The 95,475-nt window shown below is 63.5% G+C and carries 91 protein-coding genes, 1 tRNA gene and 4 pseudogenes (1 of these 96 cut by a window edge); 56 read left to right on the top strand and 40 right to left on the bottom strand.

Annotated elements, in window-relative coordinates; translation table 11 throughout:
- Window positions 1-123: 123 nt before the first annotated feature.
- Window positions 124-1,362: pseudogene (locus AC066Y_RS21640) on the top strand (putative bifunctional diguanylate cyclase/phosphodiesterase); the annotation flags it as partial.
- A 322-nt stretch (window positions 1,363-1,684) separates the two neighbouring features.
- Here AC066Y_RS21640 and AC066Y_RS21635 read toward each other — a convergent pair.
- Window positions 1,685-2,117 (bottom strand): annotated as a pseudogene (locus tag AC066Y_RS21635) (transposase); the annotation flags it as partial.
- Window positions 2,118-2,319: 202 nt separating this feature from the next.
- Between AC066Y_RS21635 and AC066Y_RS21630 the strand changes: the two are divergent.
- From AC066Y_RS21630 to AC066Y_RS21620, 3 genes are read left to right on the top strand one after another with little or no spacing between them, the layout of a single operon-like run.
- Complete coding sequence (locus AC066Y_RS21630) at window positions 2,320-2,886, top strand: hypothetical protein (protein ID WP_456727911.1); 567 nt, start codon at window positions 2,320-2,322, stop codon at window positions 2,884-2,886.
- Window positions 2,883-3,620 carry a hypothetical protein gene (locus AC066Y_RS21625; RefSeq protein WP_478275626.1) on the top strand — a complete coding sequence of 246 codons (738 nt, stop codon included), beginning with the start codon at window positions 2,883-2,885 and terminating at the stop codon, window positions 3,618-3,620. Before AC066Y_RS21630 ends, AC066Y_RS21625 begins: the two co-directional genes overlap by 4 nt.
- Before the next feature lie 39 nt (window positions 3,621-3,659).
- A complete protein-coding gene (locus tag AC066Y_RS21620) occupies window positions 3,660-4,460 on the top strand; it encodes a hypothetical protein (RefSeq protein WP_478275625.1) in 801 nt (266 codons plus the stop codon).
- 43 nt (window positions 4,461-4,503) lie between these two features.
- On the opposite strand, the gene AC066Y_RS21615 is transcribed toward AC066Y_RS21620, so the two are convergent.
- Window positions 4,504-5,751, bottom strand: coding sequence for a type II toxin-antitoxin system HipA family toxin (locus AC066Y_RS21615; protein ID WP_478275624.1), 1,248 nt, complete (start codon window positions 5,749-5,751; stop codon window positions 4,504-4,506).
- The gene (locus AC066Y_RS21610) at window positions 5,744-6,079 is read right to left on the bottom strand and encodes a helix-turn-helix domain-containing protein (RefSeq protein WP_050421557.1); all 336 of its coding nucleotides are present in this window, start codon (window positions 6,077-6,079) and stop codon (window positions 5,744-5,746) included. Before AC066Y_RS21610 ends, AC066Y_RS21615 begins: the two co-directional genes overlap by 8 nt.
- Window positions 6,080-6,973: 894 nt before the next feature.
- Between AC066Y_RS21610 and AC066Y_RS21605 the strand changes: the two genes are divergently transcribed.
- Window positions 6,974-7,252 carry a helix-turn-helix transcriptional regulator gene (locus tag AC066Y_RS21605; RefSeq protein WP_083992262.1) on the top strand — a complete coding sequence of 93 codons (279 nt, stop codon included), beginning with the start codon at window positions 6,974-6,976 and terminating at the stop codon, window positions 7,250-7,252.
- A 75-nt stretch (window positions 7,253-7,327) separates the two neighbouring features.
- Here AC066Y_RS21605 and AC066Y_RS21600 read toward each other — a convergent pair whose 3' ends face one another.
- Entirely contained in the window at window positions 7,328-7,564 is a 237-nt protein-coding gene (locus AC066Y_RS21600; RefSeq protein WP_478275623.1) for a transposase, read from the bottom strand.
- 278 nt (window positions 7,565-7,842) lie between these two features.
- Here AC066Y_RS21600 and AC066Y_RS21595 point away from each other — a divergent pair, with 278 nt between their 5' ends.
- From AC066Y_RS21595 to AC066Y_RS21585, 3 genes are all read left to right on the top strand, one after another.
- Window positions 7,843-8,307, top strand: a complete 465-nt coding sequence (locus AC066Y_RS21595) for a DUF2840 domain-containing protein (RefSeq protein ID WP_456724647.1) — start codon at window positions 7,843-7,845, stop codon at window positions 8,305-8,307.
- The gene (locus AC066Y_RS21590) at window positions 8,304-8,816 is read left to right on the top strand and encodes a S26 family signal peptidase (RefSeq protein WP_478275622.1); all 513 of its coding nucleotides are present in this window, start codon (window positions 8,304-8,306) and stop codon (window positions 8,814-8,816) included. The genes AC066Y_RS21595 and AC066Y_RS21590 overlap by 4 nt, the downstream gene beginning before the upstream one ends.
- 359 nt (window positions 8,817-9,175) lie before the next feature.
- Window positions 9,176-9,703: a lytic transglycosylase domain-containing protein gene (locus tag AC066Y_RS21585; protein ID WP_478275621.1), complete on the top strand. Its 528-nt coding sequence runs from the start codon at window positions 9,176-9,178 to the stop codon at window positions 9,701-9,703.
- Window positions 9,704-9,847: 144 nt separating this feature from the next.
- Here the strand turns inward: AC066Y_RS21585 and AC066Y_RS21580 are convergent, their stop codons facing one another.
- Window positions 9,848-10,120: a hypothetical protein gene (locus tag AC066Y_RS21580; protein WP_478275620.1), complete on the bottom strand. Its 273-nt coding sequence runs from the start codon at window positions 10,118-10,120 to the stop codon at window positions 9,848-9,850.
- A 160-nt stretch (window positions 10,121-10,280) separates the two neighbouring features.
- Between AC066Y_RS21580 and AC066Y_RS21575 the strand changes: the two genes are divergently transcribed.
- The 16 genes and pseudogenes from AC066Y_RS21575 to AC066Y_RS21500 all read left to right on the top strand — a co-directional run bounded on the left by AC066Y_RS21575 (window position 10,281) and on the right by AC066Y_RS21500 (window position 27,316).
- Window positions 10,281-11,336 carry an IS110 family transposase gene (locus AC066Y_RS21575; protein WP_478275619.1) on the top strand — a complete coding sequence of 352 codons (1,056 nt, stop codon included), beginning with the start codon at window positions 10,281-10,283 and terminating at the stop codon, window positions 11,334-11,336.
- A 547-nt stretch (window positions 11,337-11,883) separates the two neighbouring features.
- A complete protein-coding gene (locus AC066Y_RS21570; protein ID WP_478275618.1) occupies window positions 11,884-13,647 on the top strand; it encodes a relaxase/mobilization nuclease domain-containing protein in 1,764 nt (587 codons plus the stop codon).
- Between the two features lie 35 nt (window positions 13,648-13,682).
- A complete protein-coding gene (locus AC066Y_RS21565; RefSeq protein WP_478275636.1) occupies window positions 13,683-15,668 on the top strand; it encodes a conjugal transfer protein TraG in 1,986 nt (661 codons plus the stop codon).
- A gap of 6 nt (window positions 15,669-15,674) precedes the next feature.
- Complete coding sequence (locus AC066Y_RS21560) at window positions 15,675-16,100, top strand: ribbon-helix-helix domain-containing protein (protein ID WP_050421563.1); 426 nt, start codon at window positions 15,675-15,677, stop codon at window positions 16,098-16,100.
- Window positions 16,101-16,232: 132 nt separating this feature from the next.
- Window positions 16,233-17,561: an MFS transporter gene (locus tag AC066Y_RS21555; RefSeq protein ID WP_478275617.1), complete on the top strand. Its 1,329-nt coding sequence runs from the start codon at window positions 16,233-16,235 to the stop codon at window positions 17,559-17,561.
- 232 nt (window positions 17,562-17,793) lie between these two features.
- Entirely contained in the window at window positions 17,794-18,708 is a 915-nt protein-coding gene (gene trbB, locus AC066Y_RS21550; RefSeq protein ID WP_478275635.1) for a P-type conjugative transfer ATPase TrbB, read from the top strand.
- Window position 18,709: 1 nt separating this feature from the next.
- The gene (locus AC066Y_RS21545) at window positions 18,710-19,033 is read left to right on the top strand and encodes a TrbC/VirB2 family type IV secretion system protein (protein WP_478275616.1); all 324 of its coding nucleotides are present in this window, start codon (window positions 18,710-18,712) and stop codon (window positions 19,031-19,033) included.
- Window positions 19,033-19,296, top strand: coding sequence for a VirB3 family type IV secretion system protein (locus AC066Y_RS21540; RefSeq protein WP_478275615.1), 264 nt, complete (start codon window positions 19,033-19,035; stop codon window positions 19,294-19,296). Before AC066Y_RS21545 ends, AC066Y_RS21540 begins: the two co-directional genes overlap by 1 nt.
- Window positions 19,297-19,306: 10 nt before the next feature.
- A complete protein-coding gene (gene trbE, locus AC066Y_RS21535; protein WP_478275614.1) occupies window positions 19,307-21,748 on the top strand; it encodes a conjugal transfer protein TrbE in 2,442 nt (813 codons plus the stop codon).
- Window positions 21,745-22,473, top strand: coding sequence for a P-type conjugative transfer protein TrbJ (gene trbJ / locus AC066Y_RS21530; protein ID WP_050421568.1), 729 nt, complete (start codon window positions 21,745-21,747; stop codon window positions 22,471-22,473). The genes trbE and trbJ overlap by 4 nt, the downstream gene beginning before the upstream one ends.
- Complete coding sequence (trbK-alt, locus tag AC066Y_RS21525; RefSeq protein ID WP_456727895.1) at window positions 22,473-22,841, top strand: putative entry exclusion protein TrbK-alt; 369 nt, start codon at window positions 22,473-22,475, stop codon at window positions 22,839-22,841. Before trbJ ends, trbK-alt begins: the two co-directional genes overlap by 1 nt.
- On the top strand, window positions 22,838-24,067 hold the full coding sequence (gene trbL / locus AC066Y_RS21520) for a P-type conjugative transfer protein TrbL (protein WP_478275613.1): 1,230 nt from the start codon (window positions 22,838-22,840) through the stop codon (window positions 24,065-24,067). Before trbK-alt ends, trbL begins: the two co-directional genes overlap by 4 nt.
- A gap of 92 nt (window positions 24,068-24,159) precedes the next feature.
- The gene (gene trbF / locus AC066Y_RS21515; RefSeq protein ID WP_050421571.1) at window positions 24,160-24,843 is read left to right on the top strand and encodes a conjugal transfer protein TrbF; all 684 of its coding nucleotides are present in this window, start codon (window positions 24,160-24,162) and stop codon (window positions 24,841-24,843) included.
- A pseudogene (gene trbG, locus AC066Y_RS21510) lies at window positions 24,840-25,873 on the top strand (P-type conjugative transfer protein TrbG). The gene trbF and the pseudogene trbG overlap by 4 nt, the downstream one beginning before the upstream one ends.
- Window positions 25,870-27,075, top strand: a complete 1,206-nt coding sequence (locus AC066Y_RS21505; RefSeq protein WP_478275612.1) for a TraB/TrbI/VirB10 family type IV secretion system protein — start codon at window positions 25,870-25,872, stop codon at window positions 27,073-27,075. The pseudogene trbG and the gene AC066Y_RS21505 overlap by 4 nt, the downstream one beginning before the upstream one ends.
- Window positions 27,076-27,079: 4 nt before the next feature.
- A complete protein-coding gene (locus tag AC066Y_RS21500) occupies window positions 27,080-27,316 on the top strand; it encodes a DUF2274 domain-containing protein (protein ID WP_050421574.1) in 237 nt (78 codons plus the stop codon).
- 195 nt (window positions 27,317-27,511) lie between these two features.
- On the opposite strand, the gene AC066Y_RS21495 is transcribed toward AC066Y_RS21500, so the two are convergent.
- The 3 genes from AC066Y_RS21495 to AC066Y_RS21485 all read right to left on the bottom strand — a co-directional run bounded on the left by AC066Y_RS21495 (window position 27,512) and on the right by AC066Y_RS21485 (window position 30,645).
- Entirely contained in the window at window positions 27,512-28,420 is a 909-nt protein-coding gene (locus AC066Y_RS21495; RefSeq protein ID WP_478275611.1) for a TauD/TfdA dioxygenase family protein, read from the bottom strand.
- Between the two features lie 246 nt (window positions 28,421-28,666).
- Window positions 28,667-29,290 (bottom strand): HAD family hydrolase, encoded by a 624-nt coding sequence (locus AC066Y_RS21490; protein ID WP_478275610.1) that lies wholly within the window; start codon window positions 29,288-29,290, stop codon window positions 28,667-28,669.
- Window positions 29,291-30,015: 725 nt separating this feature from the next.
- Window positions 30,016-30,645 (bottom strand): FMN-binding negative transcriptional regulator, encoded by a 630-nt coding sequence (locus AC066Y_RS21485; RefSeq protein ID WP_478275609.1) that lies wholly within the window; start codon window positions 30,643-30,645, stop codon window positions 30,016-30,018.
- 270 nt (window positions 30,646-30,915) lie between these two features.
- Between AC066Y_RS21485 and AC066Y_RS21480 the strand changes: the two genes are divergently transcribed.
- Together AC066Y_RS21480 and AC066Y_RS21475 are read left to right on the top strand one after the other, a co-directional pair.
- On the top strand, window positions 30,916-31,290 hold the full coding sequence (locus AC066Y_RS21480; RefSeq protein ID WP_478275608.1) for a hypothetical protein: 375 nt from the start codon (window positions 30,916-30,918) through the stop codon (window positions 31,288-31,290).
- Window positions 31,291-31,758: 468 nt separating this feature from the next.
- The gene (locus AC066Y_RS21475) at window positions 31,759-32,031 is read left to right on the top strand and encodes a hypothetical protein (RefSeq protein ID WP_478275607.1); all 273 of its coding nucleotides are present in this window, start codon (window positions 31,759-31,761) and stop codon (window positions 32,029-32,031) included.
- A gap of 781 nt (window positions 32,032-32,812) precedes the next feature.
- Here the strand turns inward: AC066Y_RS21475 and AC066Y_RS21470 are convergent.
- The 3 genes from AC066Y_RS21470 to AC066Y_RS21460 all read right to left on the bottom strand — a co-directional run bounded on the left by AC066Y_RS21470 (window position 32,813) and on the right by AC066Y_RS21460 (window position 35,041).
- Window positions 32,813-32,887, bottom strand: a tRNA-Val gene (locus AC066Y_RS21470).
- Window positions 32,888-32,997: 110 nt separating this feature from the next.
- Window positions 32,998-34,293: a hypothetical protein gene (locus AC066Y_RS21465; RefSeq protein WP_478275606.1), complete on the bottom strand. Its 1,296-nt coding sequence runs from the start codon at window positions 34,291-34,293 to the stop codon at window positions 32,998-33,000.
- Window positions 34,294-34,435: 142 nt separating this feature from the next.
- A complete protein-coding gene (locus AC066Y_RS21460; protein ID WP_298366658.1) occupies window positions 34,436-35,041 on the bottom strand; it encodes a DUF1134 domain-containing protein in 606 nt (201 codons plus the stop codon).
- A 153-nt stretch (window positions 35,042-35,194) separates the two neighbouring features.
- On the opposite strand from AC066Y_RS21460, the gene AC066Y_RS21455 reads away from it, so the two are divergent.
- Window positions 35,195-35,659 (top strand): YHS domain-containing (seleno)protein, encoded by a 465-nt coding sequence (locus AC066Y_RS21455; RefSeq protein ID WP_478275605.1) that lies wholly within the window; start codon window positions 35,195-35,197, stop codon window positions 35,657-35,659.
- Here AC066Y_RS21455 and cysQ read toward each other — a convergent pair whose 3' ends face one another.
- Window positions 35,660-36,487: a 3'(2'),5'-bisphosphate nucleotidase CysQ gene (cysQ, locus tag AC066Y_RS21450; RefSeq protein ID WP_478275604.1), complete on the bottom strand. Its 828-nt coding sequence runs from the start codon at window positions 36,485-36,487 to the stop codon at window positions 35,660-35,662.
- 241 nt (window positions 36,488-36,728) lie between these two features.
- Here cysQ and chpT point away from each other — a divergent pair, with 241 nt between their 5' ends.
- From chpT to AC066Y_RS21420, 6 genes are all read left to right on the top strand, one after another.
- Window positions 36,729-37,376 (top strand): histidine phosphotransferase ChpT, encoded by a 648-nt coding sequence (gene chpT, locus AC066Y_RS21445; protein WP_478275603.1) that lies wholly within the window; start codon window positions 36,729-36,731, stop codon window positions 37,374-37,376.
- A gap of 202 nt (window positions 37,377-37,578) precedes the next feature.
- A complete protein-coding gene (locus AC066Y_RS21440; RefSeq protein ID WP_478275602.1) occupies window positions 37,579-40,311 on the top strand; it encodes a hybrid sensor histidine kinase/response regulator in 2,733 nt (910 codons plus the stop codon).
- A 73-nt stretch (window positions 40,312-40,384) separates the two neighbouring features.
- Entirely contained in the window at window positions 40,385-40,855 is a 471-nt protein-coding gene (locus tag AC066Y_RS21435) for a chemotaxis protein CheW (protein WP_478275601.1), read from the top strand.
- A 63-nt stretch (window positions 40,856-40,918) separates the two neighbouring features.
- On the top strand, window positions 40,919-41,284 hold the full coding sequence (locus AC066Y_RS21430; protein WP_018273268.1) for a response regulator: 366 nt from the start codon (window positions 40,919-40,921) through the stop codon (window positions 41,282-41,284).
- Window positions 41,285-41,359: 75 nt separating this feature from the next.
- Window positions 41,360-42,520, top strand: coding sequence for a protein-glutamate methylesterase/protein-glutamine glutaminase (locus AC066Y_RS21425; protein WP_478275600.1), 1,161 nt, complete (start codon window positions 41,360-41,362; stop codon window positions 42,518-42,520).
- Complete coding sequence (locus tag AC066Y_RS21420; RefSeq protein WP_478275599.1) at window positions 42,517-43,386, top strand: CheR family methyltransferase; 870 nt, start codon at window positions 42,517-42,519, stop codon at window positions 43,384-43,386. Before AC066Y_RS21425 ends, AC066Y_RS21420 begins: the two co-directional genes overlap by 4 nt.
- A 167-nt stretch (window positions 43,387-43,553) precedes the next feature.
- Here the strand turns inward: AC066Y_RS21420 and AC066Y_RS21415 are convergent, their stop codons facing one another.
- From AC066Y_RS21415 to AC066Y_RS21400, 4 genes are all read right to left on the bottom strand, one after another.
- Complete coding sequence (locus tag AC066Y_RS21415; RefSeq protein WP_478275598.1) at window positions 43,554-44,711, bottom strand: glutathionylspermidine synthase family protein; 1,158 nt, start codon at window positions 44,709-44,711, stop codon at window positions 43,554-43,556.
- A 42-nt stretch (window positions 44,712-44,753) separates the two neighbouring features.
- Window positions 44,754-44,969, bottom strand: a complete 216-nt coding sequence (locus AC066Y_RS21410) for a hypothetical protein (protein ID WP_478275597.1) — start codon at window positions 44,967-44,969, stop codon at window positions 44,754-44,756.
- Between the two features lie 96 nt (window positions 44,970-45,065).
- Window positions 45,066-45,488, bottom strand: coding sequence for a hypothetical protein (locus AC066Y_RS21405; RefSeq protein WP_092116418.1), 423 nt, complete (start codon window positions 45,486-45,488; stop codon window positions 45,066-45,068).
- Between the two features lie 16 nt (window positions 45,489-45,504).
- Window positions 45,505-45,909, bottom strand: coding sequence for a DUF350 domain-containing protein (locus AC066Y_RS21400; RefSeq protein WP_478275596.1), 405 nt, complete (start codon window positions 45,907-45,909; stop codon window positions 45,505-45,507).
- Between the two features lie 217 nt (window positions 45,910-46,126).
- Between AC066Y_RS21400 and AC066Y_RS21395 the strand changes: the two genes are divergently transcribed.
- From AC066Y_RS21395 to AC066Y_RS21385, 3 genes are read left to right on the top strand one after another with little or no spacing between them, the layout of a single operon-like run.
- Window positions 46,127-46,384 (top strand): hypothetical protein, encoded by a 258-nt coding sequence (locus tag AC066Y_RS21395; protein ID WP_478275595.1) that lies wholly within the window; start codon window positions 46,127-46,129, stop codon window positions 46,382-46,384.
- 36 nt (window positions 46,385-46,420) lie between these two features.
- On the top strand, window positions 46,421-47,608 hold the full coding sequence (locus AC066Y_RS21390) for a hypothetical protein (RefSeq protein ID WP_478275594.1): 1,188 nt from the start codon (window positions 46,421-46,423) through the stop codon (window positions 47,606-47,608).
- A 10-nt stretch (window positions 47,609-47,618) separates the two neighbouring features.
- Entirely contained in the window at window positions 47,619-49,202 is a 1,584-nt protein-coding gene (locus AC066Y_RS21385; protein WP_478275593.1) for a S53 family peptidase, read from the top strand.
- Window positions 49,203-49,279: 77 nt separating this feature from the next.
- On the opposite strand, the gene ctrA is transcribed toward AC066Y_RS21385, so the two are convergent.
- A complete protein-coding gene (gene ctrA, locus AC066Y_RS21380) occupies window positions 49,280-49,981 on the bottom strand; it encodes a response regulator transcription factor CtrA (RefSeq protein WP_016848562.1) in 702 nt (233 codons plus the stop codon).
- A gap of 367 nt (window positions 49,982-50,348) precedes the next feature.
- On the opposite strand from ctrA, the gene fliI reads away from it, so the two are divergent.
- The 4 genes from fliI to AC066Y_RS21360 all read left to right on the top strand — a co-directional run bounded on the left by fliI (window position 50,349) and on the right by AC066Y_RS21360 (window position 53,933).
- A complete protein-coding gene (fliI, locus tag AC066Y_RS21375; protein WP_478275592.1) occupies window positions 50,349-51,674 on the top strand; it encodes a flagellar protein export ATPase FliI in 1,326 nt (441 codons plus the stop codon).
- Between the two features lie 108 nt (window positions 51,675-51,782).
- Window positions 51,783-52,202 carry a flagellar export protein FliJ gene (gene fliJ / locus AC066Y_RS21370; RefSeq protein ID WP_478275591.1) on the top strand — a complete coding sequence of 140 codons (420 nt, stop codon included), beginning with the start codon at window positions 51,783-51,785 and terminating at the stop codon, window positions 52,200-52,202.
- Window positions 52,203-52,406: 204 nt separating this feature from the next.
- Complete coding sequence (locus AC066Y_RS21365; RefSeq protein WP_478275590.1) at window positions 52,407-52,952, top strand: sigma-70 family RNA polymerase sigma factor; 546 nt, start codon at window positions 52,407-52,409, stop codon at window positions 52,950-52,952.
- Window positions 52,953-52,955: 3 nt separating this feature from the next.
- Window positions 52,956-53,933: an anti-sigma factor gene (locus AC066Y_RS21360; protein WP_478275589.1), complete on the top strand. Its 978-nt coding sequence runs from the start codon at window positions 52,956-52,958 to the stop codon at window positions 53,931-53,933.
- Window positions 53,934-54,248: 315 nt separating this feature from the next.
- Here AC066Y_RS21360 and AC066Y_RS21355 read toward each other — a convergent pair whose 3' ends face one another.
- The 4 genes from AC066Y_RS21355 to AC066Y_RS21340 all read right to left on the bottom strand — a co-directional run bounded on the left by AC066Y_RS21355 (window position 54,249) and on the right by AC066Y_RS21340 (window position 57,808).
- Window positions 54,249-54,449, bottom strand: coding sequence for a hypothetical protein (locus tag AC066Y_RS21355; RefSeq protein WP_478275588.1), 201 nt, complete (start codon window positions 54,447-54,449; stop codon window positions 54,249-54,251).
- 319 nt (window positions 54,450-54,768) lie between these two features.
- On the bottom strand, window positions 54,769-56,901 hold the full coding sequence (gene flhA / locus AC066Y_RS21350) for a flagellar biosynthesis protein FlhA (protein ID WP_478275587.1): 2,133 nt from the start codon (window positions 56,899-56,901) through the stop codon (window positions 54,769-54,771).
- A 296-nt stretch (window positions 56,902-57,197) separates the two neighbouring features.
- Window positions 57,198-57,494, bottom strand: coding sequence for a hypothetical protein (locus AC066Y_RS21345; protein WP_176529589.1), 297 nt, complete (start codon window positions 57,492-57,494; stop codon window positions 57,198-57,200).
- A 104-nt stretch (window positions 57,495-57,598) separates the two neighbouring features.
- A complete protein-coding gene (locus AC066Y_RS21340; protein WP_478275586.1) occupies window positions 57,599-57,808 on the bottom strand; it encodes a hypothetical protein in 210 nt (69 codons plus the stop codon).
- A 290-nt stretch (window positions 57,809-58,098) separates the two neighbouring features.
- Between AC066Y_RS21340 and AC066Y_RS21335 the strand changes: the two genes are divergently transcribed.
- Together AC066Y_RS21335 and AC066Y_RS21330 are read left to right on the top strand one after the other, a co-directional pair.
- A complete protein-coding gene (locus tag AC066Y_RS21335) occupies window positions 58,099-58,518 on the top strand; it encodes a hypothetical protein (protein WP_478275585.1) in 420 nt (139 codons plus the stop codon).
- Between the two features lie 144 nt (window positions 58,519-58,662).
- Window positions 58,663-59,862, top strand: a complete 1,200-nt coding sequence (locus tag AC066Y_RS21330; RefSeq protein ID WP_478275584.1) for an MFS transporter — start codon at window positions 58,663-58,665, stop codon at window positions 59,860-59,862.
- A gap of 7 nt (window positions 59,863-59,869) precedes the next feature.
- Here AC066Y_RS21330 and AC066Y_RS21325 read toward each other — a convergent pair whose 3' ends face one another.
- The 3 genes from AC066Y_RS21325 to AC066Y_RS21315 form a co-directional block, all read right to left on the bottom strand.
- Window positions 59,870-60,274, bottom strand: coding sequence for a DUF4864 domain-containing protein (locus AC066Y_RS21325; RefSeq protein ID WP_478275583.1), 405 nt, complete (start codon window positions 60,272-60,274; stop codon window positions 59,870-59,872).
- Between the two features lie 273 nt (window positions 60,275-60,547).
- Window positions 60,548-62,083 (bottom strand): lysozyme inhibitor LprI family protein, encoded by a 1,536-nt coding sequence (locus AC066Y_RS21320; RefSeq protein WP_478275582.1) that lies wholly within the window; start codon window positions 62,081-62,083, stop codon window positions 60,548-60,550.
- 67 nt (window positions 62,084-62,150) lie between these two features.
- Window positions 62,151-62,699, bottom strand: a complete 549-nt coding sequence (locus AC066Y_RS21315) for a cupin domain-containing protein (RefSeq protein ID WP_018273259.1) — start codon at window positions 62,697-62,699, stop codon at window positions 62,151-62,153.
- A gap of 148 nt (window positions 62,700-62,847) precedes the next feature.
- On the opposite strand from AC066Y_RS21315, the gene aptA reads away from it, so the two are divergent.
- Window positions 62,848-64,176 (top strand): omega-aminotransferase AptA, encoded by a 1,329-nt coding sequence (aptA, locus tag AC066Y_RS21310; protein ID WP_229187663.1) that lies wholly within the window; start codon window positions 62,848-62,850, stop codon window positions 64,174-64,176.
- A gap of 106 nt (window positions 64,177-64,282) precedes the next feature.
- Entirely contained in the window at window positions 64,283-65,548 is a 1,266-nt protein-coding gene (locus AC066Y_RS21305) for a D-amino acid dehydrogenase (protein ID WP_478275581.1), read from the top strand.
- A gap of 23 nt (window positions 65,549-65,571) precedes the next feature.
- Here AC066Y_RS21305 and AC066Y_RS21300 read toward each other — a convergent pair whose 3' ends face one another.
- Together AC066Y_RS21300 and AC066Y_RS21295 are read right to left on the bottom strand one after the other, a co-directional pair.
- The gene (locus tag AC066Y_RS21300; protein ID WP_478275580.1) at window positions 65,572-68,706 is read right to left on the bottom strand and encodes a multidrug efflux RND transporter permease subunit; all 3,135 of its coding nucleotides are present in this window, start codon (window positions 68,704-68,706) and stop codon (window positions 65,572-65,574) included.
- A 283-nt stretch (window positions 68,707-68,989) separates the two neighbouring features.
- Window positions 68,990-69,634: a TetR/AcrR family transcriptional regulator gene (locus tag AC066Y_RS21295; protein WP_478275579.1), complete on the bottom strand. Its 645-nt coding sequence runs from the start codon at window positions 69,632-69,634 to the stop codon at window positions 68,990-68,992.
- A gap of 152 nt (window positions 69,635-69,786) precedes the next feature.
- Between AC066Y_RS21295 and AC066Y_RS21290 the strand changes: the two genes are divergently transcribed.
- From AC066Y_RS21290 to AC066Y_RS21280, 3 genes and pseudogenes are all read left to right on the top strand, one after another.
- Window positions 69,787-70,284, top strand: a complete 498-nt coding sequence (locus AC066Y_RS21290; RefSeq protein WP_478275578.1) for a (2Fe-2S)-binding protein — start codon at window positions 69,787-69,789, stop codon at window positions 70,282-70,284.
- Window positions 70,281-71,327, top strand: coding sequence for an FAD binding domain-containing protein (locus AC066Y_RS21285; RefSeq protein WP_478275577.1), 1,047 nt, complete (start codon window positions 70,281-70,283; stop codon window positions 71,325-71,327). Before AC066Y_RS21290 ends, AC066Y_RS21285 begins: the two co-directional genes overlap by 4 nt.
- Window positions 71,328-71,330: 3 nt before the next feature.
- Window positions 71,331-73,600, top strand: a pseudogene (locus AC066Y_RS21280) (xanthine dehydrogenase family protein molybdopterin-binding subunit).
- Window positions 73,601-73,670: 70 nt separating this feature from the next.
- Here the strand turns inward: AC066Y_RS21280 and AC066Y_RS21275 are convergent.
- Window positions 73,671-74,318 carry a cupin domain-containing protein gene (locus AC066Y_RS21275; RefSeq protein WP_478275576.1) on the bottom strand — a complete coding sequence of 216 codons (648 nt, stop codon included), beginning with the start codon at window positions 74,316-74,318 and terminating at the stop codon, window positions 73,671-73,673.
- 19 nt (window positions 74,319-74,337) lie between these two features.
- Window positions 74,338-74,523: a hypothetical protein gene (locus AC066Y_RS21270; RefSeq protein ID WP_478275575.1), complete on the bottom strand. Its 186-nt coding sequence runs from the start codon at window positions 74,521-74,523 to the stop codon at window positions 74,338-74,340.
- Between AC066Y_RS21270 and AC066Y_RS21265 the strand changes: the two genes are divergently transcribed.
- From AC066Y_RS21265 to AC066Y_RS21250, 4 genes are all read left to right on the top strand, one after another.
- On the top strand, window positions 74,500-75,267 hold the full coding sequence (locus AC066Y_RS21265; protein ID WP_478275574.1) for an ABC transporter substrate-binding protein: 768 nt from the start codon (window positions 74,500-74,502) through the stop codon (window positions 75,265-75,267). The genes AC066Y_RS21270 and AC066Y_RS21265 overlap by 24 nt on opposite strands.
- Window positions 75,268-75,449: 182 nt before the next feature.
- Window positions 75,450-76,103 (top strand): amino acid ABC transporter permease, encoded by a 654-nt coding sequence (locus AC066Y_RS21260; RefSeq protein WP_478275573.1) that lies wholly within the window; start codon window positions 75,450-75,452, stop codon window positions 76,101-76,103.
- Window positions 76,100-76,831 (top strand): amino acid ABC transporter ATP-binding protein, encoded by a 732-nt coding sequence (locus AC066Y_RS21255; RefSeq protein WP_456761451.1) that lies wholly within the window; start codon window positions 76,100-76,102, stop codon window positions 76,829-76,831. The genes AC066Y_RS21260 and AC066Y_RS21255 overlap by 4 nt, the downstream gene beginning before the upstream one ends.
- A 194-nt stretch (window positions 76,832-77,025) precedes the next feature.
- Window positions 77,026-78,318 carry an NAD(P)/FAD-dependent oxidoreductase gene (locus tag AC066Y_RS21250; protein WP_478275572.1) on the top strand — a complete coding sequence of 431 codons (1,293 nt, stop codon included), beginning with the start codon at window positions 77,026-77,028 and terminating at the stop codon, window positions 78,316-78,318.
- A gap of 7 nt (window positions 78,319-78,325) precedes the next feature.
- Here AC066Y_RS21250 and AC066Y_RS21245 read toward each other — a convergent pair whose 3' ends face one another.
- From AC066Y_RS21245 to AC066Y_RS21235, 3 genes are all read right to left on the bottom strand, one after another.
- Complete coding sequence (locus AC066Y_RS21245; protein WP_478275571.1) at window positions 78,326-79,315, bottom strand: alpha/beta hydrolase family protein; 990 nt, start codon at window positions 79,313-79,315, stop codon at window positions 78,326-78,328.
- A 2-nt stretch (window positions 79,316-79,317) separates the two neighbouring features.
- Window positions 79,318-79,719 carry a PaaI family thioesterase gene (locus tag AC066Y_RS21240; protein WP_478275570.1) on the bottom strand — a complete coding sequence of 134 codons (402 nt, stop codon included), beginning with the start codon at window positions 79,717-79,719 and terminating at the stop codon, window positions 79,318-79,320.
- A 567-nt stretch (window positions 79,720-80,286) separates the two neighbouring features.
- Entirely contained in the window at window positions 80,287-81,876 is a 1,590-nt protein-coding gene (locus tag AC066Y_RS21235) for a gamma-glutamyltransferase (protein ID WP_478275569.1), read from the bottom strand.
- Window positions 81,877-81,977: 101 nt separating this feature from the next.
- On the opposite strand from AC066Y_RS21235, the gene AC066Y_RS21230 reads away from it, so the two are divergent.
- Complete coding sequence (locus tag AC066Y_RS21230) at window positions 81,978-82,751, top strand: enoyl-CoA hydratase-related protein (protein ID WP_478275568.1); 774 nt, start codon at window positions 81,978-81,980, stop codon at window positions 82,749-82,751.
- 18 nt (window positions 82,752-82,769) lie between these two features.
- Here AC066Y_RS21230 and AC066Y_RS21225 read toward each other — a convergent pair whose 3' ends face one another.
- On the bottom strand, window positions 82,770-83,783 hold the full coding sequence (locus AC066Y_RS21225) for a zinc-dependent alcohol dehydrogenase family protein (RefSeq protein ID WP_478275567.1): 1,014 nt from the start codon (window positions 83,781-83,783) through the stop codon (window positions 82,770-82,772).
- Window positions 83,784-83,995: 212 nt separating this feature from the next.
- Between AC066Y_RS21225 and AC066Y_RS21220 the strand changes: the two genes are divergently transcribed.
- Window positions 83,996-84,862, top strand: a complete 867-nt coding sequence (locus AC066Y_RS21220) for a DUF2066 domain-containing protein (protein WP_478275566.1) — start codon at window positions 83,996-83,998, stop codon at window positions 84,860-84,862.
- 38 nt (window positions 84,863-84,900) lie between these two features.
- Here AC066Y_RS21220 and AC066Y_RS21215 read toward each other — a convergent pair whose 3' ends face one another.
- From AC066Y_RS21215 to AC066Y_RS21180, 8 genes are all read right to left on the bottom strand, one after another.
- Complete coding sequence (locus tag AC066Y_RS21215; protein WP_478275634.1) at window positions 84,901-85,854, bottom strand: helix-turn-helix domain-containing protein; 954 nt, start codon at window positions 85,852-85,854, stop codon at window positions 84,901-84,903.
- A 222-nt stretch (window positions 85,855-86,076) separates the two neighbouring features.
- The gene (locus tag AC066Y_RS21210) at window positions 86,077-86,358 is read right to left on the bottom strand and encodes a hypothetical protein (RefSeq protein WP_050401090.1); all 282 of its coding nucleotides are present in this window, start codon (window positions 86,356-86,358) and stop codon (window positions 86,077-86,079) included.
- A 147-nt stretch (window positions 86,359-86,505) separates the two neighbouring features.
- A complete protein-coding gene (locus tag AC066Y_RS21205; protein WP_478275565.1) occupies window positions 86,506-87,018 on the bottom strand; it encodes a MarR family winged helix-turn-helix transcriptional regulator in 513 nt (170 codons plus the stop codon).
- A gap of 77 nt (window positions 87,019-87,095) precedes the next feature.
- A complete protein-coding gene (locus AC066Y_RS21200; protein WP_478275564.1) occupies window positions 87,096-88,409 on the bottom strand; it encodes an MFS transporter in 1,314 nt (437 codons plus the stop codon).
- A gap of 37 nt (window positions 88,410-88,446) precedes the next feature.
- Window positions 88,447-88,770 carry a non-heme iron oxygenase ferredoxin subunit gene (locus tag AC066Y_RS21195; RefSeq protein WP_478275563.1) on the bottom strand — a complete coding sequence of 108 codons (324 nt, stop codon included), beginning with the start codon at window positions 88,768-88,770 and terminating at the stop codon, window positions 88,447-88,449.
- A gap of 8 nt (window positions 88,771-88,778) precedes the next feature.
- On the bottom strand, window positions 88,779-89,294 hold the full coding sequence (locus AC066Y_RS21190) for an aromatic-ring-hydroxylating dioxygenase subunit beta (protein ID WP_478275562.1): 516 nt from the start codon (window positions 89,292-89,294) through the stop codon (window positions 88,779-88,781).
- Window positions 89,294-90,649 (bottom strand): aromatic ring-hydroxylating oxygenase subunit alpha, encoded by a 1,356-nt coding sequence (locus AC066Y_RS21185; protein ID WP_478275561.1) that lies wholly within the window; start codon window positions 90,647-90,649, stop codon window positions 89,294-89,296. The genes AC066Y_RS21190 and AC066Y_RS21185 overlap by 1 nt, the downstream gene beginning before the upstream one ends.
- 249 nt (window positions 90,650-90,898) lie before the next feature.
- Window positions 90,899-91,795 carry a LysR family transcriptional regulator gene (locus AC066Y_RS21180; RefSeq protein WP_478275560.1) on the bottom strand — a complete coding sequence of 299 codons (897 nt, stop codon included), beginning with the start codon at window positions 91,793-91,795 and terminating at the stop codon, window positions 90,899-90,901.
- 110 nt (window positions 91,796-91,905) lie between these two features.
- Here AC066Y_RS21180 and AC066Y_RS21175 point away from each other — a divergent pair, with 110 nt between their 5' ends.
- The 3 genes in view from AC066Y_RS21175 to AC066Y_RS21165 are tightly spaced (at most 18 nt apart) and all read left to right on the top strand, a layout consistent with a single transcriptional unit that may run on beyond the window.
- The gene (locus AC066Y_RS21175; protein ID WP_478275559.1) at window positions 91,906-93,525 is read left to right on the top strand and encodes an FAD-dependent monooxygenase; all 1,620 of its coding nucleotides are present in this window, start codon (window positions 91,906-91,908) and stop codon (window positions 93,523-93,525) included.
- An 11-nt stretch (window positions 93,526-93,536) separates the two neighbouring features.
- On the top strand, window positions 93,537-94,328 hold the full coding sequence (locus AC066Y_RS21170; RefSeq protein ID WP_478275558.1) for an alpha/beta fold hydrolase: 792 nt from the start codon (window positions 93,537-93,539) through the stop codon (window positions 94,326-94,328).
- Between the two features lie 18 nt (window positions 94,329-94,346).
- A protein-coding gene (locus AC066Y_RS21165) for an MFS transporter (RefSeq protein ID WP_478275557.1) crosses the window boundary here: on the top strand, window positions 94,347-95,475 show its 5' portion. The gene runs 284 nt beyond the window's last position; only the first 1,129 of its 1,413 coding nucleotides appear in the window; it begins with the start codon at window positions 94,347-94,349; the stop codon falls past the right edge of the window.

The raw sequence follows: 95,475 nt of genomic DNA, 5'->3' as shown, positions 1-95,475 counted from the left end.
GGTCCTTCGAGTATCCCTTCGCCATCGCGCGACCTCGCTGTTGCTGTCAAAGCAACCCGAATCTGATTTGCGCGCTTTTGGGAACCCCCTTACTGTTCCGATTCACATCAACCGAAAACCGCTCTAGAAGGTGCCCTCAACGGGCTCGCCCGCACGGGCGAGGAATTCGCGGTTCTTCTTCTCGACCTCGATCGCTTCAAGGACGTGAACGACAAATTCGGCCACCTCGCTGGCGATGAATTTCTCGTGCAGGCGGCGGTGAGACTACAGCGATGCGTACGGCAGAACGATACCGTTGCGCGCATCGGCGGTGATGAATTTGCGCTTGTTATGACCAATCTGACCAAGGTGGAGGACGCCTTGGAAGTCGCCGAGCGGTTTGTCGGCGCCTTCGCCGAACCATTCGCGATCGAAAAATGCGAGATCGCGGGGGCGACCAGCGTCGGAATCGCAGTGGCCCCGCGCGACGGCGACGTACCTCATGTGCTCCTGAGGAATGCCGACATTGCGCTCTATCGTGCCAAGCAAGCGGGGCCGGGAACGATCTGCTTCTTTGAGATCAACGACGACAAATCAGCGCACGAGCGCAGGGCGCTGCAGCGGGATCTGGAGCTCGCGATCGACAGAGACGAACTGTTCCTCCTCTACCAACCGTTCTTTGATATTCACGCGAACCGGGTCACCGGCTTTGAGGCGTTGCTCCGCTGGCGGTATCCCGTCCGTGGAATAATTTCCCCGACCGAGTTCATCCCAATCGCCGAAGAAACCGGACTGATCCACGGAATCGGTGAGTGGGTGGTCCGACGCGCCTGCGCGACGCTATCGAACTGGCCGTCGGACCTCAGGGTCGCCGTGAATTTCTCGGCGGCTCAATTCCATAACACCAGCATCCTGCAGACAATCGTGCAGGCTCTCTCCCAAGCCAAAGTTGCTCCTCATCGTCTCGAAATCGAAATAACCGAGTCGATGCTGATCTCGAAGTACGCGCCGGCGTCATCGATCCTGACGTCACTCCTGCAATTGGGAGTGACGGTGGCACTTGACGATTTCGGAACGGGATATTCGTCGCTGACTTATTTGCTGAAACTGCCTTACACTCGCATCAAGATCGATCAGTCTTTCATACGGGACATGCTGAGGCGACCGGATAATGCGGCGATCGTAAGATCGATCATCGCACTGACGCGGGACCTGCGGATCGGCGTGGTCGCCGAAGGCGTCGAAACAATCGAGCAACTGGACTATTTGCGTCAAACCGATTGTGATGAAGTGCAAGGATATCTCATCGGTCGACCGGTCGCGGAGGATCACATTTTCGCTCTGCTCCATCAAGACAAGCAATGGTCGACGCCCGCCGCTTGAATGACGTGGTCGCTGCGTTATGCTGATAGTGGTGAACATCCGCATCCCGAGGTGGAGTAGACGCTTGGCCTGCTGTAATATTCTCGAAGATTTGCGAAGCACTGCAGCGCCGGCCGCATCACCCCACGAATTGCTGTGCAAGCAGCGCTGATCAAGGCTCCCCCATTTTGACTGTGGATTAGTATTGTCTGATTAGAGCGATGCCACGAACATCACGCGGTCGACCCTTCCGGTGCAGAGGTCGTTGCAGACAACCTGATCATTCGCAAGCCATTCGGACTTGATGAACTCGCCAGCCGTTTCAAGTCAACTTCGTTGAAGGTCAACGAGGGATTCCGTGCAGATAGGCGATCATGGTCATCAGCGCGTGGCGATGAAGACCTTGCCAGGATCGTCCCTCGAAGTGATCAAGTTTGAGTTCTTCTTTCAGCTGCTGATGGGCCTGTTCGCAAATCCATCGTGCCTTGATGGTGGCGGCTAGTGTCCGCAGATCTGTCGCGGCGGGCAGGTTGGCGCGATGGTATTTTTGTCACCGGACGCGCGTTGCTGGTCGATGAGCCAAGCTTCGTCGCCTGGCAGATGCTGTTGACCCTTGTCCCATATTCGCTGAGGAGGTTCGTCGGCGGTGCGCACACGGACAGCAGCAAATCGGGCTTTCAACCGACCTTTGGTCCCGCTGCTCAACTCGCAGTTTTCCACTTGGTGGCCAGCATGTCTTCGGCCGCGATCGATAGAATATCTGGCACGTGGCGCTTATACGAACTCGGCTGGTCAGCAAGGGCAAGCTTGCAGTATCAACAATTTGAAGTGGCTAATGATAAAATGTGCCACTATTAGTTGAAATAGACCTCCCGTCGTTCGTAGCGCCACAGGGCGGTACATTCTATTCTTGATCGAAACGACCGCTCTGTGGTTGACTGTCCGCAGTCCTAGGACAGCGGACGACGGCGAATTTACATGAAAAGTCAAGACCTTGTTATATTGTTGAAGCTCGTGAGCCTCGAGCAGGCCAAAAATGAGGACGATGCGCATCCCGGAGAGGTTGCCCATCACGATGACCCGTACTCAGTACGCGGGTTGGAATCGGCCCTGGGTATCAGCAAGACAGAGGTTAATGCCTCGATCAAGCGGAGCGTTTCGTCGGGACTTGCAGTCAAAGATCGGGAATCCGGTCAGGCCAAGCCCAACCGCCGCAATCTCTATAATTTCGTCGTGCACGGACTAAAGTTCGTTTTCCCGGCAAAACCGGGTGCGATGACCCGGGGCATCCCCACCGCCTTTGCGGCCGCCCCACTCAAGAACCTTCTGATCAGCGCTGGCGAGTACATCTACGTTTGGCCGTACGCCAAAGGCAAAGACATGGGGCAGGCGGTAGACCCGCTGTTCAAAAGCGTGCCACAAGCCATCCAAAAAGACGATCGCCTGTATGAGTATCTCGCCCTTATTGATGGTGTCAGGCTTGGAAATCAAAGGGAGGCTGGGCTCGCGGCCGAGCGTCTATCGGAAAGGCTTCTCAAGAAATGACCACCATCAAAGGCCAATTGCTTCACATGTTGGAAACGGTCGCGCAGTCTCTGGGAGACGAACTGCGCGAGCGGCTCGTGTTTGTCGGCGGTTGCACAACAGCCCTTTTCATTACTGATGAGATCGTGCTCGAAGGGGTTCGGGCAACCGATGACGTGGATCTCATCGTTGATCTCGTTGGACATGCGCAATGGGCTCAACTGCAAGACCAGTTGCGTCAGAAGGGGTTCGTGGAATCTCCCGAAGACGAGGTCATTTGCCGCATGAGGCTCGGCGACCTCCAAGTCGATTTCATGCCGGATGATCAAAGCATTCTCGGCTTTAGCAATCGCTGGTACGCCAAAGGCATCGAAACGGCGGTCACGTGTCCCCTGAATGTGGTACTGAACATCAAGCGCCTCACGCCCGAACTGTTCGCGGCGACAAAGTTGGAAGCCTATCTCGGCCGCGGCAACGATGATCTCTTAGGCAGCCGTGACATCGAGGACATCCTTCTCGTCGTTGACGGTCGAGAGGAACTCGTGGCTGAAATCCAAAACGCAGACGATGATATTCGTTGCTACATTGCAGAGAAGTTCAAAGCGCTCTTAGGTCATGAGGATTTTGATTATTTTCTCGATGGCAATATCAAGGGACCTGAAGGCCGGGTCGATATTGTGCGAGAGCGGTTTGTCGCCATAAGCCAGAGCGATGCTGGCGAGCGAGAGGGGAATGGAGATCAACTGGCGCAGTGAGCAAGGAAAGAGGACGCGCGATAACCGGGAGGAGTCGGAGTGCGCGCCGATGCCGTGTTATGTCTCCTTCTCGACAGTTCAACCTCTGGCCCGACAAGCGGTGACCTTGCTCGCCAGATTATCCGCGATGTCGTAGACTGGTACGTCGCGACAAACCAAGCCGCAACGGCAGAATGCCTCAGCGCGCAATTGCGCCGCAATCATCTCAGTTTATCTCGGCGATTTCCGCGGGACAGCGCGTGCTACGTGCTCGCCCATATACCGAACACAGGGACGGCGCTCGTTCTGCACGCTGACGATTGCTTGTTAGGAAGCCGCGAGCAAAACGGCGCGGTCCATTGGTTCACCAAGCCCCATACCCTGGCCAATCCGATAGGTGACGTTCCGTTTGACGAAATCGTCAGGAGTCCTGCCCGGAACCGACTGCCACGAAGCTTCCGAGCGAGGGAATTCATTCCGGCTAAGGTAAACAAAATCACAGCAGAGTCAGGCAAATCATTTGTTGCCGCAATCGACGGGCTTTGGGCGGAGTTGTCGGCGGGAGAGCAAGCCATGTTCTTGCAAGGGACGATGTGGCGATCGCAGCTGAAGGCGATGATCGAAGCACCCTTCAGATCGGATGTACGAGCAGCCAGCGACTGCATTTGTCGAGAGGCGCTCACCCGGCGCCAGCACGTTGACATGAGACAGGCTGCGAAGGGCGCCGAGGCGAGGGATGGCGTGGCCGGCTTCCGGGTCCCTGACATGGCTCGCCTCGAACGAGGCGGTCGCCGCATCGCCCTTGCAGGTCGCGACGAGCGCTTGATGTCGGCTGCCTCGAGCTTTGTCTGCCGCCGGTGATGGGGCTCGCTGTCGCTGGCTCAGCTGCGAAGGAACGTTCTCGTCATTGCGCCAGCGCCCGTTTTAGATCCTCGTGCTCGAAGGCGCTGGCCATGCGGTTGATTTCGGCCGTGCGGGCGCCGACCGTCTTAGCGGTTTCGCGCCAGGTTGCCGTCACGACGGCGACGTCTTTGATAATCGCGCGGGCCTGCGGCAGCGTGAGCGCGAAGAACTCCGATGCGGCCTCCAGCAGATCGAGCGAGCAGGTGCCCTCGTCGAGATCGATGTTCGTCGATAACACCCGGGCCTTGAGATCAGTTGGAACGGGATTGAGGTCGTATGCCGGCGAGAGAGACCATCCTGCCTTTCCCAGCCACAGGAAACCGTGGTTGCGGAGGTGATCGTCGACATTGGAGATCAGCACGTTGAAGACGACACGCCGATAAAGGCCATGGGCATCCGTTTTCCCTTGTGCGCCGTGTTGAGCAAGGGCATCGACGATCTCCGGATAGCTGCCGCGCTCACCGTCCTTGGCGCCCATCATGGCCATCGCCGACAGGAACGGGATGCGGATCGCACCGTCGCGATCGAAGCGCCGCGACAGCATGACCGGCTTGCCGGCGACGTCGATCAGTTCGTGTTGCGGAGTGGCGATACCTGCCTGGCCAGCCAGCCGCAGTGCGATCTCTTCCCAGGTCTCCATGCTATAGTCGTCGGTCTCCTTCGGGAATTTGGCGATGGAGAGGCGACCATGTTGGTCAATGACTGAGGCCTTCGGGCGTCCGCCGCCGAGGGAAGCGCCGGGGGCAAAGATGAGTTGGAGATCCTCATCTGTTTCTTCATCCCGGAGAATCCGCTCGGTGATTTGGAGTAACCGGCCGAGTTCGATCAGGGCAGGGACGCTGGCCCGGGTCGGTGCCCGGAAAACGTCGTCGCCGATCCAGCGGAAACGGAGCGCGCCTAGCCGGCTCTCGTCGGCGACGCCCAGCAGATAGTCGCTTTCCGCGAGGGTGCGAACAGCACGGCCCTCGTGTTCGGCGAGGCGGAGCTCGGCGCGGTGCATGAGACGGCGGCCCCAGGTGTCCGGCGCCGAGTCGCCGATGGAGCCAAAGATGGCCAATCGGGCAGAAGGAGCGAATGCGCCGCGTGTCAGTGCAAGTGCCGGCTCCAGCGAGAAGCGATCCGGATCCTCAAGCCATGCAGCGTCGTACTCGAAGAGGATGGTCTCCGCGCCTCTGACGCGATTGCTCCTGGCCAACCCTATCGGGCGCGTGCGACCGTCCAGATCGATGTGCACCTCGAAGTCAGCCATCGTGGGATGGTCCGGTTGGCCGCTTGAGGTGGACGTGCTTGGGAAGGTGCGCGCTGGCAAGGGCTTGGCCGACGCTGTCGTTGCTGATGTCGGCGACCTGACCCAGGCCCTCGAGCAGGCCGAGCGCCTGCAGCACCCCGGCGTAGATGCCGATGCTGACGCTGGTGTCACCGGCTTCGACCCTTTGCAGGGTCGATCGGGACGTGAAGGCGCGCTCGGCCACGACCGCCATCGGCAGCCGTCGGCGTCGACGGGCATCATGGATGTCCGCCCCAAGCTTGCGTAGCGCGCGTCGTACCGCAGCGGGAGGATTGTGGGGAGTAGGCATTGTTGACGTCATCGCGCTTCATATTTGGACAATATGTAGCAGGAAGATTACAACTTGCCCAGGCGGCAAACCAGGAAGCCGAACGACACAAGGTGCTATTTTACCTCATTCGCGGCTGCCGGCCTTGAGTTTCCGACTTCGGCGGCCGCTCGCTCTGGCTTTCACTCGGCGGACTGGCTGGAATTTCTGTCGGTCTGACTGAGCCATCTGCTTCCGTCAGGATTCGATCGATTGGCAAGCCGGTGCCAGGGCACAGCCTCGATCCGAGCGGATCATTTCAATTTTGAGCAAGAGATACCAGCCGAGCGTGGCCGCACGTCGAGCCTCGCTCTTGCTTGAGCATGACCGTGCCACGGACCCGCGGAAGATATTGCTCGATCATCTCAGGCACCGCCGGAGCGCTCCTCATTCTGGACCGTGAGCATTTCGCTCCAAGTTCATCGCATCAAAGGTGCTGCGGAACGCGAGCTTTCGGATATCCATCGATTTTGAAAGCGCACGTCGAGGCCCACTTCGCCGAATAACGGTCAGACGGTAGACGCTCCCATAGCGGCAGCTCGCCCTCCGCAACGGGTCGCGGATGTCCGAGCGCCCGCCGCGCATTGCTGCCCGATGGCGTCCATCGAATCATCGCCGGAGCACTGCTCGACAAAAACGCATTCCGACCGCGCTCAGAAGACACGGTTCCTCGCAATCGCACGATCCGATGGGGCGGAGCCTCGCTCTGACAGATCGGCGGCCATTGAAAGGCTTCTGCGGCGAGTGCCTTCGATGGGGGTATCGAAAATCACCGCATCATCTTCGGCATCCCCCTAAGCACCTCTACTCCGCGATCGTGGCAGTCGACGCGCGGCGAACCTCGTACGCGCTCCAAAGGAGCACGGAGCTTTTCAAATGTCCGATCCGAACACGGATAAGCCGCCGCGTTACTTACGCACGTCCGAAGCCGCGCGCTTCTTGAGTTTGTCCGGCCGCACCTTGGAGAAACACCGAACCTACGGAACCGGTCCCGAGTATCACAAGATTGGCGGACGCGTGGTCTATTCAGTAGCTGACCTGACAGCATGGGCCAAACTCGGCAAGAAGAAGTCAACCTCGGATCCTGGTGTCGGCACCGTACTGCCCGCAAAACGGCGTGCGCCAATTCCCTATGCGGGCAAAGAGCGGCGCTAGGCCATGTCCGTTAGCAAATCCTCAGCGCACCGCCGCCGGTGTCGCGGCGCACTTCAGATCCTTGTTCCCGGCGAGCTACGGGCTCCCGAGACCCGGCTTGAAATTGTCGGGAATGCTCGTCAGGATCGTGATGGCCGCCTTGTGCTGCATAGCCCGCGTCAGTTCGTCGCCGCAATTGGGGATGCTCCCGATGCGACCGGTTTGTCCGGATTGATGGCGCCGTGGCGCCAATCCGAAATCGGCCCGGACGTTGGTCGATTTCCTAGATCGTCTCGGATCCAGCGACCCGTCGAACCCTGCGTGCAAGTCCATCCTTCGACTTCGTCGCCGACGGCTGGAATGCGCGGCGCGCTCCAGCCGCGAATCGTTGCGCGGCAACGTCGCCGTAGCGTGGCATGCAAGGGGGCACAACCCAGTACTGCTGCTAGCCATAAATACTTGGGCTTCTTCCTGGCGGACCAGGCCTCAATATTCATGGGAACTGACTGGCAACGTCAGGCCGCCAGGCCTGCTCACCTTCAGAGGAGGCCCACGCGCCTCGCTCAGCCCAAATCAAACCGTTCCCGATTCGAGCGTCAGGGAGCGGCGGCATGAACGATCTCACGGAAGTGGAAGTCTTGTGGCTCGAGAAGCGTATCGAAAACCGCATTCGGTTCGGTCGTGTTGTCAAGGAACGAAAGCTTGATCGTCACCGGCGTGTCCTATCATTTGCACCGGGCAGCATCTTTGCCTTCGTCCGTTGGACATCCAACGACTTTGGCACGATCATCTCGCGGATCGACATCTTGCGCGCGGTCGCACCGGGACAGCGCTGCTCGACCGTCCCCTATGTGAGGCCCGGCGGAGAGATCGTGCTGCGGCTCTCTGGCTGGCCGAAGGTCGAGCGCGTGTTGCAGATGATCGATGCCGTCGAGGCGCTTGGAATCGATCCGGCTGACGTCGCACCCGATCATTGGCATCACGTTCATAACCGTCTGTCCGTCAACGAAAACCCGCGTCCATACACCAAAACACGCCACCAGGCCTGGCTCCATCGTCGCAGAGTGATGCGATGACGAGCCGCCTGATGATGCTGACAACGACGTTTGCGGTGGCTGCCGCGCTCATCGCGACGATCGTCCTGGAGCCACTTCCACTCTACATTTGGAATGCATCGGCAAGCGTGCCAATCGGTCTCTACAGCATACGACCGACGAAGCGCTTCCATGTCACCGAGCTGGTCGTCGTTCAGCCGCCGGAGCCGCTTGCGACCTTCCTCGATTTGAACGGCTATCTGCCGGTCGGCGTCCCCATGCTTAAGCGGATCTTGGCACTGCCCGGGCAGACGGTCTGCAGAAGCGGGCGGACGATTTTGGTGGATGATGTTGCGGTGGGCGAGACGAAAGATCGCGACGGACGCCGCCGGCCGCTGCCCAAATGGCAGGGCTGCCGCGTCGTCGGCGACGGCGAGCTTTTTCTCATGAATTGGCAGTCGGACGACTCCATGGACGGCCGATATTTTGGATTTCTTCCGGCGTCGGCGGTGATTGGCTGTGCGCTCCCGGTCTGGACCTGGGAGGAGTGACCGTGCGTGTTCTACGTGTTTATCCCGCCATTCCTCGGTTGGATCGGTTGCGGGACCATTCCTCCGTCCCAGCCGACGTTCGCAAGCCTGGCGGGCGCCGCGGTGGTCCAAATGATCAGCGCGAAGCGGCTCTACGCCGCACGGGTGCGAGCACGACAGCAGACTTGGCTCGGTCACGTGTGTCTGTTTGGGTGGTCGTGTCGCTGCTGCTTGCTCTGACCGCATCGGACACTACCGCTCTGGCCCAAAACGGGTCCGCTGGGCTCCCAGCGATCTGTCGAACCACCCACACGCTTTCGGCCTCCATCGAAGAAGCCTCACAACGCTTTGCGATCCCGGCGCGGTGGATATGCTCGGTTTTGAGCATCGAAACTGCTGGAGATATGCACGCCAAGTCGCCCAAGGGCGCGATGGGACTGATGCAGATCATGCCGGCGACCTGGGCGGAACTGCGCCAACGCTATGATCTAGGGAATGATCCGTACGATCCGCATGACAACATTCTGGCCGGCACGGCGTATCTCCGTGAATTGCTCGACCGCTACGGTTCGCGTGGCGCTTTTGCTGCGTACAACGCGGGACCAACTCGCTACGAAGAACATCTCGCGGGAGCACCTTTACCTGACGAGACGCGAGCATACGTGGCAAAGCTTGCAAATTTGCTTGGCATTCAACTGCCGCCGACGTGTACCGCGAGCTGGAGGTCATCAGCAGCCGCGACGCTGTTCGTTGAACGAGCTGAGCTGATGGAAATCCGCGGTAGGCCGACATCGTTCGCGCTCTCGCGCTGCGCAACGATTGCAATCTCGTCGCCCGATGTCTCGCAGTTGGCCCCCAGGCGTACTGGCGTTTTTGTAGCTCGATCGGGCTCGAGGGCGCTGCGATGATCTGCAATGGCGTGCTTCAGCAAGCAATCAGCGGAGGAGCGAGAGCAGTGGGCAGGCACGACGCATGCGTCCGGGGCTGCAGATGACGTCATGTCTTGACGAGACTAGCGGCCTCGGCCGGCATTGCATCGACTCGGCGAGCTCCTACTCTGTGCGGGGCCCTGCCATGGCAGATGTCGCTTTCGCGATCACTGCTTCGGCGCGCTCGATCGCGGCGCGGAAGTCCTCGCTCTTCCAAGTATCAACCGAATGGCCGTCATCGTACGACTCGTCTGCGGCGTCTCGCGCGCGTGAGACCATCTCGCGAAGTACCGCAATGGCTTCGGAGAGCAGGTTGGCATTCAACTCATCGCGGGAAGACCGCGTCACCTCTTTAGACTCACCGCATCGCAATTGTGAACCTTCAGGCAACGTCATCGCAATAAATGACTATTGCGATTGCCTACGGAACTTGATGGCAGAGCGGCCCTTCAAATCGGGCTTCGATAAACCGGTGCACAGGGATAGCCGCCGCGTGGGCGAATCCGATAGCCCGGTGCAACGACTTAGCTGGTCGTTGCCACATAGGAGAGCTCCGATGCGGCTTTTCGTTGGGTCGGGCATCGGTCTTGAGGAGACCAGTCTTTGCATCGTCGATGGCGAGGGTCTCGCCGTTCGCGAGGTCAACATTATGATCGAGGCAGCTGCGATCTCTTCCGCAGTAGAGGGTTGCGCGGATCGCCTAGAGAGAGCGGGGGGCGAGGCGTCATCGCTTGGCACCTGGCTGCATCGCGAACTGCAGACAGCGGGGCTCCCGATCATTGTCGTCGAAGCGCGTCACACGTGCGTTTCGCTGTCGACAATGCGTAACAAGACCGACCAGAATGACGCGCGTGGCATCGGGCGGATGATGCGGTTGGGCTGGTATCGCGCCGTTCATGTCAAGGACATCGACATGCAGAAGATGTGTACGCTGCTCACCAGCCGAAGGCTGCTCAAGCGCAAACTAATCGACCTCGAGAACCACATTCGTGGTGCGCTGCGGGCCTATGCTGTGCTCGTTCGAACGATCGCCCGTGGCGCCTTTGAGGCCCGCGTCAGCGAGCTTTTCGAGCGCAGCGATCCGATCTTCGTAATGACCATCGGGACCATGTTTGATGTGCGTCGCGCCATCCTGGAGGGGGACGACTGGCTGCACCGTGTGCTGCTCCAGGTCGTCCAGTGTGATGATGTGTGGCGGCGCCTGATGACGGTTTCTGGCGTCGGTCCCGTCGCGGCCGCCCTGTCGTTCAAGGTCGGCGTCGATGATCCCTGGCGCTTTGCCAGATCGCGAACGGTAGGCGAGCATTTTGGTTCGGCGCCGCGGCGGCAACGGTCCGGCATGTCGATCGATAACGAAGGGCGCATCAGCAAACTGGGTGACGTCGCCGTGTGCGAGGCGGCCGCAAGCCTGCTGCTGCCGGTCAGGAAATGGTCGGTACCGCGAGCGTGGCGCCTGCGGATCGCCAAACGGTCGAGCATGCTGTGCGCGATCATTGCCGTCGCGTGCAAGCTCGCAAGCATTCTGTACCGAATGTGGGTCAGCGAGCCCGGTTTCCACGTTGGTTTTGGCGCCAAAGTCACCCAGCGGCTGCGGTGGAAACCTGCACGTTAACCGCGGTGCAGGCGACAATGGATTAGCGCTGAGTTTGCGCCCGGCATATTGAGGAGAAACGAAATTGGAGATCCGCGCGCGCGGTGAGCGTCGCCTGGCGGGGCCGCGAAACGGGGAATGTCCGCTATCTCTTGCCTGCTCGCGCCCTTAGGGGACGAGAGCGCAAAACTGCCTGGGCAGCCCTCTTTACGAACCTGGTGAAGAGCATGCGACGGCCGAAGTGCTGAACGCGAAGGAACGCATGGACCCGCCTGGTGAATGCCACTGCAACGCGGTGTGTGGTGACGTTTGCGTGTTGTCGATGCAGGGAGTCTGTCATGGCCGAAGTGCGAAGAGTCGAAGAAAAGCGTAGGAATGAGTTGACTTTGCCCGCCCGATTAGGAAGGCGAGATAAAAGGGGCTCGCCGGTCGAACCACAAGCCATTGACATGGCTTGGGTTCCGGCGTGCCGGTCGGTCGGGGCGCGTGCCGCGCCAAAGACTTTTCCCAGGACATTCAAACAAGTTTTCGGCACCGTAGGTGTCGCTGCGTTCTTCGAGGCCTGGTCATGACGGCAGGCGATAGCGACCTGCGAATTCGGCCTGGGCGCATCCGCAGTACACGCGCGCCGAAGCCCAAGAGCTTCATCAACCAGGTGCTGCGGGCGGCGAAGAAAGCCGGACACACCTCGGGTCATACCGTAGCCGGCAGGCGTTCGCCGGCCCATGGACGCTCGACGTTTGGCCGTGGTCGGTTCGCCTTTAGCCGCGCCAGATTGTTCAGCTCGACGAGGCGCGTTGTGCTGAAAGCGCGCGTGGTCCGGCACAAAGGGCGAGCCTTCCGTTCAGCACCACTGACCGCCCACCTCTCGTATCTGAAGCGCGACGGCGTGACCCGGAGTGGTGAGTGGGCCGAGATGTTTGATGCTGGCAGCGACCGTGCTGATGGCCTGGCTTTCGCAGAACGGTGCACGGACGACCGGCATCATTTCCGCTTCATCGTCTCGCCAGAGGATGCCGGCGACATGACCGACCTGAAGGCCTTTGTTCGCGATCTCGTTAGGCAGATGGAGACCGATCTCGGCACGCGGCTCGATTGGGTTGCTATCGATCATTGGAACACCGACAACCCTCACGTCCACCTTCTCGTTCGGGGAGTAGATGTGGAGGGGGCGGATCTCGTGATCTCCCGCGACTACATCAGCCAAGGCCTGCGCTCCCGCGCCGAGGAACTGGTCGCCTGCGAATTGGGTCCAAAATCGGAGCACGAGATCCGCAATTCGCTAGAGAGGGAAGTCACAGCGGAACGATGGACGCGGCCCGATCGGGAGATCCGGCTGGCGGCCGATGAGACCGGCACTATCGATCTTCGCCCGGAGAATTCCGGCAAGTCCGATCCCGAGATCCGGCGCCTGATGGTCGGTCGCCTTCAACACCTGGAGAAGATGGGTCTTGCTGCACCCGCCTCGCCGGGGGAGTGGATGGTCGGGCTCGAGGCCGAGCGCAATCTTCGCGACCTCGGCATGCGTGGTGATATCATCAAGACCATGCACCGCGCCTTTACCAACCGCGGGGAAGCGCGCGGCGTTGCCGACTACGTCATCGAAGGCGAACAGCCGACGTCCCAGCTTGTCGGACGCCTGGTCGACCGGGGACTGCATGACGAACTGACCGGCGAGGCCTATGCCCTGATCGATGGAATAGACGGACGCGCGCATCACGTGCGCTTCCGAGGACTCGAAGCTTTCGACCACGCACCCCCGATCGGCGGAATCGTCGAAGTCCGACGCTTCGGTCAAGCCGACGACCCGCGTCCCACCCTGGTGCTCGCGACCCGTTCAGATCTCGATCTTGGTGAGCAGGTCACCGCGAAGGGGGCAACCTGGCTCGACTACCGGCTGGTCGAGCGCGCCCCCATGCCGCTCGCCATGGGAGGATTTGGGCGTGAGACCCGCGACGCCATGGAAGCCCGTACCGAGCATCTGATCCAGGAGGGCCTAGCGCGGCGGCAGGGTCAACGCATTATCTTGCAGCGCGACCTCCTGAACACGTTGCGCCGGCGCGAACTGGACGAGGCTGCCGCAAAAGTCTCGGCCGACATCCGCCTACCACAAGTAAAGGCTGACTCCGGGGAGCATGTGGCGGGCACGTATCGCCAGCGGCTGACGCTAGCCTCGGGACGCTTCGCCATGATCGATAATGGGCTCGGCTTCCAACTCGTGCCCTGGTCGCGCGAGCTCGAAAAGAGGCTCGGCCAACATGTCAACGGCGTGGTGAAAGACGGCGGTGGCATCGAATGGGGCTTTGGTCGGAAGCGCGACCTCGGCCTCTAGTAATCTCTCCCACTCAATTGCGGAAGGCGTTTGAGATGTCCGGAACCAAGATCCTCTGGGGACAGGTGATCGTTGTCGGCCTGATCGTCTTGCTGGCCATCTGGGGAGCAACCGAGTGGACGGCGTGGCGGCTCGCCTGGCAGCCGGAGCTCGGTCGACCCTGGTTCGAACTGTTGGGCTTCAAAATCTATTACCCGCCCGTCTTCTTCTGGTGGTGGTTCGTCTACGACGCCTATGCACCTCAGGTCTTTGTCGAGGGGGCATTCATCGCAACTTTGGGGACTGTGGTTTCGATCGTGGCAGCGATCAGCATGTCGGTCTGGCGGGCGCGCGAAGCCAAGAACGTCGAGACCTACGGTTCGGCGCGCTGGGCCGGCGCGGAAGAGGTTCGAGCAGCTGGACTTCTCGGTCCGGATGGCGTGGTGCTCGGCAAGCTCGACCACGACTACCTTCGCCATGACGGACCGGAGCACGTGCTGTGTTTTGCACCCACCCGGTCGGGCAAAGGTGTTGGCCTCGTCGTTCCGTCATTGCTGGCCTGGCCAGGTTCGGCCATCGTTCACGACATCAAGGGTGAGAACTGGCAACTAACCGCTGGCTTTCGCTCGCGGCATGGCCGCGTCCTGTTGTTCGACCCGACCAATCCGAAATCATCCGCCTACAATCCATTGCTGGAGGTCCGGCGCGGGGAATGGGAGGTTCGCGATGTCCAGAACGTCGCTGACGTCCTGGTCGATCCCGAAGGCTCCCTCGACAAGCGGAACCATTGGGAGAAGACCAGCCATTCCCTCCTGGTCGGCGCCATTCTCCATGTCCTCTACGCCGAGGCGGACAAGACCCTGGCTGGCGTGGCCGCCTTCCTCTCCGACCCGAAGCGGCCGATCGAGGCGACGTTGAAGGCGATGATGACGACACCACACCTCGGCGAGCAAGGCGCCCATCCCGTGGTCGCGTCGACCGCGCGCGAACTCCTCAACAAGTCCGAGAATGAGCGTTCGGGCGTTCTGTCCACGGCGATGTCGTTCCTCGGTCTTTACCGCGATCCTGTCGTGGCCCAAGTGACCTGCCGCTGCGACTGGCGCATCGCGGATCTGATCGCAGATAGCCGTCCGACGACGCTCTACCTGGTAGTGCCGCCTTCCGATATCTCGCGAACCAAGCCCCTGATCCGCCTGGTGCTCAACCAGATTGGCCGGCGCCTGACCGAGGATCTGCACGCCCGCGATCGCCGGCATCGAGTCCTGATGATGCTCGACGAGTTCCCAGCACTTGGTCGGCTTGATTTCTTCGAATCCGCGCTCGCCTTCATGGCGGGGTACGGCATCAAGAGTTTCCTGATCGCGCAGTCGCTGAATCAGATCGAGAAGGCCTACGGGCCTAACAACGCGATCCTCGACAACTGTCACGTCCGAGTCAGCTTCGCGACCAACGACGAGCGGACCGCAAAGCGGGTGTCCGACGCGCTGGGCACGGCGACGGAGATGCGGGCCATGAAGAACTATGCCGGTCACAGGTTGAACCCGTGGCTGGGGCATCTCATGGTCTCGCGGCAGGAGACGGCGAGGCCGCTGCTGACGCCCGGCGAAGTCATGCAGCTTCCGTCGATGGACGAGATCGTCATGGTGGCGGGCACGCCGCCGATCCGGGCCAAGAAGGTCCGCTACTACGAGGATCGGCGGCTTACCGAGCGGGTCTTGCCGCCGCCCGATCCGGCGGCATCCGGTCGATCATCGCGAACGGACGGATGGTCAACGCTTGGAACGCTGAAGCCGGCGCCGCTTTCAACCGCGACGGGGCAAGCACAGGAAGATACCGCGAACAGCGGCCTCCGTCGTGAGCCCGAACTGCCCGATCATGTCGCGATCGTCAAGGAAACAACCGAGCCGACACCGGCAGAGGAATTCGCCGCCGTTCTTGACGATGACGAGGATGCCGTCCGTCAGTCCCGGCTCATACGGCAACAGATGCGCGGTGTCGCCCGTCAAGTCGCCATGGACCCGAATGACGGTATGGAGCTCTGAGGTAATATGCGCGACCGGATGAACGTCTACTTCCCACCGGAGATTCTGAAACAGATCTCGGAGCTCGCCGATCGCAAGAAGCTTTCCCGGTCTGCGATCGTAGAGGCGGCGGTTGCTTCGTTTCTATCGCCGGACGGCGCGGACAGGCGGGAGGCAGCGTTTACCCGGCGCCTAGATCGGCTTTCCCGTCAGATGCAGAGACTGGAACGCGACGTCGGTTTGACCGCCGAGAGCTTGGCCCTGTTCATCCGTTTCTGGCTGACGATCACGCCACCGCTACCCAACGACGCGCAGGCGGCCGCACAGGCAAAGGGCCGGGAGCGCTTTGAAGGATTTGTCGAGGCGCTCGGTCGGCGTTTGCAAAAGGGGCAAAGCTTTCTGCGCGAAATTCCAGAAGATATACGCCGTCAGGAACCGGCCGAAGAAATCTGATTGAACCATGTAGAAAGAGCATTTCGCCGGTCTTTCTTTTTCTACCCCAGCCTACGACCGCAGCGATTTAGCCGAACTGACAAAAGCTGGACGCGCTATCGGCTCGAGCGAGCTGAGAGCAAAGGGGCCAGCATGCAAATTTTAACAGCATGGCGTCGAATCGCGCGCGTCTTTCTGCCTTTTGCAGCTGGGTCCTATTTCTCTTATCTGTTTCGAACGATCAACGCTCTGATCGCCAGCCATCTCAGCTCGGATACCGGCGTTGGTGCTGCTGATCTCGGGTTGCTTACGTCAGTCTATTTTATTGTTTTCGCAGCGGTTCAGATCCCCATCGGTATTCTATTGGACCGCTTTGGTCCGCGTCGCGTCCAGAGCGTTTTGCTCTTGCTCGCAGCAGTCGGCGCCGGACTGTTCGCGGTATCAACCGGCTTCCTATCCCTTTTGATCGCGCGCGCAATGATCGGGCTTGGTGTCGCGGCGTCGCTCACGGCAGGACTGAAGTCCATCATCCTTTGGTTCCCCAGGGAGCGAGTTGCGTTGCTCAATGGCTACATGATCATGTTGGGATCGCTTGGAGCGGTGACCGCCACGGCTCCCGTCGAATACCTGCTCGCCTGGATAGGCTGGCGGCAGCTCTTTGACATCATGGCCCTCGCGACCGGTGCGACAGCTATTCTCATCTACGTCGTAGTGCCTGAACGAGGAGTGGCCCCATCAACAGCGGCCACTACCCTGAGCTCCGTCATCAGCGATCGGCGCTTTTGGCGAATGGCCCCGTTGTCGGCGACTTGCGTTGGATCGTCCTGGTCCCTGCAGGGATTGTGGGCATCGCCGTGGCTGACAGACGTCGAGGGGCTTGATCGTGCAAGTCTCGTCAGGCAGCTGTTCATAATGTCGATCATGCTTAGCGGCGGTGCCTGGTTGCTCGGCATGACGGTCCATCACATCAAACGAAGGGGAATCGGCGCGGAGACGGTACTAACGATCATTGCAGTCTTGTTTATCGCAGCCGAGCTGGCCTTGCTCCTGCGAGCGCCTCTGCCGTCCATTTTTCCTTGGTCCGTTGTCGCAATTGCCGGAACGGCGACCGTGGTCAGTTTTGCGGTAATAGCGGATTACTTTCCGCCGGAGCTCGCTGGTCGTGCCAATGGCGCCCTGAACGTCCTGCACTTTGGCTGGGCCTTTCTGGCGCAATCCGCAACAGGCCTGATCCTGGAGCAATGGCCGACGAACGATGGCCACAGGTCCGTCACAGCCTATCAGGTCGCGTTCGGCCTCAACATAGCGCTGCAGATCGCGGCGTTGGTGTGGTTTGCGTTGCCTTGGCGCCAATCCGTCGCTCCATGGATAAGTTCAATTCTCTTCTTCATGTCGGCAAGTGATTCCGACGCTGTCGGACCCGTCGGCGTGTATGAGAACTCGATCATGCTGGTACCCGCGGATGACGATGCGGAGTGGTGAGCGGTACATCGCCGAGAAGCACGATGCGATTGAGCAGGCCTCAAACAACAGTTCTCGGTCTTTCTTTTTCTACGCCAGTCTACGATCACTGAAGCCGCTTGTTGCGCCAAGTCCATCGGTGCCTTTTCTAATCATCCCCATATAAGGACGCTCGTTGGACGTCCTCATTCGGTGGGGGCGAACGGTGGCAATCCATTCCATTCAATCGGAAGCGAGTTCGCGCGGCGCGCGAATGCTGCGCAGCGCGCTTGGCTCTGCGATTGCCGGCTACCTCGAAGACGATGCGATCATCGAGGTGATGCTCAATCCAGATGGGCGGTTGTGGATCGACCGGTTGTCGACTGGCCTGATCGACACAGGCGAAACTCTGTCGGCGGCAGACGGCGAGCGCATTGTTCGTCTGGTAGCGCACCACGTAGGTGCGGAGGTGCATGCCGGCTCGCCGCGGGTCTCGGCCGAATTGCCTGGGACCGGCGAGCGCTTCGAAGGTCTCTTGCCTCCGGTCGTTGCGGCACCGGCCTTTGCTATCCGCAAACCCGCCGTGGCCGTGTTTACGCTCGACGACTACGTCGCCAGAGGGATCATGACCTCGGCGCAGGCCGGGATCCTGAAGAATGCGGTCATTGCACGGAAGAATATCCTCGTCGCCGGTGGGACATCCACTGGTAAGACAACATTGACGAATGCGCTCCTGGCCGAGGTGGCAAAGACCTCCGATCGGATAGTGCTGATCGAAGATACACGCGAACTTCAGTGCAAAGCGTCCAATCTCGTAGCGCTCCGGACCAAAGACGGCGTGGCGACGCTATCGGACCTCGTTCGGTCATCGCTGCGACTGCGTCCTGATCGTATCCCGGTTGGCGAGGTTCGCGGTGCCGAAGCACTCGATTTGCTCAAGGCCTGGGGCACCGGCCATCCCGGCGGCATCGGCACCATTCATGCGGGCACCGCGCTCGGTGCGCTGCGGCGGCTCGAGCAACTCATCCAGGAAGCCGTCATCACGCTCCCGCGAGCTCTGATCGCCGAGACTATCAACCTCGTCGCCGTCCTCGCGGGGCGCGGCCCCGACCGTCGCCTCGCTGAGCTCGCCCTCGTGACAGGGCTTGGTGCCGCCGGTGACTACGACCTTTCATCAGCAGGAGACTGACATGCGTCAGCAGATTCGCTTTCTTCGAGGTGCGTCGTTGGCCGCCTTCGGCACGGTGCTTTTGGCAGCGGCGCCGGCATGGGCGGCTGGCTCGAACATGCCGTGGGAGCAACCACTCAATCAAATCCTACAGTCGGTCGAGGGGCCGGTCGCCAAGATCATCGCCGTCATCATCATCGTGGTGACCGGGCTCACGCTCGCGTTCGGGGACTCATCAGGTGGTTTCCGCAGGCTAATCCAGATCGTGTTCGGTCTGTCGATCGCATTTGCCGCGTCGAGCTTCTTCCTGTCGTTCTTCTCCTTCGGTGGCGGCGTGGTGATCTGATGGATGAGCCGGTCGCAGGTTTTTTCGTGCCCGTTCACCGGGCACTCACCGAGCCGATCCTGATGGGCGGCGCGCCGCGCTCGGTCGCGATCGTCAACGGCACGCTTGCGGCAGCCCTCGGACTTGGATTGCGGCTCTGGATCGCGGGTCTCGTCCTCTGGTTCATCGGCCACATGGCCGCCGTCTGGGCCGTCAAGCGCGATCCCGCCTTCGTCGACGTGGTGCGTCGACATCTGCGCATTCCCAGTCATCTCAACCTCTGAGTTATCGGTCATGTTGAACCTTGCCGAATATCGCCGTTCCAGCGCACGCCTCGCCGACTTCCTGCCTTGGGCAGCCCTTGTCGACGAAGGAATCATCCTGAACAAGGACGGCTCGTTCCAGCGGACAGCAAAGTTCCGAGGACCCGACCTAGATAGCGCTGTGCCGGCTGAACTCGTCGCCGTCGCTGGTCGCTTGAATAACGCCTTGCGTCGCCTGGGATCAGGCTGGGCCGTATTCGTCGAGGCGCAGCGTCATTTTGCGGGGACCTACCCGCCGAACACCTTTCCGGATGTCGCGTCTGCGCTGGTTGACGCGGAACGCAAGGCTCAGTTCGAGGAGGCGGGTGCCCATTATGAGTCCGGCTACTTCCTGACCTTCCTTTATCTGCCTCCAGAGGAGGGGGCCGCTAGGACAGAGCAACTGCTTTACGAGGGGCGCGACCGCACCGTCGGAGCCGACGCGCGCGAGATCGTCCGGGGATTTATCGACCAAACAAACCGCGTGCTTCAACTCGTCGAAGGGTTCATGCCGGAATGCATCTGGCTCGATGATCAGGACACGCTGACCTACCTGCATTCGACGATCTCGACCAAGCGTCATCGGGTTCGGGTGCCCGAAATTCCGATGTATATCGACGCCCTGTTGGCCGACCAGCCACTGACCGGCGGCCTCGAACCGATGTTGGGCTCAGCCAACCTCCGGGTTCTGACGATTGTCGGCTTTCCGGGCGCGACGACCCCAGGAATTCTGGATGACCTGAATCGCCTGGCGTTTTCGTATCGGTGGTCGACCCGCGCGATCATGCTCGACAAGACCGATGCCACCAAGCTGCTGACGAAGATTCGCCGACAGTGGTTTGCCAAGCGAAAGTCGATCGGCGCCATCCTCAAGGAGGTCATGACCAACGAGGCGTCGACGCTGCTCGATACCGACGCCCACAACAAGGCGATCGATGCCGACGCCGCCCTGCAGGAACTTGGTTCGGATCAGATCGGGCAAGCCTTTGTCACAGTGACCATCACCGTCTGGGACAGCGATCCCGGTGCTGCCGACGAAAAGCTGCGGTTGGTCGAGAAGGTTATTCAGGGGCGCGATTTCACCTGCATGATCGAGACGGTAAACGCCGTTGAAGCCTGGCTCGGCAGTCTGCCCGGGCACGTCTACGCCAATGTGCGGCAGCCACCGGTTTCGACTCTCAACCTCGCCCATATGATTCCGATGTCGGCCGTGTGGGCCGGCGAGGCGAGGGATCTGCACTTTAAGGGTCCGCCTCTGTTGTTCGGCAAGACGGAGGGATCAACGCCGTTCCGCTTCTCCCTCCACGTCGGCGACGTCGGTCATACCCTCGTGGTGGGCCCGACCGGTGCCGGCAAATCCGTGTTGCTAGCTCTGATGGCGTTGCAATTCCGCCGTTATCCGAACTCTCAGGTCTTTGCGTTCGATTTCGGCGGCTCAATTCGGGCGGCCGCGCTCGCCATGGGTGGTGACTGGCATGATTTGGGCGGCGCCTTGTCTGACGGAGGCGATCAACCCGTTGCGCTGCAGCCGCTGGCCTGGATTGATGATCCTTCCGAGCGCGGATGGGCGACGGAATGGATCGGCACGATCCTGGCACGGGAAAAGGTCGAGATCACCCCGGAGGTCAAGGATCATCTGTGGTCGGCGCTGACATCTCTCGCTTCGGCGCCGAGGCAGGAACGGACCTTGACGGGCCTGTCAGTCCTTCTTCAATTGAACTCCCTGAAGCGCGCCCTGCAACCATATTGCCTGGGCGGACCTTCCGGGCGCTTGCTTGATGCCGAATTCGAGCGTCTCGGCGAGGCGTCGGTCCAGGCGTTTGAGACCGAAGGCTTGATCGGAACGAGTGCGGCGCCGGCCGTGCTGGCGTACCTCTTCCATCGTATTGGTGATCGTCTCGATGGCCGGCCGACACTCCTGATTGTCGACGAGGGGTGGCTTGCCCTCGATGACGAGGATTTTGCGGGGCAACTCCGGGAATGGCTGAAGACGCTTCGGAAGAAGAACGCGTCCGTCATCTTCGCCACCCAGTCGCTTTCGGACATTGATGGCTCTGCGATCGCGCCGGCCATCATCGAAAGCTGCCCAACGCGCCTGTTGCTGCCGAACGAACGGGCGATCGAACCGCAGATCACTGCCATCTATCGCCGTTTCGGCCTCAATGACCGCCAGATCGAACTTCTGAGCCGGGCAACGTCAAAGCGCGACTACTATTGCCAGTCTCGTCGCGGCAACCGGATGTTCGAACTTGGCCTTGGTGAGATTGCGCTCGCATTCACCGCAGCCTCTTCCAGGACAGACCAGGTCGCGATTACGCAGCTCATCGCCGAGCGTGGACCCGACGGCTTCGTGCCAGCCTGGCTCGAGCAACGTGGCGTCGCCTGGGCGAACGATGTGATCCCCAATCTCGTCAATCTGGAGAAATCGCTATGAGAGCTCTTGGCCTATTGGCGACCACGGCCGCCTTCGCTCTGGTATTTGGTGTTGCGGTGCCCGCGAAGGCGCTGATCGTCTTTGATCCCAACAACTACGTCCAGAATGTCCTGACGGCCGCGCGAGAACTCCAGCAGATCAATAATCAGATCACCTCGTTGCAGAACGAGGCGCAGATGCTGATCAATCAGGCAAAGAACCTTGCAAATTTGCCGTATTCGTCGCTGCAGCAACTGCAAGCCTCGATCCAGCGGACTCAGCAATTGCTGGCACAGGCCCAGCGCATCACCTACGACGTCCAGCAGATCGACCGCGCCTTCTCGACGAGCTACGCGCCAGCGACCGGCAGCCAGTCGAACCAGCTACTGATCTCCAACGCTCAATCGCGCTGGCAAAATACTTACTCGGCAACTCAGGACGCCCTTCGCGTCCAGGCCGGCATCGTAGGCAACCTCGACACCAATCGTATCCAGACATCCACACTCGTAACATCAAGCCAGGGTGCCAGCGGCGCGCTGCAGGCAACGCAGGCTGGCAATCAGATCCTTGCGCTGAATGTACAGCAGCTCGCCGATCTTACAGCTGTCGTGACGGCGCAGGGCAGGGCGCAGAGCCTAGAAGCTGCTCAGCGCGCCTCGGCTCAAGATCAAGGACGAGAACAGCTTCGGCGGTTCCTGACACCGGGGCAGGGCTATCAATCCTCCAACGTGCAGATGTTTCACTGATGACCGACGTAAAGGCATTCAAGGCGCTATCGCTGCTTACGACAATCGGCCTGGTGGCCGTCGCTGCCTGCACGATTCAACTGCGTGGCGGAGACGATTCTCCGCCGGCATCGAAGGCGGAGCAGACGACCGATGCAACCGCCTCCGATCTCGCACGCTGCCGCGGCGTCACTCGGGAGGAAGCAGCGGGCTATCGGCATTGTAGGCGCGTTTGGGACGAAAATCGGCGCCGTTTCTTTGGCAAAAAGGACAGCGCCGCAGCTTCCGGCCACGATGAGCCAACCAGTTCGATAGCTGTCTTAAAGGATCAAAGCCGGATCCCTCAGGGATATCCCAACCTTGCGACACCTGAGGTGAGCAAGCCATGACTGGTACCGGGATCATTGACCAGTTTCTCGAAACATTCACGCGTTATATCGATACCGGATTCGGGTTGCTGGGAAGTGACGTCGGTTATCTCGCGACGACTCTTGCCGCGATCGACATCACACTCGCCGCCTTGTTCTGGAGTTGGGGAACGGACGAGGACATCATCGCACGTCTCGTCAAGAAGACGCTTTTCGTCGGCGTCTTTGCTTACCTCATCGGCAACTGGAATGGCTTGGCGCGCATTGTTTTCGAGAGTTTTGCGGGTCTTGGGCTGAAAGCATCGGGCGCAAGCCTGTCCGCATCCGACTTTCTGAGACCGGGAAAGATCGCTCAAGTCGGACTCGATGCCGGCCGACCGTTGCTCGATTCGATCTCCAACCTGATGGGCTACATCAGTTTTTTCGAGAATTTCGTCCAGATCATCATCCTCCTGTTCGCCTGGATCGTAGTGTTGCTCGCCTTCTTCATTTTGGCGATTCAGCTCTTTGTCACCCTGATTGAGTTCAAGCTCACGACACTGGCCGGCTTCGTGCTCATTCCATTTGGTCTGTTTGGCAAGACCGCCTTTGCGGCGGAGCGGGTTTTGGGCAATGTCATATCTTCAGGGATCAAGGTTCTGGTCCTGGCCGTCATCGTAGGCATCGGCTCGACCCTGTTCTCTCAGTTCACCTCTGGTTTCGGCGGCGCACAGCCGACCATTGAAGACGCGATGACACTGGTGCTCGCGGCGCTGTCCTTGCTGGGGCTCGGTATCTTCGGTCCGGGTATCGCAAACGGCCTGGTGTCGGGCGGACCTCAGCTCGGCGCGGGTGCCGCGATTGGAACAGGCCTTGCTGCCGGCGGCATTGTTGCGGCAGGCGCAGGTGTTGTTGCCGGTGGCGCTGGCCTCGCTGGTGGGGCGATAGCAGGCGCCGCGCGCAGTGGCGGCGCTGTCATAAGCGGAGTATCAGCCGCCTACCGCAGCGGCGGCCTTGCCGGCGTCGCGGAGGCTGGCACTTCGGCTGCAATGAGCCCGTTGCGTCGTGCGGCGGCTGCGCTCGGCGGAAGTGGGGAAGCCGGCGCACAGGCCGAGAGCACCTCGGCCGAAGGTCAGCCCGATTGGGCGCGGCGCATGAAGCGTGCCGAGACTATTCGGCACGGCGCATCGGCCGCCGGCCACGCGGTTCGCTCAGGCGATCACGGCGGCAGCGGCTCCTCCGTCGATTTGTCTGAAGGAGAGCGCTGAGACGCACCACTGCACCCCAACGCAGAGCAGCACCTCAAACCCTTCCCTCGCACGACTTGAAACCGATCACTTGATCGCAGGGGCAAACATCGATGTTCAAACGACCATCAGTTCACTACGGGCGCATGCCCGAACCGATCACGCCTTATCAAAAGGCAGCCCAAGTTTGGGACGAACGCATTGGATCTGCCCGCGTGCAGGCCAAGAACTGGCGCTTGATGGCGTTCGGCTGCTTGACGTTATCAGCCGGTCTCGCAGGTAGCCTTGTTTGGCAATCGAGCCAAGGCTCGATCACGCCCTGGGTGGTCGAAGTCGATCAACTCGGCCAGACACAAAGGGTTGCGCCGGCCAACATCGACTATCAACCCAACGACGCTCAGATCGCCTACCATCTGGCGCGCTTTATCGAGGATGTTAGAGGCCTGCCCGCCGACGGCATCGTTCTGCGCCAAAACTGGCTCCGGGCCTATGATTTTACGACGGATCGTGGCGCCGCTGCGCTGAACGACTATGCGCGCAACAATGACCCCTTTGCCAAGCTGGGTAAGGCGCAAATTTCTGTCGACGTCTCGAGCGTCATTCGTGCGTCGTCGGAAAGCTTCCGGGTCGCATGGACTCAGCGCACCTACGACAACGGATCGTTGAGCTCGACGGAGCGTTGGACCGCGATTCTTACGATCGTGATCGAAACGCCGCGCGATGCCGAACGCCTGCGCAAGAATCCCCTTGGCGTCTACGTCCGCGCCATCAACTGGTCAAAGGAGTTGAGTCAGTGACCAAGACTCCGTCTGACGTTCATTCGAAGCGTTTCCTCCTGCACAGCAAGCTCAATGTGCCTCGGCCCGAGTTTGTGACCTCAAAGCAAGCGCTCCTGTCGGCGCTCTTGCTTTGTTTGTCGGCGCTCGGCGGGTGCGCGACCTACGTACCGCCGGAGATCAGCTATGACGCGGAGGTCCCGCCGCTGCCGGCAGCTCCAGTGGCACTGGACGACAGCTCGCGGCCGCTTCACGTTCCACCGCTCTGGAAGCCAACTCTCGGCGGCAAATCGGCCGAGAAGGAAAAGCCCGAACCCGTGAGCCGGGTTGAGACGGCAAACAGCGCAGCGAGGGTCGAACCGCGCAAACGTGGGTATTTCAACGCGGCGCAAATCTACGCTTACAGTCCTGGCGCACTCTATCAGGTTTACGCCGCGCCCGGGCAGATCACGGATATCGCGCTCGAGGAAGGAGAACAGTTGACGGGAGCAGGGCCGATCGCGGCCGGAGATACCGTACCTGGGTCGTGGGCGATACCGAGAGCGGGAGCGGCGACACACGGCGCGTCCATATCCTGGTCAAGCCGACCCGAGCTTCGATTGAGACCAACCTGGTGGTCAATACTGACCGGCGCACTTACCTGATCGAACTCCGCTCCCGCGAGCGACCATACATGCCGTCTGTTGCCTGGTACTATCCAGAGGCGGTACGCGAACGGTCGCGTTCAGCTGCGCTGAAGCCCGTTCTTCCGGGTCCGGCGCAGCGCATCTCCCGCTATGCCATCGAGGGGGACAGTCCTCCCTGGCGGCCGCTCGCCGCATATGACGACGGCCGCAAGGTCTATGTCGAATTCCCGCAAGGTATCGTGCAAGGCGAGATGCCTCCGCTCTTTGTCATCGGTCCAGATGGCAAGACCGAACTCGTCAACTATCGCGCTTACGGCAACGTATTGATTGTCGATCGACTCTTTGCAGCCGCCGAACTGCGGCTCGGCGGCGAGCACCAGCAGAAGGTCCGTATTGTCAGGACCGACGGGAGGCCGTCGTCATGAACAATCGAAACGATCACGAGCAAGCAGTTCCGCCGGCGACACAAGGCGAGCCGTCCGAAAGCTTCCGCTTGAGAGCTGACCATCCGCGCGTCACGCGGTTGTCGCGGAAGGTCTTGGCCGGCGGAAGCGCCGTTGCATTGCTCGTCATCGGCGGAACTGTGTTGTGGTCGCTACAGAGCAATCGCTCCCGTAATCAAACGGCCGATGAGCTTTACAGTACCGACCACCACAATGTTGCGGACGGCATTACGACGCTGCCGAAGGACTATGCTGGCGTTCCGCGCCAACCCGTCCCACAGCTTGGTCCGCCGCTCCCCGGGGATCTCGGTCGACCGATCCTTGCCGCCCAAGGCCAGCCGCCGGCGATCGGCGCTGATCCGGACCAGCAGCGCCGAGATCAAGAGTCCGAGGCAGCCCGCATCAGTCATCTATTCGCTTCGACCAATGGAGGAGGAGTGCGTGCGCCCACCGCTGCGACGGTTGGAAGCGACCGCGCCGTGCTACCGAACGCAACGAGCACTGGCGACGATGGATCTGCGCAGAACGGCCAGGACCGCAAGCTTGCCTTCGTGAACGCCTCTGTGGATCGTCGCACGGTAAGCCCTGACCGCATTACCCGGCCGGCTTCACCCTACATCGTACAGGCTGGAACTGTGATTCCGGGAGCTCTGATTACGGGGATTAGATCGGATCTTCCAGGCCAAATCACCGCGCAGGTGACAGAAAACGTGTACGACACACCCACCGGTCGATTCTTGTTAGTGCCGCAGGGCGCGCGTCTGATCGGGGTCTACGACAGCCAGGTCACTTTCGGCCAGTCACGCGTCCTACTCGTCTGGACCCGGCTGATCATGCCGAATGGACGTTCCATCGTTCTCGAGCGACAACCTGGCGCTGAGGCTGCGGGATATGCAGGCCTCGAAGATCAGGTCGATAATCACTGGGGCGAGCTGTTCAAGGCTGCGGCACTATCGACGTTTCTGGCGGTCGGGACTGAACTGGGGGCCGGCTCGGACACCAACAGCAACGACAGCGCCATCATCCAGGCATTACGACACGGTGCCTCCGACTCACTAAACGAAACCGGACAGCAGGTGGTTCGACGCAGTCTCAACATCCAGCCTACTTTGACCGTACGACCTGGTTTCCCGGTTCGTGTTCTTGTCAATCGTGACCTCATACTTACGCCGTATAGAGGGTGACAACATGCCAAAGCTCAAAATAGGAGAGCTTCCAGATGACAAGCCGGTCAAAGTGAGCGCGGAGCTGCCGGCGGCCGTGCATCGCGATCTCATTGCATATGCAGAAGCCCTTACGCGTCAAGGTGGTCAAGTGGTCGAACCGACTAAGCTCATCGCTCCCATGTTGGCGCGCTTTATGGCCACGGATCGAGGATTTTCTAAATTGAAACGTGGCGGCCGCGTACCGGTCGCCGGCGAATGACAGTGATGCTCAAGGCTTCTCGAAGCTGACGGTCAAAGCTAACAGTACGATGCATCAACCGAGACGCTGCCGGGTTTGGCCCGTGAGCTAAGATATCGTGTCGGAAAGCTTGTTCCTGCGTCTGCCCCGAAATAACTCTGATTGCCCCGGCTTTCTCTGTCTTCAGACGCAAGAGCGCCTGGCGTCGATGGGCATTTATTCGGTCACCTTCAAGCGCGGTACACTGCTCCGGCCATCGACGCTGATAGGCACGTCGCCCTCGATTGTCGCCCGACGTACGACGCGATGCCCGTCCCCGTAATCGTTGACGGCGTAATGCTGCGTTGCGCGGTTATCCCATATCGCGATATCGCCCACTAACCAGTTCCAGCGCACAGTGTTTTCGGGCGCGGTGATATGAGACTGGAACAGATCGAAGAGCTTTTGTCCGTCGTATTTGGAGATCCCAACAAAGTGCTTCACCAAAGCGCCGAGCACTAGCGTCCGCTCGCCTGTTTCCGGGTGGACGCGCACGACGGGATGCTCGGTCTCAAAAACCGTTCTGGTGAATACCTCGTCGAAGTGTTTCTTGTCCACCTCGCGGACACGCGCGATCCCGGCGTAATCGAAAACGTTGCTGTGAACGGCCCATAGCTCCTCGGCAAGCCGTTGTAGCGGCGGCGGCAGATCGAGATACGCGGAAGCTGTGTTCGACCACACGGTGTCGCCTCCGAAAGCTGGCATTACTATGGCCCGCAGGACTAAAATCTTGGGATAGGCATCGGCGAAGGTCCCATCCGCATGCCAAACATCGGCGCGACCGCCGCCGCGAGTGGAGTCCAGTTCGAGGAGCGAGGCCGTCCCCCTGGCGGCGCCGAGCATCGGATGCGGCGTTAGCTTTCCAAGACGAGCAGCAAAGCGCTCCTGTTCAACGTCATTGAGATGTTGTTGGTTGCGGAAGAAGATCACCTTGTGCTCGAGCAGCAAGCTGTTGATCGCAGCGATCGTGCGGTCCGGTAGATCGCCCGATAGCTCGATATTTTTGACTTCGGCACCGATGCGCGCTGCACGTTTCAGAACATCGGCGCCCGGAATGACGTCACCGATCAAAGCCGTTGTGCTCATGTTGTTTTTCCAAGCCCTTGAAGTTTCTGCTTTTCGAGGCGGATGATCTTCAGCAAGCAACGTGCCAGGCGAAAGAAGAACATGTAGCCCCCATGGCAACGAGTTGCGCTATTTGGCGCGAGTTCTCGGACCAACCGATGATTCGACCGAGCGACAAAGAAGCTCGATCGTCGACCTCACCCACCGAATATGGTGCAAAGAGAGCGGCAGCCGACGGAAGACATTCAGTTATGTTATTGCAATCACTCAACTGCCCTCAAAAAGGCAATGCTTCCGTAAGATTGGTAATAATTCATGATGATCATAAATCATGTAGTCGGGCCCTGCCGCGCGTAAGCGCCCTTCGGAAACATATCCACCCACGATTGATACGTTGATAAGGCCAAGATTGCGGGCAATCTCGGTCTCAACTGGCATATCGCCCACGATGACAGTTCTTTCTGGGGATAGATCATTAGCCTGCATATACAAGCGCAGCCGTTCTTGCTTGCTCATGCTCATAAACTGAGTTGCGCGGCTCTCAAATGCCAAGATGTCGGTGACGTGAGTCTTGATCCCAAGTCTTCGCAATTGTGTGCGAATTGGTCCAACAATGTGGTTGCTGACAATGACGGTTTGGATGGCTCGCTGATCAGCGGCGAGCAAAACATTTCGAGCCCCTTTACGTAAGGCCGCGTTGCGCGCTAGGAACTCATAAGTGTCGTGAAAAATGGCGTTGTCGTTGCTCTGTACGACTTCGATTTCATCTTTCGACATGTCCAGGTTGCGGAAAAGAACCGAAGGAGGAAGTTCGAACTTCTCTCGAAGCTTGTGCATATCCACAGCTGCGCGACCGAAGCGGCTCAAAATTGCATTGATGGTTTGCAGCACCGCGTTGGCATCATCGAGCAGCGTGCCATTTCCAGTCGAAAATAATCGCGGATTTCATGCATAAACCTAAGGCAAATGTGTTCGTGCGATAAAATGTGTTTGAGACTTAGATATTTACTGGTCTACATGTCTGGGGCGATCGTCGCGGTTCGAACAGAGTCGTCACGGATGCAACGTGCACCAGGGAACTGAACGGGCGGACTGTTCTTCCGAGGCGAGAGGGCGGGTGGAGAGCGTGAGCATTGCTGCTTCTTTAGCTCTGTTTCTGGATCGATTTAGTTGAAGCAATGGCCGTGCCAGCCAGCGTTGGCATGCAATAAGGCCGGAAGGACTTTGGAAGGTCTCAACGCTTACTATGCGCGCTGCACTGGACCTGACACGACATTGCGTCTCTGTCAGAATACGGACAAGAGTCTACACGGTTCGGTAAGTTCGAGCTGACCGTTCCGTAAGTGAATTCTGCGAGTCAATCGATGGGCCAGGTTGATCTTTCCGAGACCGGTTCATTCTGGTGAGGCAAATTGGGTTCTCAGTACTCGGAATACTAAGTCGAAGCTCCGGGGTGTTGAACAACTTTCGGCTGAGAGGACGCCGCTGCAGCCAATCCGCAATGCTTCGACCGGCGTCACGGCAAGACTAATGCCACTGGAGCCCGTGAGAGCTGCAGATGTAGGCTCGCTCTCTGTCGACCGGCCCTGTTGGCGCCAGTCATGCACATTGTAGCCTCAGCCCTGAATCAGGATAAGAGCTGCAACTTCCTGATCCCGTGGCAGTTTGCTCGCCGCCAAGCCGGTGGCGACACCAAGGCGGTCAGGAGCGGGGCGGTTTTGACTCATCTTGCGCTTGCCTTCGACCCTGGTGATGAGGATGCGCACGCCGACGATCTCACGCAACTGGGCGGCGATGAAATCCGCGGGAGCATCGCTGACGGCCCAAGGCGTCGCACGTGACGTCTCATGGATATTCGTCAGACGCGTCACGATTTCAAGCAGGCGATCGGGATCCTCGAAGAACTCGGTCGGCCCATGGGCGTAGACCGCGATGTAATTCCATGTCGGCACCACACGTTCAGATTGTCGTTTGCTGGGATACCAGGATGGCGTCACATAAGCCTCTGCGCCAGCGAAGATCGCGAGAGCTTCTCCGATCGGGGGCGTGCGCCATTGCGGATTGCCCTTCGCTAGGTGGCCGTACAGCGCGCCGTGTTCGCCTTCGCTCTCATCGAGAAAGAGCGGAGGAGGCGTCGCAAGGGGCCCGTCTGACGTGGCCGTGATCAGGTTGGCCAATCGGGCGCAGCGGATTGTCGCTCGAATGTTCTCCAGGTCGTCATCTCGAAAGTGGGGTGGTACGTACATGAAGGTTCTCCGTTGGAGGTCGTCGAGATAAACCCAGGTCAGTATGCTAGAAAACTGCCAGTTTCAGTCGCCCCGTAGAGGTTCCACGTTGGATCGAGCCGCCTTGCTCGTCGCCCGGCCGGCTGATGATCGCACCCCCTCACGCACTTCTGGGGCCGTGAAGAGGCTGAGCAAGGCAATTGTGATGGACCAAGCGGCAAGTCCGGTTGTACCGGTAGCTCGGTTTTATTCGTCGCTCTGAACGTCTAGGTTTCCTTGAACTGCTGCCCGTTGCCCGAGCCATATTCTCAACTTGGCATCTACAACAGCGGCTTGCTGAGAGCAGAGAATACGGCGGTGCCTCACGGGCATGATTGCGAGCCGGGGCGACGCGAGCGTGCACTGAGAGGGGCCGCTGGACGCAAGAGCCGTTGGCTCGACCGCCGCTGGAGGATCTCGTCGCTTGGCAACAGCTTCGTCAATACCGATGAACACAACATCACCATCTTCCAGAACGGGGATGGTTCATGGGGCGGCAGGCTCACCGAAAAAGCCGCAGGACGCTTCGTTACGGCGAGACGGCGATATGAATCCGAAGCGAAGGCCAAACTGGCCGCGTTCGACGGGATGATCTTCCTGAAAGATAGACGTGGCTGGGATGGATAGGGCGCCGCCTGTCGGTCTGTTACGTTTCGTCCGGTGGGTTTGTCGAATCGCTTTCCCCGTAATTCACCGATCCGATCCAAGAGTCGCTGCCCCGTCCCAACAAATATCTTTCTACCAAGATCCGCATGAACATAGCTGGTTCGCGAGAGCCACCGGGGCTTAGGACTCCACACGATTCGAACTGTCTGTCCACAGGCGAACGACTATGGCATCGAACCCGGAATGGCGGGCTGCGGCGCGCCAATTGCGCGACATGTGGGAACACAAGGCTTGGCCCGACGAGCCGCTCGGTCCGGGTTGGGCCAATGCATTCTCCGATTGGATCGAGAAATTCGGTTTCTGGCGCGTCTCGGACGCGGTTCAGATGGCGTCGGATCCTCGTCTGAGGACGGCGAGCGGTTGCCTCCGGACATTCGGGACATTCCAAGATACGCCGTGGTAGAGCGCGGCGAGGATCGGGAGCCCGGGATGAAGGGCTGTTATCTCGTCCGCGGCAGGATGCGCTTGAAATTCTACTGCTCGGAAGGCGATGACGAAGTCCTCAAGCTGCTAAGGCACGCAATGCGCGCGGGAGTTTCAGACGCCGCAATGCACCATGCCTTCGATGATAACACTACGCTTGAGGACTGCTTTGCGGCGATGGGTGTAGACCGCACGACATTCCGCATTGCCATGGGGCATCCGATGTTCGACTTGCGTCCCAAAGGACAGCAGGTCTTCGTCCGGCAAGATCCAGAGTGACGAGTTTGGGAGGCCTATCTGCGGAGGACGAGTGGCCGGGGCGCGCCGATCAGCAGGCTGGGTGGCTGGTATTTTCCGAGTCGTTTTCCACCGGTTGATCCCCGCCCAAGAAGGCGAGGCGGTGAGACCGCGCCAGCGAACGATCAGCTCGCGACACGTGCTATTCAATCCTCGTGGTCAGCGTCCTTTCCGCTAGATTTCTCGGCTGCTTCGACGATCGCCTGCGTTCCTCACGATCTCCTTGCGAAGACGCTGTTTGGCGCACATGCGCCGATTCCTGACCGGCGCGCCGGGCGTCGGAGGCGCCTTGTCGGCCGGCCGGAATCTTTGGTTCGGCGTCGGCGCGAAGCCATCCTCGGAACCCGCATTCCAAGGATTGGAAATCGGAGCGGATCCGGAACCGGACCGCCGGCGGGACCGCTCGCACCCGGTTTCCGGCTTCCTGTCGTCCGTGGAATCGAATCCTTCGAACGCCGGGCGGGCTCTCCCGTCGCCGGCGTCAGTTCGCCTGTCGCGCGAAAACTCAGTTCGTCGCGCGTGGCACCTGAGCAACAGCAGCGAAGACGCTGCTGGCAGGCTCGTAGGTGCAGCCAAGGGGTCCGCCTACGATGGTATTCGGATCAGCCAAGCGCATTGATCAGCCTCGAAATCGCAGCGGCCGGGACAGGAAGCGATTCTTTGCTAGCCGTGCCGCAAGCGATGTGCCCCCGATGTGCCCCGACTCCTCTGGGGCACACGCTAAGGGAATCAATCTATTAAATCTTTGAAATCTGGAGCTAAATGGTGGACGCACAAGGGATCGAACCTTGGACCTCTCCCGTGTGAAGGGAACGCTCTCCCGCTGAGCTATGCGTCCGGGATCTGACGTGCCAATGGCCGATACCGGCCGGTCGAAAATGGGCGCTTCGTCAGAGCGTGCGATTTACGAAGTGCCGGGTAGGGGTGTCAAGCCAAACCCTACGGGAATCAGGCGCCTTGCTGGCGGGCGCGGGAGGCGTGTGACTGCAGGGCCCGGATGCGCTCGGCGAGCGTGCCGCCGCCTTCGGGCATCCCGCTGCCCGGCGGGACGCCATTTGCGACACCGTTGGCGGGCTTGGCCGCCGCCTTGGCCGGCACGGTCGGCTCCGCCGCCAGCATGGCCTCGATCGCCGAATTGGGGCCCTCGAGCTGGATCGCGAGCTTGGCCACTTCGGCCGCGATGTCGTTGATGCGCTCGCGCAACAGCGCGTTCTCCATCCGCTCGGTCGCCCAGGAGCTTTCGGCCTGCTGCTTGATCGCGTTGATGTCGCGCTGCAGCTTGCCGCGTTCGTCGCTAATGATGCGCAGCTGCTCCTCGACGGCGGCCTTCTCCTGGCGCAGCTTCTCGAGCGCGGACGATTTGCCGCCGCTTGTCGCGGCGATCTCGTCGCGCAGCTCCTGCACGGTCCGCTCGGCGGCGGCGTTGGCCTGCTTCAACTGGCCGTTTTCGAATTCACGCTCGGCGAGCAGCTTGCCCTGGGTCGCAAGCCGGGTCTCGAGGTCGGTGACGCGGTTGCCGAGCATCTCGGCTTCCTTGACCTGGACGATCAGCTGGCGGTCGAGGTCGGTGACCCGCTGGCTCAGATTCTCGACCCGGCCGCGCGCGTCGGTGAGCTCGCGGGTGACGCTTTCCGACTGGCTGCGCTCCTGGGCGAGGCGGGCCTCGGTTGCCGCGAATTCCCTGGCGGCATCGCCGACACGGTTCTTCAACTCCTCGACCTGGGTCCGCACCGCGACCAGTTCGATCTGGCGGCTGTCCGCCGTCATCGAGCGGTCGTTGAGCGCGGCGTTGATCTTGCCGAGCTCACTCTGCTTGTCGGTCAGCGCCTGCTCGGCGTTGCGCAGCAGCTCGGTCTTGGCGGAAAACTCTTCCTCGGTGGCGCGAAGCTGCTCCTTCATCGCCTTCTCGCGCGCTTCCAGCGCGAAGATCGCGGCGTTCTTCTCGCCGAGCTCGATCTTCATGCGGTTGATCGCATCGGTTTTCTTGCCGAGCTCGGCGAGCTGGCTCGTGGTCTTGCTCTTGAGCTGGTCGACGCTCATCTCGAGCCGGCGGGCCGACATCGCGAATTCGGCGCGGAGCTGGTCCTTGTCGGCCTGGATCTCGGCCATCGACAGCGGGGTGGCCGCCTCCATGCGGCGCGTGGTCAGCCGCACCGCCCGGTTATGCACCAGCGGCACGATCATCAGGCCGCACAGCATCGAGATCAGGAAACCGATCGCCGCGTACATGATCGGCTCGATCATGAAGGGTCACTCCAAGGAAAGAAGGAATTTGTTAATCACAATGCCACGGCGGGCCAGCCGAAGGCCAGCCCGTTTGCCGCATTAACCTGAATCGCTAACCGCGCCGGAGCGCCCGGCACAATCACCCGATCGGCGCAGCGACCTAGAACGGGTTCCAGGTCGCGCGCGGGGTGAATTTGAGATAGCCGACGCTGGCGCCGAGCCGCAAGCCGATGCCGGAGCGAATCGGCACCAGCACGATGTTGTTGGCGGTCAGCGCCGTCATGCCGAAGCCGCCGACGATATAGGCCGAGCCGTCGATGCCGACAAAGCGCTGATAGATCGCCTGCGTCGAGGGCAGGTTGTAGACCAGCGTCATGGTCCGGGCGCCGTCGCCGCCCCAGTCGAAGCCGACCGAAGGACCCTGCCAATAGACCCGGAGGTCGCCGGCGTTCTTGGTGTAGAGCGTGCCTTCGCCATAGCGCAGCCCGGCTACGAACGCGCCGGAGCCTTCCTCGCCGAGCACATAACCGTTGGGCAGGCCCCATTGGCTGACCGCGCGCTCGATCACCGAGGCGAGGCCGCGCGAGACGTTGCCGAAGAACTTGTGTCCGGCGCCGACCAGTTCGTCGGGCCCGTAAGTATACGGTGTCTGTTCACGTTGCGGCGGTGGATATTGCGGTGGTGGGGGCTGCTGCGCGGACGCCCCTGCGCTCCAGCACATCAGCGCGGCAAACGCGACCGCGGCAAGGCGTGATGCGAAAGTCATTAAGAACCCCTGCTATCGAAATCCGGGCGTTGCCCTTTAACCTGATGCCAACAGGCACGGCTCTAGGTTGCGCCCGGTGTCCCCTCGACTCGGATGTTATCGGTATCAACTATGACGGCACAACGGCAGGAAAGATATGGATCGTGCTGGGGCATGGCGTTTTTCGGCCTGTTGGCGGGCATTTTGACGGCTATCGGGCCCTCTTTGCCTGTTCAGGCCACGACGACCGAGCGCGTGGTGACGAACCGCTACTCTGGCCTCGCGATCGAGGGATTCGATCCCGTCGCCTATTTCACCGATGCCGCCGCCACCCAGGGACGGTCGGAATATGAGGCTGCCGAAAGCGGCGTGGTCTGGCGTTTCCGCAACGAAGGCAACCGCGCCTCGTTCGTGGCACATCCCGAAATTTATGGGCCGCAGTTCGGCGGCTACGATCCGACCGACCTGGTGCGGGGCGTGACCTGCGCCGGCAATCCGCGGTTCTGGGCCGTCGTCGGCAACAGGCTTTATCTGTTCAACCGGGAACATAGCCGCGACGCCTTCGCTGCCGATCCCGCGCGCTTCCTGAAGGAAGCCGCAGCGCGCTGGCCGGAGCTGGAAGAAAGTCTCGCGCAGTAATCACAATGCTGCGGCCGGGTCGCCCCACGCGATGAATTCCGGCACCAGAAAGTCCTCGCGGCCGAGCCCGAAATGCAATTGGCTCCCCTTCGAATCGGTGACCTTGCCGCCGGCCGCGACCACGACCGCGTGACCGGCCGCTACGTCCCATTCTGACGTCGGCGAGAGGCGGGGATAGATATCGACTGCACCCTCGGCGACGCGGCCGAACTTGACGGCCGAGCCCAGTACGGCGCGGACCGCGCCGCCGCGTTCGTCGATGAAGGCTTCGGTGCGCGCATCGCCGTGTGAGCGGCTGACCGCAACGGTCCAGGGCGCGCCGCGTGGCGGGCAGGGACGGCTCTTGATAGGCACCGCCTGCGAAACCGCGCCGTTCTGCAGCGTCAACCGCTCAGCACCTTTGCCGACGATGCCGCGCCAGATCAGCCCCAGCGCCGGCGCACCGACGATGCCGAGCAGTGGCACGCCGTGCGTGACCAGCGCCACATTGACGGTGAACTCGTTGCGGCCGGCGACGAACTCCTTGGTGCCGTCGAGCGGATCGATCAGGAAGAAGCTGTCCTTGTAGGGCGGCGTCGCCAGATGGACGCGCTCCTCCGACAGCAGCGACACGTGCGGCGTCAGCCGCGTCAGCCCTTCGACGATGACGTGGTCGGCGGCGAGATCGGCCTCGGTGACAGGCGATCCGTCACTCTTGCCTGTGACGTTCATGGCAGATCGGTTGACCGCAAGAATCGCCTGGCCGGCCTGGATCACCAGTTCGGTCAGCGATTCGAGCAGCGTGGCGGCGGCTTCGCAGCCGATCAGGGACGGCTGTGCCTTATTCATGAGCGGGTCTCATATCCTGTTTGTGTTCCCTGGGATCATGATGCGATGACAAAGCATCGCATCATGATCTCATCTCCTTGTTTGAGCATGATCTTTTCGGAAAACCGGTTTCCACTTTTCCGGATCATGCTTTATCAGTCCCGCCGCAAGCTGGCAGCATTCGTCTGCGCGGTGTATCAAGCCGACAGGCATGCGTGATTCGCACTCCTCCCGCGGCGTGCGGCTTTCCAGGAAACAATTGATGTCTGGCACTTCGTCTCCCGGTCCCGCTCCCGATGCACTCGAACTCGCGGCGCTGTTGTGTTCGCGGGTCTGTCACGATCTCATCAGTCCGGTCGGCGCGATCGTCAATGGGCTTGAGGTCCTTGACGACAATCCCAAGCCAGAAGACCGCGATTTCGCGCTCGATCTGATCCGCAAGAGCGCCAAGACCGCTTCGGCGCGGCTGCAGTTCTGCCGGCTGGCGTTCGGTGCCGCGGGTTCCTCCGGCGCGCAGATCGACCTCGGCGATGCCCAGAACATGGCGAAGGGGCATATCGAGGACGGCAAGGTGACGCTGACCTGGAATTTGCCGCGGCTGCTGCTGCGCAAGAACCGGGTCAAGCTGCTGTTGAACATGCTGGTCATCGCGCAGCAGACCATCCCGCGCGGCGGCACGCTCACCATCGATCCGGTCGGCGAGGGCGAGGCGATGAGCTTCCGCATCACAGCCGCGGGCCTCAATGCACGGGTGCCGCAGAACATCGTCGACCTGCTCAACGCAAGCTCGTCGAACACGGTCGATGCACATGCCGTGCAGCCGCATTACACGCGCCTCTTGGCCGAAGCCTGCGGGTTGAAAGTGACGCTCGCGCTCGACGGCGACAAGGTCATTATCGCAGCGTCCTGAACGCGGCCGCGGGAACATCATTAAGCAAAGGTTACGACCGGCCGCGCGATTCGATCGTGCGGCCTTATCTCTTTGTTGATCCCGTTCTTTTCCAATTACTCAACCAAACTTAAACGCTTTGCGGACAAGCTGACCTAAGTTCCGGCCGGCGCGTCGATGTCGCGCGCCGCAGCGTTTTCGGCGTTTTTCGAAGGTTGGTTTCATGGACGATCTGTTGCGCGAGTTCCTGACGGAGAGCAGCGAGAGCCTGGATACGGTCGACAACCAGCTGGTGCAGTTCGAGCAGGATCCGAACAACGCGAAGATCCTGGATAACATTTTCCGGCTTGTGCACACGATCAAGGGGACCTGCGGCTTCCTCGGGCTGCCGCGGCTGGAAGCGCTGGCGCATGCCGGCGAGACCCTGATGGGCAAATTCCGCGACGGCATGCCGGTGAAGGCGGAAGCCGTGACGCTGATCCTGTCCTCGATCGACCGCATCAAGGAGATCCTCGGCGGGCTCGAGGCGACCGAGGCCGAGCCGGAGGGCAACGACCGCGACCTGATCGATCAGCTAGAGGCGATGGTCGAGCACGGCATGGCCGCCATGGCAGCCGGCGAGGCTGCTGAAGAAGATGTGCCTGTCGTTGAATCTCCATCCGTGCAGGCGGCGATGACCGAAGGCACGCTGGTGGTGCAGACGCTGGAGCGCCCGCTGCGCCCGGGCGAGGTCTCGCTCGACGAGCTCGAGCGCGCCTTCCGCGAGACCGAGATCGAAGTCGCAGCACCCGCGCCCGCGCCGGTCGCCAAGCCCGCAGCCGCAGCGCCTGCTGCCCCCGCAGCCGAACCGGCCGAGGCTGCAAAGAAGCCGGCCCGCAAGGCCGCCACCGAGGATGTCCAGGAAGGCGACAAGATCGCCAACCAGTCGATCCGGGTCAATGTCGACACCCTCGAACACCTCATGACCATGGTCTCCGAGCTGGTCCTGACCCGCAACCAGCTGCTCGAGATTAGCAGGCGCAACGAGGACACCGAGTTCAAGGTGCCCTTGCAGCGGCTCTCCAACGTCACCGCCGAGCTGCAGGAAGGCGTCATGAAGACGCGGATGCAGCCGATCGGCAATGCCTGGCAGAAGCTGCCGCGCATCGTCCGCGATCTCTCCGGCGAGCTCGGCAAGCAAATTGAATTGGAAATGCACGGCGCCGACACCGAGCTCGACCGCCAGGTGCTCGACCTGATCAAGGATCCGTTGACGCACATGGTGCGCAACTCCGCCGATCATGGCCTCGAGACCACCGCCGAGCGGGTCGCTAGCGGCAAGCCCGAGCAGGGCACCATTCGCCTCTCCGCCTATCACGAGGGCGGCCACATCATCATCTGCATCGCCGACAATGGCCGCGGGCTCAACACCGAGCGGATCAAGGCCAAGGCGCTCCAGAACGGTCTCGTCACCGAGGCCGAACTGGAGAAGATGACCGAGGCCCAGATCCACAAGTTCATCTTCGCGCCGGGCTTCTCGACCGCGGCGCAAGTGACCTCGGTGTCCGGCCGCGGCGTCGGCATGGACGTGGTGCGCACCAATATCGACCAGATCGGCGGCACCATCGACATCAAGAGCGTGGCCGGCGAGGGCGCCTCCGTCACCATCAAGATCCCGCTGACCCTGGCCATCGTCTCCGCCTTGATCGTGGAAGCCGGCGGCGACCGCTTTGCCATTCCCCAATTGTCGGTGGTCGAGCTGGTGCGGGCGCGCGCCAACTCCGAGCACCGCATCGAGCGGATCAAGGATACGGCAGTGCTGCGGCTGCGCAACAAGCTGCTGCCGCTGATCCACCTGAAGAAGCTGCTCAAGATCGACGATGGTGCCACCAGCGATGCCGAGAACGGCTTCATCGTGGTCACGCAGGTCGGCAGCCAGACCTTCGGCATCGTGGTCGACGGCGTGTTCCACACCGAGGAGATCGTGGTCAAGCCGATGTCGACCAAGCTGCGGCACATCGACATGTTCTCCGGCAACACCATTCTGGGCGATGGCGCTGTGATCATGATCATCGACCCCAACGGCATTGCCAAGGCCTTGGGCGCGTCCGGCTCCTCGGCCCATGACATGGCCGACGACAATGCCGCGGCCCATGCCGCGAGCGGCGAGCAGCTCACCTCGCTTTTGGTGTTCCGCGCCGGTTCGAGCCAGCCCAAGGCGGTGCCGCTCGGCCTCGTCACCCGGCTGGAGGAGATCGCAACCGACAAGATCGAGCTCTCCAACGGCCGCTACATGGTGCAGTACCGCGAGCAGCTGATGCCGCTGGTGCAGATGGCCGGGGTCGAGGTGCAGACCCAGGGCGCGCAGCCGATCCTGGTGTTCGCCGACGACGGCCGCTCGATGGGGCTCGTGGTCGACGAGATCATCGACATCGTCGAGGAGCGGCTCAACATCGAGGTGGCGGGCTCGCAGGACGGCATTTTAGGCTCGGCCGTGATCAAGGGCCAGGCCACCGAGGTGATCGACGTCGGCCACTTCCTGCCGATGGCGTTCGCCGACTGGTTCTCGCGCAAGGAGATGCGCCCGTCTGCGTCGGCGCAGTCGGTGCTGCTGGTCGACGACTCGGCGTTCTTCCGCAACATGCTGGCCCCGGTCTTGAAAGCCGCCGGCTACAAGGTGCGGACCGCGCCGAACGCTCAGGAAGGGCTCGCCGCGCTGCGCTCGGGACAGGCCTTCGACGTCGTACTGACCGACATCGAGATGCCCGAGATGAACGGCTTCGAGTTCGCCGAGAACATCCGCTCTGACCAAAACCTGATCGGGCTGCCGATCATCGCGCTGTCGGCGATGGTGTCGCCGGCGGCGATCGAGCGCGGCCGCCAGGCCGGCTTCCACGACTATGTCGCCAAGTTCGATCGTCCCGGGCTGATCGCGGCGCTGAAAGAGCAGACCGCCGAACTGCGCCGGGCGGCTTAAGGGAAGCGAGCATGATCCGGAAAAGTGGGAACCGGTTTTCCGATCCGATCATGCTCAAACAAAAGGTTGATCGATGACCAGCAAGACCGAGACCAGTGAAGGCGCGATGGCCGAATACGTCACCGCGGTGATCGGCGGGCAGCTGTTCGGCCTGCCGATCTCGCGGGTGCAAGACGTGTTCATGCCGGAGCGGCTGACGCGGGTGCCGCTGGCCTCCAGCGAGATCGCCGGCGTGCTCAATCTGCGCGGCCGCATCGTCACCGTGGTCGACATGCGCGCCCGGCTCGGCCTGCCGAAGGCCGATGATGGCACGCCGCCGATGGCGGTCGGCGTCGACCAGCGCGGCGAATCCTATGGCCTCTTGATCGACCAGATCGGCGAGGTCTTGCGGCTGCCCGACGACAGCCGCCAGGACAATCCGGTCAACCTCGATCCCCGCATGGCCAGGCTCGCCGGCGGCGTTCACCGCCTCGACGGCCAGCTCATGGTCGTCCTCGATGTCGATCGCGTGCTCGAACTGGTGCCTGATGCCAAAGCGGCCTGAGACGGGCCGACTGAATCGAAGAACTGAAACATCCCTCCGGGGATGAGGAAGGTGAGGTCGCAGATGAGAACGTGTCTTGTTGTCGATGACTCAAGCGTCATTCGCAAGGTTGCCCGCCGAATCCTGGAAGGGCTCGATTTCCAGATCGTCGAGGCCGAGGACGGCGCCAAGGCACTCGAGGCCTGCAAGCGCGCGATGCCCGAGGCCGTGCTGCTCGACTGGAACATGCCTGTCATGGACGGCTACGAGTTCCTCGGCAATCTCCGCCGCATGCCCGGCGGCGATCAGCCCAAGGTCGTGTTCTGCACCACCGAGAATGACGTCGCGCATATCGCACGCGCGCTGCATGCCGGTGCCAACGAATACATCATGAAGCCGTTCGACCGGGACATCGTCACCGCGAAGTTCCAGGAAGTCGGCTTGATTTAAGTCTGCGTTCGATCCGGCGGCAGAAGCCTTCGGCTCAACGGTTGTTGTGCGTCGTGTTGCGTCGCTGGTGAAGTCATGAGTGTTGCGTTGACAAGTACTGCGGTCCCGACATCGACCCGTTCCGACAAGGTGCGGGTGATGGTCGTCGACGATTCCGTGGTCATCCGAGGGATGATCTCGCGCTGGATCGGCGCCGAACCCGACATGGAGGTCGTGGCCTCGCTGCGCACCGGCCTCGACGCCGTCAACCAGCTCGAGCGCATCAACCCCGACGTCGCGGTGCTCGATATCGAGATGCCCGACCTCGACGGCATCTCGGCGCTGCCGCAGCTGCTGGCGAAGAAGCGCGACCTCGTCATCATCATGGCCTCCACGCTGACCCGCCGCAATGCGGAGATCAGCCTGAAGGCGCTCTCGCTCGGCGCGTCCGACTACATTCCGAAGCCGGAGAGCACGCGCGAGGCGACCGCCGCGGAAACCTTCCGCCACGACCTGATCCAGAAGATCCGTCATCTCGGCGCCAAGGCACGGCGCAGCACGGTGCATACGACGGTGAGCCCGCCGCTGGCGCCCGGACACGACAAGCCGCGCCCGGGGCTGCCTCCGGCCGCCGCGCCCGCCCAGGTCGCGCGCCGTTCGTTCGGCCTGCTGCAGCCCAAGGTGCTGCTGATCGGCTCCTCAACCGGCGGCCCGCAGGCGCTGATGGCGCTGGTCGCAGAGATCGGCCCCCTGATCGATCGCGTCCCGGTGCTGATCACCCAGCACATGCCGCCGACCTTCACCACCATTCTCGCCGAGCATCTGGCGCGCACCAGCAAGCGGCCGGCGCATGAGGGGGTCGACGGCGAGAGCATCAAGCCGGGCCGGATCTATCTGGCGCCGGGCGGACGCCACATGCGGATCGCCCGCCACGGCATCGATGCCACGATCGCGCTCGACGACGGGCCGCCGGTCAATTTCTGCAAACCCGCGGTGGATCCGATGTTCACCTCCGCGATCGATGTCTGGCAAGGCAGCATCATGTCGGTGATCCTGACCGGCATGGGCTCCGACGGCATGCGCGGCGGCAAGGACATCGTCGCTGCCGGCGGCAGCGTGATCGCCCAGGACGAAGCGAGCAGCGTGGTGTGGGGCATGCCCGGTGCGGCGGTCCATGCCGGCATCTGCGCCGCAGTGCTGCCGCTCAATCAGATCGCATCGAAGCTTGTTCGCGTGTTTGCCGGAGACCGTTCGTGACGCCGCTGGACTATGAGTATCTGCGTAAGCTGCTGAAGGAACGTTCCGGCCTCGATCTGTCGGCCGACAAGCAATATCTCGTCGAGAGCCGCCTGCTGCCCTTGGCGCGCCGGTCGAACCTCGCCGGCATTCCCGAGCTCGTCCAGAAGATGAAGGGCGGCGCCGAGATGTTGACGTCGGAGGTGGTCGAGGCGATGACCACCAACGAGACGTTCTTCTTTCGCGACAAGATCCCGTTCGACCATCTGAAGGAGGCGGTGCTGCCGGCGCTGGCACAGGCGCGCGCCGCGCGCCGCAGCCTGCGCATCTGGTGCGCGGCCTCGTCGACAGGGCAGGAGCCCTATTCGATCGCGATGCTGCTGAAGGAAATGACCGCGCTGTTCACCGGTTGGCGCATCGAGATCATCGCCACCGACCTGTCGCAGGCGGTGCTGGAAAAGTCGAAGGCCGGCCTGTTCAGCCAGTTCGAGGTGCAGCGCGGCCTGCCGATCCAGCTGCTGGTCAAGCACTTCGTGCAGAAGGGCGAGCTCTGGCAGCTCAACGCCGATATCCGCGGCATGGTGCAGCACCGCCAGCTCAATCTGCTGCAGGACATTTCGCATCTCGGCACCTTCGACGTGATCTTCTGCCGCAACGTGCTGATCTATTTCGATCAGCAGACCAAGGCCTCGATCTTCGGCAAGATCTCCCGGATGCTCGAGCCCGACGGCGTGCTGGCGCTTGGCGCGGCGGAATCCGTGGTAGGCATCACCAATCTCTTCAGGCCCTATCCGGACCGCCGCGGGCTCTATCAGCCCAGCACCGCGCCGGTCGCGCGCGCCGGCGCCGCGCACGTGCTGAAGGCGGTCGCGTCCGCTGCGCGCTGAGCTGGAGTTCTCCCATTAGCAGCGCGATGCTGCCTGGTCCGTCATCCTGAGGAGGCCGCAACGCGGCCGTCTCGAAGGATCGACGGCCACCAGCCGGGCCGTTCATCCTTCGAGACGCGCTACGCGCTCCTCAGGATGACGGATGAAACCGCAACCGCGTCGACGCTCTACAAAATCGCGTGCGGCAGGAAGCGCGATGTGTTGCCGGTGATCGGGTTCTCGTCCTCGCGGATCGATAGCCCGCAGGGCGTGTGATCGACCAGCCAGCTGCCGAGCACGGCGTACTGTCCGGAAAAGTTCGGTAGCGGCGCGAGGGCCTGCCGGATGAAGCCCTCGGCGCCGTAGGGGCCTTCTTCCGCGACCAGCGTGATGCCGGCGCTGACCAGTTCGACATTGGCGCCTTCGCGTGAGTAGATCGGCTTGCGCACGAACGAGGTGCCGAGCTGCGCGGCCTGCGGATCGTCCTCGAAATAGGCCGGCAGCAAATTGGGGTGGTTCGGGAACATCTCCCACAACAGCGGCAGGATGCCCTTGTTGGACAGGATCGCCTTCCAGGGCGGCTCGATCCATTGCGTCGGCGCCGAGCTGAGGTTCTTGCCGAACGCGTCGTGAAACATCCACTCCCATGGATAGAGCTTGAAGGCGAGCGCGATCGGGCTTTCGTCGAGGTCGACGAACTGGCCGTCACTGCGCAGCCCGATCTGTTCGATGTCGAGCAGCGTGGTCTTCAGCCCGGCCTGCGCCGCGGTGTCCTCGAGATAGGCGAGCGTGCCGGCGTCCTCGGCATTGCCGGTCAGCCCGGTGAGATGCAGCGGATGGGTCGCGCCGATCGTCTTCCAGGCCTCGATCAGCGCCTCGTGGATCGAGTTGAACTGGTCGGCGCGCTTCGGGATGATGTTGCGTTCGATCGCCTGTTCGAGCCAGGTCCATTGAAACACCGCCGCCTCGAAGATCGAGGTCGGCGTGTCGGCATTGTATTCGAGCAGCTTGGCCGGGCCGCTGCCGCTGAATTTGAGGTCGAGCCGGCCGTAGAGGCTCGGCTGCTTGCGGCGCCAGCTCGCCGCGATCAGGTCCCAGAACGCTTCCGGAATTTTCAGCCGGCGCAGATATTGTTCATCCTTGACCGCGCGTCCGGCGAGCTCGAGGCACATCGCGTCGATCTCGCCGGTCGGCGCCTCGATATCGCGCTCGATCTCGTCGAGCGTGAAGGCGTAATAGGCGCGCTCGTCCCAATAGCGTTCACCGTCGATGGTGTGGAAGGTGAATCCGGCGCTTTCGGCGGTTGCCTGCCAATCGTCGCGCTCGGAACATACGATGCGTTGCATGAAGGGGTCCGTGATCTTCAGATGATGCGTGTCAGCTCAATGTCAGCCGCCGCCATGCGAGGGACCGTTGTCGTAGCGGGCGATGGTGCGTGGCGCGCCGCCGAAGCCGCCTGAGGGTGATATCTGCTCGGGCTTCCGCTTGGCTTTGTGCCCCGCATGGTGATGACTGCGGGCATGGCCTGGCGTCAGGCCCATCGAGGCTGCGCCGATCGCGACGCTTCCCATCAATTTCAGCCAGACCCGTCGCGAGCGTTTCATGGACGCGATCCTTGCCGTCTACGGAGGCGCGCCGAGTGTCCATCAGCTCCGATCGGCGAGCAAGCGAAAGCGCATGACGACACGGCAAAGTGCGTGTCAGCCACCGCCGAAGCCGAACGCATGCGCGAACGAGCCGAAGCCGCCGCGGCTGACCGACGAGCTTGACGACGAACCCGACGAGGATGAAGAGCCGCCGGACGAGGAGCTGCCGCTGTAGAAGCTGCTGCGCGACGAGCCGCCGCCGCCACCACCGCTGCCGCCCGACCCGGACGACGAACTGCGCGGCGCGCAATCGGCGCCGGGTTGCAGGGGGGCCGGCGCGGTGACGCCCGGTGGCGCCTGGATGGGTTGGCAATTCTGCCGCGGCATCAGTGCGTAGGCGCCGCCGCCGACCGCGAGCGTACCCATCATCAGCAGCGCAACATGATTGGAGCGCTTGGAAGGCGGCTCCGGCCGCGTCGCCACCGCCGGCACGCTTGGCCGCCGTTTGCCGAATTCCGGGTTTGGTTTGCGCGCCATGGTTCGGCTCAATGGCTCAGTAGATCATGCAGGCCGCGTTCAGCGCGCCTGCGGCCAGCGAGGACAACCCGAGCCAGATCGCCGCCGCCATCTCGCCGGAGGCGATCCGCGCCGACAGGTTCGGCACCGGGATCTTCACGATGTAATAGACGATGATCTGCACGATCAGCGCGATGATGCTCCAGATCAGGCAATCCACCACATTGGCGGAATGGGCGATGGCGCTGACCACCGGCAGCACGAAGCCGAGCAGGCTCAAGCCCAGCGCAATCGCCGCCGCCGGATCGTTGTCGCGGATCAGCCGGAATTCGTCATGCGGGGTGACGCGGGTGTAGACGAAGAGATAGGCGACCACGGCGATCAGCGCCGTGCAGAAATAGACCAGGAACGCCGGCAGGCCGGCGAGGGATTGCAGGATCATGTGATGCGCCCGAACAGCCCTAGATGGTCATCCTATAGCTGATTGGTCGCGGTTCGCGAAGCTTCGGTTCGATCCGAGCTGTGGGCTGCGGTGGTCGCGGACGGCCGGCGAAAAATTGCTGCGCGGCGGTGTGAGCCGCTTCACAGCGGCCTTCGCGATAGTCGCCTATACGGTATGCAACCAGAAGTGCATGTCGCGAATGGGCTCGGTGATCCCGATGACGACCAGTTTTGGCAACGACATCCTGCCGATGTTTCGACCGGGCGACATCGCCTGCATGACTCCGAAGGGCGTTCGGCTCGGCGACGCCGACTGGATCTGCGACCCGGCCGGCAATGACGACTTTGCCGATCACGCCAACGCACGCCGCGTCTTCGCTGCGCTGTCGTCCGGCTTCATGCCGCCAGGTCACCGATGGTCGCAGGACGCGCTCGATGTCTATGCAAGCTGGATGGGGGACGGATTCCAACCATGAACCGATTCCAAACTTGAACCCGATGTGGAGAGCAAGATGAGAAGGTCGATCGACACGCTGCTCGCCTGTGGTCTGTTTCTGCTTCCCGCCATTCCGGCCGCGGCGCAATCGCCGCCGAATCCCGCGATGACCGCACCGGATCAGGTCGCCTGGCAGCTCTTCATCCAGGCCAACACCCGCGCCGGCGGCAGCAATTCGACGTTCGAGACCTGGGCGAGCGATACCGATCTGTTTCAGCCCAATCCGCAGTTTCCGGCGACCGCGACACCGCCGTCGCTGCGCCCGCCGATCCTGCCGCAGGTGGCGCGAGAAGGCGTGCAGGAGAGCGGTGGTTTGCTGCCGGCGCTGCCGCCGGGCGCCGCGCAGGGGCAGATGGAGGAAACGCGTCACAACAAGCCGACATTCGATTTCATCGTTCAGAACAACCTCTACAAGCTGTCGGGTGTGAAGGCCGCATTCGGCAAGGCGCTGTCGTTTCCGGTCGATTCCGTCGAGGTGAAGGGGAATTGGCTGCCGGTCAGCGACATTCCGCAATTCACCAACAACAAGGTGACGCTGGCGCAGGTGCCGCAGCTCTATCACGTCAACAGCGCGGCCGGCGTGCAGTACGCCCTGGTCTCGATGCATGTCATCAGCAAGCAGGTGCCGAACTGGACCTGGGCGACGTTCGAGCATCGCTTCAATCCGGGCCGCTGCGACATCATCGGCTGTCGTGACAATTTCGGCGCGCAGACCGCATTCGTGCCGTCGAACCGGACTGCCGGCCAGGGCTATCCTGATTGCGTTAAGACGGCTGCATTGACGGCGATGTTGTCGAGCGCGGACATCGATCCCGTCTACAACAATTACTGCCTGAAGGGCTCGCAGGTGGATTTCGTCGACAATGTCGGGCTCGACATCAGGGTCGGCAATTCCGTCACCGAGGACGGCTTTGTCGCAACATCGTCCTGCATCACCTGCCACGGCCGCGCGGCATTCAAGGCCGACGGCACGGCGTCGTCGCAGGCGGGATTCCTGTCGTTCGGTCCGAATGGCCCGGTCGCTCCGCTCGGGCCGCTGCTGCCCGAATGGTACTGGAAGGTCTCGGGCCAGCCGCCGATCTTCGAGGGCAAGCCCGGTCTGACCCGCATCGCGACCTCGGCCGATTTCGTGTGGTCGATCCCGTTCTGCGCCTTCGACGATACGCAAACTCCGGTGCAGCCGACGCCATGTGGCGGCAAGTGAGATCGCAGCGATGGCAGGCACCTCCGAGCGCAGGGTTCCGCTTGCCGGCAGCAACCGCGCCGCGCCTGTTGGCGCGACGCTGGTCGGCGATGTCGATCCCGACGAGCGGATCCCGATCGTGGTCTATGTGAAGCGGCGCACCCCCGACAAGTTTGCGCCGGGCAGCGCCGGTGATTTGGCACGGCTCGCCCGGCCGATCACGCGGCACCAGCTTGCAACCCAGCGCCACCGCAGCCATGCCCGCGCCGTCGCCCGCGTGGTGCGGCTGGCGGCAGAGCGTGGGTTGACGATCGGCCGCAGCGATCCCGTCGCGCGCACGGTCGAGCTGGAAGGCACTGCGCGGCAGATGGCCGAGATCTTCGGCGCGACGCTCCGCACCTACCGCGATGGTGAGCGCACGTTTCGCGCCCGCGTCGGCGGCCTGACGGTGCCGGCCGAGATCGCGCCGTGGACCCGAGCCATTCTCGGCTTCGATCAGCGGCCGCTGCGGACCAGGACGCCGCTTGCGCAGGCCCAGGCCGACATGGGCAGCGGCAGCGGGCTGTGGCCGACCGACATCGCGGCCCTCTACGGCATTCCGCTGGATCGCGACGTGTCGTCGATCTGCGTCGGCATCATAGCTCTCGGCGGCGGCTATCTCGCGAGTGATCTCGCCATGGCGGTGGCCGGCATGAACCGGCCGCCGCCGGTTGTCGTCAATGCGCCGCCGAACGGCAATGGCGGTTTCGGCAGCAACGATGTCGCCGATCAGGAGATCGCGCTCGATCTCCAGGTGCTCGCGGGCCTGCTGCCGAAGAGCAAGATCGTGGTCTACTTTGCCGAGAACTCCGCCGCGGGTCTCACCGACGCGATCCATCAGGCGGTGTTCGATGAAGAGCATGCGCCGCAGGTGGTCTCCGTCAGCTGGGGCAGCGCCGAGAAATACTGGACCGAGCCGGGCCGCGACGCGATGCAGGCGGTGCTCGCGGATGCCGCGCGGCTGCGCGTCAGCGTGCTGTTCGCCTCAGGTGATCAGCTCGCGACGAGCGGCCTGACCGACGGCAAGCTCCATGTCTGGTTTCCCGCCTCGAGCCCCTATGCGACGAGCTGCGGCGGCACCCAGCCCGTGGCTGCCGCGGGCAATGGGTCGGCCGCAGCGGAGGCGGTCTGGAACGCCGGTGCGGTCGGCACCGGCGGCGGCATCAGCGACGCGTTTCCCGTCCCCGACTATCAGTCGCATTTGACGCTGCCGAAATCTCAGAACGACGGCGCTATCAGGCGCGGTGTCCCTGATGTCGCCTGCGCGGCCGCGGCGACCCCGGGCTATCGCATCATCGTCAACGGACAGGCGATGGCGATGAGCGGGACCAGTGCCGCGACACCGCTATGGGCCGCTTTGGTTGCGATTGCGATCGCCGCCCGCGGCGAGCAGATCGGCTTTCTCAACGCCGCGCTTTATTCCAACCCCGGCGCATTCCGTGTGGTCGTGCAGGGCAACAACCGCGTCGGCGGCAAGGGCTACGATGCCGGCCCGGGCTGGAGCGCCTGCACCGGGCTCGGTGTTCCGAAGGGCGCGGATCTCCTCGCGGCTCTGACCGCGATCCCGGTGGCGTAAGCCCTAAAAACAGAAACCCCGCCATTTGCGGCGGGGTTCAAGTCGAAAGCGAAGTCGGAACGCGGCGGGCCAGAAGGTCAGGCGGGAATGCGCTCGTCGGCCTCGTGCGGCTCGCGCAGCACATAGCCGCGGCCCCACACGGTCTCGATGAAGTTGCGGCCCTCGGAGGCGTTGGCGAGCTTCTTGCGGAGCTTGCAGATGAAGACGTCGATGATCTTCAGCTCCGGCTCGTCCATGCCGCCGTAGAGATGGTTGAGGAACATTTCCTTGGTGAGCGTGGTGCCCTTGCGGAGCGAGAGCAGCTCCAGCATCTGGTATTCCTTGCCGGTGAGGTGCACGCGCTGACCGCCGACCTCGACCGTCTTGGTGTCCAGATTGACCACGAGATCGCCGGTCTGGATGACCGACTGGGCGTGACCCTTGGAACGGCGCACGATCGCGTGGATGCGGGCGACCAGTTCGTCCTTGTGGAAGGGTTTGGTCATGTAGTCGTCGGCGCCGACGCCGAGACCCTTGACCTTGTCCTCGATGCCGGCGAGGCCGGAGAGGATCAGAATGGGAGTCTTGATCTTCGAAACCCGGAGCTGCTTGAGCACGTCGTAGCCGGACATGTCGGGCAGGTTGAGGTCGAGCAGGATGATGTCGTAGTCGTAAAGCTTGCCGAGATCGACGCCTTCTTCACCGAGATCCGTCGTGTAAACGTTGAAACTCTCGGATTTGAGCATCAATTCGATCGACTGCGCGACGGCGCTATCATCTTCAATCAGCAAAACGCGCATGCCAGTCCCCTATAGTCGCCGCTCCGGGCGTCAGGTCGGCCGCACTTGCGGCACTCACAAAACGCCTTTGAACAACTGATTCGGATCCTGACGAGATATGGTTAACAAAAACTGATTCCTCGACGCAAGCTCTAACCGTGCAATTTTTGTCGAATCGCCCTAAGATATTGCGTAGAAGAAGCTTTTCCTAACCGCGCTCGTTCAGTTTCCACATTAAGAGCCGGGCCTAACCGACTCTCGCGACTCGCCCTTCTTCTGATGGGCGAGCGACCTCAGTCACCAAAGACAGTGACGCAATGATTAATGATGCGGGTAAACACGAAGTTAAGCGGCCGGCGCAAAATTGCGAAAACTTAAGGTTTTCGCAATGAAGGCGCTCGCGGAGCAGATCGGCGACATCGACGGCGTCAATATTTATGGCCGTGTGGTCGGCGTCCGCGGGCTCATGGTCGAGATCGCCGGCCCCATTCACGCGATGTCGGTCGGCGCCCGCATCGTCATCGACGTCGGCGCCGGCCGCTTCATCCCAGCCGAGGTGATCGGCTTCTCCGGCGAGAACGCGGTGGTGATGCCGTTCGGCGGGCTCGAGGGCGTCAGGCGCGGGTGCCGCGCCGTGATCGCCAATGCGGCGAGCCAGGTGCGGCCCTCGCCGGCCTGGCTCGGCCGCGTCGTCAACGCGATGGGCGAGCCGATCGACGGCAAGGGGCCGCTGCAACAGGGCGCCTCGCCGATGTCCTACCGCAACTCGCCGCCGCCGGCGCATTCGCGCAGGCGGGTCGGTCCGCCGCTCGATCTCGGCGTGCGCGGCCTCAATACGTTCCTGACCTGCTGCCGCGGCCAGCGGCTCGGCATCTTCGCCGGCTCCGGCGTCGGCAAGTCGGTGCTGCTGTCGATGCTGGCGCGCAATGTCGACGCCGCGATCTCGGTGATCGGGTTGATCGGCGAACGCGGCCGCGAGGTGCAGGAATTTCTCCAGGAGGATCTCGGCGAGGAGGGGCTGGCGCGTTCGGTCGTGGTGGTCGCCACCTCGGACGAGCCGGCGCTGATGCGGCGCCAGGCCGCGTATCTGACGCTCGCGATCGCCGAGTATTTCCGCGACGAGGACCAGGACGTGCTGTGCCTGATGGACTCGGTGACGCGCTTTGCGATGGCGCAGCGCGAGATCGGCCTCTCGGCCGGCGAGCCGCCGACCGCCAAGGGCTATACGCCGACGGTGTTCACCGAATTGCCGAAGCTGCTGGAGCGGGCAGGGCCGGGCACCGGCGTCGGCACCATCACCGCGATCTTCACCGTGCTGGTCGATGGCGACGATCACAATGAGCCGATCGCGGACGCGGTGCGCGGCATCCTCGACGGCCATATCGTAATGCAGCGCGCGATCGCCGAGCGCGGCCGCTATCCCGCGGTCAACATCCTCAAGTCGGTCTCGCGCACCATGCCGCGGTCCGCCGACCCCGACTTCCTGCCCTTCATCAACAAGGCGCGGCAGGTGATGGCGACCTATGCCGACATGGAGGAACTGATCCGGCTCGGCGCCTACCGGCCGGGTTCCAGCCCCGAGGTCGACGAGGCGATCCGGCTGCACGAGCCGCTGGAGAGCTTCCTGCGCCAGGCCAAGGACGAGGCGACCAGCCTGGGCGACGGCTACCAGCAGCTCGCTCAAATCCTGTCGGGTTTGGAAACGGAACGCTAACTTTGTCAGGCCATCATCTCCGGCACACCATAGCTATGCCGGCGGGGCCCAGGGGGGAGCCGGTTCTGTCCCGCGTTCAGAATTGGGACTTCTGGGGAGTATGAGTCGATGAAGTCACGTGAAACGCTGATCCGCCTGAAGAAGTTTCAGGTCGATGAAAAGCGCCGTCGGGTTACCCAGATCGAAGGCATGATCGCCGACTTCCAGCGCATGTCCGTCGAGCTCGAGCGCGAGATCCAGACCGAGCAGGAGCGCGCCGGGATCAATGATCCCTCGCACTTCGCCTATCCCACCTACGCCAAGGCCGCGATCCAGCGCCGCGAGAACCTGACCCGTTCGGCCGACGAGCTGCGTGCCCAGCTCGACGACGCCAAGGCGCTGCTGTCGGAAGCATTCGAGGAGCTCAAGAAGGTCGAGCTGCTTGACGAGCGCGACCAGGCGCGCGAACGCGCGGAGGAGAGCGCCCGCGAGCAAGCCGACCTGGATTCGATCGGCCTGATGCGGGCCCGGCTCGGCGTCATCGCCTGATACCTCGCTCCCTCCGCTGACCATCTTCAGAGCCCGGGCCGATCGCCCGGGCTTTTTGTTGGGCGCTGTCCACAAGCCGGCCTCTCGTCGGCCACTTGGCGGATCGTGCTGTCCCAAAATATGCTACCACCGGTCCAGACCAGATGATGATCGGCGGCGCGGTGGCAATGGGGCGATGGGGGATGCAGGCTTGGAGGGCGCTGAATGCTGACGCCGGCTGAGCTCGTCTGGCTGATCGCCGCCGTCGCGAAGGGGGATCAGGCTGCCTTTGAGCGGCTGTACGCCGCGACCCGCTCGAAACTCTTTGGCGTCGTGCTCCGTATCTTGCGGCGTCAGGACCTCGCCGAGGAGGTCATTCAGGAGGCTTACGTCAAGATCTGGAACAGCGCGGGGCAGTTCAACCCGGCCCTGTCGTCCCCGATCACGTGGATGGCGTCAATCGCGCGCAACCGCGCCATCGATGTCGTGCGCAAGCGGGGCGAGTCCTCGCTGGAAGATGAGCCTGCGGCGATGGAAGTCGCCGCCGACTCGCCCGATCCGCTGGCGCGACGGGAAATGACGGAAGAGTTGAAGCGGTTGCTGGAGTGCGTCGGTCGTCTGGAGCCCGATCGTCAGAAGCTCGTGCTGCTCGCCTATTACAACGGCTGGAGCCGCGAGCAGCTCGCCGCAAAGTTCGAGACACCGGTGAACACGGTGAAGACCTGGCTGCGCCGCAGCCTGATGGATATCCGGGGGTGTCTTGGACTCTGATTGATGGCCTATAGCGAAGACCATATCGCGCTCGCCGCGGAATATGCGCTCGGTACGCTCGATGCCGACGAGCGCACGCAGGTCGAGACCATGATGGCCGTCGACACGGAGTTCGCCGCGCTCGTGCTGGCCTGGGAGTTCAGGCTCGGGCCTCTGAACCAGATGGTCGGCCTGGTCGAGCCGCGCCCGGTGGTCTGGGAAAACATCAAGGCGGCGATCGGCCATGCCGGCGCGCCGCAGGCGCCGCTGGTGCTGCCCGAGACGCCCGCCGCGACGGTGACGCCGCCGCCACCGATCACCGACGATCCCGAATTCGGCTCGGCGTTCGATCCGGAGCCGTCGCAGCCATCCGAGACGCGTCGGCCGGCCGAGATCCGGCAGCTACCGGTCCAGCCACCGATCGGCGCAGGCGACAGCAACGTGATCGCGCTTGCGAGCCGCGTGAAACGCTGGCGCGGCATCGCCTCAGCCGCGACCGCGATCGCGGCCGCGCTGCTGGTCACGCTCGGCCTGCAGGTCTACCGGCCCGACGCGTTGCCGAATGCGATCCGTCCGAAGCCGCGCATCCAGACCGTGGAAGTGAAGACGCCGGCGCCGGCGCTCGCGCCGTCGGCGCAGTATGTCGCGCTGTTGCAGGGACAGAATGGCGGGCCGGCCTTCATCATGACCATCGACGGCGCGACCAAGAATTTCACCGTGCGCAAGGTCGGCGCTCCGTCCGAGCCCGGCAAGAGCTTTGAGCTCTGGCTGATCTCCGACAAGCTGCCGCAGCCGCGCTCGCTCGGCGTGATCGGCGCTGATGATTTCACCGCGCGCCCGGTGCTGTCGGGCTACGATCCCGACGTGATCAACGGCGCCACCTACGCGGTGACCGTCGAGCAGGCCGGCGGTTCGCCGAACGGCCAACCGACCTCGGCGCCGATCTTCACCGGCAAGCTGATCGAGACCGTGCCGCCTGCGTCGAACACGCCGCCACGGTAGGCCAGCGCGCCTCATCGTTGGAGACTTGTCGGAAGCGGTGAGCACGTCATTGCGAGGAGCGGAGCGACGAAGCAATCCAGGCTTCTGCACGTGCGGAAAGATGGATTGCTTCGCTTCGCTCGCAATGAGGTGGAGAGAGCTGTGCGCGCTGTCAGTCGGCACCGGCGTTAAACCAACCACCGCACAAAAAGAAAACGCCCGTGGGGAGCGGGCGTTTTCGATAGTCAACTTGGGGGTAGTTGGGGGTCTTAAATATCCACGCAGCGACTTTGGGGGGCTGTAAAGAACACTACGTGAATTCGTGAAACTCTCCTGTTAGCGGACCAGCGAGTTGCTGGTGCTCGTGATCGCGACCGGCTTACCGGCCTTCATGACACGTGCCGTCTGGGTGTAACCTTCGTCCGACGAATTGTGCGCGGTGATGCCGAAACCAGCGACCAGGATACCGGCGACCAACGCCACGACCACAATCTTCAGGTGCGTCATACGATCAGCGCTGTAGATCGAGTGGTTCATGGAAGTCACCTGCCGCCTTCCTGCTCTCAATAAATCTGTCGGTTCTGTCTGTTGTCCGGTTCAACGTCTCGCGCCTCGCTAACGTAGGATTTGTCGATTCCGTTCCCTAGGGGGCATCACAAGGCCGTGATGAGACGTGATCGGCCGCGATCAAGAGCCGTCTCCAACTCCCGATGACGACATTAACTGCTCGTAATATCAGTGGCTTGACGGATGGTCGGAATACGATACCTCAGATAGGTCCGTTCCGGACTGTTCCACATAAATCAGTTGCCTGTGGCGAGAAAACACAGGCGAAAACGCAAATGATTTGCGGCCGCTAGACGCTGCCGACGGTCTTCAGCCGGGCCCGCGGATGGATCTCGGCCTGCGACAAAACGGTGGTCTGCGAGCGGAACCGTTCCACCAGTGAGCGAACGAACGGCCGGATCGCGGCCGACGTCACCAGCACCGGCGCCTCGCCCTCGCGCGCCGCCTGCTCGAAGGCGTTGCGCACGGCGGTCATGAATTCCGACAGCTTGGAGGGCTGCATCGCCAGGCTGCGGTCGTCGCCAGTGCCTACGATCGATTCGGCAAACGCCTGCTCCCAGCGCGCCGACAGCGCGATCAGCGGCAGATAGCCGTTCGGCGAGGTGTTCTGGGCGCAGATCTGCCGCGCCAGCCGGGCGCGGACATGCTCGACCATGCTGGCCGGATTGCGCGAGAACGCCAGCGCGTCGGCGACGCCCTCGAGGATGGTGGAAAGGTCGCGGATGGAAATCCGCTCGGCGAGCAGCAATTGCAGCACGCGCTGGATGCCCGACATCGTGACCTGGCTCGGCACGATGTCCTTGATCAGCTCGCCCTGCTCCTTCGGCAGGTCCTTCAGCAGCTTCTGCACCTCGCCGTAGGACAGCAAGTCCGACATGTTGGTCTTGAGCAGCTCGGTCAGGTGCGTCGACAGCACCGTGGCGGCGTCGACCACGGTGTAGCCTTTCAGCGCGGCTTCTTCCTTCAGGCCGGCATCGACCCAGGTCGCCGGCAGGCCGAAAGTCGGTTCGATGGTGTGGATGCCGGGCAGCTGTACCTGGTTGCCGGCGGGATCCATGACCATGAACTGGCTCGGCCAGATCTTGCCGGTGCCGGCGTCGACTTCCTTGATCTTGATGACGTAGCTGTTGGCCTCGAGCTGCACATTGTCGAGGATGCGCACCGCCGGCATCACGAAGCCCATCTCGATCGCGAGCGAGCGGCGCAGCGCCTTGATCTGCTCGGTGAGGCGGTCGGTGCCGTCGGGACCGTTGACCAGCGGCAGCAGCGCGTAGCCGAGCTCGATCTTGAGGTCGTCGATCTTCAGCGCGGCGGCGATCGGCTCTTCGGCGGCGGCAGCGGCGGCGGCCGCGGCTGCAGCGGGGGCGGCAGCGGCGGCGGCCTCGGCAGCGTTGGCGACCCGCTTCTTCTTGCGCGCGTTCCAGGCCAGCGCCGCGGCGCCGGAGCCGAGCGCCAGGAACGGCAGCGTCGGAATGCCCGGCAGCAGCGCCAGCACCAGCATGACGCCGGCCGACATGCCGAGCGCCTGCGGATAGCCGGAGAGCTGGCGCATCAGCGCCTTGTCGGCGGCGCCGGTGATGCCGGCCTTGGAGACCAGGAGGCCGGCTGCGGTCGAGACGATCAGCGCCGGCACCTGGGTGACGAGGCCGTCGCCGACCGTCAGCACGGTGTAGGTGCGGGCGGCTTCACCGAAGGAGAGGCCCTGCTGGGCGACGCCGATGATGATGCCGCCGACGATGTTGATGCCGACGATCAGGAGGCCGGCAATGGCGTCGCCGCGGACGAATTTCGAGGCGCCGTCCATCGCGCCGAAGAAGCCGCTTTCGTCTTCCAGCGCCTTGCGGCGCTCCTTGGCGGCCTTCTCGTCGATCAGGCCGGCGGACAGGTCGGCGTCGATCGCCATCTGCTTGCCGGGCATCGAGTCCAATTGGAAGCGCGCCGCGACTTCGGCGATACGGCCCGAACCCTTGGTGATGACCACGAAGTTCACGATCACCAGGATCGCGAACACGATGATGCCGATCACGAAGTTGCCGCCCATCACGAAGTTGCCGAAGGCCTCGATGACGTGCCCGGCGGCCGCCGTGCCCTCGTGGCCGTGGCTCAGGATCAGCCGGGTCGAGGCCATGTTCAGCGACAGCCGCATCATGGTCGAGATCAGCAGGATGGTCGGAAACGACGAGAATTCCAGCGGTGCCTGGATGAACAGCGAGGTCATCAGGATCAGGATCGAGATCGTGATCGAGACTGCCAGAAACAGGTCGAGCACGATCGACGGCAGCGGCAGGATCAGCACCACCAGGATGGTGAGGACGCCGAGCGCCAGCGCGAGATCGCCGCGCTTGAGGATGTCGCCGATCTCGCCGAGGCTCGGCAATCCGCCCTTGCCTGCCGTGCCCTGACCCGCCGTGACGTCGACCATGGTAGCCGCTCTCCCCCGCGACTGGCGGCCGCGGCCGCCAAGCGTCTGCGCGACGGCCGCAGGGCCGCCGTTCCGAAAGTGAGGCACCGCGCTGGCGTTCACGGGGATCTCCGCCCGTTAGACGCGTTCGACGACACTCGACTTCACTCGGCAATTCTTGCCGGGTGTATGGTTAGCAAAGGGTTAATAAGTGCGTTTTGCGGGGGCACGGGTCGTCGCAGGCGCCGGCATGGGGGATTTTCGGCCGCGAGGGGTGGTGGGAACGCCCGGCCGTTCCGGCGGCGGGTTCGCTGCCTCTATCTGAGCGCGCCGAGCACGACGCCCGATGCGGCGATGAGGCCGAGCGTGATGACGCTGGCGCGCCACAGCAATTGCTGCCGGGCGGCGCGCTGGTCATGAAAGGCCAGCCAGTCGCGAACGAAGCCTGCGGGAATGTCGAACACCACGGCAAGCTCGTCGCGATGGTGCGTCTCATGCTCGCAGTACATCGTCCGGACCGTCGGCACGCCCAGCCGCTCGAGCTCGCAATGCCACTCCCAGGCATGCTTGCCGTTGGTCCAGCGATTTTCGAAGGGGATCACGTGTGATTCCATGACGAGCCTCCTGGCCCACCGTTGAACCTCACGTGGCAATATTAGCTCGATATCCGGACCGGCGCGAGATCGGTGTCGGCTGCCCGAGACCGATCATGGCGGCGTCAATCGGCTGAGAGCATCCATTTGCGCCAATGCGTCGGCTGGATGTCGTGATGCCTGCTGCCGGCAGGGTCGACCCATTCGGCGCCGTCCCGGTGGCACGGGAACATCAGCGCGTGCACCATGCCGTCATAGTCGAGGACACAGACCTCGAGCTCTCGGTCCGACGGCGCTGACGCAACGGGTAACCACTCTGCTGACGACGTATGCATGACGATCCTCCGACGCTGTGCGCTTCGACCCTTTACCTTGCGATCTGCGCGCCATCCGGGCGGGATGATAGGTCCGGACGGCGGGCAGCCAGTGTGAACCGGCTCGCATTGTAGCAGTTTCTCATCAGCATGGATCACGGTTCGACGGATGATATTCCCGCTCGATCGGTCCGTTGCGATCGCTGCGGTGCACGATGCGGATTGAACTTTCGCGGCCCGGCCTCCGACCAAACGCCAGCAACGCCACTCAGCCGCAAGAGGCATCCATGTCGAATCGGGCAGGTCGAACCATGACAGCAGCCTTTGCTGCTGCGATCGCGCTGCTGTCGGTGCCGGCGTCCGCCGTGACGCTGCCGGACGACCGGGCCTGGATGATCCGCATGATCGCCTGCAAGGGCAACGGCGTCCTGATGGAGGTCTACCTGCCGCAATCCGTCGTCTTCGCGCCGCATGGCGGCATGGCCGCGGGCAAGACCGCGGACGGCTACTACACGCTCGATCTGACCGAGCTCAACAAGGGCAAGGACCTCGAGCCGGTGCATGTGACGATGAGCGCGGACAAGAAGTCCGTGACCGTCGACCAGTACACGCGCGGCTTGCCGCCGACCCGCATACCGGTCGGCGGCGGCACGGTGGATTTCGACCAGCGCTTCGGTATCGGTGCGAAGTGCGGTCCGTTCCAGGCGCAGGATCCGAACTACGGCAATTGAGGCGCCTCACGCGCCGGTGAAGGTAATGCGTCCCCTTGCTGGCGCATGCCTAATCTCTCGGCAATGCGGCTTGACCCGGAGGCAAATGCCGACGAAGTTCCGCGTGCCGTGGTAATTTCTTCTGAATTTTCCCCTGAAGCCGCAGTGTTCATTCCCGACTCGCGCCGGGCATGGCTGCGCCTTGCCGTCGCCGTGGCGATCGGCTCGCTCGGCAGCGTCGGCATGTGGTCAGTCGTGGTGGCGTTGCCGGCGGTGCAGACCGATTTCGGCGCGACCCGTGGAACGGCCTCGCTTGCCTTCACGATGGTGATGCTCGGCTTCGGCCTCGGCCAGGTCGTGACCGGCAAGATCAGCGATCGCTACGGCATCGTCACTGCGATCGGCGCCGGGATCGGCATTCTGGGCGTCGGCTATATCGGCGCCGGCTACGCGCCGTCGATCTGGGCCTTCATCCTGCTGCATTTCGCAATCGGCCTGTCGTCAGCCGCGACCTTCGGTCCTCTGATGGCGGAGGCCTCGCACTGGTTCGAGCGCTACCGCGGCCTCGCGGTCGCGATCGCCGCCAGCGGCAATTATGTCGGCGGCACGGTGTGGCCGCCGCTGGTCAATTTCGGCATGCAGAGCGTCGGCTGGCGCACCACCCATATTGCGATCGGCATCTTCACCGCGATCGCGATGGCGCTTGCGCTCGTGGTGCTGCGTTTGCTGATGGGCGCGGCGACCCGGCGCAGCCATGTCAACGCGGCGCCGCCGCGGGTCGACATGCGGCTCTCCACCAACGCGCTGACCGCGATCCTGTCGCTCGCGTCGATCTCCTGCTGCGTGGCGATGTCGATGCCGCAGGTTCACATCGTCGCCTATTGCGGCGATCTGGGCTACGGCGTGGCGCGCGGCGCCGAGATGCTGTCGCTGATGCTCGGCTTCGGCATCATCAGCCGGATCGGCTCCGGCTTCCTCGCCGACAGGATCGGCGGCATCCGCACGCTGCTGATCGGATCGATCGCGCAGGGCGCGGCGCTGCTGTTCTATCTGTTCTTCGACGGCCTGATCTCGCTCTACATCATCTCGGCGATGTTCGGCCTGTTTCAGGGCGGCATCGTGCCGAGCTACGCCATCATCGTGCGCGAGGCGATGCCGGCCTCGGAAGCCGCGACCCGGATCGGCATCGTGATCTTCGCCTCGGTGTTCGGCATGTCCTTCGGCGGCTGGATCTCGGGCGTGATCTTCGACGCCACCGGCTCCTATGCCGCGGCCTTCGCCAATGGCCTTGCCTGGAACCTGCTCAACGTCAGCATCATCCTGCTGCTCCTGATGCGGTCGCGGCAGCGGCTGGCGATGGCCTAACCCTCGATCACACCGCCTGACCGGCCTTCAGCAATGAGCAGCCGGTGATCTTCAAGCTGCCGTCGGCCTGCCGCTCCAGCGTATAGAGCGCCTCCCACGCCTCGCCATTGGCGTCGACGATGTGAACGCGTTGCGCGATCCGGTCGCCCGCGCTCTGCGCCTCACCGAACTCGAAGCTCCTGTGGCGATAGACCGGCGCGTATTGGTTCTGCACCATCGACATGAAGATATCGGCCTGCGGAAAGATCTGGCGGATCGCGGGCGCGGCGTAGGAATAGGCCGCCGCGGCGTCGTCGCGGCCGAACGCCTGCTCCTGGGCGCGGATCACGTCCTGCGCGCTGCCAACGTCGTCGGCGATGGCGGGCGAGGCGAGGGCGAACAGAAGGGCGGCAATGAGGGCGATCGCGCGCATCGGAAGGCTCCCTGGTCGATCCTTGAGCTTACGCGGCAAATCCGGCGTGGTTTCACGCGCGATCGATTCCCGTCGAAAAATTGATCTGCCGCAAGGCTTCCTCCGGCCGGCGCACTAACCTTGTTTTGCCAATCTTGGAGGACCGTCATGACCCTCGATACCATTCTCGTCGTCATCGCCGTGACCATGATGTTCGCGACGGTCGCGTTCGTGATCGCCTATGGCGACCACCAGACCCGTAACTTATGATGGCGCAGCCGCCCGGCCGCGCAGCTACCTGATCGAGCCCTTGAAACTGTCGATGTCGGCCGAGGGACGGGCAGGAAACAGCCGCGCGGTCGAGGAGTTGTCGAGCCGGCGCTTGCATTTCGCCTGGTCGGCGCTGTCCTCGGTGCCGTCCTTCCCGGTGCGCTTCCTGGCAAAGGCATCGTCCTGCCGGTTGACGATCAGCATCGCATGGTCGCGCTCGAGCGTATCCGGATTCTTGCGCTGCTCGTCGGAGCGGAACGCACCGCCGGTGACCTTGCCGGTCATCTCGTAGTCGCAGCCGGCCTTCCAGTCGCCCTGGTCCCACTTCCATCCGGCCGCTTTCAGCGCGCCGTCTTTCCCAACGGTGACCTTGATGATGGCGTTATAGGCGAGCCAGACGCCGGCAAGCCCGCTGCGCTTGTCGTCAAAGCCTTCGAGCAGCGCCAGGCGTTCGCGCTGCAATCCGTTGACGTGATCGCGCGCATCGACGGTGAAGTGGACCTGCGAGCTCTGCTTGTTCCAGGCCGGATGCAGGAATTCCGGGAATTGTTCGGTCTGGCTCTTCACCCAGTTGCGCTGGTCGTCAATCAGCGCGCGCCGCGTCGCCTCGTCGAGCCGCGGCTGCAACGCCTTCCAGGCGCGGTTCAGCCGCTGGTCATTGTCGGCGAGATCAGGATCGGCGCAGATTTCCTCGTCGGTTGCGGTCTCGGGCCTGGTGCAATCGAAGGTCGGCGCGATGAACGCGGTGTCGGTCTTGTCGGATGCCGCATCCTTGCCGGCGGCAAAGTAGCTGCCGGTGACCTGCCACATCGACGAGCAGTCGTTGCGCCCGTCAAACTCCTCGTCATCGATGGTGCCGACGATCCGCAGCGTGTCGCCCTGGCGGCGGAGTTTTATTGACGGCGGCTTGCTTGAGGCGGCGGCATCGGTCGCCATGTTGGTCTTGGGCTTGTCGGGCGGCGTCTCGGCCTCGATCAGCACGGGGCCGGAGAGCCAGGTAGTCCCCGAGGGCTTCAGATCGGCCGTCAGCTTGCAGGTTCGCCTGCGATCGCCGCCATAGTCGCCGCGCAGGTCGGCGGCGAGGCGATAGGCGCCGCCTTCGCTCGGCGTCAGCGTGAGGTGGCCGAAGGCATTGACCCAGTTGCCTGACAGGCCCGTACGGCCGGATGCGATGCCCTCAAGCGCGGCCGCGCGGCGGCGCAAGGCCGCGGCAAAACTTGCTTTCAGCTCGTCTTCGTCGGTATCGGCCAGCACGTCCGCGGCGTCGATGATCATCTCGTTGAACCAGGCCTGGTCGCGCTTCAGCAGCGGCCTGACATTCGCCGGCAGCTTGGGAAGCGCCGCGTCGAACGCCTTGTCGATCTGCGCCACGAGCCTGTCGTAGCCGGCCTTCTTGCAGTCAGCGGTCTTGATCCGGTCGTCGCCGCTATCGCCGCACAGCCTGATCGCGGTCGGCGCGCTGCTCGATGCGCGCAGGAAATCGTCCATCGCAGCCGACGCGCCGGGCGCAAGGACCGAGATGGCCGCGACGGCGGCCGCAAGCCGTGGGGAGCAAGGCATCGGCGTCACCCGCAAGGCCGCGGCACGCGGCCCTTGCGGCTTGGGTCGCGCAGCGCCCGCGCCGGGTTCAAAATGTCGGCGGCGTACAGGCCGAAATCACCTCGCACGGCTTGGCGCCGATGCAGCGGAAGCGGTGCGGGCGGCGGCTTTCGAAGTAATAGGCGTCGCCGGCGTTGAGCACCCGCCGCTCGTCGTCGACCGTGACCTCGAGCCGGCCCGAGACCACGATGCCGCCTTCCTCGCCTTCGTGCACCAGCGGCACCCGGCCGGTGTCGCTGCCGGGCTCGTAGCGCTCTTTCAGGATCTGCAACGCCCGTCCGAACAGGCTGTCGCCGATCTGGAGGTAGGAGATCGGCTTCTTGCCGATCTCGGTCAGCTCGTCGGCGCGGTAGAACGCCTTGCGCGGCCGCTCCGGCTCGATCGCGAAGAATTCCGCGAGCCCCATCGGAATGCCGTCGAGGATGCGCTTGAGCGCGCCGACCGACGGGTTCATCTGGTTGGATTCGATCAGCGAAATCGTCGAATTGGTCACGCCGGAGCGCTTGGCGAGCTCGCGCTGCGACAGCTTGTGCCGCGCGCGGATGAATCGAAGCCGCCCGCCGATGTCGACGCTCATGGAAGATCCCTGTTGCAGGTGTTGCGGATCGAACAAATAGTCGCAGACCGCCTCAACAAGATCAATGGCTTGCGATGCGACAGAAAAGGACTTGTTGAGTGTCGTGAAGAGTGGTCCGACTAGGCGCAGTCAGCAATGGAGCGCCGCCGTGACCGTTCATCAGATTCCGAACACCATCAAGACCGATTCGTTCTGGATGCCCTTCACGGCCAACCGGCAGTTCAAGAAAGCGCCGCGGCTGTTCTCCTCCGCCAAGGGCATGTACTACACCTCGGTCGACGGCCGGCAGGTGATCGACGGCTCCGCCGGTCTCTGGTGCGTCAACGCCGGCCATGGCCGACCGCAGATCGCGGCCGCCGTCGAGCGCCAGCTCTCCACGCTGGACTTCGCGCCTTCCTTCAACATGGGCCATCCGCTGGCGTTCGATTTCGCCGAGCGCCTCGCCGAGATCGCCCCGAAGGGGCTGGATCGGATCTTTTTCACCAATTCGGGTTCTGAATCGGTCGATACCGCGCTGAAGATCGCGCTGGCCTATCACCGTGCCGCCGGCCAGCCGACACGCACCCGTCTGATCGGCCGCGAGCGCGGCTATCACGGCGTCGGCTTCGGCGGCATGTCGGTCGGCGGCATGGTCGCCAACCGCCGCCAGTTCGCGACCCATCTGCCGGGTGTCGACCACATCCGTCATACCCATGATCTCGCCCGCAACGCCTTCGCCAAGGACCAGCCGGACCACGGCGCCGAGCTCGCCGACGACGTCGAGCGGATGGTCGCGCTGCATGGTGCCGACACCATCGCGGCCGTGATCGTCGAGCCGGTGCCCGGCTCCACCGCGGTGCTGCCGGCGCCGAAGGGCTATCTGCAGCGCCTGCGCGAGCTCTGCACCAAGCACGGCATCCTCCTGATCTTCGACGAGGTCATCACCGGCTTCGGCCGCCTCGGCACGCCGTTCGCCGCCAACTTCTACGGCGTCACGCCCGACATGATGACGACCGCCAAGGGCATCACCAACGGCACCGTGCCGTGCGGCGCGGTGTTCGCCAGCCGCCAGGTCCATGACGGGCTGATGGTCGGCCCGGACAACGCCATGGAGCTGTTCCACGGCTACACCTATTCGGCGCATCCGGTGGCCTGCGCCGCAGGTCTTGCCACGCTCGACATCTACAAGGACGAGGGTCTCTTGACCCGCGGCGCCTCGCTCTCCGATTACTGGCGCGATGGCCTGCACTCGCTCAAGGGCCTGCCGAACGTCGTCGACATCCGCAATCAGGGCCTGATGGGCGCGGTCGAGCTCGCGCCGCGCGATGGTGCCGTCGGTGCGCGCGGCTACGACGTCATGGTCGATTGCTTCAATCGCGGCCTCTACTTCCGCATGAGCGGCGATTCGCTGGCGCTGTCGCCGCCCCTGATCGTCGAGAAGTCGCATATCGACGACATCGTCTCGATCCTCGGCGACGCCATCAAGCGCGTGGCCTGATAATTGCTAGCTAAATTATAGCTAGCTCTACAAATTGCTGTCGCCGTTGCGAAGCAGAGTAGTTTCGCAGCGGCGATTGCGTTTTCGCTGCAGGATGTGAGGAAAAGTGAAGGTCCTTGTTCTCGGCAGTGGCGTGATCGGCGTCACTTCGGCCTATTATCTTGCGCGCGCCGGCCATGAAGTGACGGTGATCGACCGTCAGCCGAAGCCTGCGCTCGAAACCTCCTTTGCCAATGCCGGCGAAGTGTCGCCGGGCTATTCGTCGCCCTGGGCCGGCCCCGGCGTGCCGGTGAAAGCGGTGAAGTGGCTGCTGATGAAGCACGGACCGCTGGTGATCCGCCCGAAGCTAGATCCCGTGATGTGGCTCTGGCTGCTGAAGATGCTGCGCAACTGCACCACGTCGCGCTACGCGGTGAACAAGAGCCGGATGATCCCGATCGCGGAATACAGCCGCGACTGCCTGCAGGCGCTGCGCAATGACATCGGCATCCGCTACGACGAACGTGCGCAGGGCACCCTGCAGCTGTTTCGCGAGCAGGCCCAGCTCGATCACACCGGCGACGACATCGCCGTGCTGAAGCAATACGGCGTCCCGTTCGAGGTGCTCGACCGTGACGGCTGCATCAAAGCCGAGCCGGCGCTGGCCGGCGTGAAGCAGAAATTCGCCGGCGGGCTGCGGCTGCCGCATGACGAGACCGGCGACTGCCACATGTTCACGCAGGCGCTGGCGCTGGAAGCCGAGAAGATCGGCGTGCGCTTCAACTTCAATGTCGGCATCGACGGACTGAACGCGGATGCCACCCGCATCACCGGCGTTGCGACCAGCGCCGGCCTGATGACCGCCGACACCTATGTCCTCGCGCTGGGCAGCTACTCGCCGCATCTGGTGCGGCCGCTCGGCATCTCGCTGCCGGTCTATCCGGTGAAGGGCTATTCGATCACGGTGCCGATCAAGGATGCGAGCGGCGCGCCTGAGTCCACCGTGATGGACGAGAGCTACAAGGTCGCGATCACCCGGCTCGGCGATCGCATCCGGGTCGGCGGCACCGCCGAGATTTCGGGCTATTCGACCAAGCTCTACGACGCGCGGCGCGCGACGCTGGATCATTCGCTGACCGATCTGTTTCCGCGCGGCGGTGACCTTGCCAAGGCAACCTTCTGGTGCGGACTGCGCCCGATGACGCCGGACGGCCCGCCGGTGATCGGCGCAACGCGCTTTGCCAATCTGCACCTCAACACCGGCCATGGCACGCTCGGCTGGACCATGGCCTGCGGCTCCGGCCGGGTGCTGGCGGACATGCTCTCCGGGAAAAAGCCCGAGATCGACACCAAGGAGCTGTCCATCAAGCGCTACGATCACCGTTTCGGCTAGGCTTCATCGCCGCCAGCGAAGGGCTATTCGGCGGCATCCCGGTCCACGGACGGTTCGGCATCGTCGTCTCGTTTCGTGGCCGTCCAATTCGAAAGCGCGTTCGACAGCCGGTCGAGATAGAGATACACGACCGGCGTCGTGAACAGTGTCAGCGCCTGGCTCACGATCAGGCCGCCAACCATCGCATAGCCGAGCGGCTGACGAATTTCCGCCCCTGTTCCGGTGCCCAGCATCAGCGGAACGCCGCCGAGCAGGGCGGCCATCGTCGTCATCATGATCGGGCGGAAACGTAAGAGCGCCGCCTTCCGGATCGATTCACGCGGCGACAGATGCTCTTCGCGTTCGGCGGCGATCGCGAAGTCGACCATCATGATGCCGTTCTTCTTCACGATCCCGATCAGGAGGATGATGCCGATCAGCGCGATCAGGCTGAAATCGAACCCGAACGCCATCAGGATCGCCAGCGCACCGACGCCGGCCGACGGCAGCGTGGACAGAATCGTGAGCGGATGGATGTAGCTTTCATAGAGCATGCCGAGGATCAGATAGACCACGACCAGCGCAGCCAAGATCAGCAGCGGCACCGAGCTCAGTGATTCCTGGAAGGCCTGCGCGGTGCCCTGGAAGCTTGAACTCAGCGTCGCCGGAGCGCCGAGATCGGCGACGGCGTTCTGGATGGCATCGGTGGCCTGACCGAGCGCGACCCCTTGTGCGAGGTTGAAGCTGATCGTGGTCGCAGGAAACTGCCCCTGATGGGCGATTGCGAGCGGGCGCACCGGCACTGTCGTCCACTTGGCGAACACGGAGAGCGGGACTTCGTCGCCCGTCGCCGGCGACTTGATGTAGAGCTTGTTGAGCGTATCGAGCTTGCCCTGCAATTCGGGGAGGATCTCCAGGATGACGTGATAGCTGTTGAGCTGGGTGAAGTATTGGGCCACCTGGCGCTGGCCGAACGCGTCGTACAGCGTGTCGTCGATCAATTGCGGCTGGATGCCGTAGCGCGACGCGGTGTCACGATCGAAGGTCATCGTCAGCGTCGTTCCCTCGGTCTGCTGGTCCGTCGCGACGTCGCGCAATTGCGGCAGCGTCTTCATCTTGGCCAGGATCTTCGGCGCCCATTCGTTCAGTTCGGCCAGGTTCGCATCCTGCAGCGTGTACTCGAACTGCGTTCGCGTGGCGCGTCCGCCGAGCCGGACGTCCTGGGAAGCCTGCATGTAGAGGCGCGCTCCCTCGACCGCCTCGAGCTTCGGCCGCAACCGCGCGATGATCTGCTGCGCGTCCGCGTCGCGCTCCTCGTGCGGCTTCAGCGTGATGTACATGCGGCCCGAATTCAGCGCGGTGCCGCCGCCGCCGATGAACTCGGCCATGCTGTCGACCGCCGGATCGGCCCGGACGATCCGGCTGAGTTCTTCCTGATGCTGCTTCATGTCGGCAAACGAGATGTCCTGGGCCATCTCCGACACGGCGTTCAGGAAGCCGTTGTCCTGTTGCGGGAAAAATCCCTTTGGTATGATCACGAACAAATAGACCGACAGTGCCAGCGTCGCGAAGAAGATGCAGAGCGTGGTCCGGCTCCAGCTCAGCGCCAGATCGAGGCCGCGCTCATAGCCATGCAGCATCCGCTCGAATGCCGCTTCGCTCCATTGGTAGAGCCGTCCGTGTTTCGTTTCGCCATGCGCGCGCAGGAAGCGCGATGCCATCATCGGCGTCAGCGTCAGCGACACCACCAGCGAGACGAAGATCGCCATCGCCAGGGTCACCGCAAACTCGCGGAACAGCCGGCCGATGACGCCCCCCATCAGCAGCAACGGGATCAGCACCGCGACCAGTGAAATGCTGATCGACAGGATCGTGAATCCGATCTCGCCGGCGCCCCGCAGCGCCGCGGCAAGCGGCCGCTCACCCTGCTCGACGTATCGCGTGATGTTCTCCAGCATGACGATGGCGTCGTCGACCACGAAGCCGACCGCAATCGTCAGCGCCATCAGCGAAAGGTTGTCGAGCGTATAGCCGAACACCCACATCAGCGCGCAGGCGCCGAGCAGCGCGAGCGGCACGGTGACGGCGGGAATCACCGTGGCCCAGAAGCTGCGCAGGAAGATGAAGATCACCATGACGACCAGAACGATGGTGATCAGCAGCGTGATCTGCACGTCCTCGACGGCGGCGCGGATGGTCAATGTCCGGTCGCTGATGATCTTGATCTTGATGGCGGGCGGAATCGCGGCAATCAGTCTCGGAAGCTGCGCCTTGATCCTGTCGACCGTCCCGATGACATTGGCGCCGGGTTGCTTGAAGATGACGAGGAAGACGCCGCGCTTGCCGTCCGCCCAGGCGGCCTGCTTCATGTCTTCCGGCCCGGCGACCGCCTGGCCGATGTCGCGAATCCGCAACGGGCCGCCGTTGCGGTAGGCGACGATGACGTCATTCCAGTCCTTGGCATCCGGGAGCTGATCGTTGGCGTAGATCGTGTAGGCGCGGCTCGCGCCGTCGATGTTGCCTTTCGGGCTGTCGACCGTCGTGATGGCGATCTGGCTGCGGATATCTTCCAGCGAGAGCCCCTTGGCGACCAGCTTGGCGGGATCGATCTGCACGCGGATCGCGGGCTTCTGCTGCCCGCCGATGAAGACCTGGGCGACGCCGGAAATCTGGCTGATCTGCTGCCCGAGCTGGGCGTCGACCGCATCGCTCACCCTGATCAACGGCAGCGTGTCGGAGGTCGCCGACAACAGCAGAATCGGCGAGTCCGCCGGGTTGACCTTGCGGTAGGTCGGCGGCGACGGCAGGTTCTTGGGCAGCTGGCCGCCAGCGGCGTTGATCGCGGCCTGGATGTCGTTGGCGGCGCCGTCGATGTTGCGGTTCAAATCGAACTGAATGGTGACCGCGGTCGACCCGAGCGAGCTCGTCGAGGTCATTTGCGCGATGCCGGGAATCTGCGCGAATTGCCGCTCCAGCGGTTGCGCAACGGAGGAGGCCATGGTTTCGGGGCTGGCGCCCGGCAGGCTTGCAGAGATCTGGATGGTCGGAAAGTCGACCTGCGGAAGTGGCGCGACCGGCAGCAACGGATAGGCGACGATGCCGACGAACAGAATGCCGGCCATCAGCAGCGAGGTGCCGATAGGGTAGCGGATAAACGGAGATGAGATGCTCTCGTTCATTTCGGCAATCCAAATGAACGGCAGGCGCATCTTTTCCCGAATGCCGGGACTCGTCCTCGAAAGCTCGAGCGCGAACGCGCGTTTTCCTCGCCATGGCCAATCGGCAGATCGCGGAGTTGGCTCTCGCGTCTACCTGTTTTTTGCCAGCATAGTCATTCCCGGGGACGGCGCGCGAATGGAAACACCGGATCGCTCATTCGACCTTCGTTCAATGGCCGGCATCCGCAGGCCCAACACGTGGTGTTCGCGCGGAGTATTTCTGACTACGATATCCTTGTAGCAGCTACGGTGAGCGCGGCCGGCCGGCCTTCTTCTTCGCGGGTTTCCCCGTGGATACCGCCTTGGCCGCCGGCTGCAGCCGCAGCCCGTCCACGAACACATCCAACAGCCTGAGTGCCGTGGTCTGCCAGCCCGGCTGGTCGTGCATGTAGCACATGCCGATCAGCGCACGCAGCACGTCCTCGGCGCTGATGTCGTCGCGAATGGCGCCGGCCGCGACGGCGCGCGCCAGCAGCGTGCCGATCGCCTTGGTCAGGCGGTCGAACGAATAGGCGTGCAGCTCGGTCGAGCCGTGCGCGACCAGCGCTAGGGCTGCCACCATGCCCTTCTTGGTGGCGACGAATTCCACATTGGCGCGCAGCCAGCGCCGCAACGCCTCGACCGGTTCGGGCGCGTTCTGTAGCTGCTCGGCAAGATCGCCGAGCTGCTCGACCTCGCGGCGATAGACCGCCTCATACAGCGCCTCGCGGGTCGGGAAGTGGCGATACAGCGTGCCGATGCCGACGCCGGCGTGGCGCGCGACGGCCTCGAGGCTCGCCTCGCTGCCGCCGGCCGAGAACACGGCCTTGGCCGCTTCCAGCACGCGCTCGCGATTGCGCACGGCGTCGGCGCGCGGCTTGCGGACAACTTCTGGTGATGAACCGGCCATTCCTTTTTCTTTTTACCCTCCCTTGTAAACGGAGGATGCCTCCGTATATGGCGACCAGCACCGGGCCTGACAAGGCGCGCCGATCATGCATCGGCGGCCACGGGTTCGCGTTGCCTCGATTCAACCCGACCATACACGGATCGGAGCCCTGCATGAATCTTCCACTCAGTCTCACCATCAACGGCGTTCGACGGGACATTGTCCTCGACGACCCCCGCGTCACCCTGCTTGACCTGTTGCGCGAGCGGCTCGACCTCACCGGAACCAAGAAGGGGTGCGACCGCGGCCAGTGCGGCGCGTGCACCATCCTGGTCGACGGCCGCCGCATCAATTCCTGCCTCGCGCTCGCAATCAGCCATGACGGCGCCGAGATCACGACCATCGAAGGCGTCGGGCGCGGCGGCGAGCTGCATCCGGTGCAGGCCGCCTTCATCGCCCATGACGGCTTCCAGTGCGGCTTCTGCACGCCGGGCCAGATCATGAGCGGCATCGGCCTGATCCAGGAGGGGCAGGCCGGCGACGATCCGGAGCGCGTGCGCGAATGCATGAGCGGCAATCTGTGCCGCTGCGGCGCCTATCAGGGGATCACCGAAGCCGTGCTCGAGGCGCAATCCAACATGACCGCCAGCAAGCAGAGGCGCTCCGCATGATGAACTTCGATTATGTCAGGCCGGCCAGCGTCGCGGACGCGATCGCGGCGGCTTCCGAAAAGGGCGCGAGCTATCTCGCCTCCGGCACCAACCTGCTCGACCTGATGAAGGGCGGTGTCAGCCGGCCGAGCCGCCTCGTCGACGTCACGCGTCTGCCCGGGCTCGATCGCATCGAGCATCTCGCCGATGGTAGCTTGCGCATCGGCGCGCTGGTGCGCAATGCCGATCTCGCGCATGACGCCGCGTTTGCGCGCAACTATCCCGCGGTCGCCGAGGCGCTGCTGTCGGGTGCATCCGCGCAACTGCGCAATGCCGCGACGGTCGGCGGCAATCTGATGCAGCGGACGCGCTGCGCCTATTTCTACGACGCCGGCAGCGCCTGCAACCGGCGCTGGCCCGGCGCCGGCTGCGACGCGTTGAAGGGCGAGAACCGCCTGCACGCGGTGCTCGGCTGGAGCGAGGGCTGCATCGCGACCCATCCGTCGGACTTCTGCGTGCCGCTGGTCGGGCTCGATGCTGTCGTCGAGATCGAGGGCAAGGGCGGCCGGCGCGAGTTGCCGCTCGAGGCGCTGCATCGGGTGCCCGGTGAGACGCCGGAGCGCGAGACCGCGCTGGAGCGGGGCGACCTGATCGTCGCGCTGCGGCTGCCGACTGAAGCGCAAGGCTTCGCTCGCCATGCCCGCTACATCAAGGTGCGCGAGCGCACGTCCTACGCTTTCGCCGTGGTCTCGGCCGCGGCGGCCTTACGCATCGAGGATGGCAAGATCCGTGAGGCGCGGCTCGCGCTCGGCGGCGTCGCGGCAAAGCCGTGGCGCGCGCGCGAGGCCGAGCAGGTGCTCGCAGGCGCCGCGCCCGATGCGGCTGTTTATCGCGAGGCGGCGCGCGCCGCGCTCGCCGATGCAAGGCCGTCAGGCGACAACGCCTTCAAGATCGAGCTCGCGCAGCGCATCGTCGTGCGCGCGCTCACCCTTGCTGCCGCAGGCACGCCGGATCGCATTCCCGCGCTGCCCGGCTCTCCCTTCTCATCCGTTGCAGGAGCGTAACGCATGACGGTTGAACTCAGTCTGACCCGCGACCCCGCCCATATCAGGCATGGCTCGAACATCGGCCAGCCGATGACCCGCACCGACGGCGTGCTGAAGGTCACCGGCAAGGCGCGCTATGCCGCCGACAATCACCCGCCCGGCATGGTCTATGCCGTGATCGCGACCAGCTGCATCGCGCGCGGCCGCGTCACCGCGCTCGACGTCGCCGCCGCCAAGCGCCATCCCGGCGTCATCGACGTGATGACGCCGGCGCACAAGCCCGACCTTGCCGAAGATCCGGACGCCAAGGGTAATCCGTTCGCCTTCCGCATGGAGCTGTTGCAGAGCGACGAGGTGCGCTACGCCAACCAGGCGATCGCGGTCGTGATCGCCGAGACGCTGGAAGCCGCGACCGAAGGCGCGGCGCTGCTGTCGCCGCGCTACCAGGTCGAGATCGCGCGCGTCGGCCTCGACGCCGGCGAGGCCTATGCGCCACCGGTGGTCGGCATCGGCAATCCCGCCGAAGTCCGCCACGGCGATATCGATGCCGGCATGACCGCGGCCGCGAAGCTGACAGATTCGACCTACGAGACGCCGGCGCAGTATCACAACGCGATGGAGCCGCATGCGATCGTCGCGGTGTGGGACGGCGACCGCCTGTTCATCGACACGCCGAGCCAGGGCATGGGGTTCGCACAGATGCGCATCGCCGGGCTGTTCGACATTCCGCCGGCGAACATCCACATCAACAGCCCGTTCCTCGGCGGCGGCTTCGGCTCCAAGGGGCTGATCTCCGGGCCGCAGGTGCTCGGCATCATGGCCGCCAGGCTGATCGGCCGTCCGGTCAAGCTGGTGCTGCGCCGCAGCCAGATGTATGGCCCGGTCGGCCATCGTCCGCCGACCCGCCAGCGCATCCGGATCGGCACCGACGATGCCGGCCAGCTGACCGTGATCAATCATGAGGCGCGTGTCACCACGTCGAGCTTCGACGATTTCTACGAGCCCGCCGCCGACGCCTCGCACACGCTCTATGCGAGCCCTGCGATCCGCACCGCGCACGAGGCGGTGCGCGTCGACACCGGCACGCCGCTGTTCATGCGCGCGCCGGGCGAGGCCACCGGATCGATCGTGCTGGAAAGCGCGATCGACGAGGCGGCGTTCGCCTGCGGCATCGATCCGCTGGAGTTTCGGCTGAAGAATTATGCCGAGGTCGAGCCGACCACCGGCAAGCCGTTTTCATCCAAGGCGCTGCGCCAGTGCTATGCAAGAGCCGCCGAACGCTTCGGCTGGGCGGGCCGTCCGCTGCAGCCGAAGCAGATGCGTGACGAGAACGGCTTTCTGGTCGGCTGGGGCATGGGGACCGCGACCTTCCCGGCCATCATGTTCCAGGGCAATGCGCGCGCGGTGATCCGCGCCGACGGCAAGGGCGTGATGGAGACCGGCGCGCATGATATGGGGCAGGGCGCCTGGACCGCGCTGGCGCAGATCTCGGCCGACGCGCTCGGTCTCGATTTCGATCAGCTGACGTTCCGCTCCGGCAGCTCCGATCTGCCCGATGCGGGCATTGCCGGCGGCTCGGGGCATACCGCAACCGTCGGTGCCGCGATCCACAATGCCGGTGCGGCCGTGATCGCCAGGCTCGCCGAGCTCGCGACCTCGGATGAGCGCTCGCCGCTGTTCGGCGCCGGCAACGCCGGCGTGGTGGCGCGCGGGCCGGCCGGCTGCATCGCCGCGACGATGACGCGCGCAGCGAAAGCTACGCCGATATCCTGGCGCGTGCCGGCGTTGCCGAGGTCGAGGCCAGCGGCACTGGTGCCGCCGATGCGGCGGCGCAGTCGCAATATGCGATGCACGCGCATGGCGCTGTGTTTGCCGAGGTCAAGGTCGATCCGGAGCTCGGCCAGATCCGCGCCACGCGGCTGGTCGGCGCATTCGCGGCCGGACGCATCATCAATCCGCTGATGGTGCAGAGCCAGCTCTACGGCGGCATGATCTGGGGCCTCTCGTTCGCGCTGCACGAGGAGGCGGTGATGGACCATCGTTCGGGGCGCATCCTGAATGCGAACCTCGCCGAGTATCATGTGCCCGTGAATGCCGACGTGCCGCCGATGGAGGTCATCACCGTCGACGAGCACGATCCGCACGTCAACCCGCTCGGCATCAAGGGCGTCGGCGAGATCGGCATCACCGGCAGCGCCGGCGCAGTCGCCAACGCCGTCTTCCACGCCACCGGGATCCGGGTGCGGAATTTCCCGATCAAGATCGAGGAAATCGTGATGGGGTTAAGCTGACGCAGCTTGATACGATCGCGGTGTAAACATCATCGTCGTCCCGGCTTTCGCCGGGACGACGATGATGGGACTACCCCGCCGCCGTCACGCAATTCACCCACAGCACCACGGCGTTGGCATCACGCGCCGGGTTGGAAAACCGATGTGGGCGGCGGCTGGCGAAACGGAAGCTGTCGCCCTGCTTCAGCGTCCAGGTCTCGGTGTCGACCGTCAGAATCATCTCGCCTGACAGCACGAGGCCGGCCTCTTCGCCGTCATGGGTGTAGAACTCGTCGCCGGTGTTACCGCCGGGCTCGAGATGCACCAGGAACAGATTGAGCCGGCTCTCGCTGCCGGCGGGGCTCAGCAGCTGCTTTGAAATGCCGGTGCGCCACAGCTTCAGCTCGGCGCGCTGCACCTCGCGGGTCACGACGCCGCCGGCGCCGTCGTCCTTGGGCGTCGCGCCGAACAGCGCGGCGATGCCGACGCCGAGCACGTCGGCCAGCGTCGCCAGCACCCGCAGCGAGGGCGACGACAGGCCGCGCTCGATCTGGCTGATGAAGCCGATCGACAGGTCGGTACGCGCGGCAACTGTCTCCAGCGACATCTGCTTGGTGCGGCGCAGGTCGCGGATGCGGCGGCCGACCGCAAGATCCATTGCGGGTTCGGCCGGCTTCCTGGCCGGTTTTCTGGCGACGCGGCGTGCTGTCACGGGCTTCGCTGCCGCGCCTTTGCGCATTCTCTTGCCGCCGCTCACGTCAATCCGCTTCCTTCATCTGCATGAAAACCGCTTGCATTGGCTGCGGTTTCGTGACCACAATTTCATATTGGTGAAAATAGGCCGGAACGGCGTCGCCCGCAACATCTAGCTCGAAAAGCAGGGCGATGCGGCGCCGAGGCCAGCTTCGGGAGGTGTTGCGATGTCGTTTCAGCGTCTCGTCCATGCCGCGGTCGCGGCGCTTGCCCTTGCCTTGAGCGCGCCGTCAGCGGCGCAGCAGGTGCTCAAGGTCGGCTCGACGCCGACCGGGATCCCCTTCACCTTCCTCGACACCAAGACCAACTCGATCCAGGGCATCATGGTCGATCTCGCCACCGAGATCGGCAAGGATGCCGGCTTTACCGTGCAGATCGAGCCGATGCAGTTCTCGGCGCTGATCCCATCGCTGACCGCAAACAAGATCGATATCATTGCCGCCGCGATGTTCGCCACCGCCGCGCGCAAGGAGGTGATCGATTTCTCCGAGCCGGTCTACACCTATGGCGAGGGCCTCGTGGTGCCGAAGACCGACACCAAGGCCTATGCCTCGCAGGAGGACCTGAAGGGCACCGTGGTCGGCGCCCAGGTCGGCACTGCGTTCGTCGACGCGCTGAAGAAAACCGGCCTGTTCAGCGAGGTCAAGGTCTACGACACCATTCCCGACATCCTGCGCGACGTGAATGCCGGCCGCCTCAAGGCCGGCTTCGCCGACTATCCGATCCTCGCCTACAATCTGCAGCAAGGCAATTTCGCCGACGTGCGGCTGGTCGACGGCTACAAGCCCGTCACCGTCGGCACCGTCGCGATCGGCGTCCGCAAGAGCGACACCGAGCTGCTCGCCAAGATCAACGCCTCGCTGGCGAAATTGAAGGCCAACGGCACGATCGCAAAAATCCTGGAAAAATGGGGCCAGAAGGCCAGCGCGTCGTGAGAGTGTTGCTTCACTCCGTCTGGGCTAGGTGAGATCAGTTGACCCGTCACCCTGAGGAGCGCGTAGCGCGTCTCGAAGGGTCGACGGCCACCAGCCGGGCCGATTCATCCTTCGAGACGCGGCGAAGGCGCCGCTCCTCAGGATGACGGGGACGTATTCGAGGGACTGGATACATTCTACCGATGCAAAAATTCTTCCATGACGCCGTCGAGTTCGTGCCGATCCTGTTGCAGGGTGTCTGGCTGACCATCGTCGTCACGATCGGCTCGCTGTTGCTGTCGACCGTGCTCGGGCTGGTGTGGGCGTTGATGCGGGTGTCCGGCATCGGCATCCTCACGGGCCTCAGCGCCGCGCTGATCAATGTGATCCGTGGCATCCCGATCATCGTGCTGCTGTTCTACATCTATTTCGTGATGCCCGATTTCGGCATCGCGCTGTCGGCGCTGCAGGCCGCGATCATCGGGCTCGGCATTGCCTATTCGGCCTATCAGGCGGAGAATTTCCGCGCCGGCATCGAGGCGATCGACAAGGGGCAGATCGAGGCGGCGCAGACCATCGGGATGGGCTGGTGGCTCACCATGCGCCGCGTGGTGCTGCCGCAGGCCGTCAGGATCATCCTGCCGCCCTACGGCAACATCATGATCATGATGCTGAAGGATTCCTCGCAGGCTTCCACGATCACCGTCGCCGAGCTCGCGCTGCAGGGCAAGCTGATCGCTTCCTCGACCTTCAAGAACACCAGCGTGTTCACCCTGGTGGCGCTGATGTACCTCACCATGAGCATCCCGCTTATCCTGCTGGTTCGGCACTTCGAGAACAAGGCGAACCGCAAATGATTGAGCTCAACGACGTCCACAAGAGCTTCGGCAAGGTCGAGGTGCTGAAGGGCATCACCGCCTCGGTCGCCAAGAGCGAGGTGGTCTGCATCATCGGCCCGTCGGGCTCCGGCAAGTCGACCATCCTGCGCTGCATCAACGGGCTCGAAAGCTACGATCGCGGCGAGATCAGCGTCGAAGGCGCGCGCGTCGATCAGGGCGACCGCTCGATCGTCGCGATCCGCACCCAGGTCTCGATGGTGTTCCAGCGCTTCAACCTGTTTCCGCATCGCACCGCGCTCGAGAACGTCATCGAGGGGCCGCTCTATGTGAAGAAAGAGCCGCGCGAGGCGGCGATCGCGCGCGGCCGCGCGCTGCTCGCGCAGGTCGGCCTTGCCGACAAGGCCGAGGTGCATCCGCCGAAGCTCTCCGGCGGCCAGCAGCAGCGCGTCGCGATCGCGCGTGCGCTGGCGATGCAGCCGAAGGCGATCCTGTTCGACGAGCCGACCTCGGCGCTCGATCCCGAACTGGTCGGCGAGGTGCTCTCGGTGATGCGCAAGCTCGCCGACGACGGCATGACCATGGTCGTTGTCACGCACGAGATGGGCTTTGCCCGCGACGTCGCCGACCGCGTGCTGTTCATCGACGGCGGCGTCATCGTCGAGCAGGGCGCCGCCAAATCCGTCCTCAACCAACCGCAGCATCCGCGCACCCAGGATTTCCTGCGCCGCGTGCTGCATCCGCTGTGATCGGAAAATGATGTCGTCCGGTCGAGTCGTTACCGCATCAACGGTTCACCTCTCCCCTTGTGGGAGAGGTCGGATTGCATCGTCAGATGCAATCCGGGTGAGGGGTTACGCTCTCTCGTGGGACCTGAACCCCTCACCCGCGCCTTTGGCGCGACCTCTCCCCGATGGGGAGAGGTGAAACGCGAGCTTCAGTCATGACTACATCCACTCGCCTTCCTCTTCCGCCGAGTCTCTACGCCGACACCGCGGTGGAAGCGACGCCGACGCCGCCGCTGACGTCCGACAAGAGCGTGCCGGTCGCGATCATCGGTGGTGGGTTCACCGGCCTGTCGACCGCGCTGCACCTCGCCGAGCAAGGCGTGCTCGCGACTGTGCTGGAGGCGCAGGAGCCGGGCTGGGGCGCCTCCGGCAACAATGGCGGCCAGACCAATCCCGGGCTGAAGCACGACCCGGATCAGATCGAACAGGATTTCGGAGCCGACCTCGGCCGCCGCATGATCGAATTCTCCTACGGCACCACGAATTTTACGCATGACCTGATCCGCCGCTACCAGATTCCCTGCGAGGCGCGGCAGAATGGCACGCTGCGTGCCGCCTACAATGAAGTCAGCGCTGCTGCGATCGAGACCACCGCGAAGCAGTGCATCCGGCGCGGCTTGCCGGTGAAGCTGCTCAATGCCGCCGAGATGCGCGAGATGACCGGCAGCGACCGCTATCTCTGCGCCATGCTGGATGCGCGCGGCGGCGACCTGCATCCGCTGAGTTACGCGCGCGGCCTGGCGCGTGCCGCGATCGGCGCAGGTGTCGCCGTCCATGGCGAGACGCCGGCGCTGTCACTCCGCCGTGACGGCAACCGCTGGCGGATCGAAACCCCGCGCGCCATCGTGCACGCCGACAAGGTGCTGCTCGCGACCAATGGCTTTACCGATGATCTCTGGCCCGCGCTCCGCCGCAGCATCGTGCCGGTGTTCTCGTCGATCGCAGCCACCGCGCCGCTGTCCGACGAGGTCGCGCGTTCAATCATGCCAACGCGGCCGGTGCTCTATGAGAGCGGCCACATCACCGTTTACTACCGCATTGACCAGCACAATCGGCTGCTGATGGGCGGCCGTGGCCCGATGCGCTGGATCAGCAAGCCGACCGACGTCGCCTATCTGATGCGCTACGCCGAGCGTCTGTGGCCGCAGCTCAAAGGCGTCAACTGGACCCACGGCTGGAACAGCCGCCTCGCCATCACCGCCGATCACTATCCGCATGTCCATGCGCCCGCCGAGAATTTGCTGATCTCGCTCGGCTGCAACGGCCGCGGCGTCGCGCTCTCGACCGCGATGGGCGCGCAACTCGCCCGCCGCCTGATCGGAGGTCCCAAGGCCGAGATCGACATGCCCGTGACCGGCATCAAGCCGATGCCGATGCACGCCTTCTGGCGCGTCGGCGTCACCGCCGCGGTGTTGACCGGGCGGGTAAGGGACAAGCTTGGGGTGTAGCTACGCGCTATCGCGTCGCGGCTTCGCCAAGCTGCGTCCTGAAGAACGCGATGGCCGCGGCGTGGAAGCGCTGATGAAAGGCGACGCGGTCGAAGCCCGGCGCGTCGGTACAGATGCCAGCCATCTTCGCCGTCTCCTCCGGCGTGCACGTCGCGAGGAAAGAGAAGTGCTTGGCATCCTTCACCAGGTGAAAGTCCGGTTTGGACGGAAGCCTGTCGTTGATCGCGGCCGCACAGCACCCGGAGAGACCGTCGCCGTTCTGCGCGGGGTCCGAGCTCCACAACTGAAGCGGGATCGTCACGGCTTTCAGATTCCCGGCGGCAAAGAACAGCACAGGATAGGGATCGACGATGATCGCAGCCTTGATCCGCGGATCGTGGACGACCGGCCCGCTCGGCTTTTCTCCGCCTTCGAGCTCCTTGCAGGCGCGCAAGCTCGATGTCTGGCAGCTCGGCAGGCCCTTGCGGAGATCGGGCTCACCGCCAATCGCCGCGAGGCCCGTATAGCCGCCCCAGGAGAAACCAAAGAGACCGATGCGTCCGCCGTCGATGCGAGCTGCATCGGGCCAGCCTCTGAGGGCATAGTCGATCGTGCGCTTGATGTCGGCGGGCCGCTCGACCGTGACGGCAAGGCTATCGGTGCCGCTGGTGTCGCGCTCGGTATCGGTCGGATGATTGATCGTCACGACGATGAAGCCGGCATCCGCAAGCGCTGCGGCGGTGTCATGGTGGCCGCCGAGCCAGCCGCGCCTTCCATGCGAGATCACGATCAGCGGCAGCTTGTCTCCCACGATCGGGCAGTCGTTGACGCCGAAGAACGTTCTGCCGCCGCGGGCGTCGATCTCGTGCGGGGGCTCGGCGCAAGGGTGCCAGGCCACCCCTCTGATCGCGGGCCCGTCGAGACCGGCGGGAACGTCGAAGTGCCGCAGCCCGGCCGCCTGCGCCGCCGAGACCGCGAGCAGCAACAGCGCTGACAGCACGAAGGAAGCACGACGCATGGCTATCGCTTGTCCAAAATCCGCAATTCGGCCGTGGCGCTGGCAACGGTCAAATTGTCGGCGTCGATCAGATCGGCCTCGACGATCATGTCGCGGTCGGTCTGCGAGACGACCTTCGCCTTGGCCATGATCGGGCCGACGCGCGCCGGCTTGAGAAACCGCGTGGTGAGGGTTCTGGTCACCACGGTCCTGGTGGACGGGAGCGCAGCGAGGGCGCCGAGACTCGTGGCCGAATCCAACATCGCCGCAAGGAAGCCGCCCTGGATCGTTCCGTGCCGATTGGTGAATTGCGGCTGCGCCACGAAGCGGATCGAAGCGATTTCGCCGTCGAACCCTAGCCACTCGCGTCCAAGGAGCTGGGCGCCGGGCGGCACGTCTGCGCTCGCATCGCTCAAGTCGGTCACCGCTGTTCGTTGTCGGGCCGAAATGTATCAGCCCGTTCGCGTCCTGCAATGTCCCCCCCGGCGCGCCATCGTCCTCTGCTGCCGAAACACGGTTCACGTTCCGGATACCTCGGACCATGCCCGGTGGCCTCGTGGGTTTCCAGCTTGCCGGCACGCGAGATGCCATCACGAAGGTGCCAATCACTGAGTTGCCCGACGGCGCAAGCTCGGGCAATCACGTCGTGAGAATGCGGACTCGCAGATCGCGCAACAAAATCGATGTCGTCCTGGCGAAAGCCAGGACCCATTACCCCAAATCTCAATCGTTGCGCGACGCTGGGGCCGCTATCCCGTTCATCACCGAACGCGGTGGTTATGGATCCTGGCTTTCGCCAGGACGACGATTGGGAGATCCCGCGCCCGTCTCTATCACCGTCATCCTCAGGTGCGAGGGGAGCGAGCCTCGAAGGATGCGCGGCCCGGCGGGTGGCCGTCGATCCTTCGAGACGCGCGTGCTGCGCTCTCAGGATGACGGGTTTGGTAACTTTCACAGGGACGACGACTTCGATGGAGCGCGCCGCGATCGATTCACCCCTCCGCGATTGCATCGCTCCACGGATGAAACGGCTCGGTGGCACCGCTGTTTGTGGTGCCATCGCGCAGCACGATGCTGGGGCAGGCGAACTTCTTTGGCTGGGTCTGGATGCGCGCCTCCTCATAGTCGAAGCTGCCGCGCAGCACCTCACGCACAGCTTGCGGCAGGCGGACATCGCCGATCACCACATTGCCTTCGCTGGCGTCGATGCGCGGCTGATGGATCGCGGCGTCGAGATCCATGCCGAAATCCATCACGAAGGAGAGCAACTGCGACACCGCGGGCAGGATGCGGCGGCCGCCGGATGCGCCGGCGGCGAGTCTGCGGCCATCGGCCGCCTCCGCCACCACGGGCGTGTAATTGGTCAGGCAGCGCTTGCCGGGCGCGAGCGAGTTCGGCGCGCCTTGGGTCGGATCGAACCACATGATGCCGTTGTTCATGGTGAGGCCGGTGTTCGGCGTCACGAATTTGGAGCCGAAGGTCGACAGCAGCGTCTGTGTCACCGCGGCCATGTTGCCGTCGCGGTCGACTGCGGAGAAATGCGTGGTGCAGGATGGCGCGATCGCCTCGGCGCCGAGCGCGCGGCGGCCGTCGACGTCGCCCATGTCCTTCAGCCGCTCGCGATAGGCGGCCTGCAGCGCCTCGGCATAAGCGGTATAGGCGGCCGCATCCGGGCCGCCATGTGCAGGTTCGAACGCCTTCTGCAGCAGGCCGAGCGTACGCGCCATGGTCGGACCCGCGGTCAGCTCCGGCGTCGCGTAGACCGTGCCGCCGCGATAGGGAATCCTGAGCGGCTCGCGCAGATGGGCGCGGAAGGCGGCGAGATCGGGCACCGACAGCGCGCCGCCGGCGGCCTGGATATCGTCGGCGATGCTGCGCGCCAGATCGCCCTCGTAGAAATCGCGCGGGCCGGCCGCGGCAAGCTGCGCCATCGTCGCCTGCAGCCTGTCCTGCGGCATGCGGACCACCGACTTGATGCTCCATTGCGCATTCGGCGGCAGGCCATCCAGCAGATACGCTGCGGCGCTGGCCGGATAGCGCCTCAGATCCGCGGCCGAGCTTGCGATCATGTCGGTGGTCCACCAATCCACCAGCAGGCCTTCGCCGGCAAGCTTGACGCTCGGCGCCAGCAGGTCCTTCCACGGCATTCTGGCGTGGCGGCGATGCGCCTCCTCCATGCCGGCGACGACGCCGGGTACCGCGATCGAGCCCGGGCCGTGCAGATTGCGGTCGTCCTTGACCCGCGCCCAGGGGAACAGGTCGGAGGCCGCGCCGCCGGTCAGCGGATAGTCCTCCAGGCGCAGGCCGTCGGGCGCGCGCATGCCGTAGTCGATCACCTCGACGCGGTTCTCCTTGGCGCGGTACAGCACCATCGCGCCGCCACCGCCGGCGCCGCTCATCCACGGCTCCAGCACGCCGAGGGCAAAGGTGGTTGCAATCACGGCGTCGACGCAATCGCCGCCCGCTGCCAATACCTCCGCGCCGACTTCGGCCGCCTTGCGCGATTGCGCGGCGACGATGCCGCCCTTGGCGCTGACGGCCGGCTTGCGGATCACTTGCGAGTTGGAGAACTGGTCGGACATGGCGTTGCTTTCGCTGTTCTTGTTGCGGGCGGGTCGCGTTGGCGTAGCATGCCAAGCTTGGCACTGTCAGTGCAACAAGAACCAATTTCGGGGAGCGGAAAATGAGCAGCGTGAAGCGCGAACGGGACGGCAAGGTCGGCATTCTGACGCTGAACGATCCCGCCAGCCTGAACGCCATGACGCCGGAACTGCTCGGCGATCTCGCACAGGCCGTCGGCGAGATGAGCCTCGATCCCGGCATCCGCGCGCTGGTGCTGACCGGGGAGGGACGCGGCTTCTGCTCGGGGCAGAACCTCAAGGCGTTCAACTCGCTCGGCGACAACATCTACACCGGCGTCATGAGGCATTACTGGCCGGCGATGCAGGCCTTGCGTGAATGCCGCATGCCGGTCGTGGTCGCGGTCAACGGCGTTGCCGCCGGCGGGGGCTTCAGCCTCGCGATGTCGGGCGACATCATCCTGGCGGCGCGCTCGGCGAGCTTCATCCAGGTGTTCAGCCGGATCGGCCTGGTGCCCGATCTCGGCTCGACCTGGCTGCTGCCGCGGCTGGTCGGCCGCCAGCGCGCGCTCGACCTGATGCTGTTGAACGAGCCGCTGCCGGCCGAGCGGGCCAAGGAGTGGGGATTGGTGCGCGACGTGGTCGACGACGCAAAGCTGCTCGACGCGGCCAAGGCACTCGCCAGCCGATTGGCCGACGGCCCGACCCGCGCGCTGGTCGCGACACGGCAATTGCTCGAGGCGAGCGAACACGCGAGCTACGCCGATCAGTTCCGGCGCGAGATCGAGCTGCAACAGGTGATCCGCGAAAGCGCCGACGCGAAGGAAGGCCGGCAGGCCTTCGTCGAGAAGCGCAAGGCCCAGTTCACGGGGCGCTAGGCCTTGGTTCCGTGCAAGCTAGCCGATCGCAATCGCGATCTTGCCGAAATGCGCGCCGCTCGCCATGTGGGCGAACGCCTCCTTGACCTGGTCGAACGCGAACACCTTGTCGATCACCGGCTTGACGCCGTGCATGCTGATGCCGTCGCACAGCGCCTGCAGATCCTCGATCGAGCCCACGGTGACGCCCTGCAGCCGCTGCTGCTGCATCACCATCAGCGGCAGCCTGGTGTCGGACGAGGCGGGACCGGCGAGCACGCCGATGAAGGCGATCGTGCCGCCGATTTTCGTCGCGCGGATCGACTCGTTCAGCGTGCCGACGCCGCCGACCTCGACGACGAGATCGACGCCGCGCCCGGCCAGCTCGCGCGCCTTCTTGCCCCAGTCGGGCGTGGTCTTGTAGTTGAGCGTCACATCGGCGCCGAGCTGCTTCAGCCGCACGATCTTGGCGTCGCTGGAAGAGGTTGCAATGACGCGGGCGCCGCACATCTTGGCGAATTGCAGCGCGAACAGCGAGACGCCGCCGGTGCCCTGGGTCAGCACGGTTTGTCCCGGCTTGATGTCGCCGAGCTTGACCACCGCGCTCCACGCCGTGAGGCCGGCGCAGGGCAGCGCTGCGGCTTCGATGTCGCTGAGATGGTCCGGCGTGCGCACCAGCGCGTGCGCCGGGAACACGCGGTATTCGGTCAGCACGCCGTCGACGCTGCCGCCAAGCGCCGCGCGCATCCGCGCCTCGCTCGGCTCGCCGCCGAGCCAGCTTTCGAAGAAGCTGCCGATCACGCGATCGCCGGGTGTGAAATTCCTGACGCCGGCGCCGACCGCCTCGACGACACCGGCGCCATCGGAGACCGGCACCAGCGGAAATTTCTGGCGCGAGCCATAGCCGCCCTTGACCGTGAGCAGGTCGCGATAGTTCAGCGTCGCCGCCTTCAGCCGTACCATGACCTCGCCGGGGCCGGCCTGTGGAACCGGCTTGTCGACCAGCGCAAGCGCGTCGACGCCGCCGGGGCCTTGCAACTCATAGCATTTCACGGGACGTCTCCTGCTGGCTGTTCTCGTCGATCTTCTTGTCTTGGGCAGCGCTCCGGGCGCCGCCGCGCATCCACCAAGCATATGTCAGGCCTGCCGCCCGTGGCCATAGCGTGCCGTGCGGCCGATGGAATGGCGCCCATGTCCGAACATGTTGGCACTGCCGAAAAATACCACCAATGTGCCGTCGATGACGTGACCGAGCGGAGGTGACCATGGCTGCCTTGCTTGAGACGAAACGCAATCCGATCGCCGCGTTCGCACGTGGTGTGGTCGGAGCGCTGCTTGCCGCTGCATTGATCTGGTGCAGTGGTGCGATGGCGGCGGATGACAATCTCTACCGCGCGCAGACCGTCGTCACCGGCCAGGGCGAGCCGAACCGCATCATCGGCTTCGGTGCATGTCTGGAGGACGTCCTGATCAAGGTGTCCGGCCAGCCTATGCTGGCAAGCGACCGCAGGCTCGCCGCATACAAATCGAGGGCCAGAGAATTCGTCAGCAGTTTCGACTATCACGACCAGTATGCCGGCAAGCCGCATCATGACGAGCAGGGCACCCGCGATCGGCCTTACGACCTGACGGTGGCTTTCGACCAGAACAAGATCGACGGCATTCTCGCCAAGCTCGGCCTCAAGCCGTGGCAATCGCAGCGGCCGACGCTCGGCGTCTTCGTCGAGATGCTGCACGGCCCGAAGGACTTTGTCGTCACCTCCGACGGGACGCAGTCCGATTTGCAGCGCGATGCACTCGCGGCTGCGGCCGGCAAGCGGGGCATGCGCGTCGTGCTGCCCGAGACGGCCGCTCTGACGAGCGCGAACGTCGCGGCCGCCGGGCTCCTGAAGACACCGCCCGCGCAGCTGAGTGCGATCGTGGCGCCGCGGGGCGGCGAGGCCATTCTGGTCGGACAGCTGGTCTGGGATGACAAGGATCTCGGCTGGGCCACGCAATGGCGGATGGCGTGGCGCAGCAAGGACTACAAATGGCAGTTTCGCGGCGTCACCTTCGATGAGGCCTTCCGGCGCGGCATCGGCGGCGCCGCGCAGGTGCTGTCCGGCAATGGCGATCCGGGACGATCGAAGTGATCTTGCGCTTGAATGTGCGTGAGCGCCGCTGGATCGTTCTAACCGGCATAGCCGAGCGTCTGCGACGGGTACTCCCCGAACATCGCGCGGTAGTATTGCGAGAAGCGCCCGAGCTCGATGAAGCCCTGTTCGATCGCAACCTTGGAAACGGTGGTCTGCTCCGGCGTGCTTTCGCGCAGGATCGAACGGATCATGCAGAGCCGCTTGTAGCGCAGGAACGTCACCGGGCCGACGCCGAACACCTCGTGGAAGGCGCGGTGCAGGCTGCGTCGCGACAGCCGCAGCTCGGTGCAGATTTCCGAGACATGGACCGGGCGGGCGCCCGCGGCGTGCAGATAGTCCTCGACGTGGCGGACCAGCTTCATCGCCGACGGCAAATAGCTGGTTCCGTCTGGCGGCAGCGATGCGATGGCCGTCGGCCTGACGCAATCGATGATCGCGCGCTTCCAGAACTCGGACGAGGCGTCCGACAACGCGTCCGGATACCGGGCGAGATGCGAGACGATCTGCGGCAGCCTGGCCGCCCCGGCCATGCCGAGCGCGGGGTCGGCGCGAAAGTGGTTCTTTGCTTGCCATGTTTCGGCATCGGCGAGCCGCGGCTCATCGCCGAAGATGTCGGGCAGATCGGCCATGTCGAAGCGAATGGCGGCATAGGACGAGGCCTTGTGAAAGACGCCGTCATGCTCGACCGACGGAGGGATCACCAGCACGTCGGCCGGCTGCATGTCGAATGCCCAATGCGTGACGCGATCCGTGGCGTTCAGCAGCATTCCGATGATCAGCTTGTCATCGGCCGAGGTACGCTGGGTGCGGACCCCGACATTGAATGCGCCGATGCTGAGCGAAAAATCGCCGATCCCGACATGGGACAATGTCCCGCGCAGCTTGCCGCGCTCAAGCTGCATGACTTCGACATGCGAGCCTTTGACGGCGTCGTGGAGTCCCTCGAAGCCGTCAAGCTCGCCGGTGCTGACCGTCAGGTGCTGGCCCATATCCACGCGTCCCACGGCGGAATCGTGGACGGGATTCTTGCCGGTTTTGCTCGGGAAGGCAACGCGGACGACGGCACGGGATCGATGGGTCGGGACGCCGTTTTGTCAGGACCGCGCCTTGGGGACGAACTGGCACAAACTGCATAGCGCCCCCGCCGCATGGCGGGCAATCGTTTGATCTCAAAGCAAAATGCGCAGCTGTTAGCCGCTCGACACCGGTGGCTAGGCCGCCATCAGATGCTCAAGCGCAACAGCCTGCTCGCGGGTCTGGAAGGCGATGGCGGTGTGCGTGAAGCCCGACGAGGCCTGGGTCTGCGCGATGTGATTAAGGACCTCGGTGCCCTTGACCACGTGAAGGTCCATTCCGGGGCCGGCGGGGAAGATGCCGAGGACGACATCGTAGGCATCGACGATGGCCTTCAACGCGCCACCCTTGTCTTCCGAAGCATCGATAAAGATACGAACATCCGCGGCGATACTACGAAGTTCGTCAAAGTCGATCACTGGAAGTCTCCTATACGCAACTCACTGATCGACTTTAGCTACAACTTGCTTACTGAAACCTAAATTACGCCCGGTTCCTTCGTGCACTCACCGCACCGTGACTCGAATTTCGATCCGCGCGATCGCCGCCTTCCCGGCCTGCCGCCTTCAGGCGCCGGTTGGCGATCGCCGCTTCGCAATGCGCTTGACCGGTGCATGGGCCGGCGCGGCATGTTCGGACCGATCGGCCATGTGAGGAATGCGGTGCTCGATGTGAGCAGCGACACGGAAGAAGGTGTCCAGCGTCCTGGCATCGAGGCCGGCCGTAAGGTTGCTGTGCCGGCGCAGGATTTCGTCCAGGCTGCGGTCAAGCAGCGCCACGCCCTGGGACGTGAGGCGGATCTCGCTCCGGTTCCGGGCGCTGCCCCTGACCGGGGTCAGCTCGATCAGCCCCTTCTTTTTCAGCGATGTCGTCTCGCGGCTGACCACGGCCTTGTCCAGCTGCGCGTTGGTCCAGATGTCGTAGGCGCTGGCGGGCTCATGCTCCCTGAGAAAGGACAGCACCCGCCATTCCGCGAGCGACACGCCGTAGGCTTGCGGGAAGAAGGCATTGGCGTTCGCGCGCAACTTCGCGACGAGGCTCGACAGCACCGTCGGCACATAGCGTTCGAAATCGATCACCAGCTCCGAGCGCGCGTCCTCCTGCGGGGCGCGGCGCGCGTCAGCGACCTTGGTGCGACTTGTGGCAGTCCGATTCTTCATTCTTTCACGAGGTGAGAGCGCGCGATCAAGACCAGGACCGCCGCGACGAGGAGAACGCCTGTGACCACGAGGAAACCGGTGGTGAAGCTGCCCGAAGCGTCCTTGGCGCGTCCGATCACGATCGGGATCGTCGCGCCTCCGATGCTGCCGATCATGCCGACGAGGCCGATCGCTCCCGGCGCGCTCTGCCGCGACATGTAGGACTGCGGAATAGTCCAGAACACGGCCTGCGTACCATAGACGCCGACATTGGCAACCATGAATCCGATGATGATCCACGCCGGCGATGTGGAAAAGGCCGCGATCGCGAAGCCGGCTGCGGCGATCACGAAGGTCGTCGCGGCATAGTAGAAGCGCTCACCGATATGATCGGAGTGCCGCGACAGTGCAATCATGCCGATCAGGCCGGCGATCGGCGGGATTGCGGTGACGAAGCCGACCTGCGAATTCGGCAGGCCGAACGACTTGATGATTTGCGGCAGCCAGGGGAACAGCGACGCCAGCCCGCAAAACAGGCCGAAATTGCACAGGCCGAACAGCAGCACCATCGGCTTGGTGATGGTCCTGAGCACGCCTTCGGCATGCACCACGCCGGTTGCCCTGGCGTCGCGCTCCAGCGCGCCGGTCAGCCAGTTGCGCTGCGCCGTCGACAGCCAGGGTGCCTGCTGCGGGCGGTCGGTCAGATAGAAGATGCCGACGATCCCCAGGATGATGGGCGGCACGCCTTCGAGGATGAACAGCCACTTCCAGCCCGAAATGCCGAGCGTTCCGTTCAGCTCGAGGATGGCGCCGGAGATCAACGAGGCGAAGACATAGGAGATCGGCACGGCGTAATTGAACATCGCGTTGTAGCGGGCGCGGTAGCTGAACGGAAACCAGAGACTCAGCAGCAGCATCACGCCGGGAAACAGGCCGGACTCGGCAAAGCCCAGAAAGCCGCGGAATGCATAGAGGCTCAGCGGGCCCTGCGTGAACGCCATCAATACCGTGGCGATGCCCCACAGGATCGCGATCCGCGTCAGCGTGATCCGTGCGCCATACTTGCTGAGGATCAGATTGCTCGGGATCTCGAAGATGGAATAGGTGAAGTACATGATGCCGACGGCGATGCCGAACATTTCGGCGTTGAGCCCGAGCTCCTTGTTCATCTGCAGCGCGGCAAAGGAGATGTTGCCGCGGTCGAGAATGGCGAGGAAGTACATCGCCATCACGAACCACATCAGGCGCAGCGCGACCTTGCGGATGGTGCTGCGTTCGATCTCCGGGTCGGCGGTCGCACTCGCCGCCTTGTCCATCGCGACTTCGGTCATCCCAGCTCCCCCCGATTCTTCATTTTTGATGGTCGTCCTACGCTGGCAGGCAGACTTCCAGCCTGTCGCCAATCACGCGGACGGGATAGGTCCGGATGTCGATCTCGACCGGGCTGGTCAGCGCCTCGCCGGTTCGGATGTCGAAGCGGCCCATATGCAGCGGGCATTCGATCTCGCAGCCGTCCAGGATGCCGTCGGACAGCAGCGCCTCCGCGTGGGTGCAGATGTTGCTGGTGGCGTAGTACTCATTGCCGACGCGATAGAGCGCGATGTGGTGGCCGCCGATTTCGATGCCGTAGGGCTCGCCTTCGCTCAGCGCGCCGAGCGCGGCAGCTTCGTGCCAGGTTCCCTGATCCGCCATGTGCTCTCTCAAATGCTGTAGAAATCGAGCACGGTCGGGACGCGGTCATTGACCAGCGTGATGACCTTGCGCGCGATCTTCCAGGTCTCGCCGTCGCGCCTCAGCGTGTGATGATAGCGCCCGTGGCGCAGATGCTCCTTGGCGACGCGCGGATCGTAGACATGGACCGAGAACACCGACTGGCAGGTGATCTCGTCAGGTCCGGTTTCGAACGCTTCCAGGTTCGAGACCTGGTGCACGGTGCGCGGCAGCGGCAATGCGGTGATCGACTTGCGCGACTCGATGCGCGCAATCCGCTCTTCCAGCCCGCGCCGTGCATCGTGGTAGAGCAGCGAGACCTGCGTATTGGGATCATCGGTGGTGGTGTATTCGTCGAGCCATGCCGGCACCCAATAAACGGCATCCTCGCTGTACATCGCGACCCAATCGGCCCATTCGCCAGTGTCGAGCAGCCGGGCCTCGCGGAAGATGGTCGCGGCGGCGACCGCGTGGGCATCCGTTTGCCTGATTGCGCTGCCAGCCATCACGCTTTCTCCCCCGCAGCGTGCTGCAACAGCCTGCGCCACTCGCGATAGCCGGGGTGGAAATTCGTCTCGCCGCCAAAGCTGGTGGGGCCGAACGACCATTCGGACGCCGTTATGCCGAGCTCGCGCGCATGCGCGCTCTCGCCGCGGCCGACCTCCGCGACGCCGCGCAGATAGCCTTGGGTGGGCGCTGCGGTGGTCGCGTCGTAGCCGGTCTGGCAGAATTCATACATCACGTTGTCGTCGGAGCTCGCGAGCCCGGAGGCGTTGAAGAAGTCCTCATAGTTGCGAATACGAAGCGTGCGTGCCGCGGCGCTTTCGCCGACCGGGGCGAGACAATGCGACACCATCTCGGTCTTGTCGGGCGCCAGCGGCCGCCAGGTCCGCACCTGCGCCGACAGGATGTCGATGACCTGCAGGTTCGGAAAAATCGTGAGGTTGCGTTGCCGAAGCATCCACTTGGCGCGGGTGCTGCCGACGCGTTGCCGCACGGCATCGAGCCGCGCGGGGTCCATGCCGAGCGGACGACCGTACAGTTGCGTGCGCTTGATCGACCAGTTGACGGCATGGCCATAATCGAAGCTGAAGCTGCCTTGCCCTTCCTGCTCGCCTTCCGGTTCCACCGTGAATCCGGCGTCCGGTCCGGCGGTGGCGTTGCGCTTCTTCAGGATATCGACGTAGGAGCTGTGGGTGGTTGCGAAATGATAGTAGTCGAGGCCGTTCTCGAACTGCAGCTTCCAGTTTGCATCGAACGTGTAAGTGCTGGCGCCGGGCACGAACTCGACTTCACCGCTGTCGCTCTGATCGATGATGAGATCGAGGAAGGCGCGGGTGTCGCCGAGAAACTCCTCCAGTTGCGGAACGTCGGCCGAGAGGCTCGCGAACAGGAAGCCGCGATATGAGCCAAGCCGGGCGACCGGGAGAAGGTCGTGATTCCTGTTCGAGAAGGACGGCGGATACTGCCCGCTGGCTTCCTCCGTCACCGAAATGTTGCGCCCGCTCGAGTCGTAGGCCCAGCCGTGATAGCGGCAGACATGGAATTTCTGCCGGCCCTGCTTGAAGGGGCAGACGATCGTTCCGCGATGCCGGCAGGTGTTGAGGAATGCGCCGACCTTGCCGTCGGCGCTCCGCATCACGAGGATCGGATGCCGGCCGATATGGGTGGTGACGAAGTCGTTGGGACGGGCGACCTGGGATTCCAGGCCGATGAAATTCCACGTGGCCTCGAAAATATATCGTAGCTCGGCGTCGAACACGTCGGGATCGGTGAATATCCGGCGATCGACTTCGAAGATGCGTTCGCTGGGGCGGTCGTCAATGAGCCGGGAAATCTCCCGCAGCCTGGCCGCGTTCATCACGTTCTCCCTTCGACTTACCGCCGGCTGTGCCAGGCGAACCCCAGGGTGGCTTGATCGCCAATCTTGGAGCGACTCTATAGTTGTCATGACAACTATCGTCAAGATGATTGGTTGACCGGACAGCCGGAGCGGGACGCGGTGGGGCGCGGCCGGCCGTCTGGAACAGGCGGCGGGATGCAGCGCATGGGGGCCGCGCGTAGGGCACCAGCGCGGAACGAGCAGATCGTTTGGCGTGGAGTTGCGCGCTCAGGTCTTGCGTGCCGGCGCGGTCAGGATGATTCCCTCATCGATCAGGGCGCGGCAGATCTTCTTCAAGGTTGCAATCGCTTCACGCGTTGCCCGGCTGACCGGCCGTCCACGCGGCAATGCCAGGACGCGGTCGGCGCGCATCCACGGCAACAGCGCCGCCGATAGCGCGCCGGCAGCCACTTCCTGGTGAATGCCGGAGAAGGGCAGCAGGGCATAGCCGAGGCCCGATGCCACCATGCGCTTCATCGGCGTGCTGTTGTCGACCCGTACCGCGCAGAGCATTGTCGATGGGAACGGGTTGCGGCTGAGCGGGCCCACGGCGGATGGCAGGGCGTCGAACTCCTTGCGGGTCAGTCTGCCGCGCTTCAACAGCGGATCGCGCGGCGGCCCGATCAGGAACACCTGCTCGACCATGAGTAGTTCATAGTCGAGGTGATCGTTGGGGGGCGGCGTCGTCACGATCGCCAGATCGAGCTCACCGCGCAGCAGGCGTTCGGATGCGTTTTCCGTCAAGACTTCACTGAGCTCGAGCCGCACGCGCGGAAATTGCTTCACGAATGTCTGGGCAAGCGGCGGGTAGAGGATATCGCCGAGGCTTGGCGGCGCGCCCATCCGGACCGTGCCGCTGGGCTCCCGATTTTCCGTACGCACCTCGGCCTTGATGTCGTCGATCGTCCCAAGCAGCCAGCGCCCGCGCGCGAGCAGCACCTTGCCGGATTCCGTGACCGAGACGCCGCGCGCGCCGCGTTCGAGCAAGGCGCCGCCCAATTCGTCTTCGAGTTCCTTGACGTGGCGGCTGAGCGCCGACTGGGCGACGTTCAGCGTGCTCGCGGCGGCGGCAAAGCCGCCACGCTCGGCGACGGCGACGAAATAACGGATCTGCCGCAGGTCCATGACGGGCGCTCCATCTCGATTCGAGATCGATACCATATCAAACATATTCTTGTGAGATACCAAGAAAAGGGCAGTCTCCTTCCCAACGATCAAACGGAGGAGAGACGAGGATGGGCATCGCCCCCGATGAGGCACGCCAGACGTCCGTATTCATCGCCGGCGGCGGGCCGGTCGGCCTTGCGATGTCGCTGCTGCTCGATCGCTTCGGCATCGACTGCGTCGTGGTCGAGAAGAGCCCGACGACGACAGATCATCCGAAGTCGCGCGGCTGCTGGGTCCGCACCATGGAGATCTTCCGGCAGTGGGGCATCGAGCAGGCGATCCGCGACCGCGGCCTGCAGGACAACTCCGACATGTTCGTGTTCCTCGACAGCATCGCGGGTCACGAGTTCGGCCGCACCCGTCCCGAACCGAATGTCGGTCACACCCCCGCCTGGAAGAGCCTGGTCGCCCAGGACGCCGTCGAGGAGGAAATCCTGCGGGTGGTCGAGAAGTCAAAACACGCCACGGTTCTGTTCAACACGGCCTGCGAATCGTTCGAGGAGACCAACAGCGGCGTCAGCGTCACGACGCGTTGTGAAAAGACCGGCGAGGTGACGCGGTGGACGGCGACCTACCTGATCGCGGCCGATGGGGCGGGCAGCCAGACGCGGCGCAGCGCCGGGATCGACATGGTCGGCCCCTCCACGCTGGCGGTGATGTCGAACGAGTATTGGCGGGCCGATCTGTCGCGATTGCCGATCGCACGCGAGGCCGCCGGCTTCATCATCGTTCCGGACAGACCCGACCTGCCGCGCGCCGGCATCCTGAACACCAACGGCCGGGATCGCTGGCTCACCGTGACGCAAATCGGCCTGACCAAGGACGATCGCGAGCGGCCGTGGACCGACCAGGAGTTCATCGAGATCACGCGCGGCCATGTCGGCATTCCGGACCTCGATGTCACGCTTCTGAATCGCTCGATCTGGCGCGTCAGCATGCAGGTGGCCGAGACCTTTCGGAAGGGCCGGGTGTTTCTGGTCGGCGACTGCGCGCACCGCTTTCCGCCCACCGGCGGCTTCGGTCTGAACTCCGGCGTTCAGGACGCGCACAATCTCGCCTGGAAGCTGGCCTTCGTGTTGAAGGGCCGCGCAGACGAAAAGCTGCTCGACACCTATTCCAGCGAGCGCCGCCCGATCGCGCAATCCAATGCCAATTTCAGCTACGGCAACAGATTGCGATTTGGGCTGACAGACGACGCCGTGCGATCGCGCAATCCGGACCGGATCAAGTTCTGGATCAACGATATGGACAATCATTTGCACAGCATCGGGCAGAACCTCGGGCACAATTACGAGGAGGGCGCGGTGATCCCCGATGGCACCGTCGCGAAGGCACTGAACTCCCGCTACTACACGCCGACGGACCGTCCCGGCGCGCGCTTTCCGCATATGTGGCTCGAGCCTTCGCGCAAGAAATCGACGCTCGACTGGTTCGACAAGGAATTCACCGTCGTCACGGGTCCGCTCGGCAGCGAGTGGCTGGAGGCAGGGAAGCTGGTATCGGAGAAGACCCGCCTGCCGCTCTCGCTCAAGCAATTGCCGTCAGCCGACCCGGCGGACGGATTCCAGTTGGGCATGCGCGGCGCCGTGCTGGTGCGCCCTGATGGACACGTGGCGTGGCGGATGCCGTGGGTGCCGTCGGATCCGGCGAAGGAATTGGCCGGCGCGCTCTCGACGTTGCTGCATTAGCGGAGGCTCCCATGCAATCGTTCGAATCCAACTGCGTCGTCACGGCGTTTGAGAAAACCGGACGCGGCGAGCCGATCCTGCTGCTGCATGGCGGCGAGGCCGATCATTCGATGTTTGACGGCCTTGCGCCGGCGCTGGCGGCGGATTTCACCGTGATCGCTTATGACCAGCGCGATTCCGGCGCCACCAGGAATCCTCCGCCGTCCTATTCGCTGGCCGACCTGGCTGATGATGCCGCGGCCTTGATCGGAGGGCTCGGCTACGATCGTGCCCATGTCTTCGGGACATCGCTTGGCGGCCTGATCGCGCAAGTGCTGGCGGCCCGCCATCCCGGCCGCATCGACCGCCTGATCCTGAGCAGCACCTGGAAGGTCAACAGGAGCCCGCTGGACGTCAACGCGGAGGTCTTCCGCAAGCTCGCGTCCTATCGCGCGGACACCGCCGGCAACGCGCCGAAGATCGCAGAATACTTCTTCCCGCCGGACTACCTGCGCACGCGGCCCGAACTGATCGACATCTTTCGTGGCTCGAACCGCGACGACGGCCAGAAGGCGCGACGTGGCGCCTTGCTCGCGCAGCCCGTCGCTGCCGATCTGACAGGCTTTGATCGCCCGACCTTGCTGCTCGCGGGTGCTGACGACCGATTGATCCCGAATGCCGAGACGTTTGCGCTCGCCCGCGACCTTGCGTGCGTCGAGACCAAGACGATCGCGGACGTCGGCCATGTCGCATCGATCCAGGCCCCCGGACGGGTGGCGGAGGCGGTGGCGGCATTTCTGAATCCAAAGAAGAAGGCGGCGTGACAACAACAGGGGGAAACCATGGCTGAGCAAGCGAGCGCGGTGCCGTTCGACGAAGCGCCGGTGACGACGCGCTATTGGCTATCGATCATCATCTTCGCCATCTCCGGCGTAGTCGATTTCTTCGATTTCTTTGTGGTCGGGTTCCTGGTGTCGGTGCTGGCGCCGAAATGGCACCTGACGTTTGGGCAAACATCGATCATGCTGATGAGCGCCGGCATCGGAGCAATGCTGGGCGCGTTCGCCGCGGGCGTCCTCGCCGATCGTTTCGGGCGCAAGCCGTTGGCGGTTGCCGGCGTTCTGCTCTGCGGCCTGACCTCGGGCGCGATCGCGTTCATTCCGGAAGACGGCTGGGTGGCGTTTGCGATCCTGCGGTTTTTCGTCGGCTTCGGCCTTGCCGCTGGCGCGGCGGCGGCAGTTCCTGCCATCGTCGAATTCGCACCGACCCGCCATCGCACATTGGTTACTAGCCTCGTGGTCGTTCCGGTCGCCTTTGGCGTGCTGTCGGCGTCGGTGACGGCGAGCTTCCTGTTGCCGCTGGTCGGTTGGCGCGGCCTGGCGGCGGTCGGATTCCTGCCGATCATCCTCGCAATTCTGACCATGATCATCATGCCGGAATCGCCGCGCTGGCTGATCAGCAAGGGCCGTGTGCGCGAGGCTCAGTCGAATATCCGAAAGCTCTATCAGGTCGGCGGCGAGTCATTTGTCCTGCCCACACTGCCGGCGGCGAACCCGGCGACATTTGTCGATCTCTTTGCCGAGCAGCGGCGCTTCTGGCTGACAGTCCTGATCTGGTTCGGCGCCAGCACGGCGAATTACGGCGTCTTCCTGTGGGGGCCGACCATCGTGGCGTTGCTGCTTGGCGTCACGCCCCAGGACGCGGCGAAGATGTTCATCTATGTCAGCCTCGCCGGCGTTGCTGGCCGGACCGGCTTTGCGTTTCTGGCGCACCGGATCGGCCGCAAGCCGTGTGGCCAGTTGATGGGCTATGGCACCGCGATCTCGCTGGCGCTGGCTGCCTATTTTCACGCTGATTTTGCCGGCTCGGTCCCGCTGTTTCTGGTCTTCCTGATCATTGGCGCCGTGTTCTTCGACGGTGGATTTTCGAACATCGGGCCCTATCCCGCGGAGATATTTCCAGTCCAGCTCT

The organism is Bradyrhizobium sp. USDA3010, assembly GCF_056429065.1.
This window is presented reverse-complemented; position numbering and strand designations above follow the sequence as displayed.

Bases quoted from the DNA above. Each gene is read 5' to 3' on its own strand.
- AC066Y_RS21630 (WP_456727911.1), top strand. From the start codon at position 2,320: ATGAAAAGTCAAGACCTTGTTATATTGTTGAAGCTCGTGAGCCTCGAG.
- AC066Y_RS21625 (WP_478275626.1), top strand. From the start codon at position 2,883: ATGACCACCATCAAAGGCCAATTGCTTCACATGTTGGAAACGGTCGCG.
- AC066Y_RS21615 (WP_478275624.1), bottom strand. From the start codon at position 5,751: ATGGCTGACTTCGAGGTGCACATCGATCTGGACGGTCGCACGCGCCCG.
- AC066Y_RS21610 (WP_050421557.1), bottom strand. From the start codon at position 6,079: ATGCCTACTCCCCACAATCCTCCCGCTGCGGTACGACGCGCGCTACGC.
- AC066Y_RS21605 (WP_083992262.1), top strand. From the start codon at position 6,974: ATGTCCGATCCGAACACGGATAAGCCGCCGCGTTACTTACGCACGTCC.
- AC066Y_RS21600 (WP_478275623.1), bottom strand. From the start codon at position 7,564: ATGGACTTGCACGCAGGGTTCGACGGGTCGCTGGATCCGAGACGATCT.
- AC066Y_RS21595 (WP_456724647.1), top strand. From the start codon at position 7,843: ATGAACGATCTCACGGAAGTGGAAGTCTTGTGGCTCGAGAAGCGTATC.
- AC066Y_RS21590 (WP_478275622.1), top strand. From the start codon at position 8,304: ATGACGAGCCGCCTGATGATGCTGACAACGACGTTTGCGGTGGCTGCC.
- AC066Y_RS21580 (WP_478275620.1), bottom strand. From the start codon at position 10,120: ATGACGTTGCCTGAAGGTTCACAATTGCGATGCGGTGAGTCTAAAGAG.
- AC066Y_RS21575 (WP_478275619.1), top strand. From the start codon at position 10,281: ATGCGGCTTTTCGTTGGGTCGGGCATCGGTCTTGAGGAGACCAGTCTT.
- AC066Y_RS21570 (WP_478275618.1), top strand. From the start codon at position 11,884: ATGACGGCAGGCGATAGCGACCTGCGAATTCGGCCTGGGCGCATCCGC.
- AC066Y_RS21565 (WP_478275636.1), top strand. From the start codon at position 13,683: ATGTCCGGAACCAAGATCCTCTGGGGACAGGTGATCGTTGTCGGCCTG.
- AC066Y_RS21560 (WP_050421563.1), top strand. From the start codon at position 15,675: ATGCGCGACCGGATGAACGTCTACTTCCCACCGGAGATTCTGAAACAG.
- AC066Y_RS21555 (WP_478275617.1), top strand. From the start codon at position 16,233: ATGCAAATTTTAACAGCATGGCGTCGAATCGCGCGCGTCTTTCTGCCT.
- trbB (WP_478275635.1), top strand. From the start codon at position 17,794: ATGCTGCGCAGCGCGCTTGGCTCTGCGATTGCCGGCTACCTCGAAGAC.
- AC066Y_RS21545 (WP_478275616.1), top strand. From the start codon at position 18,710: ATGCGTCAGCAGATTCGCTTTCTTCGAGGTGCGTCGTTGGCCGCCTTC.
- AC066Y_RS21540 (WP_478275615.1), top strand. From the start codon at position 19,033: ATGGATGAGCCGGTCGCAGGTTTTTTCGTGCCCGTTCACCGGGCACTC.
- trbE (WP_478275614.1), top strand. From the start codon at position 19,307: ATGTTGAACCTTGCCGAATATCGCCGTTCCAGCGCACGCCTCGCCGAC.
- trbJ (WP_050421568.1), top strand. From the start codon at position 21,745: ATGAGAGCTCTTGGCCTATTGGCGACCACGGCCGCCTTCGCTCTGGTA.
- trbK-alt (WP_456727895.1), top strand. From the start codon at position 22,473: ATGACCGACGTAAAGGCATTCAAGGCGCTATCGCTGCTTACGACAATC.
- trbL (WP_478275613.1), top strand. From the start codon at position 22,838: ATGACTGGTACCGGGATCATTGACCAGTTTCTCGAAACATTCACGCGT.
- trbF (WP_050421571.1), top strand. From the start codon at position 24,160: ATGTTCAAACGACCATCAGTTCACTACGGGCGCATGCCCGAACCGATC.
- AC066Y_RS21505 (WP_478275612.1), top strand. From the start codon at position 25,870: ATGAACAATCGAAACGATCACGAGCAAGCAGTTCCGCCGGCGACACAA.
- AC066Y_RS21500 (WP_050421574.1), top strand. From the start codon at position 27,080: ATGCCAAAGCTCAAAATAGGAGAGCTTCCAGATGACAAGCCGGTCAAA.
- AC066Y_RS21495 (WP_478275611.1), bottom strand. From the start codon at position 28,420: ATGAGCACAACGGCTTTGATCGGTGACGTCATTCCGGGCGCCGATGTT.
- AC066Y_RS21485 (WP_478275609.1), bottom strand. From the start codon at position 30,645: ATGTACGTACCACCCCACTTTCGAGATGACGACCTGGAGAACATTCGA.
- AC066Y_RS21475 (WP_478275607.1), top strand. From the start codon at position 31,759: ATGAAGGGCTGTTATCTCGTCCGCGGCAGGATGCGCTTGAAATTCTAC.
- AC066Y_RS21465 (WP_478275606.1), bottom strand. From the start codon at position 34,293: ATGATCGAGCCGATCATGTACGCGGCGATCGGTTTCCTGATCTCGATG.
- AC066Y_RS21460 (WP_298366658.1), bottom strand. From the start codon at position 35,041: ATGACTTTCGCATCACGCCTTGCCGCGGTCGCGTTTGCCGCGCTGATG.
- AC066Y_RS21455 (WP_478275605.1), top strand. From the start codon at position 35,195: ATGGCGTTTTTCGGCCTGTTGGCGGGCATTTTGACGGCTATCGGGCCC.
- cysQ (WP_478275604.1), bottom strand. From the start codon at position 36,487: ATGAATAAGGCACAGCCGTCCCTGATCGGCTGCGAAGCCGCCGCCACG.
- chpT (WP_478275603.1), top strand. From the start codon at position 36,729: ATGTCTGGCACTTCGTCTCCCGGTCCCGCTCCCGATGCACTCGAACTC.
- AC066Y_RS21440 (WP_478275602.1), top strand. From the start codon at position 37,579: ATGGACGATCTGTTGCGCGAGTTCCTGACGGAGAGCAGCGAGAGCCTG.
- AC066Y_RS21435 (WP_478275601.1), top strand. From the start codon at position 40,385: ATGACCAGCAAGACCGAGACCAGTGAAGGCGCGATGGCCGAATACGTC.
- AC066Y_RS21430 (WP_018273268.1), top strand. From the start codon at position 40,919: ATGAGAACGTGTCTTGTTGTCGATGACTCAAGCGTCATTCGCAAGGTT.
- AC066Y_RS21425 (WP_478275600.1), top strand. From the start codon at position 41,360: ATGAGTGTTGCGTTGACAAGTACTGCGGTCCCGACATCGACCCGTTCC.
- AC066Y_RS21415 (WP_478275598.1), bottom strand. From the start codon at position 44,711: ATGCAACGCATCGTATGTTCCGAGCGCGACGATTGGCAGGCAACCGCC.
- AC066Y_RS21410 (WP_478275597.1), bottom strand. From the start codon at position 44,969: ATGAAACGCTCGCGACGGGTCTGGCTGAAATTGATGGGAAGCGTCGCG.
- AC066Y_RS21405 (WP_092116418.1), bottom strand. From the start codon at position 45,488: ATGGCGCGCAAACCAAACCCGGAATTCGGCAAACGGCGGCCAAGCGTG.
- AC066Y_RS21400 (WP_478275596.1), bottom strand. From the start codon at position 45,909: ATGATCCTGCAATCCCTCGCCGGCCTGCCGGCGTTCCTGGTCTATTTC.
- AC066Y_RS21395 (WP_478275595.1), top strand. From the start codon at position 46,127: ATGACGACCAGTTTTGGCAACGACATCCTGCCGATGTTTCGACCGGGC.
- AC066Y_RS21390 (WP_478275594.1), top strand. From the start codon at position 46,421: ATGAGAAGGTCGATCGACACGCTGCTCGCCTGTGGTCTGTTTCTGCTT.
- AC066Y_RS21385 (WP_478275593.1), top strand. From the start codon at position 47,619: ATGGCAGGCACCTCCGAGCGCAGGGTTCCGCTTGCCGGCAGCAACCGC.
- ctrA (WP_016848562.1), bottom strand. From the start codon at position 49,981: ATGCGCGTTTTGCTGATTGAAGATGATAGCGCCGTCGCGCAGTCGATC.
- fliI (WP_478275592.1), top strand. From the start codon at position 50,349: ATGAAGGCGCTCGCGGAGCAGATCGGCGACATCGACGGCGTCAATATT.
- fliJ (WP_478275591.1), top strand. From the start codon at position 51,783: ATGAAGTCACGTGAAACGCTGATCCGCCTGAAGAAGTTTCAGGTCGAT.
- AC066Y_RS21365 (WP_478275590.1), top strand. From the start codon at position 52,407: ATGCTGACGCCGGCTGAGCTCGTCTGGCTGATCGCCGCCGTCGCGAAG.
- AC066Y_RS21360 (WP_478275589.1), top strand. From the start codon at position 52,956: ATGGCCTATAGCGAAGACCATATCGCGCTCGCCGCGGAATATGCGCTC.
- AC066Y_RS21355 (WP_478275588.1), bottom strand. From the start codon at position 54,449: ATGAACCACTCGATCTACAGCGCTGATCGTATGACGCACCTGAAGATT.
- flhA (WP_478275587.1), bottom strand. From the start codon at position 56,901: ATGGTCGACGTCACGGCGGGTCAGGGCACGGCAGGCAAGGGCGGATTG.
- AC066Y_RS21345 (WP_176529589.1), bottom strand. From the start codon at position 57,494: ATGGAATCACACGTGATCCCCTTCGAAAATCGCTGGACCAACGGCAAG.
- AC066Y_RS21340 (WP_478275586.1), bottom strand. From the start codon at position 57,808: ATGCATACGTCGTCAGCAGAGTGGTTACCCGTTGCGTCAGCGCCGTCG.
- AC066Y_RS21335 (WP_478275585.1), top strand. From the start codon at position 58,099: ATGACAGCAGCCTTTGCTGCTGCGATCGCGCTGCTGTCGGTGCCGGCG.
- AC066Y_RS21325 (WP_478275583.1), bottom strand. From the start codon at position 60,274: ATGCGCGCGATCGCCCTCATTGCCGCCCTTCTGTTCGCCCTCGCCTCG.
- AC066Y_RS21320 (WP_478275582.1), bottom strand. From the start codon at position 62,083: ATGCCTTGCTCCCCACGGCTTGCGGCCGCCGTCGCGGCCATCTCGGTC.
- AC066Y_RS21315 (WP_018273259.1), bottom strand. From the start codon at position 62,699: ATGAGCGTCGACATCGGCGGGCGGCTTCGATTCATCCGCGCGCGGCAC.
- AC066Y_RS21300 (WP_478275580.1), bottom strand. From the start codon at position 68,706: ATGAACGAGAGCATCTCATCTCCGTTTATCCGCTACCCTATCGGCACC.
- AC066Y_RS21295 (WP_478275579.1), bottom strand. From the start codon at position 69,634: ATGGCCGGTTCATCACCAGAAGTTGTCCGCAAGCCGCGCGCCGACGCC.
- AC066Y_RS21290 (WP_478275578.1), top strand. From the start codon at position 69,787: ATGAATCTTCCACTCAGTCTCACCATCAACGGCGTTCGACGGGACATT.
- AC066Y_RS21285 (WP_478275577.1), top strand. From the start codon at position 70,281: ATGATGAACTTCGATTATGTCAGGCCGGCCAGCGTCGCGGACGCGATC.
- AC066Y_RS21275 (WP_478275576.1), bottom strand. From the start codon at position 74,318: ATGCGCAAAGGCGCGGCAGCGAAGCCCGTGACAGCACGCCGCGTCGCC.
- AC066Y_RS21265 (WP_478275574.1), top strand. From the start codon at position 74,500: ATGTCGTTTCAGCGTCTCGTCCATGCCGCGGTCGCGGCGCTTGCCCTT.
- AC066Y_RS21270 (WP_478275575.1), bottom strand. From the start codon at position 74,523: ATGGACGAGACGCTGAAACGACATCGCAACACCTCCCGAAGCTGGCCT.
- AC066Y_RS21260 (WP_478275573.1), top strand. From the start codon at position 75,450: ATGCAAAAATTCTTCCATGACGCCGTCGAGTTCGTGCCGATCCTGTTG.
- AC066Y_RS21255 (WP_456761451.1), top strand. From the start codon at position 76,100: ATGATTGAGCTCAACGACGTCCACAAGAGCTTCGGCAAGGTCGAGGTG.
- AC066Y_RS21250 (WP_478275572.1), top strand. From the start codon at position 77,026: ATGACTACATCCACTCGCCTTCCTCTTCCGCCGAGTCTCTACGCCGAC.
- AC066Y_RS21245 (WP_478275571.1), bottom strand. From the start codon at position 79,315: ATGCGTCGTGCTTCCTTCGTGCTGTCAGCGCTGTTGCTGCTCGCGGTC.
- AC066Y_RS21235 (WP_478275569.1), bottom strand. From the start codon at position 81,876: ATGTCCGACCAGTTCTCCAACTCGCAAGTGATCCGCAAGCCGGCCGTC.
- AC066Y_RS21230 (WP_478275568.1), top strand. From the start codon at position 81,978: ATGAGCAGCGTGAAGCGCGAACGGGACGGCAAGGTCGGCATTCTGACG.
- AC066Y_RS21220 (WP_478275566.1), top strand. From the start codon at position 83,996: ATGGCTGCCTTGCTTGAGACGAAACGCAATCCGATCGCCGCGTTCGCA.
- AC066Y_RS21215 (WP_478275634.1), bottom strand. From the start codon at position 85,854: ATGGGCCAGCACCTGACGGTCAGCACCGGCGAGCTTGACGGCTTCGAG.
- AC066Y_RS21200 (WP_478275564.1), bottom strand. From the start codon at position 88,409: ATGACCGAAGTCGCGATGGACAAGGCGGCGAGTGCGACCGCCGACCCG.
- AC066Y_RS21195 (WP_478275563.1), bottom strand. From the start codon at position 88,770: ATGGCGGATCAGGGAACCTGGCACGAAGCTGCCGCGCTCGGCGCGCTG.
- AC066Y_RS21190 (WP_478275562.1), bottom strand. From the start codon at position 89,294: ATGGCTGGCAGCGCAATCAGGCAAACGGATGCCCACGCGGTCGCCGCC.
- AC066Y_RS21185 (WP_478275561.1), bottom strand. From the start codon at position 90,649: ATGAACGCGGCCAGGCTGCGGGAGATTTCCCGGCTCATTGACGACCGC.
- AC066Y_RS21180 (WP_478275560.1), bottom strand. From the start codon at position 91,795: ATGGACCTGCGGCAGATCCGTTATTTCGTCGCCGTCGCCGAGCGTGGC.
- AC066Y_RS21175 (WP_478275559.1), top strand. From the start codon at position 91,906: ATGGGCATCGCCCCCGATGAGGCACGCCAGACGTCCGTATTCATCGCC.
- AC066Y_RS21170 (WP_478275558.1), top strand. From the start codon at position 93,537: ATGCAATCGTTCGAATCCAACTGCGTCGTCACGGCGTTTGAGAAAACC.